Source organism: Arenibacter hampyeongensis, assembly GCF_002909255.1.
Lineage (GTDB): Bacteria > Bacteroidota > Bacteroidia > Flavobacteriales > Flavobacteriaceae > Arenibacter > Arenibacter hampyeongensis.
The window spans coordinates 403701-519043 of sequence record NZ_PIOB01000004.1 but is presented as its reverse complement, the minus strand read 5'-3'; the positions used below and the strand labels follow the sequence as shown (position 1 = coordinate 519043).

101 protein-coding genes (2 of these 101 cut by a window edge) are annotated in these 115343 nt (G+C 38.8%); 70 read left to right on the top strand and 31 right to left on the bottom strand.

All coding sequences use genetic code 11. The features are described 5' to 3' along the window. The 4 genes from CWD91_RS13105 to CWD91_RS13090 all read left to right on the top strand — a co-directional run. A protein-coding gene (locus CWD91_RS13105) for a dihydrodipicolinate synthase family protein (protein WP_103441387.1) crosses the window boundary here: on the top strand, positions 1–756 show its 3' portion. 165 nt of this gene lie to the left of the window's left edge; the window shows 756 of its 921 coding nt (coding positions 166–921); its start codon lies beyond the left edge, outside the window; its stop codon occupies positions 754–756. A gap of 95 nt (positions 757–851) precedes the next feature. Further along, a complete protein-coding gene (locus CWD91_RS13100) occupies positions 852–2435 on the top strand; it encodes an aldehyde dehydrogenase (NADP(+)) (RefSeq protein WP_103441386.1) in 1584 nt (527 codons plus the stop codon). 4 nt (positions 2436–2439) lie between these two features. Beyond that, positions 2440–3447, top strand: coding sequence for a 4-hydroxyproline epimerase (locus CWD91_RS13095; protein WP_103441385.1), 1008 nt, complete (start codon positions 2440–2442; stop codon positions 3445–3447). A 1-nt stretch (position 3448) separates the two neighbouring features. Continuing rightward, positions 3449–4699 carry an NAD(P)/FAD-dependent oxidoreductase gene (locus tag CWD91_RS13090; protein WP_103441384.1) on the top strand — a complete coding sequence of 417 codons (1251 nt, stop codon included), beginning with the start codon at positions 3449–3451 and terminating at the stop codon, positions 4697–4699. A 220-nt stretch (positions 4700–4919) separates the two neighbouring features. On the opposite strand, the gene CWD91_RS13085 is transcribed toward CWD91_RS13090, so the two are convergent. The 4 genes from CWD91_RS13085 to CWD91_RS13070 form a co-directional block, all read right to left on the bottom strand. Beyond that, complete coding sequence (locus CWD91_RS13085) at positions 4920–6089, bottom strand: efflux RND transporter periplasmic adaptor subunit (protein ID WP_103441383.1); 1170 nt, start codon at positions 6087–6089, stop codon at positions 4920–4922. A gap of 10 nt (positions 6090–6099) precedes the next feature. Then, complete coding sequence (locus tag CWD91_RS13080) at positions 6100–10437, bottom strand: CusA/CzcA family heavy metal efflux RND transporter (RefSeq protein WP_103441382.1); 4338 nt, start codon at positions 10435–10437, stop codon at positions 6100–6102. A gap of 71 nt (positions 10438–10508) precedes the next feature. Continuing rightward, the gene (locus CWD91_RS13075; protein WP_239985768.1) at positions 10509–10946 is read right to left on the bottom strand and encodes a hypothetical protein; all 438 of its coding nucleotides are present in this window, start codon (positions 10944–10946) and stop codon (positions 10509–10511) included. Positions 10947–11105: 159 nt separating this feature from the next. Continuing rightward, positions 11106–11810 carry a LytR/AlgR family response regulator transcription factor gene (locus CWD91_RS13070; RefSeq protein ID WP_103441381.1) on the bottom strand — a complete coding sequence of 235 codons (705 nt, stop codon included), beginning with the start codon at positions 11808–11810 and terminating at the stop codon, positions 11106–11108. A 524-nt stretch (positions 11811–12334) separates the two neighbouring features. Here CWD91_RS13070 and CWD91_RS13065 point away from each other — a divergent pair. The 5 genes from CWD91_RS13065 (at position 12335) to CWD91_RS13040 (ending at position 15687) form a co-directional block, all read left to right on the top strand. Next, the gene (locus tag CWD91_RS13065; RefSeq protein WP_103441380.1) at positions 12335–12691 is read left to right on the top strand and encodes a VOC family protein; all 357 of its coding nucleotides are present in this window, start codon (positions 12335–12337) and stop codon (positions 12689–12691) included. Positions 12692–12789: 98 nt separating this feature from the next. Next, positions 12790–13221, top strand: a complete 432-nt coding sequence (locus CWD91_RS13060) for an SRPBCC family protein (protein ID WP_103441379.1) — start codon at positions 12790–12792, stop codon at positions 13219–13221. Between the two features lie 32 nt (positions 13222–13253). Next, the gene (locus tag CWD91_RS13055; RefSeq protein ID WP_103441454.1) at positions 13254–13682 is read left to right on the top strand and encodes a VOC family protein; all 429 of its coding nucleotides are present in this window, start codon (positions 13254–13256) and stop codon (positions 13680–13682) included. A gap of 119 nt (positions 13683–13801) precedes the next feature. After that, positions 13802–14182 (top strand): iron chaperone, encoded by a 381-nt coding sequence (locus CWD91_RS13050; protein ID WP_103441378.1) that lies wholly within the window; start codon positions 13802–13804, stop codon positions 14180–14182. A 557-nt stretch (positions 14183–14739) separates the two neighbouring features. After that, positions 14740–15687, top strand: coding sequence for a hypothetical protein (locus CWD91_RS13040; RefSeq protein WP_103441376.1), 948 nt, complete (start codon positions 14740–14742; stop codon positions 15685–15687). 176 nt (positions 15688–15863) lie between these two features. Here the strand turns inward: CWD91_RS13040 and CWD91_RS13035 are convergent, their stop codons facing one another. Genes CWD91_RS13035 through CWD91_RS13025 form a run of 3 tightly spaced genes read right to left on the bottom strand, consistent with a single transcriptional unit; the run spans position 15864 to position 17424 of the window. Continuing rightward, positions 15864–16667: a TerC family protein gene (locus CWD91_RS13035; RefSeq protein ID WP_103441375.1), complete on the bottom strand. Its 804-nt coding sequence runs from the start codon at positions 16665–16667 to the stop codon at positions 15864–15866. A 2-nt stretch (positions 16668–16669) separates the two neighbouring features. Further along, on the bottom strand, positions 16670–17050 hold the full coding sequence (locus CWD91_RS13030) for a DNA topoisomerase IV (RefSeq protein ID WP_192877665.1): 381 nt from the start codon (positions 17048–17050) through the stop codon (positions 16670–16672). A 56-nt stretch (positions 17051–17106) separates the two neighbouring features. Beyond that, a complete protein-coding gene (locus CWD91_RS13025; protein WP_103441452.1) occupies positions 17107–17424 on the bottom strand; it encodes a helix-turn-helix domain-containing protein in 318 nt (105 codons plus the stop codon). Between the two features lie 357 nt (positions 17425–17781). Between CWD91_RS13025 and CWD91_RS13020 the strand changes: the two genes are divergently transcribed. The 3 genes from CWD91_RS13020 to CWD91_RS13010 all read left to right on the top strand — a co-directional run bounded on the left by CWD91_RS13020 (position 17782) and on the right by CWD91_RS13010 (position 20119). Then, positions 17782–18882: a M14 family metallopeptidase gene (locus CWD91_RS13020; RefSeq protein ID WP_103441374.1), complete on the top strand. Its 1101-nt coding sequence runs from the start codon at positions 17782–17784 to the stop codon at positions 18880–18882. A gap of 112 nt (positions 18883–18994) precedes the next feature. Beyond that, complete coding sequence (locus CWD91_RS13015; protein WP_031444145.1) at positions 18995–19474, top strand: Lrp/AsnC family transcriptional regulator; 480 nt, start codon at positions 18995–18997, stop codon at positions 19472–19474. A gap of 123 nt (positions 19475–19597) precedes the next feature. Beyond that, positions 19598–20119 (top strand): DinB family protein, encoded by a 522-nt coding sequence (locus tag CWD91_RS13010; RefSeq protein ID WP_103441373.1) that lies wholly within the window; start codon positions 19598–19600, stop codon positions 20117–20119. On the opposite strand, the gene CWD91_RS13005 is transcribed toward CWD91_RS13010, so the two are convergent. Next, positions 20116–20442: a hypothetical protein gene (locus CWD91_RS13005; protein ID WP_239985767.1), complete on the bottom strand. Its 327-nt coding sequence runs from the start codon at positions 20440–20442 to the stop codon at positions 20116–20118. The two genes, CWD91_RS13010 and CWD91_RS13005, sit on opposite strands and share 4 nt — an antisense overlap. A 120-nt stretch (positions 20443–20562) precedes the next feature. Then, entirely contained in the window at positions 20563–21624 is a 1062-nt protein-coding gene (gene aroB, locus CWD91_RS13000; protein ID WP_103441372.1) for a 3-dehydroquinate synthase, read from the bottom strand. A 92-nt stretch (positions 21625–21716) separates the two neighbouring features. Here aroB and CWD91_RS12995 point away from each other — a divergent pair, with 92 nt between their 5' ends. Next, entirely contained in the window at positions 21717–22883 is a 1167-nt protein-coding gene (locus CWD91_RS12995; protein ID WP_103441371.1) for a proline dehydrogenase family protein, read from the top strand. Here the strand turns inward: CWD91_RS12995 and CWD91_RS12990 are convergent. The 6 genes from CWD91_RS12990 to porX form a co-directional block, all read right to left on the bottom strand. After that, positions 22880–23260: a hypothetical protein gene (locus CWD91_RS12990; protein WP_103441370.1), complete on the bottom strand. Its 381-nt coding sequence runs from the start codon at positions 23258–23260 to the stop codon at positions 22880–22882. The two genes, CWD91_RS12995 and CWD91_RS12990, sit on opposite strands and share 4 nt — an antisense overlap. 3 nt (positions 23261–23263) lie before the next feature. Continuing rightward, entirely contained in the window at positions 23264–24463 is a 1200-nt protein-coding gene (locus CWD91_RS12985; RefSeq protein WP_103441369.1) for an alanine dehydrogenase, read from the bottom strand. 57 nt (positions 24464–24520) lie between these two features. Further along, positions 24521–25078: a hypothetical protein gene (locus CWD91_RS12980; protein ID WP_103441368.1), complete on the bottom strand. Its 558-nt coding sequence runs from the start codon at positions 25076–25078 to the stop codon at positions 24521–24523. 92 nt (positions 25079–25170) lie between these two features. Further along, on the bottom strand, positions 25171–25359 hold the full coding sequence (locus tag CWD91_RS12975; protein WP_103441367.1) for a hypothetical protein: 189 nt from the start codon (positions 25357–25359) through the stop codon (positions 25171–25173). 236 nt (positions 25360–25595) lie between these two features. Further along, entirely contained in the window at positions 25596–26006 is a 411-nt protein-coding gene (gene tsaE / locus CWD91_RS12970) for a tRNA (adenosine(37)-N6)-threonylcarbamoyltransferase complex ATPase subunit type 1 TsaE (RefSeq protein ID WP_103441366.1), read from the bottom strand. Between the two features lie 84 nt (positions 26007–26090). Then, the gene (porX, locus tag CWD91_RS12965) at positions 26091–27635 is read right to left on the bottom strand and encodes a T9SS response regulator signal transducer PorX (protein ID WP_103441365.1); all 1545 of its coding nucleotides are present in this window, start codon (positions 27633–27635) and stop codon (positions 26091–26093) included. Between the two features lie 38 nt (positions 27636–27673). Between porX and CWD91_RS12960 the strand changes: the two genes are divergently transcribed. The 20 genes from CWD91_RS12960 (at position 27674) to CWD91_RS12865 (ending at position 48184) form a co-directional block, all read left to right on the top strand. Continuing rightward, positions 27674–28903 (top strand): HD domain-containing protein, encoded by a 1230-nt coding sequence (locus CWD91_RS12960; protein WP_103441364.1) that lies wholly within the window; start codon positions 27674–27676, stop codon positions 28901–28903. 23 nt (positions 28904–28926) lie between these two features. Then, positions 28927–29943 carry a UDP-3-O-(3-hydroxymyristoyl)glucosamine N-acyltransferase gene (lpxD, locus tag CWD91_RS12955; protein WP_103441363.1) on the top strand — a complete coding sequence of 339 codons (1017 nt, stop codon included), beginning with the start codon at positions 28927–28929 and terminating at the stop codon, positions 29941–29943. Between the two features lie 2 nt (positions 29944–29945). Next, positions 29946–31346 (top strand): bifunctional UDP-3-O-[3-hydroxymyristoyl] N-acetylglucosamine deacetylase/3-hydroxyacyl-ACP dehydratase, encoded by a 1401-nt coding sequence (locus tag CWD91_RS12950; protein ID WP_103441362.1) that lies wholly within the window; start codon positions 29946–29948, stop codon positions 31344–31346. 3 nt (positions 31347–31349) lie between these two features. Further along, on the top strand, positions 31350–32135 hold the full coding sequence (lpxA, locus tag CWD91_RS12945) for an acyl-ACP--UDP-N-acetylglucosamine O-acyltransferase (RefSeq protein WP_103441361.1): 786 nt from the start codon (positions 31350–31352) through the stop codon (positions 32133–32135). A 6-nt stretch (positions 32136–32141) separates the two neighbouring features. Continuing rightward, a complete protein-coding gene (gene efp / locus CWD91_RS12940; RefSeq protein WP_103441360.1) occupies positions 32142–32708 on the top strand; it encodes an elongation factor P in 567 nt (188 codons plus the stop codon). A 51-nt stretch (positions 32709–32759) separates the two neighbouring features. Then, on the top strand, positions 32760–33707 hold the full coding sequence (locus CWD91_RS12935) for a UDP-3-O-(3-hydroxymyristoyl)glucosamine N-acyltransferase (protein WP_103441359.1): 948 nt from the start codon (positions 32760–32762) through the stop codon (positions 33705–33707). Positions 33708–33764: 57 nt separating this feature from the next. After that, a complete protein-coding gene (gene sucD / locus CWD91_RS12930; protein ID WP_103441358.1) occupies positions 33765–34637 on the top strand; it encodes a succinate--CoA ligase subunit alpha in 873 nt (290 codons plus the stop codon). Positions 34638–34828: 191 nt separating this feature from the next. Beyond that, on the top strand, positions 34829–35578 hold the full coding sequence (gene fabG / locus CWD91_RS12925; RefSeq protein WP_103441357.1) for a 3-oxoacyl-[acyl-carrier-protein] reductase: 750 nt from the start codon (positions 34829–34831) through the stop codon (positions 35576–35578). Between the two features lie 146 nt (positions 35579–35724). Continuing rightward, the gene (locus CWD91_RS12920) at positions 35725–37761 is read left to right on the top strand and encodes a vWA domain-containing protein (protein ID WP_239985766.1); all 2037 of its coding nucleotides are present in this window, start codon (positions 35725–35727) and stop codon (positions 37759–37761) included. A gap of 12 nt (positions 37762–37773) precedes the next feature. Next, positions 37774–38589: a prohibitin family protein gene (locus CWD91_RS12915; RefSeq protein WP_103441355.1), complete on the top strand. Its 816-nt coding sequence runs from the start codon at positions 37774–37776 to the stop codon at positions 38587–38589. Positions 38590–38831: 242 nt separating this feature from the next. Continuing rightward, positions 38832–39689, top strand: a complete 858-nt coding sequence (gene hisG, locus CWD91_RS12910) for an ATP phosphoribosyltransferase (RefSeq protein ID WP_103441354.1) — start codon at positions 38832–38834, stop codon at positions 39687–39689. Between the two features lie 11 nt (positions 39690–39700). After that, positions 39701–40132 (top strand): GNAT family N-acetyltransferase, encoded by a 432-nt coding sequence (locus CWD91_RS12905; protein WP_103441353.1) that lies wholly within the window; start codon positions 39701–39703, stop codon positions 40130–40132. 2 nt (positions 40133–40134) lie between these two features. Next, on the top strand, positions 40135–41418 hold the full coding sequence (gene hisD / locus CWD91_RS12900) for a histidinol dehydrogenase (RefSeq protein WP_103441352.1): 1284 nt from the start codon (positions 40135–40137) through the stop codon (positions 41416–41418). A gap of 68 nt (positions 41419–41486) precedes the next feature. Further along, positions 41487–42545, top strand: coding sequence for a histidinol-phosphate transaminase (gene hisC, locus CWD91_RS12895; RefSeq protein ID WP_103441351.1), 1059 nt, complete (start codon positions 41487–41489; stop codon positions 42543–42545). Between the two features lie 4 nt (positions 42546–42549). Beyond that, positions 42550–43728 (top strand): bifunctional histidinol-phosphatase/imidazoleglycerol-phosphate dehydratase HisB, encoded by a 1179-nt coding sequence (gene hisB, locus CWD91_RS12890; protein WP_103441350.1) that lies wholly within the window; start codon positions 42550–42552, stop codon positions 43726–43728. Between the two features lie 34 nt (positions 43729–43762). Further along, positions 43763–44353, top strand: coding sequence for an imidazole glycerol phosphate synthase subunit HisH (gene hisH / locus CWD91_RS12885; RefSeq protein ID WP_103441349.1), 591 nt, complete (start codon positions 43763–43765; stop codon positions 44351–44353). 12 nt (positions 44354–44365) lie between these two features. Next, on the top strand, positions 44366–45094 hold the full coding sequence (hisA, locus tag CWD91_RS12880; protein WP_103441348.1) for a 1-(5-phosphoribosyl)-5-[(5-phosphoribosylamino)methylideneamino]imidazole-4-carboxamide isomerase: 729 nt from the start codon (positions 44366–44368) through the stop codon (positions 45092–45094). Between the two features lie 94 nt (positions 45095–45188). After that, positions 45189–45944 carry an imidazole glycerol phosphate synthase subunit HisF gene (hisF, locus tag CWD91_RS12875; RefSeq protein ID WP_103441347.1) on the top strand — a complete coding sequence of 252 codons (756 nt, stop codon included), beginning with the start codon at positions 45189–45191 and terminating at the stop codon, positions 45942–45944. A gap of 81 nt (positions 45945–46025) precedes the next feature. Then, positions 46026–46652: a bifunctional phosphoribosyl-AMP cyclohydrolase/phosphoribosyl-ATP diphosphatase HisIE gene (gene hisIE, locus CWD91_RS12870; protein ID WP_103441451.1), complete on the top strand. Its 627-nt coding sequence runs from the start codon at positions 46026–46028 to the stop codon at positions 46650–46652. Positions 46653–46771: 119 nt separating this feature from the next. Beyond that, positions 46772–48184, top strand: coding sequence for a Gfo/Idh/MocA family protein (locus CWD91_RS12865; RefSeq protein WP_103441346.1), 1413 nt, complete (start codon positions 46772–46774; stop codon positions 48182–48184). Between the two features lie 92 nt (positions 48185–48276). Here the strand turns inward: CWD91_RS12865 and CWD91_RS12860 are convergent, their stop codons facing one another. Then, complete coding sequence (locus CWD91_RS12860) at positions 48277–48666, bottom strand: hypothetical protein (protein ID WP_103441345.1); 390 nt, start codon at positions 48664–48666, stop codon at positions 48277–48279. 128 nt (positions 48667–48794) lie between these two features. Then, positions 48795–49610 carry a DUF1853 family protein gene (locus CWD91_RS12855; RefSeq protein ID WP_157943779.1) on the bottom strand — a complete coding sequence of 272 codons (816 nt, stop codon included), beginning with the start codon at positions 49608–49610 and terminating at the stop codon, positions 48795–48797. 77 nt (positions 49611–49687) lie between these two features. Between CWD91_RS12855 and CWD91_RS12850 the strand changes: the two genes are divergently transcribed. Continuing rightward, positions 49688–50830, top strand: a complete 1143-nt coding sequence (locus tag CWD91_RS12850; protein WP_103441343.1) for a vWA domain-containing protein — start codon at positions 49688–49690, stop codon at positions 50828–50830. An 87-nt stretch (positions 50831–50917) separates the two neighbouring features. Further along, complete coding sequence (locus CWD91_RS12845) at positions 50918–52387, top strand: magnesium chelatase (protein ID WP_103441342.1); 1470 nt, start codon at positions 50918–50920, stop codon at positions 52385–52387. A gap of 11 nt (positions 52388–52398) precedes the next feature. On the opposite strand, the gene CWD91_RS12840 is transcribed toward CWD91_RS12845, so the two are convergent. Next, positions 52399–52881 (bottom strand): hypothetical protein, encoded by a 483-nt coding sequence (locus CWD91_RS12840; RefSeq protein WP_157943778.1) that lies wholly within the window; start codon positions 52879–52881, stop codon positions 52399–52401. 262 nt (positions 52882–53143) lie between these two features. Next, positions 53144–53581 (bottom strand): hypothetical protein, encoded by a 438-nt coding sequence (locus tag CWD91_RS12835; protein WP_103441340.1) that lies wholly within the window; start codon positions 53579–53581, stop codon positions 53144–53146. Positions 53582–53699: 118 nt separating this feature from the next. Here CWD91_RS12835 and truA point away from each other — a divergent pair, with 118 nt between their 5' ends. Together truA and corA are read left to right on the top strand one after the other, a co-directional pair. Continuing rightward, positions 53700–54485 carry a tRNA pseudouridine(38-40) synthase TruA gene (truA, locus tag CWD91_RS12830; RefSeq protein ID WP_103441339.1) on the top strand — a complete coding sequence of 262 codons (786 nt, stop codon included), beginning with the start codon at positions 53700–53702 and terminating at the stop codon, positions 54483–54485. A 136-nt stretch (positions 54486–54621) separates the two neighbouring features. Then, the gene (gene corA / locus CWD91_RS12825) at positions 54622–55716 is read left to right on the top strand and encodes a magnesium/cobalt transporter CorA (RefSeq protein ID WP_103441338.1); all 1095 of its coding nucleotides are present in this window, start codon (positions 54622–54624) and stop codon (positions 55714–55716) included. A 22-nt stretch (positions 55717–55738) separates the two neighbouring features. Here corA and cysM read toward each other — a convergent pair whose 3' ends face one another. Beyond that, positions 55739–56623 carry a cysteine synthase CysM gene (cysM, locus tag CWD91_RS12820; protein ID WP_103441337.1) on the bottom strand — a complete coding sequence of 295 codons (885 nt, stop codon included), beginning with the start codon at positions 56621–56623 and terminating at the stop codon, positions 55739–55741. Next, positions 56613–57407: a serine O-acetyltransferase EpsC gene (gene epsC / locus CWD91_RS12815; protein ID WP_103441336.1), complete on the bottom strand. Its 795-nt coding sequence runs from the start codon at positions 57405–57407 to the stop codon at positions 56613–56615. The genes cysM and epsC overlap by 11 nt, the downstream gene beginning before the upstream one ends. A 90-nt stretch (positions 57408–57497) precedes the next feature. Here epsC and CWD91_RS12810 point away from each other — a divergent pair, with 90 nt between their 5' ends. Further along, complete coding sequence (locus CWD91_RS12810; protein ID WP_262923143.1) at positions 57498–58187, top strand: DUF2461 domain-containing protein; 690 nt, start codon at positions 57498–57500, stop codon at positions 58185–58187. A 4-nt stretch (positions 58188–58191) separates the two neighbouring features. On the opposite strand, the gene CWD91_RS12805 is transcribed toward CWD91_RS12810, so the two are convergent. Next, a complete protein-coding gene (locus tag CWD91_RS12805; protein WP_103441449.1) occupies positions 58192–58605 on the bottom strand; it encodes a glyoxalase in 414 nt (137 codons plus the stop codon). Between the two features lie 359 nt (positions 58606–58964). Here CWD91_RS12805 and CWD91_RS12800 point away from each other — a divergent pair, with 359 nt between their 5' ends. After that, the gene (locus tag CWD91_RS12800; protein ID WP_103441335.1) at positions 58965–59360 is read left to right on the top strand and encodes an acyl-CoA thioesterase; all 396 of its coding nucleotides are present in this window, start codon (positions 58965–58967) and stop codon (positions 59358–59360) included. On the opposite strand, the gene CWD91_RS12795 is transcribed toward CWD91_RS12800, so the two are convergent. Further along, on the bottom strand, positions 59357–60646 hold the full coding sequence (locus CWD91_RS12795; protein WP_103441334.1) for a dipeptidase: 1290 nt from the start codon (positions 60644–60646) through the stop codon (positions 59357–59359). The genes CWD91_RS12800 and CWD91_RS12795 overlap by 4 nt on opposite strands. Positions 60647–60773: 127 nt before the next feature. Here CWD91_RS12795 and CWD91_RS12790 point away from each other — a divergent pair, with 127 nt between their 5' ends. Both CWD91_RS12790 and CWD91_RS12785 read left to right on the top strand, forming a co-directional pair. Further along, on the top strand, positions 60774–62561 hold the full coding sequence (locus CWD91_RS12790) for a response regulator (RefSeq protein WP_103441333.1): 1788 nt from the start codon (positions 60774–60776) through the stop codon (positions 62559–62561). 28 nt (positions 62562–62589) lie between these two features. Further along, a complete protein-coding gene (locus CWD91_RS12785) occupies positions 62590–64359 on the top strand; it encodes a hypothetical protein (protein WP_103441332.1) in 1770 nt (589 codons plus the stop codon). Positions 64360–64800: 441 nt separating this feature from the next. On the opposite strand, the gene CWD91_RS12780 is transcribed toward CWD91_RS12785, so the two are convergent. Next, positions 64801–65664 (bottom strand): sigma-70 family RNA polymerase sigma factor, encoded by an 864-nt coding sequence (locus tag CWD91_RS12780; protein WP_103441331.1) that lies wholly within the window; start codon positions 65662–65664, stop codon positions 64801–64803. A 220-nt stretch (positions 65665–65884) separates the two neighbouring features. On the opposite strand from CWD91_RS12780, the gene CWD91_RS12775 reads away from it, so the two are divergent. From CWD91_RS12775 to CWD91_RS12750, 6 genes are all read left to right on the top strand, one after another. Continuing rightward, complete coding sequence (locus CWD91_RS12775; RefSeq protein WP_103441330.1) at positions 65885–66394, top strand: DUF6155 family protein; 510 nt, start codon at positions 65885–65887, stop codon at positions 66392–66394. Between the two features lie 239 nt (positions 66395–66633). Further along, complete coding sequence (locus tag CWD91_RS12770) at positions 66634–68145, top strand: DEAD/DEAH box helicase (RefSeq protein ID WP_103441329.1); 1512 nt, start codon at positions 66634–66636, stop codon at positions 68143–68145. 17 nt (positions 68146–68162) lie between these two features. Beyond that, positions 68163–69407, top strand: a complete 1245-nt coding sequence (locus tag CWD91_RS12765; RefSeq protein ID WP_103441328.1) for a glycosyltransferase — start codon at positions 68163–68165, stop codon at positions 69405–69407. 83 nt (positions 69408–69490) lie between these two features. Then, on the top strand, positions 69491–70336 hold the full coding sequence (locus tag CWD91_RS12760; RefSeq protein ID WP_239985765.1) for a 1,4-dihydroxy-2-naphthoyl-CoA synthase: 846 nt from the start codon (positions 69491–69493) through the stop codon (positions 70334–70336). 252 nt (positions 70337–70588) lie between these two features. After that, positions 70589–71206: a DEAD/DEAH box helicase gene (locus CWD91_RS12755; protein ID WP_103441327.1), complete on the top strand. Its 618-nt coding sequence runs from the start codon at positions 70589–70591 to the stop codon at positions 71204–71206. Positions 71207–71762: 556 nt separating this feature from the next. Beyond that, complete coding sequence (locus CWD91_RS12750) at positions 71763–72629, top strand: carboxypeptidase-like regulatory domain-containing protein (RefSeq protein ID WP_103441326.1); 867 nt, start codon at positions 71763–71765, stop codon at positions 72627–72629. Positions 72630–72830: 201 nt separating this feature from the next. Here CWD91_RS12750 and CWD91_RS12745 read toward each other — a convergent pair whose 3' ends face one another. After that, on the bottom strand, positions 72831–74621 hold the full coding sequence (locus CWD91_RS12745; RefSeq protein WP_103441325.1) for a carboxypeptidase-like regulatory domain-containing protein: 1791 nt from the start codon (positions 74619–74621) through the stop codon (positions 72831–72833). A 527-nt stretch (positions 74622–75148) separates the two neighbouring features. On the opposite strand from CWD91_RS12745, the gene CWD91_RS12740 reads away from it, so the two are divergent. From CWD91_RS12740 to CWD91_RS12720, 5 genes are all read left to right on the top strand, one after another. Next, on the top strand, positions 75149–75961 hold the full coding sequence (locus CWD91_RS12740; protein ID WP_157943776.1) for an FRG domain-containing protein: 813 nt from the start codon (positions 75149–75151) through the stop codon (positions 75959–75961). A gap of 63 nt (positions 75962–76024) precedes the next feature. Next, on the top strand, positions 76025–76486 hold the full coding sequence (locus CWD91_RS12735) for a 3D domain-containing protein (protein ID WP_239985764.1): 462 nt from the start codon (positions 76025–76027) through the stop codon (positions 76484–76486). A 41-nt stretch (positions 76487–76527) separates the two neighbouring features. Further along, positions 76528–77187 carry a peptidoglycan recognition protein family protein gene (locus tag CWD91_RS12730; RefSeq protein WP_103441446.1) on the top strand — a complete coding sequence of 220 codons (660 nt, stop codon included), beginning with the start codon at positions 76528–76530 and terminating at the stop codon, positions 77185–77187. A gap of 4 nt (positions 77188–77191) precedes the next feature. Continuing rightward, positions 77192–78661: a M14 family metallopeptidase gene (locus CWD91_RS12725; protein ID WP_103441323.1), complete on the top strand. Its 1470-nt coding sequence runs from the start codon at positions 77192–77194 to the stop codon at positions 78659–78661. Between the two features lie 494 nt (positions 78662–79155). Further along, complete coding sequence (locus tag CWD91_RS12720) at positions 79156–80970, top strand: alkaline phosphatase (RefSeq protein ID WP_239985763.1); 1815 nt, start codon at positions 79156–79158, stop codon at positions 80968–80970. A 101-nt stretch (positions 80971–81071) separates the two neighbouring features. Here CWD91_RS12720 and CWD91_RS12715 read toward each other — a convergent pair whose 3' ends face one another. Then, positions 81072–81899 (bottom strand): OmpA/MotB family protein, encoded by an 828-nt coding sequence (locus tag CWD91_RS12715; protein WP_103441322.1) that lies wholly within the window; start codon positions 81897–81899, stop codon positions 81072–81074. 155 nt (positions 81900–82054) lie between these two features. Continuing rightward, positions 82055–83146, bottom strand: coding sequence for a vWA domain-containing protein (locus CWD91_RS12710; protein WP_103441444.1), 1092 nt, complete (start codon positions 83144–83146; stop codon positions 82055–82057). A 352-nt stretch (positions 83147–83498) separates the two neighbouring features. On the opposite strand from CWD91_RS12710, the gene CWD91_RS12705 reads away from it, so the two are divergent. The 12 genes from CWD91_RS12705 to CWD91_RS12650 all read left to right on the top strand — a co-directional run bounded on the left by CWD91_RS12705 (position 83499) and on the right by CWD91_RS12650 (position 95401). Next, entirely contained in the window at positions 83499–84209 is a 711-nt protein-coding gene (locus tag CWD91_RS12705; protein WP_103441321.1) for a galactosamine-6-phosphate isomerase, read from the top strand. Between the two features lie 181 nt (positions 84210–84390). Further along, entirely contained in the window at positions 84391–84852 is a 462-nt protein-coding gene (locus CWD91_RS12700; RefSeq protein ID WP_103441320.1) for a (2Fe-2S)-binding protein, read from the top strand. A 90-nt stretch (positions 84853–84942) separates the two neighbouring features. Then, positions 84943–87171, top strand: coding sequence for a xanthine dehydrogenase family protein molybdopterin-binding subunit (locus CWD91_RS12695; protein ID WP_103441319.1), 2229 nt, complete (start codon positions 84943–84945; stop codon positions 87169–87171). 2 nt (positions 87172–87173) lie between these two features. Next, on the top strand, positions 87174–87428 hold the full coding sequence (locus CWD91_RS12690) for a MoaD/ThiS family protein (RefSeq protein WP_103441318.1): 255 nt from the start codon (positions 87174–87176) through the stop codon (positions 87426–87428). Positions 87429–87539: 111 nt separating this feature from the next. Further along, the gene (gene moaA / locus CWD91_RS12685) at positions 87540–88523 is read left to right on the top strand and encodes a GTP 3',8-cyclase MoaA (RefSeq protein WP_103441317.1); all 984 of its coding nucleotides are present in this window, start codon (positions 87540–87542) and stop codon (positions 88521–88523) included. Between the two features lie 65 nt (positions 88524–88588). Continuing rightward, complete coding sequence (locus tag CWD91_RS12680) at positions 88589–89182, top strand: NTP transferase domain-containing protein (RefSeq protein ID WP_103441316.1); 594 nt, start codon at positions 88589–88591, stop codon at positions 89180–89182. Between the two features lie 50 nt (positions 89183–89232). Next, positions 89233–90315, top strand: a complete 1083-nt coding sequence (locus tag CWD91_RS12675) for a ThiF family adenylyltransferase (RefSeq protein WP_103441315.1) — start codon at positions 89233–89235, stop codon at positions 90313–90315. Positions 90316–90348: 33 nt separating this feature from the next. Next, on the top strand, positions 90349–91215 hold the full coding sequence (locus CWD91_RS12670) for a polysaccharide deacetylase family protein (protein ID WP_103441314.1): 867 nt from the start codon (positions 90349–90351) through the stop codon (positions 91213–91215). A 30-nt stretch (positions 91216–91245) separates the two neighbouring features. Continuing rightward, positions 91246–92445, top strand: a complete 1200-nt coding sequence (locus CWD91_RS12665) for a molybdopterin molybdotransferase MoeA (protein ID WP_103441313.1) — start codon at positions 91246–91248, stop codon at positions 92443–92445. A 2-nt stretch (positions 92446–92447) separates the two neighbouring features. After that, on the top strand, positions 92448–93458 hold the full coding sequence (locus CWD91_RS12660) for an XdhC family protein (protein WP_103441312.1): 1011 nt from the start codon (positions 92448–92450) through the stop codon (positions 93456–93458). Between the two features lie 32 nt (positions 93459–93490). After that, positions 93491–94078, top strand: a complete 588-nt coding sequence (locus tag CWD91_RS12655) for a nucleotidyltransferase family protein (RefSeq protein ID WP_103441311.1) — start codon at positions 93491–93493, stop codon at positions 94076–94078. A gap of 300 nt (positions 94079–94378) precedes the next feature. Further along, positions 94379–95401: an amidohydrolase family protein gene (locus CWD91_RS12650; protein WP_239985762.1), complete on the top strand. Its 1023-nt coding sequence runs from the start codon at positions 94379–94381 to the stop codon at positions 95399–95401. Between the two features lie 18 nt (positions 95402–95419). Here the strand turns inward: CWD91_RS12650 and CWD91_RS22815 are convergent, their stop codons facing one another. Continuing rightward, the gene (locus tag CWD91_RS22815) at positions 95420–95560 is read right to left on the bottom strand and encodes a hypothetical protein (protein ID WP_192877664.1); all 141 of its coding nucleotides are present in this window, start codon (positions 95558–95560) and stop codon (positions 95420–95422) included. 261 nt (positions 95561–95821) lie between these two features. Here CWD91_RS22815 and CWD91_RS12645 point away from each other — a divergent pair, with 261 nt between their 5' ends. Together CWD91_RS12645 and CWD91_RS12640 are read left to right on the top strand one after the other, a co-directional pair. Further along, positions 95822–96391 (top strand): hypothetical protein, encoded by a 570-nt coding sequence (locus CWD91_RS12645; protein WP_157943775.1) that lies wholly within the window; start codon positions 95822–95824, stop codon positions 96389–96391. Positions 96392–96579: 188 nt separating this feature from the next. Further along, positions 96580–98811, top strand: coding sequence for a TonB-dependent receptor (locus CWD91_RS12640; RefSeq protein WP_103441308.1), 2232 nt, complete (start codon positions 96580–96582; stop codon positions 98809–98811). Between the two features lie 540 nt (positions 98812–99351). Here CWD91_RS12640 and recQ read toward each other — a convergent pair. Beyond that, positions 99352–101508 carry a DNA helicase RecQ gene (recQ, locus tag CWD91_RS12635; RefSeq protein ID WP_239985760.1) on the bottom strand — a complete coding sequence of 719 codons (2157 nt, stop codon included), beginning with the start codon at positions 101506–101508 and terminating at the stop codon, positions 99352–99354. Positions 101509–101640: 132 nt separating this feature from the next. Here recQ and CWD91_RS12630 point away from each other — a divergent pair, with 132 nt between their 5' ends. From CWD91_RS12630 to CWD91_RS12620, 3 genes are all read left to right on the top strand, one after another. Beyond that, on the top strand, positions 101641–102720 hold the full coding sequence (locus tag CWD91_RS12630) for a metallophosphoesterase (RefSeq protein WP_103441307.1): 1080 nt from the start codon (positions 101641–101643) through the stop codon (positions 102718–102720). Between the two features lie 205 nt (positions 102721–102925). Continuing rightward, positions 102926–103708 carry a hypothetical protein gene (locus tag CWD91_RS12625; RefSeq protein WP_103441306.1) on the top strand — a complete coding sequence of 261 codons (783 nt, stop codon included), beginning with the start codon at positions 102926–102928 and terminating at the stop codon, positions 103706–103708. A gap of 960 nt (positions 103709–104668) precedes the next feature. After that, on the top strand, positions 104669–105007 hold the full coding sequence (locus CWD91_RS12620) for a hypothetical protein (RefSeq protein WP_103441305.1): 339 nt from the start codon (positions 104669–104671) through the stop codon (positions 105005–105007). Positions 105008–105317: 310 nt separating this feature from the next. Here the strand turns inward: CWD91_RS12620 and CWD91_RS12615 are convergent, their stop codons facing one another. After that, positions 105318–106892 carry a CHRD domain-containing protein gene (locus CWD91_RS12615; RefSeq protein ID WP_103441304.1) on the bottom strand — a complete coding sequence of 525 codons (1575 nt, stop codon included), beginning with the start codon at positions 106890–106892 and terminating at the stop codon, positions 105318–105320. 530 nt (positions 106893–107422) lie between these two features. After that, positions 107423–112993, bottom strand: a complete 5571-nt coding sequence (locus CWD91_RS12605) for a hypothetical protein (RefSeq protein ID WP_103441302.1) — start codon at positions 112991–112993, stop codon at positions 107423–107425. A gap of 698 nt (positions 112994–113691) precedes the next feature. Between CWD91_RS12605 and CWD91_RS12600 the strand changes: the two genes are divergently transcribed. Further along, positions 113692–115343, top strand: the 5' portion of a protein-coding gene (locus CWD91_RS12600) for an NADPH-dependent 2,4-dienoyl-CoA reductase (RefSeq protein ID WP_103441301.1). The gene runs 376 nt beyond the window's last position; only the first 1652 of its 2028 coding nucleotides appear in the window; it begins with the start codon at positions 113692–113694; its stop codon lies off the right edge, out of view.

Here is a 115343-nt window from a genome sequence, read left to right as displayed (position 1 = left end):
GACGATGAAAAGAAAATACTTATACAGGAGACGGTAGCTATTGTTGATGGAAAAATCCCAGTAATAATTAATATTGCGGAACAAACTACTAAAGGCGCCATTGAAGCGGCCTCCAAGGCGGTGCAATACGGGGCCAGTGGTTTAATGATGCTTCCTCCAATGCGTTATAAGGCCAATGACTTTGAAACGGTAACCTACTTTAAGGAAGTCGCCAAAAGCACTGACTTGCCCATCATGGTCTATAATAACCCTATAGATTACGGAATAGAAGTAACCTTGGATATGTTCGAGGAATTATTAACGATGGATAACATCCAGGCGGTTAAGGAATCTACCCGCGATATTTCTAATATTACAAGAATTAAAAATCGATTTGGCAATCGCTTAAAGGTTTTGACAGGTGTTGATACCTTAGGATTGGAGAGTATTCTAATGGGTGCAGACGGCTGGGTAGCTGGTTTAGTATGCGCCTTCCCTGCGGAAACGGTTGCCATCCACAATTTGGCCAAAGCAGGGAAAATTAGGGAGGCCTTAGCCATTTATAGGTGGTTTTTGCCTTTGTTGGAATTGGACATCAACCCTCAATTGGTCCAAAACATAAAGTTGGCCGAAGTTGCTACGGGCATTGGAACAGAACAGGTACGGGCTCCCAGACTACCGCTACAAGGAGAGGAAAGAAAAAGGGTCTTAAAAATTATTGAAGAAGGGATGAGGACAAGACCAACCCTTCCGAATTATAGGGTAGAATTGGTTTAGCCATATTGTAACCGTGAAAAACCAGCTAAAGTGTTACTTTAGCTGGTGAAACATATTTGCTCATTTGGAGCGCATAATTATAACATAAATTTACAATGATTACAGGGAAAAACTATATTGGAGTAGATACATCGGCCAAAAACAGTAGAACATATTCAACCTTCAATCCAAAATTAAATAAACCTACGGAATGGATTTTCCATGAAGCATCTGAGGAAGAGGTAAATGCAGCGGTAGAAAAAGCAGCGGTAGCGTTTGAAACGTATCGCGCTTTTTCAGATAGAAAAAAAGCAGAATTCTTAAAGGCCATTGCCAGCGAAATTGAATCCTTGGGAGATGAATTGATTTCCGTTTATGTACAGGAATCAGGTTTACCGGAAGGTAGGGCCAAAGGAGAACGTGGTAGAACAATGGGGCAACTTCGAGCCTTTGCTACCTTATTGGAGGAGGGCTCATGGGTTGAGGCTACCATTGATACCGCTCAGCCGGACAGGGAGCCATTGCCAAAAGTAGACCTAAGAAAAATGTTGCTGCCTATTGGTCCTATTGTCATATTTGGTGCCAGCAATTTCCCATTAGCGTTTTCTACCGCTGGGGGAGATACGGCCAGTGCTCTTGCTGCCGGATGTCCCGTAATTGTAAAAAGTCACCCAATGCATGCCGGTACAGGAGAGCTCGTAGCCTCAGCTATAGCCATAGCAGCTAAAAAGACTGGTATGCCCGATGGCGTATTTTCCAATCTAAATAGTAGTGATTTAGAAGTGGGACAGCTATTAACAGTACACCCGAAAGTAAAAGGAATAGGTTTCACAGGTAGTACAAATGGAGGAATGGCCCTTTATAGATTGGCTACCCAAAGAAAGGAGCCAATTCCGGTTTTTGCCGAAATGGGCAGTATTAATCCCGTGATAGTCCTACCATCTGCCTTGGAGCAAAAAGGGTCAGAATGGGCAACCCAATACGCAGGTTCCATTATGTTGGGAGCTGGACAATTTTGCACCAATCCTGGGCTTATTCTAGGCATAAAGGGAATGGCCCTGGATAGTTTTGTTTCAAAATTAGGAACAGAAATAGAAAAATTGGATCCTACCTGTATGTTACATCCCAACATATATAAAGGTTATGAAAAAGGAAAAAAAGAATTGTCTTCACAACCAAAGACCGTAGAGGTAGCTTCACATAATGGCAAGGTATCCCCAAATTTTGCACAACAGAAGGTATTAACAGTATCGGCCGAGGATTTTTTAGCCAACCCTGTTTTGCATAAAGAGGTTTTTGGACCATTTTCAATCGTAGTTCAATGCATAGACAAAGAGGAGTTGATAAAAGTGACCCAAGAATTGGAAGGGCAACTGACAGGTACTATTTTAGGAACGGAAACCGAAATACAAACGTATACAGGGGTAGTAAATGCCTTGGTGAATAGGGTAGGGCGTATAATATTCAATGGGGTGCCGACAGGAGTGGAAGTTTGTCCGTCCATGATGCACGGAGGCCCATTTCCTTCCACAACGGACAGTAGGTTCACCTCGGTTGGAACCTCTGCCATTAGGCGATGGGTACGGCCCGTCTCTTTCCAAAGTTGGCCTTCAGAATTATTGCCGGAGGCCTTAAAAAATAATAATCCGTTGGGAATAATGAGACTTGTGAACGGGGAACACACCAAACAGAATCTATAATTTAATGGCCAGAAAGACCTTTTTTTGCGTGGATGCCCATACTTGCGGGAATCCCGTTAGGGTGGTTGCCGGGGGAGGCCCAAATTTATTGGGCAAAAACATGAGCGATAAGCGCCAGCATTTCCTAAAGGAGTTCGATTGGATTCGGAAAGGTTTAATGTTTGAGCCTCGTGGTCATGATATGATGAGTGGAAGTATTTTTTACCCACCCTCCGACCCTGAAAACGATTTTGGTATTTTATTTATAGAAACCAGTGGTTGCCTTCCCATGTGCGGACATGGCACGATCGGAGCTATAACCATTGGGATAGAGGAAGGTCTAATCTCTCCAAAGCAGCCCGGAAGGATTCGTATGGAAACCCCCGCTGGCTTGGTGAACATCCAATACCAGCAGACTGGCAAAAAAGTGGATTGGGTAAAATTGATCAATGTCAAATCTTATTTGGCCGCCTTGGAGCTCACCATAAACTGTTCGGATCTAGGAGAACTGATTTTCGACGTTGCCTATGGGGGAAACTACTATGCTATATTCGATCCACAAAAAAATTTCGAGGGAATTCAGGAATATTCCGCCAGTAAATTGATTCAGTACAGTCAAGAAATAAGGGAGAAAATCAATCTAAAATATCCTGACCACTTTATCCATCCAGAGAACACTACCATAAACGGTGTTAGCCATATCCTTTGGACAGGCAACACCATATCGCCAGAGGCCACAGCAAGGAATGCTGTTTTTTATGGGGACAAGGCTATAGACAGATCGCCCTGTGGTACTGGTACCTCTGCGCGCATGGCACAATGGCACGCCAAGGGTAAATTAAAGGTGGGGGAAGATTTTATTCACGAAAGTTTTATTGGGTCCCAATTTACTGGCAGAGTGGAGGAGGAGACTACGCTATCCGGATTAAAGGCCATTGTCCCAAGTATTAGGGGGTGGGCCCAAGTTTACGGATACAATAACATTATTATTGACGATGATGATCCTTATGCACACGGATTTCAAGTAATATAGAATGGAGAAAAACGTATTGATCATAGGTGGTGGAATCGTAGGACTCTGTTCGGCCTACTTTTTACATAAAGAAGGCCATCAGGTTACCATAGTGGACAAATCGAATATTACATCCGGAGCCTCCTTTGTCAACGCCGGATATATTACCCCCAGTCATATTATTCCCCTTGCTTCCCCGGGAATGATTTTAAAAGGGCTTAAATGGATGTTCAATCCAACCAGTCCGTTTTATATGAAACCCAGATGGGATATGGACTTTTTTAAGTGGTCATGGTATTTTCACAAATCATCCACCAAGGAAAAAGTTGCCCTTGCCATTCCGTTGATCAAGGAAATTAATCTAATGAGTAGGGAACTTTTCGCAGCTATTAAAAATAGTGGAGATTTAGGGGATTTTCAGTTAGAAAGAAAGGGCTTGTTAATGTTATATAAAACGGACGCAGAAGGAGATCATGAATTGGAGGTGGCTAAAAAGGCTTCCTTTTTAGGGCTGGAAGTTAGCTCCTTGGACAAAAAAGCATTGGACAAATTACAACCCAACCTTAACATGGATGTTAAAGGTGCTGTTCATTATGAGTGCGATGGACATACCACACCGACGGAGTTCATGGAAAAAATGCTGGATTATTTAAAGAGAAACGGCGTGATCATTAAAACCAATGAGGAGGTCACGGATATAGTGGCAGTTAATGGCCAAATAACCAAAGTTATTACTGATAAGGCCGAATATTCTGCTGATGAAATTGTTTTGGCGGCCGGCTCTTGGAGCGATAAATTATCCAAGAAAATGAAGATAAAACTTCCGATACAGGCAGGTAAAGGCTATAGTATAAACGTGCAACGTCCAACAGGAATTACCATTCCTGCCATTTTAATGGAAGCCAAGGTGGCTGTTACCCCTATGAATGAGTATACCCGCTTTGCAGGAACCATGGAATTCTCCGGAATCAATGATATTATTAAAAAACAACGCGTTCAAGCTATTGCGAAAGCTGTAACCCGGTTTTATCCAGAAATCGAAATTAATGAAGACGAGATTGGGCGTGCCAAAAGTGGTCTACGCCCAGTTTCTCCGGATGGCTTGCCATATATTGGAAAAAATAGTTCCCTTAAAAATTTGACCATTGCCACAGGACATGCCATGATGGGCTGGAGTCTTGGACCAGTTACCGGACAATTGGTCTCGGAAATAATTTCTGACAAGAAAACATCTATGAATATAAATGCCTTTTCCCCAAATAGACAATTCTAGCATTTAACTCCAATGCTTTAGTCCTCATCATATTAAATTCACCACTCTTTTCTTCACCCCATTACTTTTCTAGAAAATAAACATAATGGTGCCATTGGCATTTCCCTCGTTAATGGTGAATTGATTCTTCCCACAAGCCAATAGGCATCTTTATTTATGTTTCATATTCCATGAAGTATGAAAGCAATTGTAGCCAACCTTTTAAAAGATGGTGCTTTGATCAGTGGTCATGGCCACCGGACTCACCCATCAAATTAAATCCTCCCTTAACAATTAACTGGTCGGTATCTTTTAATTCCCCCACATCGGTAATGGCAATAAATCCGTTATAGCTATCTCCTGTCTTCACCGCTCTAGTTTCAAAAATTCGTCCCTCAATACCTTCAGAAACCAAGGATAAAACATACTGCCTGTTATCTTGGGCAATAACCCCATCGATAGGCAAAGCCTTGATATTCTTATTCTCCGTAATTATATCGGCCTCTACAAACATGCCAACAGCAAAATTATGGTTTTCATCATCATGCAAATGGCCATGAACCTTGACAGTCCGGCTGTCTCCATCAATAGAGGTACCTACCAAATACACCTCCGCTTCAAAATATTCCTGTGAGGTTTCGGAAATCTTAAAGCGTATTTTTTGATTTTTTTTGATTTTCATTATATCCTTTTCAAACACCGATAATTCCAAATGAATATGCTCCGTATTCATTATTTCCATAATTTCATCCGAAGGTGAAACATACATTCCTTTACTAACATTTACTTTGGTAATACTGCCATCTATGGGTGCAAAAATGGTTGTCTCGGAAACAATTATTCCCTTTTCAACATTTTCTGGGGAGATATTTAGCATTTTTAGTTTTTGTTGCAAACCATTATACCTGGCAAGATTACGTTTGTATTCGCTCTCTGCTTTTAAAAAATTCTTTTGAGAGGTTATCTTTTCTGCGAACAAGCTTTTTTGTCTTTCAAATTCGGATTTAAGAAAATTAAGCTGTTCAAAACTTTCCAGATATTCTTGTTGCATCTGAACAAATTCGGGATTTTCCAAACTAAGCAAGGGTTGCCCTTTTTTTACTTTATTCCCTATCAAAAGGGGAGTCCTTTTTATATAGCCTCCAGAAAAGGCGCTAACTATTGCCTTGTTTTGAGGCGGAACATCTATGGTTCCAGCAACCTCTACCACAACAGGGAAATTTTGTTCACTAAGGCTCCCCAATTCCATGTTCTCGCCTTCAAATTGGGCTTTTGTAACGGCTATAGTGTTTGCCTTATCTGTACTCTCGGCAGCACTATCAACGGTATTATTTTTATTGCTTGAATCCCCACAGCCCAAAACATTGAACAAAAGGATTGATATAAGGGGGATATATAGTATACGTGACATAGTTTTTATTTTATAGGTTTATGAAATTTATTGCAATGACCGTTTGATTATAGGCATTTAGATTCTCCAAATAGGTTAGGGTAATATTATAGCCGTTTTCCATACTTTGGATATATTGGAAAAAGTCTATTTCCCCACTCTGATAACTTAGTGTCGCCGTTTTTATAATTTCGTCGGCTAGACTCTGACCTTCGGTTTCATAATAAGCCAACACCTCTTGATACTTTTTCAGCAGGCCCATAAGCGATTCGTATTTGGCCCTAAGTTGTATCCGATAATCCTGTGCTTCGGCCTGGGAAATATCCTTGGCTATTTTGGCCGCCTTTATTTTAGAAGCATTTCCACTAAAAAATAAAGGAATTTTAATCCCCAATTGAAAACCTTGAAGGTTTTCACCCAAAGTGGAATTGGTGCCCTGGAAATAATTGAAGTTCAAATCTGGCAATAAATGCTGTTGCTCAAGATTACTTTTGGCATCGAACATTTTTCTTCTGTTTTCGAAAAATGAAATACCAACATTTTCCTCAATATTGACATCGATTAATCGCAGTTTTTCCATAGGCACGGTTTTAACCGATATTGTAGAATCTGGCTGCACTGTCTTAATTAGTTGATGATAGGCCAGGTTGACATCTTCAAGGGCTTTCTTATAAAGTGTCTGAAGCTCTCTTTGTTTGGCCTGGGCCGTTATTTTTTCCAAATAATTACTTTCGCCCAGCTCAAACCTCCGTTGTGCCGAGTAGGAAAACCGCTCATACAACACATTCAATTCACTATAGGTTTTTTCTTTTTGCCTTGCATATTGCAGCTCATGGTAATTGGATGCCAATTCCTGTTCCAGAATTTGCTTCTTTAGCTCATAGTTGCTGTTTTCTATACGGTAATTGGCCTTATTAACACCCTTACCAGCAAAATATACAGTGGGAAAAAGAAAATTCTGCTGTACTCCGAATACCTCCAAAGGCTTATCGTTAAAAGCTATATTATTTTGATCGTAATGATAATAGATCTCTGTCTTATCAAAATTAAATGCACTCCCGATCAACACCTTGGATTCATCCACTTTTAATTTTGACGCTTTTAGTCCTGAATTACCCTTTAGGGCCATAATGCGTAATTCGTCAAAACTAAGTCCTTCTTCCTGTGCCTGAACCGAAGTGGCACACATAGTAAACAGGATAACCAAACCCAGTATCTTTGAACTGCTTTTGGATTTTACCTCCTCTGGCTTATTTTTTGAATGAAATATAGAGTAGAGGATGGGCAGTACTACCAATGTTAATATGGTAGCGGTAATAAGGCCTCCGATAACCACGGTAGCAAGGGGTCTTTGTACCTCTGCACCAACATTGGTGGAAATAGCCATTGGCAGGAATCCAAGTGCTGCAGCGGATGCCGTAAGCAATACCGCTCTCAACCTATCCTTGGAGCCTTGTATAATTAATTCATCTGAATCTTCCATTCCCTGATGTTTTAGTTCTTTAAAATGTTCTATCAAAACAATCCCGTTTAGGACGGCAATACCAAAAAGGGCTATAAAGCCAACTCCTGCAGAGATACTAAATGGCATGTCCCGAACAAACAGAAGAAGTATCCCGCCTACGGCTGCTAGCGGGATTGCTGAGTATATAATTAGCGCCTCCCTTATCGAATTAAATGCAAAATAGAGCATAATTAAAATAAGGATCAACGCCACTGGAACTGCAATTTTTAATCGATCCTTGGCACTTTGTAGATTTTCAAACTGCCCCCCATAGGTAATGGTATACCCGGTAGGTAACTTTATATTTTTTTCTATGAGCTTTTGAACATCATCCACAACCGATTGAAGATCTCTATTCCTCACATTAATCCCCACTACAATCCTGCGTTTGGTATCATCCCTAGATATTTTTGCTGCCCCAGTGGTATAGGAAATTTGGGCCAACTCCCCCAAGGGAATTTTCCCGGCCGAAGGAGTATCCACGTACAAGTTCTTTAAATTTGAAATGTCCTGTCTGCTATTTTGGTCCAACCTTAGGGTTAGGTCAAATCGCTTTTCCCCTTCAAATACACTCCCCAAGTTGGTCCCTGCAAACCCCATGGAAATAAGACCGTTCAAGTCGGAAATGTTTAGACCATACCTTGCTATCTTTGCCCTATCAAATTTTACGTTCATTTGTGGAAGGCCTGCAATTTTCTCAACCGTTATATCGGCGGCACCATCTACATTCTTGACCAAGTTTCTTATTTCATTTCCTTTTGTATTAAGGATTGCCAGGTCGTCACCGAAAACTTTAATTGCGATATCCGCACGGACCCCAGTAATAAGTTCATTAAAGCGCATTTCTATAGGCTGGGTAAATTCCACCTCCATTCCAGGGATTATGGACAAGGCTTCCTTAAATTTATCTGCAAGTTCATCCTTGCTTTCTGCCGAAACCCATTCTTTTTTGGATTTTAAGATGATGATAACATCACTCTCCTCCATAGACATGGGATCCGTGGGCACTTCAGCAGCACCTATCCTAGTAACCACCTGTTTAACTTCTGGAAAATTATCCAAAAGAATCTTTTCTATCCTAGTTGTAATTTCCACAGTCTGGCTCAAAGATGTACCCGTTTTCAAAACAGGTTGTATCACAAAATCCCCCTCATCCAAGGTAGGCACAAATTCACCTCCCATAGTGGTGAATAAATAAATTGAGCTACCCAATAGCATGACGGCAATAGCCAAAGTCAATTTTTTCTTTTTTAACGCCCATCGAATAATAGGATCATAGGATCTACTAAGAAAATCCATTAGACGTACCGAAATATTCTTTGGGGATAAGGTAGATGGTTTTATAAAAAGGGACGCTGCCACCGGAACATAGGTGAAACACAAAATCATGGCCCCGACCAACGCAAAACTAAAAGTAAGTGCCATAGGCTTAAACATTTTACCCTCTACACCACTTAATGATAAAATTGGAATAAAAACTATTAGGATAATCAACTGACCAAAGATGGCCGAGTTCATCATTTTGGAAGCTCCATTGAAAGTAATTTCATCTTTCAGAACTTGTTGTTCTTTCGGCCCCAGCAGTTGCAAAGGGGCACTTTTAGCAGTTATCTGAAAAGCAATATACTCCACTATTATAACGGCTCCATCGATAATAATACCAAAGTCGATTGCCCCTAGACTCATGAGGTTGGCATCTACTCCGAAAATATACATTAATGATAGGGCAAATAATAAACAAAGTGGAATAACAGAAGCCACTACCAGACCCGAACGAAGATTTCCAAGCAGTAAAACCACCACAAAAATGACGATTAAACAGCCTAAAATTAAGTTCTCCGCAACGGTAAAGGTTGTTTTGGCTATGAGTTCGCTGCGTTCCAGGAATCCATTGATAAAAACACCTTCGGGCAAGGTCTTGGAAATGGCATCTATGCGTTCATGAACGGCCTCTATAACTTTTTTGGAATTGGCATCCTTGAGCATCATTACTTGCCCAAGAACTTTTTCTCCTTCGCCATTCCCCGTTATGGCCCCAAAACGGGTTGCACTGCCAAAGCCTACCTTGGCCACGTCCTTAATATATATGGGAAGGTTGTTTGTTGTTTTAACCACGATGTTTTCAATATCCTGAAGTGAAGTAACCAGTCCTTCGCCCCGAATAAAGTATGCCTGATTTACTTTTTCGATATAACCTCCGCCAGAAACGCTGTTGTTCTTTTCCAAAGCAGTAAAAATATCGGCTGTGGAAATATTCATGGCATGCAACTTTTGAGTATTTATGGCCACCTCATATTGCTTTAAATAGCCTCCCCAAGTATTCACCTCCACCACACCCGGGATTCCTGAAAGTTGTCTCTTAACCACCCAATCCTGAATGGTACGCAGGTCCATAGCAGAGTATTTATCCTTATATCCCGGTTTTGTATCTAGAATATATTGATAAATTTCACCTAGACCCGTTGTAATTGGTCCCATTTTAGGAGTGCCGAATCCTTCCGGGATTTTTTCGGAAGCGGATATTAATTTTTCGGCAATTAACTGTCTTGGTAAATAAGTCCCCATTTTATCCTCAAAGACTATGGTAACTACGGACAGACCAAATTTTGATACCGAACGAATTTCCACTACACCTGGCAAATTAGCCATTTCAAGTTCTACGGGATAGGTTATAAATTGCTCCATATCCTGAGTAGACAAATTTTGCGAAGTGGTAATTACCTGAACCTGATTATTGGTAACGTCCGGTACCGCCCCAATAGGTATTTGGGTTAAGGAAAATAGTCCAAAACCTATAATGGCTATTGTAAATAAAAGAACAACTAATTTATTCTTTATACTGAATTGTATAATATTGGATAACATAATTCATAGATAAAAAGATTGCAAGCTATGGCAAAACAGCTTGTTAAATAATGATTTGTATCAGTAATGAATTATGCGGCCTTGGGAGGCTGGAAGATGTCTGAATTCTGTATTGGGTAGTATGACTCTTGATAAAAGAAGTTGGAAGCGGTATCGGCCACCTGTGGAGATTTAGGTACCCCAAAATCCACAACGTTAAGCACGAAGGCAGAGGTAAAATGAGTACAGGTTTGATGATCGAAAGGTAAATTTTCGTGATCCTGGTGTTCTTCCCTATGCTCTAAATCGTGTTGTTTTTTAAGTTCTCCATAATGTTTGGAAATAAAAACCAATAAATTATCCCCGTATTTCTGTTTATGAAATTGGGCGTGGGTCAAAAAATCGTCCAACTGGGCAACGTCAACCATATCCAAGTTAAGACTTTGGATTAAAAGTAAAAGCGAAAGTGTTATGGAAAATAATTTGCTCATCTCTCTTGTAAAGATAAAAAGAATTTTTCTTTTTATCATGTTTTACATCCCTGAGCTTTGCCAAAGGGTCTGGAGGAAAAATATATAAAACAGTTATAATCCATGTGCTTGCTTACCTTAAACACAGTACACCCAAAAAATAGAATTCTTGATACTATCTTTAATATTCAGCCGTAATAGGCCTACGCCTTATAATTGTTATTCTATTACCACCAAGGCTTCGATCAATGCTTCCTTTTTATGCCTACTTAAAGGAATAACCTGTCCATTTATTTCCACAGTGGAACCATTGAAATTTTCAATTTTTTCGAGATTTACGGTGTATGATTTATGAATCCTAAGAAATTTATCCTTGGGCAACTGTTTGGCAAATGCCTTCATGGTAGAGAGAATCAATGTTTTTTTCTCATTGGTGATAATTTTCACATAATCACCATAAGCCTCGATCCATAATATCTCATTCAAAAATAATTTAGTCTTCTTAAGATTACTATTGACATAAATATACTCCAGCTCGATCTCCTCGGCATTTTGAAGGTCAAATTTATTGATTGCTTTTTTAATTGAAAGATCAAACCGGTTCTTGTCCACAGGTTTCTGCAGATAGTCTGTTACATCGTAGTCGAAAGCCTTCATAGCATAATTGGGGTTTCCGGAAATAAGGATTACCTGCGGTTTGTGCTCAAGAGATTCCAGCAAATCGAAACCGTTCAACCCGGGCATTTCAATATCTAGAAAAATTAAATCTAAGGTATTGCTGCCAATGTCATTTTTGGCATCCAAACCATTGTCATATTCATTTATAAGTTCAAGTTTGGAATGTTCTTTTATAATTTTGGCAACTGCACGTCTTTGTACCGTGGAGTCGTCTATTAAAATGCATTTTAACTTAGTGTTTTTCATGGTCAGAATTTAAATAAACAACCATATACCATTAAAGTTGACCCGTGTCAAATAACAAGGATCAGCCAATATTCACCTGCTCCTCTATGGAAACAAGACAAACAATAACTTTAATGCCCATGGTTAGTGTTTGGCATTTTATAAGGAACAAATATACAGCATGTTATAATAAAAATAAACCTAAATGATTATAAATTATACATACTTCAAATCTGGATTAAAAATTTAAAACCCATTGTCTTACTAAGTCTTTTTATTAGCTTGAATGCGATATGACACAAGAATTCCAAAGGCATCACCCTACTAACCATGAACCTAAACCCAGTGAGGGAAACGCTTCGCCGGTTTTTGGGACTAATACCGTTTTTTTTTATCCCATTGAATGAAAAAATAAAATGAATTACTTATTCAACCCAAAATAATGAGGTAAGCGGCCTTTTGGTTGTGATGATTTTGGATTATCTTTATAATCGGGCATTAAAAAAATATAGAAAATCTTACCATAATTATTTAAATATCCAGAAATGAAAATAAATCAATTTTGGTTAAATCTTCCCGTAAGGGACTTGGAGAAACCGAAAATATTTTTCAAAAGTATTGAATTTACACCCAATCCAGTTCATTCTGAAGCTACCCATTTAGGAAGTTTTTTAATTGGTGAAAACAAATTTGTAATGATGCTTTTCCCTGAAACTGTGTTTAAGGGCTTTACTGGAAATGATATATCCAGTACCCTAAAAGGCACGGAAGTACTGTTGAACATAGACGCACAGAGTAGGACGGAGGTTGGTAAGATGGCTAGTCTGGTTCGGAAGGCCGGAGGGAAAATTTATGCGGAACCAGGTGAGTCCGAAGCATGGATGTACGCCTGTGGTTTTTGAAGACTTGGATGGCCACAGCTGATGTATGTTGCATATGGATGCTAAGAATACGTCTATGTCAAAACCATAATCCAGTGAACCTTCAATTATGTTGAACAATGAAAAAAGAGAAATTTAGTGTAATTATCCAAGCCCCGTGCCATAAGGTCTGGGAAATATTATGGAGCAACAGGACCTATTCTAAATGGACATCAATTTTTAGTGAAGGTTCACGCGTAGAAACAGATTGGAAGGAGGGAAGTACTGCACTTTTCCTCAATTCCGAAAACAATGGGATGGTTTCCCGCATTGCTGCCAATAAGCCTTATTCCTTCATGTCTATTGAACACTTGGGTTATGTTACCAATGGGGTGGAAGACAAAAGTAAACCTGAATGGCAAGGTGCCCTGGAAAATTACACCCTTACCACAATGGATGGAAAAACAAACTTACTTGTGGAGATGGATATTACCGACGACTATCTAGAATATTTTTCCGAAACTTGGCCTAGGGCATTGGCAAAAGTAAAAGAACTTGCAGAAGGTCCATGACAATAACAAAGCAATTAATAAATTCCAAAATCATGAAAGTACATCCTTATTTGAATTTTGATGGTAAGGCCGAAGAAGCATTTGTATTCTATAAATCCGTTTTCGGGGGCGAATTTTTGGCCAATATGAAAATGTCGGAAGCCCCAGGAGGCAACGATCTCTCCAAGGAAGACAAAAAACGTACCATGCACATTGCGCTTCCAATTGGTAAAGACACACTTTTAATGGCTTCGGATATAATGCCTTCCGCCGGGCACGTATTACAACCGGGTAGCCAAACCTATATTATGTTAACTACGGAAAGTAGAAAGGAAGCAGATCGTCTTTTCAATGGTCTTTCCAAGGAAGGTAATATTGAGATGGAAATGGCCGACATGTTTTGGGGCGATTATTTTGGCAGTTTCATTGATAAGTTTGGGATTCGCTGGATGATCAGTTTCAATGAAAAGCATCCGAATTGAACCCGATTAAAAGCAATATACCAATATTAAAGTTTTTAATTAACTCAATATCATTAACAAATTAATAACTAGATTAATACTACAATTTTAATTTTACATGTTTTTTAAAAAAAAGTTTTATGACAGACATAAAATCCAATAGCACAACGTATGATGTAACAACATATATCGCCAATTGCCCGCCAGAGGTTAGAGTGGTTTTGGAAGAACTTAGGAACACTATCAAAATAGCTGCTCCCGAGGCAGAAGAATTAATCAGCTACAAGATGCCCGCTTACAAATACCATGGAATTTTAGTGTATTTTGCAGCGTATAAAAATCATATCGGGTTCTATGCCACACCTACAGGCCACAAAGAATTTGAAAAAGATTTGGCGTCGTTTAAACAAGGAAAGGGCTCGGTTCAATTCCCTTTAGACAAACCCTTACCGCTACCCTTAATTGCTAAAATTGTAAAATTTAGGATGAAGGAAAACCAGACAAAAGCACAAAATAAATAAGAACGCAACAGACTGCCCGCCAAATACTGATCAAAGAAACAAAACAGTCTTCCAACAAACTCAAGTAGTCACCATAGACCCATACAGTGGATTCAAAAAATCGCACCTTAGGAGTTTATTGATACCTTTTTATTGAATTTATAAATTATCAGGTTGAACCTTGTTCCATAAGCTGCCAATAATTGTTTTACCGACTTTCTCCGCAGTTGTAGCCGCGCAACACCTGAAAGAGGAGGAACGGGCTCGTAACCTCGGAAGGCCTTGCCTACAGCTATAAAAAGCCTATGTTTTTTTTTAATATGACAAGGTTTGACCCAAAAGATATTGTCCAATTTGGCCAGTCTGCCATACAAAGGGAATACATACTAAGGAAGGTCTCGCCATTGCATCAACTGCAACCATGCTAATCCTGGACCAGGAAATAGCAGATTTCAGATAGTATGCTTCTATCGGAATTACATTTAATTTTTGAAAGAATAACCCCGATAACAATTCTATACTTGCGCAATGTTTGGTTTTTGTTTTTATTATGCCCGTTTAAAGACTAATTTTGACATATGAAGAAAAACTACCTACCCATTATTCTTTTTTACTTTTATATTGTTCTGGCATTTATTTCTCCAGCAAGTTTGCACGCCCAAGAAATAAAGATTTTTACAGTTCAAGATTTTGATCTGAACGGTCCGGTAAAATCTTGTTTGGTAGCTACCGATTACGGAAAGGAAGAGTACGACTTCAACGAAGCAGGATTCTTGACAAAGGCGGTTACCCGTTATAGCGATACAGATTATGACATAACACTTTACAAACTGGATGGGGGCGAGTTATTGGAAAAACGAGTGGAGAACTATAGGGATGGAGTTTTCGTAAAGAACACTTCCATTGCCAATATCTATGAACTGGACACTACCGAAGGCAAAAAGATAACCGAAAAAATAATATCATATAATAAAGAATTTTTAGATCAATATGAGTACGTCTATGGTGAGGATGGAAAACTATCTACCATAAAACGTACCAATGATAGCGGCATTGATGAAACCGCTGTAAAATACGAATTTTACAAGGGAGAATTTACCGAGACTTATTACTTGAACGATATTATTTTCAAATCAATTCGAACTTCAAAAGTAAAGGGGAAAGACAACCTGGTTCAAAAATTAATCTTAACCAAGGAATTTTTGGACGGACAACCTCAGAGAGCATTGGAACAAACTTATAATAGCAACAATAAATTGGTGTCCGAAAAAAAGTTTAACTACAACTTGGATCAAAAAACCTTTATCCCTACGGAGAGTGCAAATTACGGCTATAACCCTCAGGGAATGCTAACCTCCTTGAAAACCATAAATGGTAAATCTGTAAATACCCAAGAGTATATCTATCAATATGATAGCCATGAATCAGGTAATTGGATCAAACAGATCATTACCCCGGACAACACCTATAAAACTAGAAAAATAAAATACTACCCAAAAGAAACTTCAAAAGAAGATAAGTCTTAACCTTCCTATACTAGACCTTAAATGCTCTGCTCAGGACAATAAAGAATTAAGCTAATATTTTAAACTATAGCTTTAATAAGAATACATTAAAACAATGTTTTTAAGGTAGTTATATTTAAGTTGTGCCATGCCTGTTGTACTTTATAAATTTATTTGCCTATTAATCTTATGACCTTCTATTCCTTTGGGACCAAAGGTTTATTCCTGTTCATCCTTATGTTCAAAAATTCCACGAACAGTGAAAATGCAATGGCAAAATAAAGATACCCTTTGGGAATAGCACCAACTTCATTACCAAAGAATTTTGCATGACTTAGATGCGCAGCTTCCATAATAAGCATAAACCCGATAAGAATCAAAAAAGAAAGCGCCAATACCTGCATAGATGGGTGTTTACTAATAAACAACCGTATTGGATTAGCAAATACCATCATGATTACTATAGAAATAACTACAGCAATGATCATAAGCAACAACGCATCTCCAGGCTTATTGCCTATGCCGTTGGTCATACCAACGGCAGTAAGTATGGAATCTATGGAAAAGATAAAGTCGATTAGAATAATCTGAACAATTGCGTTTGAAAAGCTTGTTATCCCCTTGGCTTTGACCTGACTTTCATCGTGGTCTGGCATTTCAATTTTTTCATGAATTTCCGAGGTGCTCTTATACAGCAGAAAAAGTCCTCCAAAAAACAATATCAAAGCTTGTCCACTTACACCCAAATATACCCAAGAGGCTTCAACATAGAAAAATGGATTTTTAAGGCCAATTAGGAAAGAAACAGCGAACAGCAATAATATCCTTTGCACCATCGCCAAAAGCAGGCCTAAATTAGTTGCTTTGGCTTGTAATTTTTTGGGGAGTTTATTAGCGATAATGGAGATGAAAATAATATTATCTATCCCCAGGACAATCTCTAAAAATGTTAACGTAAGCAATGCCACCCAAGCATCCGGAGTCGATAAGATTTCAAACATAGTTACTCTATTTTAATTGCGGTTCCTGTGGATTTTTTATTACTACCGACCACCTTATATTCAAAAGTATAAGAATTATCGGTAGTGGACAATATCTTCATATGAATAGATTTTTCCTCGGCCATGCTCTTGGGATGAAGCTTTTTAACTATATACTCGCAATCATTTATCCACCTGACCGAGGCGGTATCTACCTTTCCCTGAAAATAGTCCAATTCAATAGAATCGTTCCTAACGAAGGTTGTGGTAAGATTTTCACCGGAGATTTCCGCGGTAAAGGTGAATTTTCCGTTTTTAAAATCAGTGCAATTTCTCTCTGGCCGATAACAGGAACACACTCCAAATAAGAGGATGGCCAAGCCGATGGTCATGTTTTTAATCATGCCGCAAAATAAAGCAATTTGAAGTTGAAATTACCCAAAAAATTAATAATTCAAATTCAGTTCTCAGAATAGGCCTTAAAGCTGCCATCGGAATAAAAAATTACAATTTTATCTATAGTCCTATGCTTGGAATTTGGATCGTCCGAGGACTCCCTCTTGATAACCCTGCCCACTGCGGGATTGGAAGAAGGTGTTGTTTTGGCTTTCTTGGGAAATACGCCTTCACCATATATCAACCAGTACAGATCAACTTCTGGAAAGGAAGAAACAACCTTTAGCACAAATTCCAAACTGGGCTTGTTTCTACCCGCCAAAAGGTGGGAAATACCCGAACGCTGAACACCAATTGTATCCGCAAAAACCGATGCAGACATGTCATGGAATTTTAGAATTTGATCTATCCTCTTTATAAACTCCGAAGTGTTCACAGTTGTAACTATTTATACAACAAAAGTAATCAATCCAAATTAAATTCTCGAATTAATAACATGACCATGCAACAATTATTATTAATTTAAAACTTTAAATAATATTATATATCTATTTGATTCATAAATACTAATATATTAACTATAATAAATCTATATTAAATAACGAGAGGTTCAATTTTAAGGCAATAAACCAAAGCACAATGACAAAATGTTATTTACATATTTAAATAATATAGTTTACATCTGTAAATTATTTTGAACTTACCTTTGCAATGTTAAAACCAAACCAGAGTAATACGCATGCAATTAAATTATGATGAAATAAAAGAGGTATCGGTCACAGGAAGGTACATTACACATAAGCACATTGACCCCTTTATTAACTCAACCACCGAGGATTTTAAGATCCAAATCGAAGGGACATCGGTAGAAGGTCGGGACATTAAAAGCATTACAATTGGTGATGGTGCCCTTAAAATTTTAATGTGGTCCCAAATGCACGGTAACGAATCTACCACCACTAAGGCAGTTGTGGATTTAATGAACTTCCTAAAATTGAATTCAAACCGATCGAAGTCGATTCTTGAGAATTGTACTTTAAAAATTGTACCAATATTGAATCCTGATGGCGCCATGGCCTATACCAGGGTCAACGCCAATGGTGTTGATTTGAACAGGGATGCACAGGAAAGGACCCAGCCGGAGAGCGTTGTATTGAAAAAAATATACGAAGAATTTCAACCTGATTATTGCTTTAATTTACATGATCAACGCACTATTTTCAACGTAGGAACCAATCCCAAACCTGCTACTGTTTCTTTTTTGGCCCCAGCTCATGACCCTGAAAGAAGTATTTCCAAAACCAGGGGAATTAGTATGCAGATAATTGTTGCCATGAACGAGGAATTACAAAAATATATTCCTGGTCAGGTTGGTAGATACGATGATGGATTTAACAGTAATTGTGTCGGAGATACTTTTCAAATGCTGAATATCCCTACCATATTATTTGAATCAGGTCATTTTTCCAATGACTATGAACGGGAACATACAAGGAAATATATTTTCATCGCTATGCTCAAGGCTATCGAAGTAATCTCCAATAGAACAATTGACCAATTCAAATTGGACTCTTACTTTGATATCCCGGACAACAACAAATTATATTATGACATCCTGATTCAAAATGTCCAAATTCTTAATTCCAATTATAATAAAGGTAGTAGCGCTGGTATATTATTTGTGGAAACACTGGTAGGTAATAAAATTGAATTCAAATTGAAATTGGAAAAAATTGGGGATTTACACGACAAATTCGGTCATAAAACATATAATTGCCTGAATTCCGAAGACTTAAATGAATTAAAAAATAATCCCGACTTGGTCAATCTATTGGGTTAAATTGGAATATTTTTTTAAAAAATGCAAAAAAGTTACAGTTTTCATAAAAAAATGATAGATTCATTACATTTAATTCGATATTTTTTTATTTTTGCATTTAAATTAAACACTAATGGGTAAAGTAAAATTAGACGAAATAGACCACCAAATTCTGGATATGTTAATCGACAATACCAGAACACCTTTTACCGATATAGCAAAAAAGCTTTTAATTTCTGCAGGGACAGTTCATGTTCGAGTGAAGAAAATGGAAGAAGCTGGCATTATCAAAGGGTCGTCACTTACATTGGATTATGTTAAACTTGGGTATGCCTTTATTGCTTATGTAGGTATATTCTTGGAAAAAACTCATCAGACCAAGTTTGTGTTGGAAAGATTAAATCAGATACCAAATGTTACCGTGGCACATATTACTACAGGAAAATTTAATATCTTCTGTAAAATTCGCGCCAAGGATACCAATCACGCCAAAAACATCATTTTTAAAATAGATGATATTGATGGGATTGACAGGACAGAGACGATGATATCTTTAGAAGAAAGCATAAATGACAAAAAACGTCTAATGCATACGATCTTCAATGAAATGTAATTGATCATTAAAGACAAAAAATGTTAAAAATCCCAAGCAATTTTTGTTTGGGATTTTTTGTTTTTACACGGGATCAATAAAACGGAAGAAAGTATGGACCTTTAACCAAATAAAAATATACAGATGAGAAAATCTAGCTTACCAAAGGAAGCCTATAGCCAGTTTTATGGGACTTATCTTGCCGTATTGGACGAAAGTGAATTAAAGGACCTACTGGCATTGGGAAAAACTAATTTCATTCAGTTTCTTGAAAACATTCCTGATGAAAAAATGAATAGTTCATATACCATTGGTAAATGGACCATTGCAGAGGTAATATTGCATATTATTGATGCGGAGCGTGTGTTTCAATATAGGGCTCTACGCTTTTTGCGAGGAGATAATACACCATTGCCTGGTTTTGACCAAGATCATTTTGTTAAGTATTCCAATGCAAATACTAGGAGTAAAGAAAGTTTAATTGCCGAATTTAAAGCGGTACGGGAATCGTCCATAATCCTGTTTCTCAATTTGGACAATGAAGACCTTAATCGAATTGGCGTCGCCAGCAATATTGAGTGGACCGTTGCTACCTTGGGATTTGTAATCTGCGGACACCAAAAGCACCATCAACAGATAATTGCCAATAGATATCTACAGCCTTAGTCCAGTTGTGATTCTTCCTCCTCTTGGTTAAACTCCATTTCAGGTTCACCTGAGGGAGAAACAAATTCGATCGACTCTGATTGATCCTCCAGTTCCTTTTCCATATTATCCTCGAAATTGGAAATAAAATTGGCCAGACTTTTACTTATTTTAACCAAATAAATGCAGTTCTGGGTTTTTACTTCCACTGCTTCTATGATTTCTCCATGGATATTTTTAAACATTATAATATCCTCGTCACCATACCCATCTGGATACATCTCTATTAAACTAGAAGCCACTTCATGGCTTAGTTTTTTGTAATCTACAAGTTTCCGTAACATAGTTTGGTTTTTTTACCCTGATTAAAATCAGGAGGATTATTTATATAACCTAATCTATAGAAAATTGAGAATCAATCTGTTAAAGAGTTGTGAAAATGGTATTTTTAGTACATGTAACGTTTATTCTGCGTAGTATGCAAATGCTTGTATCAATAATTCAGGGGTCACTTTTATGTCTATTGCCGGTTCACCAATGCTTTTCAACAACACAAAGTTAATATTGCCATGTGAATTTTTCTTATCAAATTTCAATAAGGTCAAGATGTTATCGATATCATTCTGTTCAAAGGATATTTTTTTGTATCTCCCCAGAAAGGTAGCCTTAATATCTTCCAATTCATTTTTGCTAAGGCCGGTTAATTTAAATGAAAGATATCCCTCCAAAATCATTCCGATGGCAATAGCCTCACCATGTAAAAGAAGTTCATGTCCTTCACTTTCCAAAAAATAGGATTCAACCGCATGACCTAGAGTATGTCCATAGTTCAATATTTTTCTTAGGTGCTGCTCAGTTGGGTCTTGCTGGACTACTTCATTTTTAATGGACACCGAAGTTAGGATGTGCTCATCCAAATTCTCAAAACTGGTATTACCTTTTAAGGTTTCCCAATAACTAGCATTACTAATTAGACCATGTTTAAGCATTTCCGCATAGCCACTGTTCAACTGCCGTTGGTCCAAAGTATTTAAATAGGCAGTATCCACCACCACAATTTGTGGTTGGTTAATAACCCCGACCTGATTCTTTAAGGGACCCAGGTCAATACCGGTTTTTCCTCCAACGGAGGCATCTACCATGGACAAGAGGGTAGTGGGTACGTTAATAAAATCTATACCTCTTTTAAAACAGGATGCCACAAAGCCTCCAAGGTCTGTAACCACTCCACCTCCAAGGTTGATCATAGCGCTTTTTCGGTCCGCATCCAATTCGGACAAAACTTCCCAAACCTGAGTACATGTAGCTATGTTTTTATTAATCTCACCTTCTTCTATTTCAATAATTTCAAAATCGTAATCACCTTCAATTTCAGACATAAAAATAGGCAGACAGCAATTGTGGGTATTTTCATCTACCAAAACAAAGATTTTGGAATAATTGGATTTGGCCAAATGACTGTTCAGGGCCTCATAAGCCTTTTCATTAAAATGTACAGCGTAGGTAGGTGTAGTTATAGAATTCATTATTGATCAATTTATGGCAAAATAAACACTATTTTATATGATAAGAATATAAAATCTGTACTTATATTTGAATCCTTAATAAATTCATATAAATGAAGGAAATTTTTGAGGATACTGCAACAGCATTTGCACTTAAGACCGACTCAGAATTGGAAAGGGCCTATTTTTTATTCAAATTAATTGCAAATGAACCCCTGGTCAAGATTGGTACCGCCGTGACCAACTTTGCAATAAAAGCCCATTTACCTGTAGAAAAACTTATTAGGGCCAGCGTTTTTGATCATTTCTGTGGAGGGGTCAACGAGGAAGAATGTATGGTGGTAGCCGACAAAATGTTCGCAAAAGGAGTAAGTACAATATTGGATTATTCCGTGGAAGGGCAAGAGGTAGAGAACCAATTGGACTCCTGCTATGAAAAGGCCCTGAAAACTTTGGATTTTGTCAAGGAAAATCCTGCAATTCCCTTCATTGTATTTAAACCATCCGGATTTGGACGCTTTAAACTTTACCAGAAGATTACTGAAGGTGAAAATCTAACCAATAATGAAAAGGACGAATGGCAAAGGGTAGTAAATAGATATGAGCAAGTCTGTAAAAAAGCGCATGATTTAGATGTGTCTATTTTGATCGATGCCGAAGAAAGTTGGATGCAGGGGGCAGCGGATGATTTGGTTGAAGAAATGATGAGGAAATACAACAAAAGCAAAGCCATTGTATTTAATACCATTCAAACTTACAGATGGGATCGATTGGATTATTTAAAAAGACTCCATAAAGATGCTGTAGACAACAATTATTTTATTGGGCTGAAAGTGGTGCGCGGGGCCTATATGGAAAAAGAAAACGATAGGGCCGAGGATAAGGGCTACCCATCACCAATTTGTCCGTCCAAAAAAGCTACAGACGAAAATTTTGATAATGTTGTTTCCTATATGGTAGATAATTTGGACACCATATCACTTTTTGCAGGCACACATAACGAATTGAGCAGCTACCGCTTAATGGAACAAATGGAGGCTAAAAACATTAAGCACAATGATGCTCGTATATGGTTTGGGCAACTTTATGGTATGAGTGACCACATATCATTTAACTTGGCAAAGGAAGCCTATAATGTGGCCAAATACTTGCCATTTGGACCGGTTAGAGACGTTATGCCCTATTTAATAAGGAGAGCTGAGGAGAATACTTCAGTGGCCGGCCAGACCAATAGAGAGCTTACCCTATTGAAAAAAGAAAGAAAGAGAAGAAATATCTAATAGGATATACTCTCTATAATCGCCTTCTCCAAACAATTTTTCACTTTCAAGATGGCTGCTTTATCTTTCACAGTCCCCTCAATATAATAAGTTTTGCAGGGATTGGTCTTAGTTTCGCTCTTGCCGAAATCAACATCTCCATTATATAAAAAATGGTTAATATCAGTACTGTCCAATTCTTTATTTACCAAAAGTTCGTTTATACCATCGGCATAGGAAATTTGTTTGGACCTAATATCCTTGAGTGTCCTACAATTGGGAAAATAGCAGAATTCAGTTCCGGTTTCCTCAGATTTTTTCTTCAAAAAAATAGTCAAAAAAACCAAGCCAATAGATAATCCAAAAAGAAAAAAGCCCAAACGCTTTAAAAATGCCATAAATTAAAAAATAAGAAAATTAATATCGCTGTAGGAAAGGTCGAACCACTCCCCAACCGATTTATTGGTCAAAATACCATGATATAGATAAAGTCCGTTTCGGAGGCCCTTATCAAACCGCAATGCATTTTCAAATCCCCCATCTTCACCTATTTTTAATAAATAAGGGGTAAAAATATTGCTTATGGAAATAGAGGCTGTTTTTGGATATCTTGAAGGAATATTGGGTACCCCATAGTGCAGTACTCCATTTTTAATCTTTATGGGTTTATCATGGGTTGTAATCTCACTGGATTCAAAACATCCGCCCATGTCAATGCTAACATCGATAATTACTGCACCTTTCTTCATTTGCTCTACCATGGTATTCGATACCACAACGGGAGAACGATCTTTGCCCCTTGTCGCCCCAATGGCCACATCACAACGTTTTAACGCTTTCAATAAATTTTTGGGCTGAATGGTGGACGTGTAAACAGTTTGTCTCAAATTGGTCTGGATACTCCTCAATTTGGTAATGGAATTATCAAAAACCTTTACATTGGCACCAAGGCCAATTGCCGATCTTGCTGCAAACTCTCCAACGGTTCCAGCGCCTATAATAACAACCTCCACAGGTGGAACCCCACTAATATTTCCGAACATAAGGCCATTACCCTTATTCGTGGCCGCCATAATCTCAGAGGCGATCAATACAGAAGAAATTCCTGCAATTTCACTCAACGACCGTACAGCAGGATATTTACCATCGTCGTCCCTAATATATTCAAAGGCAATAGCTGTAATTCTCTTTTTAGCCAATTCTTCAAAATACTTCTTACTTTGGATTTTGATCTGCAGTGCAGATATTATAGTGGATTGTGGATTTATCATCAGAACCTCCTGTATGGTGGGGGGCTCTACCTTCAATATTATAGGGCAGGCAAAAACTTTCTTGGTATCCCTGGTAATTTCCGCTCCGGCCTTACTATACTCCAAATCCGAATAATTGGCACCATCACCAGCACCGGATTCAATTAATATCCTGTGTCCATTTGCTGTTATTGCATTTACCGCGTCTGGGGTAAGACAGATACGTTTTTCCTGATATTGATTTTCTCTTGGGATACCTATAAAAAGTTCTCCTTTTTGTTTTAGGATTTCTAAAGTTTCTTCTTGAGGCAGTAATTGCTGCTTACTAAACGGTGAGGAATGTTGACTCATAGGCTGTAAATCTGTCTGATATATTCCGATACGTATCGAAACTACCCAAAGTCAAAATTACAATATTTTTTCTTTTGCTATTTCTTCTTTTTGTAGACCCTCCTTTTGCTTAATCTCTTTTTCCTTATAAGCTTTCAATTCCCGGTCCATAGCCTCCAAATCAATACCAAGAACATGCTTGTCAAATAGCTTTAAACGAATTAAGTAAACAAAGGGTATAACAACTGTCATTATGGGAAGTAACCAATATATTTCTACTTCATCTATAAACCGATCCTCATAAATTAATGAGACTATTTGAAAAGTAAACATGGATATAGGAATCAATAAAACGTGATACCACCAATGTTTACATGTAAAAAACCATAGGATCAATAGTATTAGTGGCACAAACTTGGCCATAAACAACCACATAGTCGTAGTAATACTTAATTGGTATTGACTTTCATAAATAAAAAAATAGAGATCCAATGTACTTCCTGAAGGGAAAAATTTATAGGAATAAAATATTAACGGGGTCAACGCAATAATAACTGCTACTAAACTACCAATTAGAATACTTCTCGATTTCTTTTTCTTCGCGCTTTGGTCGAGATTTTGAAATAGTTTAAACATGTTTATTATGGGGGGTAATTGTTTTACTAATATTATAACAAAAAAAAAGGGCTTCTAGTATATAGAAACCCTTCTAAATTTAAAATTATATTTTAACCGTTTTTAGGCACCCTAATCTTAAGTTTATCAATGCCGTTGGCCGGTACTTTTATTTTTAATTTGTCAATATTCTGTTCATAAAGTGAATCTTCTTCAGCCGTGTTGTTCGGAGTACAAGAAATACCAACTAATGAAACGAATGCTGCCATTGCAAGGCCTAGGGAAATTTTTTTAATGTTCATGGTTTTTAAGATTAAAGTTCGATAAAGGGTTTAACTTAAAACAAAAATATAAAAAAAAACCACACAGTATGCATTACATCGATCAAATACAACATTTTAACAGAATAAATAAACACTTCATCGATTATTCAGCTTTTTATAAGCTCGACCAAATGCTCAGGAGGATTAAAAAATTTGATGGAATTCAGGTTTCAATAGTGATCATTTTTCAACCCATAGGGCGCTATCAACATGTACTATAAGATGGTAAGTCGCCTGGTTTTTTCATCCAAAATATCAATTTTAATATCGGTTCTCGAATCTGGAAGAATTCCTTTTATTTTTTCGGGCCATTCCATAAAAATCCAGGTATCGGTACTTAGGTAGTCTTCCAACCCCAGGTCCCATGCTTCCGTCTCATCTTCCAGGCGGTAAAAATCGAAATGATAACCTAGGAGATCCCCATTTATTCTTTGATACTCATTTACGATACCAAAAGTAGGACTGCTGGCTGGACCACTACCTTGCAATTCCTTTACCAAAGCTTTTATTAGGGTGGTTTTACCTGCGCCCATCTCTCCATAAAAGCAAAGTGTCCTGGAAGGAACATTGGCAATCAACTGCTTGGCCACATCCGGTATTTGTGAAATAGTGTAGGGAATAATCATCTAAAAAATTTAAAATAAGCGCAAGTTAAATCCTATTCCCGACTTAATAAAATTCATATTTAATTTATGCCATTACAAATTTTATCACCGTGGCTCCAATACCACAAAGGGAATGATCATTTCTTCCATGGATACCCCTCCATGTTGATAGGTGTTCCGGTAATAACCAACATAATGGTTATAGTTATTGGGATAGGCAAAAAACAAATCATTTTTTGCAAAAATATAGGAGCTGCTAACATTTATATTGGGCAAGAATATTTTTTTTGGATCTTTTGCTTCCATTACATCCTTCTGCTCATAGGTAAGGCTCCTTCCCGTTTTATAGCGCAGGTTAAGGCTCGTTTCCTTATCCCCGATAACCTTGGAAGGTTGTTTAACATTTATGGTACCATGGTCTGTAGTAATGATCAATTTTAATCCCAAACCTTGTGCCTGCTGAATTATTTCCAATAATGGTGAATTTTTAAACCAACTCTGCGCCAAAGAACGGTAAGCCTTATCATTGGCTGCCAATTCCTTGACTACTTCCATTTCTGTTTTGGAATGCGACAGCATATCCACAAAGTTGTAAACTATAACCGTTAAGTCATTATCTTTCTGAGATCTAAAATTTTGGGAAAGTTGCTTCCCTTGCTTAAGACTACTTATTTTATGGTATTCCCACTTTAAATCCAATCCTAATCTTTTCAGCTGCGCCTTTAAAAATTCTGCTTCAAAAAGATTTTTGCCTCCTTCCTCCGTGTCATTTCTCCACCACTGGGGATATTTTTTCTCCATATCCAATGGGGTAAGTCCAGCGAAAATGGCATTCCTTGCATATTGGGTTGCCGTGGGCAAAATACTAAAGTACGGGACTTCTTTGCGCTTTCTATAAAAAGAATTTAAAGTGTCTTCAAAGGATAACCATTGATCATATCTCAAATTATCTATAACAACCAATAATGTTTTGTTATCCTTCAATTCAGGTTTAATTAATTGTCCGAAGAGAGTATGCGACATTACCGGTCCATCCTTATCATTAAACCAATCGGGATAATTTTTATCCACAAACTTCCCAAACTGCTGGTTCGCCTCGGTTTTTTGGGACTCTAAAATCTCGAACATTCCGGAATCCTCTATTTCCTCCAATCGCAATTCCCAGTAAATGAGCTTTTTATACAGTTCTGCCCATTCCTCATAATTATTGACCATTGAAACTTCCATGGCAATTTTCCTAAATTCCTGCTGATAGTTTGCGGTAGTTTTTTCGGAAACCAGGCGGGAATGGTCCAGGTTCTTTTTTAAGGATAATAAAATTTGATTTGGGTTAACAGGCTTTATTAAATAATCGGCTATTTTGGAACCGATGGCCTCCTCCATAATCAACTCTTCCTCACTTTTGGTAATCATTACCACAGGGAGCGAATTATTGATCACCTTTATTTCGTTCAATGTTTCCAAACCGGAAATACCGGGCATATTTTCATCCAAAAAAACAATATCCACATGTATTTCCTTTAATTCTTCCAATGCCTCCCTACCGCTTAAACATGTAATAACCTTATAATTTTTGCCCTCCAAAAACAGGATGTGCGGTTTTAATAAATCTATTTCATCATCTACCCAAAGTATTGTTATCTTGTTCATTTAGTCCTTATATTTGCCTGCGTAAAAGAATTCTGGTTTTGATAAAATCAAATAAGCTTAAAATTTTCAATGATCCAATTTACGGATTTATCGGAATACCCAATGCACTAATCTTTAATCTAATTGAGGAACCCTATTTCCAGCGGTTGAGGAGAATCTCCCAAATGGGCTTGTCCTATCTGGTATATCCTGGTGCCCACCATACGCGTTTTCATCACGCGTTGGGAAGCATGTACTTAATGCAACAAGCTATTCAGGTATTGCGGTTTAAGTCCATCGAAATTACAAAAGAAGAAGAGGATGGACTATTATGTGCCATATTATTACACGATATTGGCCACGGTCCGTTTTCCCATGCCATGGAACACAGCATTGTTGAGGGGGTAAATCATGAGCACATATCTTTATTGTTCATGGAGGCCTTAAACAAAAAATACAATGGGAAATTAACCACTGCCATTTCCATTTTTAAGGGTCAATACCCTAAAAAATTTCTAAACCAACTAGTTTCCAGTCAGTTGGACATGGACAGGATGGACTATTTAAAAAGGGATAGTTTCTATACCGGTGTCGCTGAAGGGAATATAAATTCCGAAAGACTTCTCACTATGCTGAACGTCCTTAACGGGGAATTGGTGATAGAAGAGAAGGGAATATACTCGGTGGAAAAATTCTTGATGGCCAGACGCTTTATGTATTGGCAAGTTTATTTGCACAAAACTGGTTTAGTGGCGGAACAACTATTGATAAAAATACTACAAAGGGCCAAAGAATTATTGGCTGCGGGTGAAACAATAGACTTCAATGGAGCCTTAAAGTTTTTTATGGAAAACAAGGTGCCAAAAGAAGGTTTTTCCCAGGATAAGCTGGATTTATTTGCCCAATTGGACGATGTAGATATTTTGGCTGCCATTAAAAATTGGCAGAATCATACTGATTTTGTCCTGTCCAGACTATGTAGGATGATCATTGAACGCAGGTTATTACACGTAAAACTAAAGAATAAGCCTATTAATGAGGCAAAGTTGAAGAAACACTTTTTAAATTTCAAAAATCAACATCAATTATCAGATGAAGAAACGGCATATTTTGTATTTTCTGGAGAGATACAAAACCAAGCCTATAACTCTAAAAGTCAAAATATAAATATCCTCCACGGAAACGGTAGAATTGCGGATGTCGCCAAGGCTTCCGACCAACAATATTTAAAAACGCTTTCAAAGACCGTTACCAAATATTATATGTGCTATCCGAAAGTTTCCGTTTAACTATTTTTCTTACTTTTGTCCACATGATATTTACAGCAAGCCAAATCGCGGGTATTTTAGAAGGAGACGTGGAGGGAAATCCTGAAATTGCTGTTCACAAATTATCGAAGATCGAGGAGGGTGAAAAAGGAGCACTCACTTTTCTGGCCAACCCAAAATACACTTCGTACATTTATACTACAAAAGCGTCTATAACCATTGTAAACAGGGACTTTGTGCCAGACCATCATTTAGAGACCACCTTGATCAAGGTAGACGATGCCTATAAATCATTTTCAAAATTATTGGAATATTACAATCAGGTCAAAAATAATAAAGTAGGGATTGAAGAACCTGTTTTTAAATCTGAATCGGCCAGCTTCGGTAAGGACTTTTATTTAGGCGCCTTCTCCTATTTGGGCAATAATGTAAAGATCGGGGATAATGTTAAAATCTATCCCAATGTTTATATAGGTGATAATGTTACTATTGGCAACGGTGTAGTAATCTTTGCAGGGGCCAAAATTTATTCAGAAACCAGAATTGGCAACAATTGTGTTGTCCACAGTGGCGTTGTATTGGGAGCTGATGGCTTTGGATTTGCGCCCACCGAAAATGGTGAATACATAACTATACCCCAAACAGGTAATGTAATTGTAGAGGACAATGTTGATATAGGGGCAGGCACCACAATTGACAGGGCTACCTTAGGTTCTACGATATTAAGAAGAGGGGTAAAATTGGACAATCAAATTCAAATTGCCCACAATGTGGAAATTGGGGAGCATACGGTCATTGCTGCCCAGACAGGGATTGCAGGATCTACAAAAATTGGAAAATACTGTAAAATTGGAGGTCAAGTAGGTATTGTTGGACACATAGTAATAGGTGATCGGGTAAAAATACAGGCGCAATCCGGTATTGGAAGAAATGTTAAGGATGATGAGATATTGCAAGGTTCCCCTGCCTTAAATTATGGCGATTACAATAAATCTTATGTACATTTTAAAAATCTACCCAAGATAATTAATAGATTAGAACACATTGAAAAAAAGGATTGACGGTGAGTAATACAACTACAAAACAACGGACAATTGCAAAGGAAATAACACTTAAGGGTGTTGGTTTGCATACGGGGGAAAATGTAACATTGAAATTTGTTCCCGCCCCTGAAAATTTTGGTTATGCCTTTAAGCGAATAGACTTGGAAGGTGAACCCATAATAGAAGCAGATGCCAATTATGTGGTTAACACCCAACGTGGAACCAACTTGGAAAAACGTGGTGTAAAGATTCAAACTTCCGAGCATGTTCTTGCCGCTTTGGTAGGCTTGGAAATAGATAATGTTCTAATAGAACTGAATGCTCCTGAACCTCCAATAATGGACGGCTCCTCCAAATATTTTGTAGAAGCTCTGGAACAGGCAGGAATCGTTGAGCAGAATGCACTTCGCGATGAGTTTATAGTTAAGGATGTTATCTCCTATAGAGATGAGGAAACTGGTAGTGAAATTACCATAATCCCATCCGATACCTACCAGATAACTACCATGGTCGATTTTGGAACCAAAGTGTTGGGTACACAAAATGCCACTTTGGAGAATTTAAGCGATTTTAAATCGGAAATAGCGGATGCCAGAACTTTCAGTTTTTTGCATGAATTGGAAATGCTACTGGAAAACGGCTTAATTAAAGGTGGTGACCTAAACAACGCTATCGTTTATGTAGACAAGGAAATTTCGGCCTCTACCATGAAAAAGTTGGAGAAGGCCTTCAATAAGAAGAAATTATCGGTAAAACCCAATGGTATATTGGATAACTTAACGCTGCATCAGCCCAACGAGGCGGCCAGACACAAGTTATTGGATGTTATTGGAGATCTTGCCCTGACCGGAACAAGGATAAGGGGAAAAGTTATTGCCAATAAACCAGGACATTTTGTTAATACGCAATTCGCCAAAAAACTGTCCAAAATCATTAAAATGGAAAAGAGAAATCACGTTCCACAATATGATTTGAACAAGCCCCCTTTGATGGATATTCATCAAATCATGGACATGCTGCCACACCGACCTCCATTCTTACTGTTAGATAGAATATTGGAGCTGTCTGACCAACACGTGGTGGGAATGAAGAATGTGACCATGAACGAGCCATTTTTTGTTGGCCATTTTCCGGGAGCTCCAGTAATGCCCGGCGTACTTCAGGTGGAAGCTATGGCGCAAACTGGTGGAATATTGGTGCTGAGTACCGTTCCGGATCCCGAAAATTATCTAACACTTTTCATGAAAATAGACAACGTAAAGTTTAAGCAAAAAGTGCTTCCCGGTGATACCCTAATATTCCATTGTAGTTTAATAACCCCAATAAGAAGGGGTATATGTCACATGCAGGCCTATGCCTATGCCAATAGCAAATTGGTATGCGAAGCAGAAATGATGGCTCAAATTGTTAAAAAGAAATAAAGGATGAATCAACCACTGGCTTACATTCACCCTGGAGCTAAAATTTCCAAGAATGTTGTAGTAGAGCCATTTACTACAATTCACAATAACGTAATAATTGGCGATGGTACCTGGATCGGATCCAATGTTACCATTATGGAAGGTGCCCGTATCGGAAAAAATTGTAATATTTTTCCAGGCGCCGTTATTTCCGCACCTCCCCAAGATTTAAAGTATGATGGGGAAGAAACCACAGTCGTTATCGGCAACAATACCACCATTAGGGAATGTGCCACAATACACAAGGGTACTTCGGACAGAATGAAAACTGTCATTGGCGACAATTGTCTAATAATGGCCTACTGCCATATAGCACATGATTGCCTAGTAGGCAACAATTGCATTTTCTCCAACAACTCCACATTGGCTGGTCATGTAACCATTGGTGACAATGTAATCTTGGCGGGATTGGTGGCTGTACATCAATTTGTATCCATAGGGAGACATGCCTTTGTAACAGGAGGTTCTTTGGTAAGGAAAGATGTCCCCCCATTTGTAAAGGCTGCAAGGGAGCCACTTTCCTATGTAGGAATCAATTCGGTGGGATTAAGAAGACGGCAATTTGAGTCGGATAAAATCAGGGAAATACAAAACATATATCGAATACTATATCAAAAGAATTACAACAATTCCCAAGCCGTCCAAATTATTGAAGCAGAAATGGAGGCAACTCCTGAACGGGATGAAATATTACAATTTATAAGAGATTCCCAAAGGGGGATCATGAAAGGTTACTTTAGTACAAATTAAATATATATGGCATCAACATCAGATATTAGAAAAGGATTGTGCATTAGGTACAACAACGACATTTATAAAATAATAGAATTTCTTCATGTGAAACCGGGAAAAGGTCCGGCTTTTGTAAGGACTAAACTTAAGAGTGTGAGCAGTGGAAAAGTGTTGGACAATACATTTTCAGGTGGTTCAAAAATTGAAGACGTACGCGTGGAAACCCGCTCCTATCAATTTTTATATGCCGAAGGAGAAACTTACCACTTTATGAATACGGATGACTACAACCAGATTACGCTACAAGAGAGTTCCCTGGATGCGCCGAATTTATTAAAGGAAGGAGAAGTGGTTACTATACTTTTCAATACAGAGGACAGCATGCCGCTATCCGTTGATATGCCTGCAAGTGTTATTTTGGAAGTGACCTATGCGGAACCTGGAGTTAAGGGAAATACCGCAACCAATGCAACTAAACCAGCAAAGGTAGAAACGGGTGCCACTGTAAATGTCCCTCTTTTTATTAACGAGGGCGATAAAATTAAAATTGACACGGAAAAAGGCGCTTATATGGAGCGTGTTAAAGAATAGTTTAGTTGATACCAGGTTTTTTGCCAATTGACACCATAGAACCAAACAATTATGAAATTTCCATCTCCTTATACACTTAACCAGATTGCTACCATTATCAACGCTGAATATGTGGGGCATGAAGATTTCCCGGTGTTGGGCATGAATGAAATCCACGTCGTGGAAAAGGGTGACATCGTTTTTGTTGATCATCCAAAATATTATGAAAAGGCCTTAAACTGTTCTGCATCAATAGTTTTGATCAACAAGAAGGTAGACTGCCCAGAGGGTAAGGCATTGTTGATTTCGGACGACCCTTTTAGGGACTTCAATGTATTGACGCACTTTTTTAAACCATTCTTGAAGTCTCAAAATAGTATTTCCACGCTGGCCAAAATTGGAAGAAACACCATTATTCAGCCCAATTGTTTTATTGGAAACAATGTAGTTATTGGGGATAACTGCCTAATACATTCCAACGTATCCATATACGACAATTGTGTTATTGGAAACAATGTTACCATTCATGCTGGATCTGTGTTGGGCTCGGACGCCTTTTATTACAAAAAAAGACCGGAAGGATTTGATAAATTGATTTCTGGCGGAAGGGTCGTAATTCAGGATAATGTGGACATAGGCGCCCTTTGTACTTTGGACAGAGGTGTAACTGGGGATACGCTTATCAAAAAAGGCACTAAGTTGGACAACCAGGTCCATGTTGGTCACGATACGGTAATTGGCGAGAAATGCCTTATAGCTTCCCAAACCGGTATCGCAGGTTGCGTAATAATTGAGGATGAGGTTACCCTATGGGGGCAGGTTGGCGTAACAAGTGCCGCTACCATTGGAAAAAAAGCAATAGTCAGTGCACAATCGGGAGTTTCAAAATCTCTGGAAGGTGGAAAAAGTTATTTTGGGAGCCCAGCAGAGGAATTTAGGGAAAAATTAAAACAATTGGCCTATGTTAAGCAAATCCCTTCTATTTTAAGAAGTTTAGAAAATAAATATGCAGAAGAATAGTTTAGAATTCCTTTTCAAAACTTTATTTTTGCAACAATTCAATAAACCAAATATATAATGAGCGTTTTAGTAAATAAAGATTCCAAAATTATTGTTCAAGGGTTTACAGGCAGTGAAGGAACATTTCATGCTGAACAGATGATCGAATACGGTACCAATGTAGTTGGTGGTGTAACTCCGGGTAAAGGCGGACAAGAGCATTTGGGAAGACCTGTGTTCAACACGGTTGAAGAAGCTGTACAAAAAGTTGGGGCAGACACGACCATCATTTTTGTACCTCCAGCTTTTGCCGCAGATGCAATTATGGAAGCTGCTAGCGCTGGCATAAAAGTAATAATTACGATTACGGAAGGGATTCCTGTTGCAGACATGGTGAAGGTTTCTGACTACATAAAACATTTGGACTGCAGATTGGTAGGACCTAACTGTCCAGGAGTAATTACCCCTGGAGAAGCCAAAGTAGGTATTATGCCAGGTTTTGTCTTTAAAAAGGGACATGTAGGAATTGTTTCCAAATCCGGAACATTAACCTATGAGGCAGCAGATCAGGTAGTACGTCAGGGCCTTGGAATTACAACTGCGATTGGAATAGGAGGAGATCCAATTATTGGAACCACCACTAAAGAAGCCGTGGAGTTATTGATCAATGACCCAGATACGAACTGTGTGGTTATGATTGGGGAAATAGGGGGCCAATTGGAAGCCGATGCTGCACAATGGTACAAAGCCAGTGGAAGCAAGAAGCCCATTGTTGGCTTTATTGCCGGTGAAACTGCACCAGCTGGCAGAACCATGGGACACGCAGGTGCAATAGTTGGAGGTAGTGATGATACTGCCCAGGCCAAGAAACGAATAATGAGGGAATGTGGAATACACGTTGTTGATTCGCCCGCAGAAATTGGTTTAAAAGTAAAACAAGTTTTGGGATAACCCCAATTATACAATACCGAATTCCGTTTATACTGTACTACCGATCTACTCGGATTTATTCAGGATAAACGGGATTTTTTTTGCTTATAAGCACTAAATGGTTTAAAATTTTTCACGGCATTTTGGGTAAAAATTTTAAAACAGATAAAACATGAACTATATTTGATTATCAACTAAGAAACTAAAGACAGATGAAGTTACTAGAAGGAAAAAACGCTATAATCACTGGAGCAAGTAGAGGAATTGGATCAGGTATAGCCCAAGTTTTTGCCAAACACGGTGCAAATGTTGCATTTACGTATAGTTCCAGCGAAGCACCAGCTTTAGCTCTGGAAAAAGAGTTGAGCTCCTATGGTGTAAAGGCTAAAGCGTATAAGAGTAACGCCGCCAGTTTTGAGGGTTCCGAGAAATTGGTATCCCAAGTATTGGAAGATTTTGGAGGGGTAATAGATATTTTAATCAACAATGCAGGTATTACCAAGGATAATCTATTGATGAGGATGGGAGAAGATGATTTCGATTCGGTTATCGAGATCAATTTAAAATCGGTCTTTAATATGACCAAGGCCGTTCAGCGTACCATGTTAAAACAAAGAAAAGGTTCTATTATAAACATGAGCAGCGTAGTAGGGGTGAAGGGTAATGCCGGACAGGCAAATTACGCAGCTTCCAAAGCCGGAATGATCGGGTTCACCAAATCCATAGCCTTGGAACTAGGCTCAAGAAATATAAGATGTAATGCAATTGCACCTGGTTTTATTGAAACCGAAATGACCGATAAGTTGGATGCAAAAGTGGTACAGGGGTGGAGAGATGGCATTCCTTTAAAAAGAGGTGGTCAGCCCGAAGATGTTGCCAATGCGTGCTTGTTTTTAGCTTCGGACCTTTCAGCCTATATAACTGGTCAAGTCTTAAATGTGGATGGCGGAATGCTTACCTAAGATTGGTTGATTAGTTGGCCGTACTAAGGGTTCTAATAAATATTTAAAGGCGGGGAAGCCTATGTTCCATACTGCATTTCTTGAATATTTTAGACACTCGGATAGGTCCAAAACTTATACCGGCCAACGAGTTCCAAAGACTTTATATGATGCAGATACAAACAGTACTTTTTATTTTGCTTGCGGCCATTGTGGCATTGGCACTTGTACTGTTTCAATATTATTATAAAACCCAAAGGAAGGGAAAACTTCAAGTGGTCCTTTCCTTTTTACGTTTTTTGGCCTTATTTGGCACCTTGCTACTCCTCATAAACCCAAAATTTACCAGCGAGCGATATTCCTTGGAAAAAGCAAATTTGGTGTTGTTAACAGACAATTCAACATCAATAACTCCTGAGGACAAATCCCAGGTAATCTCCAACCTCGCTTCCTTAAAAAACAAAGCTTCCCCATTATCCGAAAAATTCAATATTGTAAATTATAATTTTGGAGCGGACCTAACCGATTTCGATAGCCTCAGCCTCACTGAAAAAAGCACCAACATTTCAAAGGCCTTGTCCAGTCTAAATGAAATATATACAGGTTCCAATACGGCAGTGGTACTTTTTTCCGACGGCAATCAAACGATCGGAGAGGATTATGAATTTTATGGCAAAAGACAAAAATTTCCTATTTATCCGATTGTTTTGGGAGATACCACCAAGTATGATGATATTCTAATCCGTCAGGTAAATACAAATAAATACGCCTTTTTAAAAAATAGATTCCCCGTTGAAGTTTTTATCTCTTATGAAGGTCAGAAGGACATTGACTCGGAATTGCAAATTCTTATTGATGGCAAATTGACTTATAAAGAAAAGGTTTCCCTTACTGCCAAGTCCAACAGTAAAATAATTAATACACAATTAGAGGCTGGTTCGGTAGGCATCAAAAATATTAAGGTGATTATAGCTCCGCTTACCAATGAAAAAAACAAGGTTAACAATGAAAAGTTATTGGCCCTTGAAGTTCTGGATGAAAAAACAAATGTTGCCATTATTTCCAGTATCCTCCACCCGGATATTGGAGCTCTAAAAAAGGCTATTGAGAGTAATGAACAAAGGTTGGTATCCTTCTATAAGCCCAACATCGACTTAAACAAATTGGAAGAAGTGGACGTCTATATTCTCTACCAACCCGATGCTTCTTTTGATAGAATTTACAAACAAATTCAGTTGCGAAAATCCAATTCATTTACCATATTGGGTACATATACCGATTTTAATTTTATAAACAACATTCAAAAAAATTACGTTATTGGAACGGGGTATCCAATACAAGAGGTATTTGCAACCCTAAATAATGCCTTTTCCAAATTTGACATTTCCGATTTCTCCTTTGAAGGTTTTCCTCCACTTTTGACCAATGCAGGATCAGTAGATGTATTGGGCATTGGCGAGCCTTTACTAAAAATGAGGGTCAAAGGGGTAGAGATGAACCAAGCTTTATGGACCATTGCGGAAGAAGATGTGTCAAAACATGCGGTTCTGAATGGAGAAAATCTATGGAAATGGAGACTACATACCTACAGAAAGGATCAAAATTTTAAGAATTTTGATGCTATCCTGGGCAAATTGATACTTTACCTTTCAACCTCAAAGGGTAAAAACAGATTTGTATTGGATTATGACCCTATTTACAACAACAGCAGTGAAACAAAAATAAGGGCAACTTATTTTGATGAGACCTTTTCCTTTGATTCCAATGCATCCATCATTTTAAAAGTAGCCGATAAAACCAATAGTAAATCCATGGAGGTGCCTATGTTGCTAAAAGAGAGGTATTTTGAGGCCGACCTAAGTAATTTATCTTCCGGGGAATATACCTTCACTGCCACTGTAGCTAAGGAAAACTTGAGTAGATCAGGCAGCTTTTCAATTTTGGATTTTGATGCGGAAAAACAATTCTCATCCAGCGATTATCAAAAATTACAACGCCTGGCCAACAGCTCTAAGGGAAAGTTGTATTTTCACGGCCAAGTGGAATCGCTGATAAAAGATTTGGAAGCTGACCCCAACTATGTACCTACCCAAAAAAGCAAACAAATTGTCGTACCTTTGATCGATTTTAAATTTCTTTTGGGTTTAATCATTGCGGCGCTGTCGTTGGAATGGTTTATCAGAAAGTATAACGGATTAACTTAATAAATATAATAAATGGACAAATTACCAAAAATTGCATTACCAGCCATATTCGCTGTCATAGTACTAGTAATATTAATCTCAAAATCTGCTATAACCATAGGCTCAGGTGAAGCCGGCGTGTTATACAAAACTTTTTCAGGTGGTGTGGTAACGGATGAACCTCCATTAGGTGAAGGATTCCACATTGTAGCACCTTGGAACAAGGTTTTTATATATGAGGTTAGGCAACAGGAAGTTTTAGAGAAAATGCAGGTATTGTCATCCAACGGTCTTGAAATTAAGTTGGAAGCATCTGCCTGGTTTGAACCTAAAAGAGAATTTATAGGAAAATTGCACCAAGAAAAAGGTACGGAATATATACAACGTGTATTATTGCCTACCATTAGGTCTGCAGCGCGAAGTGTAGTAGGAAGATATACCCCGGAACAATTGTATTCCAGTAAGAGGGATGCCATACAGCAAGAAATCTTTGAAGAAACCCAAAAAATAGTAGATGGACAATATATTCAGCTCAACGAAATATTGGTAAGGGATGTAACCCTGCCTGCTACTATAAAGGAGGCTATTGAGCGTAAACTTAAGCAGGAACAGGAATCCCTTGAATATGAATTTAGATTGGTTACTGCACAGAAAGAAGCTCAAAAAGTTATTATTGAAGCTCAGGGTAAGGCTGATGCCAATACTATACTAAGTGCATCCTTGACAGATAAGATATTACGCGATAAGGGAATTGATGCCACAATTAAATTGTCGGAATCACCAAATTCCAAAGTTATTGTAATAGGTAGTGGGGATTCAGGTATGCCCATTATTTTAGGAAATCAATAATAATTTAACAATTTTAAAATAAATTGTTCCGTATAAATTTTCCAAGGTTGAAAAATAGTTTTAATTTTGTCTTATCATGAAAAACAACAGGACACATCACCATCATTTCTTTACTTGCAGTCAAGCGAGCTAGGAATGTATTGTTGTATCTAAACTATATTCTAACCCGTTTGAGCAATCAAACGGGTTTTGTATTTAACAACCTGTTAGATTTGTTCAGGCCAAAAACAAAAAACTAGAAAATGAAGAAAATTAGAATTGCTATCCAGAAAAGTGGCCGTCTAAATGAAGACTCGCTTCAAATATTAAAAGATTGTGGAATTTCTATCGATAACGGAAAAGACCAACTTAAAGCCTCTTCCAGAAATTTTCCTTTGGAGGTTTTCTACCTAAGAAATGGAGACATTCCACAATATTTAAGGGATGGTGTAGTAGACATTGCCATTATTGGTGAAAATGTCCTAATAGAAAAAGGTGAAGATATTTCAATTGCCGAAAAATTAGGATTTTCCAGATGCAAGGTATCGTTGGCTGTCCCAAAATCGACCAAGTACAATTCGGTGAAAGATTTTGAAGGCAAAAGAATTGCCACATCCTATCCCAATACCGTAAAAAACTATCTGGATAGCAAAGGGGTAAAGGCAGATCTTCATATTATTAGTGGCTCCGTAGAAATCGCACCCAATATAGGTTTGGCCGATGCCATCTGTGATATTGTTTCAAGTGGAAGTACCTTGTTCAAGAACAATTTGAAGGAAGTTGAAGTAATGTTGACCAGTGAGGCCGTACTTGCCGTTTCTCCTCAAATTTCGGAGGAAGGAACCGTTTTATTGGAAAAATTAAGATTTAGAATTCAATCTGTATTACGTGCCAGACAATCCAAATATGTTCTTTTGAACGCCCCAAACAATAAGTTGGATGAAATTATTAAACTGCTTCCAGGTATGAGAAGTCCAACCGTACTACCTTTGGCCGAGGAAGGGTGGAGTTCAGTACATACGGTAATCCATAAGGATAAGTTCTGGGAAGTTATCCAGGAGCTTAAAAAAGCAGGAGCGGAGGGAATACTGGTTTGTCCCATTGAAAAAATGGTGCTGTAATACTTGTCCCTATGGCTACCGCATATCTTATGGAGTTCATTCCTAAGGAGAATATAAATGATATTTTACCTTTGGTGCAAATGCTCAACAACGATAAATTTCCTGTCGAAATTCTAAAAAAAAGATTGCAGGATATGCTCAGGGACGGATATCAATGTCTGGGAGTTTATGATAAAGAAGAGCTAATTGGCATTTGTGGGGTATGGGTTCTAAACAAATTATATGTAGGCAAACATATTGAACCTGACAATGTTTTTGTATTGCCGGAGTATCGAAGTTCAGGGGTAGGGAAATTGATGATGGAATGGGTATTTAATTATGCGGTGGAGATAGGATGCGATGCTTCTGAGGTTAACTGCTATATAAAAAATGAAAAAGGAATACAGTTTTGGGACAACCTAGGTTATAAGGCCATAGGTTACCACATGCAAAAAGTATTATAGTAATGAATAAAATATACGATCCACAGAGAGCAGATTGGAAGGCAGTTTTAAAACGGCCAACCCAAACCATTGCCGATATAGAGGATATGGTCAATGCCGTTTTTATGGAAATTAAGACTGGTGGCGATTCCGTGGTAAGCAACTATACCAAGAAATATGACGGTGTACTTATACCAGACTCATTTGTATCGCGCCTAGAAATAGAGGAGTCTGAAAAAATGATTTCCAATGATTTAAAATCGGCCATTCTACAAGCTAAAAACAATATTGAGATATTTCACAAGGCGCAAAAAACGGATAAAGTTTCTGTAGAAACTGCTAATGGTGTCCAATGCTGGCAGGAAAAGCGCCCAATCCAAAAAGTAGGATTGTACATTCCTGGAGGTACGGCTCCTTTGTTTTCAACTATATTAATGCTGGCAGTACCTGCAAATATTGCCGGCTGCCAAGAAATTATCTTATGCACCCCACCCAACAAGGAAGGGAAAGTGCATCCCGCCATATTATATACGGCCAACCTATGTGGAGTTACCAAAATATTTAAGGTTGGAGGCATTCAGGCCATAGCCAGTATGACCTTTGGAACGGAAACCATTCCTCCCGTCTATAAAATATTTGGGCCGGGAAATCAATTTGTTACCGTTGCCAAACAAATAGCCACAAAATATGGTGTAGCCATTGACATGCCTGCAGGCCCCAGTGAACTTTTGGTGATGGCCGATGATACCGCCAATGCGTCATTTGTAGCCTCCGATCTATTGAGCCAGGCAGAACATGGTGTGGACAGTCAGGTTATTTTGGTATCCACTTCCAAAAATCTTATAGATGCCGTTGAAGCAGAGGTAGCAGAGCAAATTAAGGATTTACCAAGAAAAGAAATAGCCGAAAAGGCAATTTCCAATAGTAAATTGATCTATGTAGAAAGTCAACAGACGGCGGTGGACCTAATTAATGAATACGGTCCGGAACATTACATCCTTTGCGTTAAGGATGAGGAATTTTTCCTAAGACAAGCCTATAATGCCGGTTCTGTTTTTATTGGGAATTACACTCCGGAAAGTGCGGGGGATTATGCCTCTGGAACCAATCATACACTACCGACCAATGGATACGCCAAGCAGTATAGTGGCGTAAACCTGGATAGTTTTATGAAAAGCATGACTTTTCAAAAAATATCGGAAAAAGGGATTCAGGAAATTGGACATACCATAGAATTGATGGCTGAAGCGGAAGGGCTACAGGCTCATAAAAATGCCGTAACACTCAGATTGAACAGTTTAAAATAATAGAAACCAAGTATTGAACTTTCTCAGCCCAATACTACTTTGATAAATTGCCGAAAAGCATACATGGAATGAAAACAAAAGTATTCGACATTAATAATATAGTTCGGGAGAACGTAAAAGGATTAAGTCCCTATTCCTCTGCACGGGATGAATATGTATCAGATGGTTCCAAAATGGTATTTTTAGATGCCAATGAAAACCCCTTTGAATCTGGTGTCAATAGGTATCCAGATCCACATCAAAGACGTTTAAAGGAGGTCTTGGCCGAAAAAAAGGGAGTTTCCACACAGCAACTTCTTTTAGGGAATGGTAGTGATGAGGTGTTGGATCTAATTTTCCGTGCCTTTTGTGAACCCAAAGAGGACAATATTATCTCCTTACCACCAACATATGGTATGTATAAGGTGCTTGCAGGAATAAACAATGTGGAGAATAGGGAGGTATTACTGACAAAGGAATTTGAACCCAATGTACCCGAAGTGTTGAAAGTAGCGGATGGGAAGAGTAAATTATTGTTTCTCTGCTCCCCAAACAATCCCACCGGAAATAGCTTTTCCAGTAGCAGCGTTAGGGAGTTGTTGGACAATTTTAATGGATTGGTAGTAGTAGATGAGGCTTATATCGACTTCTCAAGTGAGGTGAGCTGGATTTCGGAATTGCAGAACTATCCCAATTTAGTGGTAACCCAAACCTTATCCAAAGCCTATGGTATGGCAGGTATAAGATTGGGGATCTGCTATGCCTCTGAGGAAATTATAGCTGTATTAAATAAAATAAAACCTCCCTATAATGTAAATGAATTAACACAGCAAAGAGCTTTGGAGCGCGTTTTGGACGTAAATGCGGTTAATTTGGAGGTAATTGATATTTTAACGGAAAGGGAGGCCCTTTATAATGTATTGCGCCAGATAGAATTTGTAGAGAAAATTTATCCAACAGACGCAAATTTTATTCTCGCCAAAGTGGATGATGCTACAAAAAGATACAATCAACTCCTGAAAATGGGTATCGTAGTTCGCAACAGGACCACGCAGCCACTTTGTGTAAATACACTGAGATTTACCGTGGGAACCAAAGAGGAAAACAAGAAATTAATAAGCGCATTGCAAAATATAACAACCTTATAATATTATGAGTCCGGATAAGAACACTAATGCTGCCCAAGTAAATAAAAATGGTAAAAAAGTGCTATTTATAGATAGGGATGGTACCATTATCAAAGAAACCATAGACGAGCAAATAGATGCTTTTGAAAAAATGGTATTTTATCCCAAGGCCTTTACCTTTTTGGGGAAAATAGCCAAGGAATTGGATTATGAATTGGTAATGATTACCAATCAGGATGGCTTGGGTACCAATATTTTTCCTGAAGATACTTTTTGGCCGGTACATAATTTTATATTGAAATCGTTCGAAAATGAAGGAGTTGTTTTTGATAAGGTATTTCTTGATCGAACATTCCCTCATGAAAATGCCAATACACGTAAGCCCGGAACAGGTTTGTTGACCGCCTATTTTTCAGAAGAATACGATTTGGAAAATTCCTTTGTCATAGGCGACCGATTGACCGATGTTGAATTGGCCAAAAATTTAGGTGCCAAAGGAATCTTTATCAATGACAATACCAATTTAGGCACAGGGGAAATATCCGTTAAACGAGAGGAATTGGATAATTACATAGCCTTGGAGAGCAATGATTGGGAAAAAATATACGAGTTCTTAAAACTGAAAGATAGGGTTTCAGAAATAACCCGTAAAACCAATGAAACCGATATTTCCATAAAACTTAATTTAGACGGTACCGGAAAGAGCAATATCAGCACCGGATTGGACTTCTTTGATCATATGTTGGATCAATTGGCCCGTCATGGCCAAATGGACCTTGAAATCAAGGTTAAAGGAGATCTGGAAGTGGATGAGCATCATACCATTGAAGATACGGCAATAGCTTTGGGCGAAGTGTTTCATAAAGCATTGGGCAATAAATTAGGAATTGAAAGATATGGTTTCTGTCTTCCCATGGACGACTGTTTGGCTCAGGTTGCCATTGATTTTGGTGGACGCAACTGGTTGGTTTGGGAAACAGAATTCAAAAGGGAAATGATAGGAAAAATGCCAACGGAAATGTTTTATCATTTCTTTAAATCGTTTACGGATGGTGCCAAAGCCAACCTAAATGTTAAGGCTGAAGGTAATAATGAACACCATAAAATAGAGGCCATTTTCAAAGCTTTTGCCAAGGCAATCAAGGTAGCCGTGAAACGTGACGTAGAAAAAATGGTTCTTCCTAGTACCAAAGGGGTATTATAGGGGTAAAAAAAATCTGTCCGAAGGACAAAGAAAAATGAATATAGTAATTATTGATTACGGAGCCGGAAATATCCAAAGTATTAAGTTTGCCTTTCAGCGCTTAGGTTATGAGGCCATTTTGAGCCGGGATGCCGATGTGATTATGGCTGCTGATAAGGTTATATTTCCCGGGGTGGGGGAGGCGAGCAGTGCCATGAAGAAATTGCGTGAAAGTAAATTGGACCAGATTATTCCGAAACTAAAACAACCAGTGTTGGGAATTTGCTTGGGAATGCAATTAATGTGTCACACTTCGGAAGAAGGGGATACCCAAGGCCTAGGTATTTTTAATGTAGATGTGGTTAAATTCTCCAATAAGGTTAAAGTTCCGCAAATTGGGTGGAATCAAATCACCAATTTAAAATCCAATCTATTCAAGAACGTTAAAGAAAAGGAGCATATATACCTAGTCCATAGTTTTTATGCACCAATTTGCGAGGAAACCATTGCAGAAGCTGATTACGAATTGGCATATAGTGCCGCTTTAAAAAAGAATAATTTTTATGGAACTCAATTCCACCCGGAAAAAAGTAGTGATGTTGGGGAAAGGATTCTTAAAAATTTTATTGATAGTGCCACAAGTTAATACGAAATTGATATGAGAATAATTCCTGCAATAGACATTATAGAAGGAAAATGTGTGCGCTTGTCCAAGGGAGATTATAACACCAAGAAAATTTATAATGAGCATCCCTTGGAGGTTGCCAAGGAGTTTGAGGCCCATGGTATTGAACACCTGCATTTGGTAGATCTGGACGGCGCCAAATCCAAACACATCGTAAATCATAAGGTGTTGGAAAAAATAGCTTCCAATACCAGCTTAAAAATTGACTTTGGTGGCGGCCTAAAGACCGACGATGATCTAAGGATTGCCTTTGAAAGTGGTGCCAATCAAATTACTGGAGGAAGCATTGCCGTTAAAGGCAGGGATACTTTTATTTCCTGGATCAACAAATACAGTCCTGAGAAGATAATCCTTGGAGCGGATGCCAAAGATGAGATGGTAGCTGTATCGGGTTGGATGGAAGAATCCAAGGAGGAGTTGATTCCCTTTATCCAAACTTATCAAAAAGAAGGTATTAGAGCGGTTATTTGTACCGATATCAGTAAAGATGGAATGCTGGAAGGCCCTTCTTTTGAATTGTACCGAAAAATTTTGGAGGCCTGTGGCCCACATATTTTATTAATTGCAAGTGGAGGTATTTCAACTTTTGAAGAACTTCCGAAATTGGCGGAATTGGGTTGTGAAGGAACCATAATCGGGAAGGCCATTTATGAAAATAGAATTAGTTTAAAACAATTGGAAAAATTTATTCTCGACATCTGATACCAGTATAGCTTGTTGTAGAATAATTGGAGCGCCATTTATAGTTTTCAAGACCGTAAGGTGCAGTTGAGATTTCCAAAAATAAAAGTAGCAAATGTTAACAAAAAGAATAATCCCTTGTTTGGATATTAAAAATGGCAGAACTGTAAAAGGGATAAATTTTGTGGATTTGCGGGACGCAGGAGATCCAGTGGAACTTGCCGAAATCTACGCCAAGTCGGGCGCTGACGAATTGGTCTTCTTGGATATTTCCGCTACGGAAGAACGGAGAAGAACCTTAGCTGATTTAGTTTTGCGTGTTGCTGAAAAAGTAAATATTCCCTTTACTGTAGGTGGTGGTATTTCCTCTGTGGAGGACGTAGATATATTATTGCACAACGGTGCGGATAAAGTATCCATAAATTCATCTGCCGTCAAAAACCCTCAATTGATCAACGATCTGGTAGCCAAATTTGGGTCACAATGTATTGTTGTGGCCATAGATGCCAAAGAGATAGATGGGGAATGGATAGTACATTTGGTAGGAGGGAAGGTACCCACAGAATTAAATCTTTTCACTTGGGCTAAGGAGGTTGAAAAACGAGGAGCTGGAGAAATTTTATTTACTTCCATGAACCATGATGGCACCAAGGACGGATTTGCCAATGAGGCTTTGGCCAAATTATCAACAGAATTGAACATTCCAATAATAGCATCGGGTGGAGCAGGAAATATGCAACATTTTACGGATACATTTGTTGAAGGAAAGGCAGATGCAGCTCTTGCTGCAAGCGTATTTCATTTTAAGGAAATAGAAATTAAAGACTTAAAGGAAGAGTTAAAAAGAAATAATATCCCAGTGAGATTATAATCAATTTTGATCTCTGCACGGGCGGATCAATCCAAACACTTCCTATTACAAACCTAAAATCACATTATGGAATCCAAAAACATGAACATAGACTTCAACAAAAACAAGGACGGCTTGGTACCAGCAATAGTACAGGATGCACATACCAAAAATGTACTTATGTTGGGATATATGAACCAAGAGGCATACAAAAAGACTATGGACAGTGGTAAAGTAACCTTCTTTAGTCGTACTAAAAACAGACTATGGACCAAAGGAGAGGAAAGTGGTAATTTTTTGAATCTAGTGGATATTAAATTGGACTGTGACAATGACACACTATTGGTCATGGTAAATCCCGTTGGACCAACTTGTCACAAGGGAACGGATACCTGTTGGGGCGAAGAAAACAAATCCACATTCGGGTTTATTTCAGAATTGGAAGACATTATTCAAAACAGAAAAGATCAGGCCAATGGTATAATTCCGATACCCGAAGGTGTTAAACCCAGTTATGTTTCATCTCTATTTAAAAGCGGTATTAATAAAGTAGCCCAGAAAGTCGGGGAAGAAGCAGTGGAGGTCGTAATTGAGGCCAAGGATAACAACGATCATCTGTTCAAAGATGAAAGTGCAGACCTATTGTTCCATTATCTTATACTGTTACAGGCAAAAGGGTTTAAACTTAGGGATATTGTAAAAGTGCTACAGTCGCGCCATAATTTCTGAATATTTTCATTTGAAATGAAAATTGTTTAATTTACAACTTGGTATTTTTTTGTAAAAAAAATTGACTTATCTTCAAAAATTCCAATAATTAATTAATAATCTTAATAATCGCATAGGCTATGAAATCAAATAGAAGAGATTTTATCAGAAAAACATCCATTGCAGGAATGGGTTTGGCAATGGCACCGGCATGGTCCCATAATACAATGGGAAACAATATAAATAACGAACCTGCAGCAAGTCAAGGAGCTATTTATATGGGTGGCTTTTCTGCTCCAAAATTGGATACGGTCAAGTGTGCGTTTATAGGAGTGGGTGCCCGTGGATCTGGACATGCCCATCAAATAGCCGCCATTGAAGGCACTGAGGTCGTAGCTATTAGTGATTTGTACCAAGATTTGGCCGAAAAATCTGCAAAGGTTTGTACTGAAAACGGTGCGGGAACACGTCACAAGAATATAAAGTTGTATACCAATGGTGAAGACGATTGGAAAAAAATGCTGAAAAAGGAAAAACCCGATGCGGTTTTTGTCTGTACCCCTTGGGAATTACACGCCCCCATGGCCATTGAGGCCATGAAAAGTGGTGCCCACGTATTTGTAGAGGTACCGCTTGCACTTACCATGGAGGAAATGTGGGCAATAGTTGACACTTCCGAAAAGACCCAAAAGCACTGTATGATGATGGAAAACGTCAACTATGGTAGGGAAGAACTCCTTTACTTGAATATGTGCAGACAGGGTGTTATTGGTGAATTGCTCCACGGAGAAGCTGCCTATATCCACGAACTAAGAGGTCAGATGAACGAAGTGGAACGTGGTACGGGTTCATGGCGTACCCCGCATTATGCCCATCGCGATGGAAATCTTTATCCAACCCATGGATTGGGCCCGGTTGCACAATATATGAATTTGGCCAGGGGAGAGGATAATTTTAAGTTTATAAACTCATTTTCTTCCCCGGGCAAAGGACGTAATCTATATGCCGCCAAAAATTTTCCGCCGGACCACAAATGGAACAAGTTGGACTTTAAAGGAGGCGATATAAATACATCCATAGTTAAGACCAACCTGGGAAGAACTATTATGGTACAGTGGGACGAAACCAGCCCCAGACCATACACCAGACATAATCTGATTCAAGGAACAAAAGGAACCTTGACCGGTTTCCCAACAAGGGTTGCCTTGGAAGGTGGTATTGAAGGAGGTCCTAATAACCATCATGAATATGCAGAAGGTGAACAATTACAAAAGATCTTCGAAAAATACGAACATCCATTGTATGTCCGCTTGGGTGAATTGGCCACCAAAATGGGTGGACATGGCGGAATGGACTTTATAATGAGGTACCGAATTATTGAGTGTTTAAGAAAAGGGGAACCCTTAGATCAAAATGTTTACGAAGGTTGTTATTGGAGTGCTGTTGGAACTTTAAGTGAAGTTTCTGTGGCCCAAAACGGAGCACCGCAAGCATTTCCCGATTTTACCAGAGGTAATTGGAAAACAACGGAACCTCTAGGAATTGTCAGCTAATGACCTTATAACTTAAAATCAAATAAAAAGCCATTGTTTAAATTCAATGGCTTTTTATTTGATTAGATAGGAGGAAAATGATTTTTAAAAAACTATGGCGTAATTTCTAGGCCTGCTACCTCTGTCCGACTGTCCAATTGGGTTATTAGTTCTTGAGTGCCATTGAACACCTTTTTGCTGTAATATCGCCCTCTATCCCAATCCGCAGGATCCGCAGCTTTTTCAGCGTTGGCAATAATGTCCTGAACACTTTCCATCAGGCCTTCACATTGACTGCCTTCCAATAAATTTATAAGCTTATCATAAGAATCCAAGGCCTTTTCAGAATAATACTTCTGATGCTCATAATTGTTGGCCATTAATGCTTTTTTCGCATGATTTAAGGCATATGAGGCAGTAGAATAGATTATTTCGCAATCGTCCTTGGCCGAAGCAAAGGAAAAAATAGACAAAGAAAAGAATAATAGGAAAACGTTTTTCATAAGACCGGGGATTTCAAGTTTTATCTTAAGAAAACGAACTTGTTGTCACAATATTGCCGGTCGTTCTTAATCCTATGATTTTTGCACAGTACCCCAGCGGCGATCCTATCGATCTAATTATAATGGGATTACCACCACACTACAAACAGTTTTTCAATTTTTGAATCTCCAGTTTTGATCCACATCATTGGGGATCTCCCGTCTTCCAATTTATTTATAATTAGACCTAGAACTTCAGTAAATGTTTGCCAAACAACATCATGATAGGGTGCTATAAGCCATTCTGACTTGGTTGGTAAATAGTATTTGAAATTTAGAAAATTACTGGACCTAAATTTTTGAAAGGAGATCCACTTACCTACAATACATTCCGAATTGAATGGGGACAGATTTATTTCGCCCAGTTTATACGGGACAAACAATTGGGATTTAAAGCATGTCTGATGCTGTATTTCATAGGGGTCCATATTTAAGGCTTTCAACACGGAAATGGCTTCTGGGGTATCCAACAGTGGAATTTGGTGGTTTATAATCTTTTCTTTCTTGGCAAAAAAAGAATCCCGTTGATTGGGGCCTATCAATTGGTGTTCAATAATAGATGAATCTTGGAGTATCACATAAAACTTATACGTTAGTTCTACATGCACATACATCTTATTATCAACACGTTGCAACAAAAAATCTATCTCACCCAAACTCACTTTATTCTTTCGTATTGGAATATTGTGAGCAATAACCTTATAGACTTTTGAATGCTTGATCAGTTGCAAAAAAATGTGTTCTATTTTATGACCTAGCCTCAAATTGGAGGGAATCACCTCAGTTTCCAAATTTTCAAAATCTATTTTCGGAAACACAAATTGCATTAAACCGGACATTTCGCCTTCCCAGAGAGGAGGCGTTTCAAAAAATGATCGATAATATGAAAGGTTTTTATGATTCAAACGATACTAATATACGTAAACCGTTAAGTTTTCATTAAAAAGGAAATGTTCTAGACCAAATTAATTAATTTTATAGTATGGCTATAGATAAAAGAAAAGGGTTTCGATTTTCCAATTATAAAGCCCCTGAGCAAACTCCTTTCGAAAAACTTTTTGATATTTTCAAAGAACTAATTACACATACTTCAGGCGATGTGGATGAGGCCTTGGAATGGCTAAGGGAATTGGACAAGGAGTATGAACTTACAGATGAGAATTATACCATTGATGATTTTATAGAGGACCTCAAAGCAAAAGGATTTCTTAAGGAAGAGCCTAAAGATACGGATGGCTCCGGCACTGGGGACCAAAAAGCGGATTTGTCCATCACCGCTAAAATGGAACGGATTATAAGACAGGCCGCCCTGAACCAAATTTTCGGCAAAATTAAACGCAGTGGTTCTGGCAATCATAAAACCGGTCTATCGGGTAGGGGAGATGAACATACCGGAGAATTTAGGGAATATCGATTTGGCGACAGTCTGGAAAGGATATCCATGACAGAAAGTTTAAAGAATGCCCAAATAAATCACGGCATCGGGAATTTTAATTTAAGCGAAGAGGATTTAGTGGTTGAGGATACCCAATTCAAAGCTCAGATGAGCACCGTACTAATGATAGATATAAGTCATAGTATGATCCTCTATGGCGAAGATCGTATTACGCCGGCTAAGAAGGTCGCTATGGCTTTGGCAGAGCTTATTACAACGCGTTATCCAAAGGACACTTTGGAAATTTTGGTCTTTGGCAACGATGCCTGGCCAATTCCAATTAAAGACCTCCCTTATTTAAAAGTGGGGCCCTACCATACCAATACTGTAGCTGGACTTCAATTGGCAATGGATATGCTCCGCAGAAAACGAAATACGAATAAGCAGATTTTTATGATAACCGATGGTAAGCCCAGTTGTATTAGATTGCCTGATGGCACCTACTACAAAAATAGCGTTGGCCTGGATGATTATATTGTTGAAAAATGTTATAACATGGCCAGGCAGGCCAGGAAACTACATATTCCTATAACCACCTTTATGATTGCCAAAGATCCATATTTAACCCAATTCGTACGACATTTTACGGAGGCAAATAAAGGGAAGGCATTTTTTACGGGTCTAAATGGACTGGGAGAAATGATTTTTGAGGACTATGAACAAAACAGAAGAAAAAGATTAAAGGGATAAGCAGCGAAAATCGAAATTTTGTAAAAACTGTTTAGGAACCGTGCCCACTGGCCAAAATTGGTCGGTTAACCAATATAAATATCACAGATGAAATTGAATTACAAGGAAATTACAAATCTAGGGGAACTTAAAAAAGCAGGATATAAAACCAAAAAGATAAAGGATGAATTAAGGGCAAATCTTATAGAGAAAATAAAATCGGATGAAATTACCTTTCCAGGTGTATGGGGCTATGAAAATTCTGTGATCCCTGAGCTGGAAAGAGCCATTTTGTCCAGGCACAATATTAACCTGTTGGGACTAAGGGGACAGGCCAAAACCCGGCTGGCCAGGCTTATGGTAAATTTGCTGGATGAATATATTCCCATTATTTCCGGTTCGGAAATAAATGACGACCCTCTAAGTCCCATTTCTAGGTTTGCCGTAGAAACCATTAAAGAGCACGGAGACCTAACTCCCATTTCCTGGTTACATAGGAGTGAAAGGTTCTATGAAAAACTGGCTACACCAGACGTTACGGTGGCCGATTTAATAGGTGACGTAGATCCCATAAAGGCCGCTAACCTTAAATTGTCCTATGCAGATGACAGGGTTATCCATTTTGGAATGATACCTAGGGCCAATCGTTGTATTTTTGTAATCAATGAATTGCCTGATTTACAAGCTAGAATACAGGTTTCCCTTTTTAATATTTTACAGGAAGGAGACATACAAATAAGGGGGTTTAAACTCAGGTTACCTTTGGACCTACAGTTTGTGTTTACCGCTAACCCTGAGGACTATACCAATAGGGGCAGTATAGTAACCCCATTAAAAGATAGGATCGGGTCCCAAATTTTAACCCACTATCCGGAGGACATAGAAACCGCACGCAAAATTACAGAACAGGAATCTAAATTAGATCAACGACAAAGCGAGGTCGTTTATGTCCCAGATCTGGCTAAAGATCTATTGGAACAAATAAGCAGGGAAGCCAGGGAAAGTGAATATGTAGACTCCAAAAGTGGTATAAGTGCCAGGATGAGCATCACTTCCTATGAAAACCTAATGAGTACGGCCGAACGGAGGGTGTTGAAGAACGGTCAAAAATCGACCATGGTTAGACTAAGTGACTTTATGGGGGTAATTCCTTCTATAATCGGCAAAATAGAACTGGTTTATGAAGGCGAACAGGAAGGTTCTGGTAGTGTTGCAGAAATACTGATAGAAGATGCCGTTAAATCGCTCTTTATCAACTATTTCCCTAAGATAGATAAGTTGGAACGCAAGGATGCCGTAGGTCCCTATGATGAGTTGGTAAGTTGGTTTTTTGATGGGGAAGGATTCGATTTGCTGGACGATGCCTCCGACAAAGAATATATGGAAAAACTGGATAGCATAGCTCCGCTACAACAACTCATTAAAGAACATCAGCCCGAATTTAAAAAGAAAGACTCTTATTTCTTAAAAGAATTACTGTTGTGGGGAATGGTAGCCCACAAAAAATTGAGCAAGCAACGTTATACTGCAGGGTATCAAATAAAAGATGTTTACGGGAGTTTTATAAGAGGGTTATAAAATTCAACATTCTATTCCCATGCATCTAAATGATTATTCAAGTAATCAAAATCATATTTACCCACCCTTTGCTTTCTTATAACAAAGGACCAAATGGTTAGCAAAACCAAGAATGATTGTAAAGAAATGATTAAAATACCCATAGTCATAAAGGAACTTGGAATAACATGGTCTTGGAATTCATTTTGGGATCCAAGAATTAAATAAGATTCGGAAATTTCATAGCAATAGACAAACAAAATACCATACATGAGATATTCTATATTTTTCATAATCATATCCGGATATTCCCTTTCCGTAATCTTGAACCATAGGACATAGATATATAGAAAGTGGATAATGGTTAAACAGGGGAAAATATAATTCTCCATTCTATTAAACATTAATGTATTGCCGTACATGCTATAGAAGCTGAGAAATATTAGGGATACCAATGTAACTATAGTAAAGAGAATATTAATTTGGGGAATCGTTCGATTAGCAGAATTTTCCATAATTAACAATTAAAGATTTAGGACAATATTCAACATAATTACAATAAAATTCTAACATCCTATAAAAAATATCGTTGAATAGATAATAATTTTGGATGGAACAAATTGGGCTGGGAGGAAGTGCTAAAAAGCTTCGATGAAATAAGTGCCATTTTGTTTTATAAATAGTCAATTGCCCCAATCAAACATCGGACCCGACTGGGTATAATGCGCCAACTATTAGTACACACCAAAAATCAAAATATTACTTAAAATAAAAAAATCAGGATAACCAATTCCTTTTGGTCGCCAAATTGGTGAAAAAGACCAGAGCCACTCCGAAAACAATGATCAATATTGGTAATAACATGGCTGTTGCACCCATCACTTCAAAAGTATTGCTGAGAAAAAAATGATATAGTTGTTGTAGTACAATACCGAATAGGGACAGTATAAATACAGTCTTGGCCCATTTTTTTTTCAACAATAAAGCAATACAACCAAGTAGGCCACTCCATACGGCAATAGCAAAGGCGGCAGTTACCCAAATAGGTCGTGCCTCATACAACCCTTGTTGAGCTTCGGGCAATGAAGCATAAACTTCATCATTCATAAAAGCCTCTGAGAGGTAGGCAAAAACCCCAATTAAATTCCATAAAAGGGCAATTGCGCAAACTATCCAAAACCACATTGGTGGTTTTACTGTAGATTTATCATTCATTTTATGTTGGTTTAGGTTATTATTGTTACCAACAAATTACAAAAAAATAAATCCAAATTGACTGAATGTTCATTTTTAGCGCATTATATCATTTTGATTTCTTAATAATTAAAACCCAATGCAAACACCTCGTTTTTACTATTTAATTCATGTTCAATTTTTGGGTTTCCGTTATAGTGGCTGGCAAAAACAACCTAATCAAAAAACTGTTGAAGGTATGCTGGTAAAGACTTTAAAATTTGTTTTGCCCAATGCTAAATATAAAATTCTGGGAGCTGGTAGGACAGATGCCAAAGTATCTGCCCTAAACACAGCCTTCGAATTATTTTTGGATAAGGAACCTCTGAATGACCTTAAAGATTTTATGCATGAATTTAATGCAAACCTGCCACCGGATATTCGTGTCATCAGTATAGACCAAGTAAATGAAAACTTCAATATCATCAAAGAAAGTAAGTTCAAGGAATACGTCTATCTTTTTTCTTTTGGACAAAAAAATCATCCCTTTTGTGCTCCCTTTTTGGCAAATATAATTGATGAGCTCAATGTGGAACTAATGACGGACTGTGCACGACTATTTGTTGGGACCCATGATTTTTCATCCTATACGGCCCGACTCCAGCCCAATACGAAAGTGCTTAGAACCATAGAGTCTTGTGAGATTAAAAGAAACAATATTTTGGAGGCCAATTTTTTCCCGGAAATCAGTTATGCCCTACATATTACCGGGGCCGGCTTTATGAGATATCAGATTAGGATGATCATGGGCGCTTTGATCCAAGTAGGAAAGGGCGAACTTACGGCCATGGACCTTAAAGAGTCTTTAAAAAAGGAAAACACAACTGTCCTTACCTTTGTTGCCCCTGGCTCAGGTTTATTACTGAACGACCTAAAATTTAAATAGATTATCCGAAAAAATCAGCCAGGAATTGTCAAATTATTCCTTAAAATGATGACAAGTCCGTATTTCGAGGGCTGGATTTCATAAATTAGTACTAAGAATAAATTGCAATTAGTATATTAAAATAAGATTCCAACCTATGGCCAAAAAGAAACCAACACATAAACGGCAATCCATTAGACATATTAAGACTGGTAAGTCTCCCGGAACAGTCACCTATTTGGGCAATAGGGGGGGTATAAAGAGTATTGTAAACATAATGGAATACAATAGGCAGGACATTAAGGAATCTACCGTTGATGTTTACGAGCCATCCAACTTCAATAAAATTATAGAACACAAAGTATCACTTTCCACTTCTTGGATCAATGTTATTGGAATAAGTGATGAGAAATTCATTGAAAACTTGGGAAATTCACTTTTACTTAATCCGTTAACCACAGAAGACGTGGTTAATACCCATCAACGGCCAAAAATAGATGAATACGACAATTATATTTTTGGTTCATTCAAAATGCTTTACATGGATGATAACAGTGAATTGGTGACAGAACATTTGGCCATGGTTTTAATGGAAAATACAGTTCTAGTATTTCAGGAGATGCAAGAAGACGTTTTTAATAGTGTTCGAGAAAGGGCAAGGCAGAAAACCGGGAGAATTAGAACCAAAAACGCCGACTACCTATTTTTTGCACTTCTGGATGCCATAATAGACAATTACTTTGTAGTATTGGAAAATGTGAACCAAAAAATAGACTACCTGGAGGAGGAGATATACGATAATCCAAGTCCTGAAACTGCCCATGCCATTCAGGACTTGAAGAAGGAAATACTTAGAATTAGACGTTATATTTATCCCGTAAAAGAGCTTATCAATAAACTAATTGATTCGGAACATGTATTAATTACCAATGACACCAAAATATTTCTCAGGGATACTATGGATCATTGCACGGAAATTAATGAAAGCCTCAATATATTCAGGGAAATGTCCATGAGCCTAATGGAAATGTATATGAGCAATATGAGTAATAAAATGAACGAGGTGATGAAAGTACTTACAATTATGGCATCTATCTTTATTCCTCTTACCTTTATTGTTGGCGTATACGGAATGAATTTCGAAAATATCCCCGAATTGAAATATTCCAATGGATATTTCTACGTGTGGGGTCTAATGATAGTTATCTTTATTGGTATGCTATTTTACTTTAAAAACAAGAGGTGGCTCTAGTTCTGTGATAAATCGCTTTTAATCAATCGAACAAATCCGAGGAGAGATATCGGTCGCCACGGTCGCACACAATAGAAACAATGACCCCCTTGTCCAAACTTTGGGCTAGTTTCACTGCTGCTGCGGCAGCACCACCACTGCTCATGCCTGCAAAAATTCCTTCTTCCTTAGCCAAGCGCTTGGCCATTTCCCTAGCTTCCTGTTCTGTAACCTCCATAACGGTGTCCACCTTCTTGGGATTAAAAATTTTCGGGAGATATTCTATAGGCCATTTACGTATACCTGGAATCTTGGCCTCATCTGCGGGTTGAACCCCAACGATCTCAATATTGGAATTCCTTTCCTTCAAATAGGTAGAAGTTCCCATAATTGTTCCCGTGGTTCCCATGGAGGATACAAAATGGGTAATCTCCCCTTGGGTATCCCTCCAAATTTCTGGTCCGGTACTTTTATAATGTGCCTTCCAATTATCATCATTGGAAAATTGGTTGATCATTACATAACCTTCTTCCTTCACCTTTAGTTCCGCATAATCCCTGGCCCCTTCAATTCCCACCTCGGAAGAGGTAAGGGTTACTTTGGCACCGTAGGCCTTCATGGTCTGAACTCTTTCCTTGGTGGAATTTTCGGGCATTACCAATTCAATATCCAATCCGTAAATTCCGGCAATCATTGCCAACGCAATTCCGGTATTACCACTTGTAGCTTCTATTAGCTTGGAGTTGGTGTCAAAATCGCCCCTTTCCAATCCACCCTTGATCATATTAAATGCGGCTCTGTCCTTTACGCTCCCGCCAGGATTATTGCCCTCCAGTTTAAAAAGCAGTTTAACATTGGGGTTTGTATTAACAACTTTTGATATTACCAAGGGAGTGTTCCCTATAATATCCAAAATACTATGAGACATGCGGAGAGGTTTTTATTTTAATAATTGGAGAATGATAAACCGTGGAATTGGCGGGTACAGATTCTGTTATCCAGGCATTGCCTCCAATAACGGAATTTTCTCCTATAATTGTTTCTCCTCCAAGGATAGTGGCATTGGCATAAATGGTAACATTATTTTCAATCGTTGGATGTCTTTTGATTTTTTGTAATTTTTTGGCAACATACAAAGCTCCCAAGGTTACCCCTTGGTAGATTTTTACATTATCTTTAATTATCGCTGTTTCACCAATGACCACACCGGTGGCATGATCTATAAAAAAGGATTTACCAATTTGTGCTCCTGGATTAATATCAACCCCTGTCTGTCTATGGGCATACTCGGTCATTAATCTGGGAACCAAAGGAAAACCGTCTATATAAAGTTCATGGGCCAACCTGTATATGGCAATGGCATAAAAACCGGGATAGGCCATATAAACTTCTTCAATGGAAAGGGAAGCGGGATCACATTTAACGATAGCCTCGGCATCCAAATTCAATTTTTCCAAAATCTCCGGCAAACGGACCACAAAATTTTCCCAAACCCTTTTGCAAGGTTTGTCCACATGCCAACAAGCCAGATTTACCAAGGCATCAAATTCCTTTTCCAAAAGATCCAGATTCTCGTCCACAGGGGTATCTATATCAAACAGGGTATAAAACAAACGATTTGTAAATAATTCTGTTCTTTCCTTTAGTTCAAACCTGAGGTTAGGCTGATTTTTATGCTCCTTGATATTTTTTATTATAGATGCCTTATCCATTTGCACTTTTAATTATATGTTCAAAATTAACCTTTATTTCAAAATCACCTTGTGCTAATTTGGTTAACTTTAGCACAAAGATAATGTCTTATGAGTCGTATACAACAGGAGGTAATTACTAAAGATGTTTTTCAATTTTTGGAAAATCTAAAAAAAAACAATTCCAGGGAATGGTTCTCTGAGCACAAAAGTGAATTCAAGGTGCTCGAAACCGGAGTGAAAAGTTTTTATACCTCTGTTATGAACAAGTTGAAAGTCCATGATGATATTGAAAAATTAAAAATGTTTCGCATATACCGGGATGTCCGCTTTTCCAAGGACAAAACTCCTTACAAGCCCCATTTTGCAGGATCCTTTTCCCGTTCCGGCCTTAGGTTGCGCGGAGGTTACTATTTACGTATAAAGCCCGGTGAAACTTTTATTGCGACCGGATTTTGGGAACCAAATAAAGAGGACTTATTTAGAATACGGAAAGAATTTGAAACAGATACAAAAGAGTTCCGTTCAATTATTAATGAGAAAGGCTTTCATAAAATATGGGGACAATTGCAGGGTGATGAATTAAAAACTGGCCCTTCAGGATTCGATAAGGAACACCCCAACATTGATCTGATCAAAAAAAAGCAATTTATTTTTGTTCGGAATTTTTCTGACGAGGAAGTATTGGCTCCCGACTTTATTTCACAGATAGACTTATCTTTCCGAGCTATACGCCCATATTTTGACCTGATGAGCGAAATACTCACCACCAACCTGAATGGAGAATCCCTTCTGGATTAGGAAATTAGGCAGGTTGTAAAGCGGAATTCTCGAAGAACTGAACCTGATCTTTAAGTCGCTCAACAACCATTTGCATCATGCGTTTATTTAAAGAGGAAGAGTTCTGGATGTATAATATATACTCCTCGGTGGTAAATTGTCCTATAATAATTCCCTTTAAGGAATTTCTGAACTTAATGTCCTTTTGAATTGCATTTTCTATAAAAAACAGCCGCTTTTGCATCCCCAAATCATAAAAACTGTTTTTATGTTTAGTGATGTAATTTTGAAAAACCAGGAGCAGTAATTCATTTTGCATTTTAATCACCGGACGCAAGGTTACATTTTGAAACCTCTCATCGCTGCTCATATTTTCCGTTACTTTAGCTGAAGGGATTATAGGACGAATTTCCAAAAGACTATGGGACCTATCGCTCATATCATTGGTGTTTTTATAAAGGTAGGTATTCATATTTTTTTGAATTGGGTATTCCAATTTAGTTTTTAACGAGGTTATGAACATAATAATCTGATTCATATTCCATACAATTAGAATTGGGTCGCTATCGTTAAATTACCTATTCCTAGAAAGCATATTCATAATTTACTTATCACGCTCCTTTTATAGAAATGAACATTCACGCTATTGGAATTTTCATTATTATAGACCTGTTTTATTTCCATTTTGAATAAAAAGTCGGGATGTAATTTAGATATATCCAAATCGGTGGACATTTCTCCTTTTCTAAGGTATTGGGGTAAATTTCTTTACTAATTTTGGGGTAAAATTACTGTGATATGAGATTTCATACTAGAAAATGGGTAAAGCCGGAAGATTTAAATGCCAATGGAACCTTGTTTGGAGGTAAGTTACTTGCCTGGATAGATGAGGAAGCCGCTCTATATAGTATTATACAACTGGAAAATAAGCGCGTGGTCACCAAATACATGTCCGAAATAAACTTTATGTCCACGGCATTAAAGGGAGACATTGTAGAAATAGGTATAGGAGTTGTTAAGTTTGGAAAAACCTCTTTAACGCTCAACTGTGAAGTCAGAAACAAAATGACAAGGGAAACAATTGTTACCGTGGACAATATTATAATGGTAAATCTTGGTGCCAACGGTAAACCCAAGCCTCATGGTAAAACCAAAATTGAATTTGTTAAAGATAGATTGGCTGCGGAAGTTTAGCTCTGGCCCAAACCTTTAGCTGCTTCCTGTACCTGATCTAATACCCTTAGTAAGTTGCCACCCCAAAGTTGGGCAATTTGCTCTTCGGAATACCCCCTTTTTACCAATTCAAGTGTAACATTGGGGGTTTCGGAAGCATCAGACCAACCGTCAATACCACCACCTCCATCGAAATCGGAACTAATCCCCACATGATCAATGCCTATTAATTTCACCATATAATCAATATGGTCCACAAAGTCGGAGACGTTAACCGCCTGGGGTGCATCACTTTTAGCTGCAAACAATATCTTGGCCTTTGCCACTACTTTTGGATAATTCTCAGAAAAGGTTTTCTTCTTTTCTTCGTTCAAATTGATAAGATCATCGCCCTCATACCATTCAACGCCCATGGAATCTGCAACTTCTTTATAAAATTTCGGCATAAAAGTGGTATGGGCTTCATGTTTTTCAGTATTTAAATAGGAGCTAAAAGCTACTGTTTGTACTACCCCGCCATTTTCTTTCATGAGCAATAATTGTTCATCATCCAAATTCCTACTGTGATTGCAAAGGGCACGAGCAGAAGAATGGGAGGCAATTATAGGGGCTTTTGAGAGGGCTATCATTTGTTTCATGGACTCTTTTGATACATGGGATACATCGATCATTATACCCAATCTATTCATCTCAACTACAGCCTTTTTACCAAGCTCGCTCAACCCGTTATGCAACCAAATGCCATCGGCCTCACCGGTATTGGAGTCGCAAAATTGACTGTGCCCATTGTGCGACAGTGAAATATATCGCGCTCCCAAATCGAAATATTTTTCAAATTGGGACAGGTCCTCGCCAATAGGGTAGGCATTTTCCACGCCTATCATAGCCACTTTCCTGCCAGATTTAACAATCCTATTTACGTCCTTGGAGGTATAGGCCATTTCAATTTCTTTTGGGGCAATTTCCTCACACAACCTATGAATTGCCTTGAATTTTGCCATTGCATTTTCCTTGGCATGGGCAAATCCGGCTTCGTCTAGAGGGCCTTGACCGGTATAGACTATTAACCAAGGCACATCCAAACCTCCACTTGCAAGTTTTGGCAGATTTACTTGATTGTCCAAATTCTGGGTATAATTTACCGTTTCGGTAAAATTGGCCACATTAATATCTACATGAGTGTCAATGGTGATAACGTCCTTATGGATTCGTTCCGCTTTGTCTGCAATCGATTCTGGAGATTTATCCTGCTTTTCCTTACAGGCGATAATCGTTAAAATACATATAAATCCGATAAAATACTTCATGCTAAGAGGGTTTGATACATACAAATAACGGCATTTGACAACATAAAATGAAGCCTAGATAACATTTAGTTGTAAACGGAACTATAAAAGGAGAGTTTTAGGCTTTCAGAACCCAAATCATTAAAAATTGAAATCCAACAACCTACTAACCCATCTGACAAATCTTGAAGGTCAATTAAATCATTTTTCCTTTGAGGAGTTAACCTCTGAGGAAGCTTCCCTATTAAAAAAATCCTTTATGTCGTTTAAATTTCGATTAGAGGAAAAAGTTTTGGGACCCAAATCACAAGCTTCTTCTAGTTTGGAGAACAAAGATTTTGACTTGGCCATTGGGCATAAAGGGATTGGTACTATTTCAAAAAATAATTTGAATAGGGTAGAAGGTGAGTTTCTTGAAAAAATGGGTAATGTAATTAGAAACCCCATTCACGGAATTATTGAGTCCGTTGATTTGTTAAAGGAGGGCATGCTCACATCACATCAAACTTTACAACTTAATTCTATAAGCAACTCCTCCAATAACCTTTTGGAAATAATTAATGAGTTATTGGAATACAGCAAACTTACTTCAGGAAGAGAGAAGTGTGAAAGTATAGATTTTAATTTTTACAGCATTATCAAGGATACACTGTATCTCTGTAATACCCTTATAATTAACAAGAATGTTGGCTTAGAGGTGGATTTGGATACTGAAATACCTGAAATTCTCAATGGAGACCCTTCCAAGTTATCCCAAATTTTGCTTACCCTTTTAGGAAATTCCATAAAACTTATAGACGAGGGAAGCATCCTTCTGAAAATTAAACTCAGAAAACAAAATAGGAATAATTGTTTACTGGATTTTGAAATAACCGATTCTGGAACCGGTACGGTAAAAAATAAATTCGAGTCCAATACGATATACCCCAAAAATCCAGAAACCAACTTTCATGATTCCGGAATCAGTCTCGCCATTGTTAAGGGGACTATAGAAATCTTGAATGGCTCCATGGCAAAACTGGGCACTCTGGGCAATAGCTGTGCTTTTAAATTTACTGTTCCCTACAATAGGTGTAAGGAAATCAAAGTATCTGCTACCCTAAAGGATTCCTTCAACAGAAATACGGAATTTAAAAATATAGAAGGCCTTCATGTACTTGTTTTTGAGGGAAATATTCTTGTCCAAAAAATAATTGAACAACGCCTTGTAAAATGGGGTTGTATAGTATATGTGACCCATAATGGCGAAGATGGATTGGAATATTTACACAAGAATTCCGTGGATTTGGTACTAATGGATCTAAGAATGCCGGAAATGAACGGTTTTCATGTTGCTCAAAGAATTCGAGAAACCTTTAATAGCCATATTCCCAATATACCCATTATAGCGTTGACTGCCGACGTGACCATTACTGACAAAAACAAATGCAAAGCACTGGGGATAGACGATTATATCTTAAAGCCTTATAGCCCAGAGGAATTGCTGAATACATTATATAAATATAAAAAGGAAACAAAAACCAAACCTGGGATAGAACCAAATAACGAAGTTTCCCAATTTTCAATAAAAAAAGAAACATTCGAGCTTAGTTTAAGCGGTATTTTGGAAGAATGTATGGGAGAAATAGACCTATTGGAGGAGCTTATCGGGCTATTTAAACAAAATATGCTGGATTTTATTGGGAGAGCCAATATCTATATCCCCGAAGGAAATTTTAGTCGCTTGGGGTTTGCCGCCCATACCGTAAAAACGGGACTTTCCATGATGAAAGCGGACAAACTTTATTTCCTTGTAGATGAAATTGTAGTCTGTTGTAGAACGGATAGGGACCTCCCGAAAATTGGAAGGCTATACGACCAACTACTTTTAACCTATCCCATGATGGAGAAGGCCATTGACAGAGAATTAATGTTGTTGAAAAACAAAAGAAAGTAGAAGCCAATTTAACTTAAAAATCCAATAAGTGAACATCCCAAAAATACATACCAACCTATTATGGGACCTAACAGCCTTATTCGCGCTATTGACCGTTTCCTATTTGATAATTATTTTCCTTTTAAGGAATAGCTTTTTGATAAAATGGAATAATAGAGATGAAAAAAAGAAACATATACGTGGAATTATAAGTCAACTAATACTTAATGAGCAAGGAACGGTTATGATAGACGCCAGTGCCCTAATGGATGTTAAACTGGAATTGTGGAAGTTTTTGAGGCAGGAAGGCAACAGACGTATAATGACCAATATCCTACTAGAACTGAACAATGACCTTGATGATGAAGTTAAACCCATTATCCATAGGCTTTCCAAGGAATTTGAATTAGCTGTGGAAGTCGTTGAAAACTCAAAAAAAATATCGAACAATGGTATTCCCAATACTACAACCCCTGATTTTAATAATATGGAAAGCGGAAAGTTAAAAGACCTGGAATCAATTATGCAAGACCCAACTTTTGGATTACCATTGAATAACAATTTACAAGAAAAAGGTATGGCTACCGATAAAACCATTGGGACTGGGTTAAATATTGACTTCATCCCGTTGGTAACACAATTTGATACGGAAACCGATGACAAATCCCTGGAATTTCAAGAAGGGTTATTGACCAATCACGATATGGATTTTTTGATGGAGTTTTTGGATTTGGAAGATTTTGAAATTAACCCATATGAAGGAATAAGTAAGGAATTTGAGAATGAAAAAAGAGGAGCAAATAAAGATAAAGAGGGAGATTCGTTTTTAAACATAGACTTTCTACCAATTATTTGTGAAGTGGAAGAGGAGGGAGAGGTCCTGAATCCGATTGTTGATATTAAAGAAATAGAGGTGGAATACGAGGTGGTCATAGACCCTTTCATAAAAAAACAAATTAACGACATGCTAAAGTCGCATGTCAGGGAGCAAGTACAGGAAGATACCATCATTTTAGAAGGTGATGTACTGGATTTGGGCAAAATGCAATTACCTGTGGCCAAATTTTATTCCAATAAAGAGTCCAAAAGAGTAAAACTATTACATGCCATAGCCGAATTGGGGGATATTCGTGAGGTTCCATTATTAAGTGAAATGATGGACGTTGAGGAAAATGAATCCATAGGTTGCCTTATAAAAGAAATAATATTCAAATTTCTTTCTGAGTATCCCGTGGATGAAGATGAGGTTGAAAGGAATTCAAATAAAGTGGATTTTGGCAATTATTATGTTTTCAACCGTTTGTTCAATGCATTGGACATGGAATCACAACTAATTCTTTTGGAAGAAATTGTTAAGATAGGGGAACAACATGAGCTTGACTTTTTGGAGACCTTACATAGTCATCCAATCAAGATCATTCGCGAGAAAGCCAAGTCTGTCTCCACTATCCTAAATAAAAAATTGAGGGATGTGGAAAATAATGAAAAAGTCAAGCCAGAAGTTTTCAAAAAGGATAAAAATATTGGATCAGGGAAGTCTGTATCAGAAAATACCAATGCCGTTAAGGGCACCGCTAAAACGCCAACAGCTTCCATGTCTAGAAGTACACAGACATCCAATAAAGATAAAGGGAACATGCCTCAGGAATCTTTAGAATTCAATGACCTTTTTCAAATAGATTTTGATTTGGCGCCACCAGAGAAATTAATTGATCAGGATTGGCCTATTAGTGGGAAGGATAGGAATATACAGGATTTGGAAGAAATTCACTTTTTGGAGCAGTTAAAAGATCTGACCAACAGGATTTTTAAGAGATAAAACATAATAATCCCTTCATTTGACAACTAAAATCCCACTGTACACAACAATTTATTGGCACGAAAAAAGATAATAAATATGTTTACAATATAATTATTGACCCAAACAATAATAATTTAAAACCAAGTCTTACTATGTTATACGACACCTACGGAGAGGAATATCTAGCATTCCTTCAAGATTTAAATGAAATTTTGAGTTTAAACGAATTAGTCGAGTTGGACTACATGTAGTTCAACCCAACATTCAAAATCCAAAACCCCTATTTAAGATGGCAAAACAAAATCCAGACAACGCAGCTTATTTAAATTTTATTGAAGATTTAAATGAAATCCTAATTGATTTCAACATCAGCAAATTAAGTTATTCTTAACCAATTAAATTAGAAACAAAGAGGCCGAATAAAATATCGTTTTATTCGGCCTCTTTGTTTTGGTCCATTTATCCCAAATAGGTCTTAAGCAATTTGCTTCTAGAGTTATGTCGAAGCTTTCTTATGGCCTTTTCGCGTATTTGTCTAACTCTTTCCCTGGTGAGGTCAAAAGTCAGGCCAATCTCGGCTAAAGTCATGGACTGAAGGTCTCCTATGCCATAGTATAATTTTACTACATCTGCCTCTCTTTGGGAAAGTGTATCCAAAGCCCTATTAATCTCCGTATTTAAGGACTCTTGCAATAATAACATGTCAGGTCTTGGAGACTCCCCTGATCTAAGTACATCGTAAAGATTGGAGTCCTCTCCCTCCCTGAACGGGGCATCCATGGAAACGTGTCTTCCAGAATTTTTTAAGGATTGCTTTACCTCACTGACGGACATTTCCAATTCCTTGGCAATTTCATCAGGCGATGGTGGTCGTTGATGTGCCTGCTCTAGATAGGAAAATGTTTTTTTTATTTTATTTATGGAACCAATCTTGTTCAAGGGTAAACGTACAACCCGGGATTGTTCGGCCAGCGCTTGCAGAATTGCTTGCCGTATCCACCAAACTGCATATGAAATGAATTTAAAGCCCCTTGTCTCATCAAAACGTTTTGCTGCCTTCACTAAGCCAACATTGCCCTCATTAATTAAATCTGGAAGTTTTAAACCTTGGTTTTGATATTGTTTGGCAACGGAAACCACAAATCTTAAATTGGCAGTAGTTAGTTTTTCCAAGGCAATTTGATCTCCATCCCTTATTTTTTGTGCTAATTCTACCTCTTCATTTGCAGTGATCAACTCTATTTTACTGATATCTTGCAAATATTTGTCTAGTGATTTTGATTCCCTATTCGTAACCTGCTTGATAATCTTTAGTTGCCTCATATATATTTGTTATTTGGAATTAGAAGTATTAATCTCTCATTATACCTCTTTTTTACGTCTTTTCCAAAAGAAGTAGCATTACTTATACATAATTTATGAGAAGTTTAAGATATTCATTATGGAATACAATTTTTAAAATACTAATTTACTTTCTTGTACTATTTTAAATTTTTAAATAAGAAATTGCGATACTTAAGGTGAATTCGAATTAATAGGTAGAATGAGTAAAAGAGCATTGGTCAAATATTTGTCAGCATTAAAAAAGAAGGAGTTGGAGGCGCAATTAATTGACTTATATCAGAGATTTCCGGCAGTAAAGGAATATTATGATTTTGCATTTAACCCCAAGGAAGACAAGATGGTACAGGAGGCAAAAACAAAAATTTCCAATGAGTACTTTCCGCTTAAAAGAAAAAGACCAAAGGCCAGAAGATCTATAGCCCATAAATATATAAAGCACTACATAAAGCTTGGCGTAGACCCCCATTTGATATCTGACCTTATGTTGTACAACTTGGAAGTGGCCCAATCTTTTTCGGTTGAGAAAAATGTCCCGGAAGCCTTCTTTAAAAGTATGGGAAATTCATTTAACGAACTGGTCCAGTATATTTCTCTGAACGCATTGCTCAGCGAGTATAAAGACAGAATTGTTGCTTGCTATTTATTTGCCACAGACCATAATTGGCCCAATAGGGAGGACTTCTCAAGGTCCTTGGACATAATAGACTAACTTGGAACCTGCCAAATTTCTTGTAGCATAAAGCCTTTGCAATTGCCATCCAACAAAATTCGGATTTAGCCTGGTTTATAATACCCTATCGTCTTTTCTTAATGGGTACTTAATGCGGTAAATGGGCTACTTGCGATTCTTCAATTTTATGTTTTTGCCTTTTAAATTTGATACCAGCGCAAAAAACTCTTAATTTTGTAAGGTTTGATTTTTCTTAATTATATAATGCCCATTTCAATTTGGATCAACCTAAAGAAAGTATAGAAAAAACACTTTATGATTATCAAGAGGAGGATTTGAACACCATTTTTAAGTGTTTGGAAGAGTCTGCCGACGATATCAACCTATTGTACCAATTACCCACTGGGGGAGGAAAAACAGTTGTTTTCTCAGAAATTGCCAGACGATATATTCATAAAACCAATAAAAAGGTAGTAGTTCTTACCCATAGGATCGAATTAAGTAGTCAGACCTCCAGGATGCTTAAAGGGTTTGGCGTAAAAAACAAAATAATTAATAGTGAGGTAAAGGACTTACAGGACCAGGACCAATACATGTGCTTTGTGGCCATGGTAGAAACCTTGAACAATAGACTTCAGGATGATAAAGTTAGGATCAACGATATTGGACTTGTTATCATTGATGAAGCCCATTACAATTCTTTTAGAAAATTATTCAAATATTTTAAAAAATCCATTATTCTTGGGGTAACGGCAACGCCTTTAAGTTCCAACATTAAGCTCCCAATGAAAGACCACTATCAAAAATTGATCGTGGGAGAATCCATTTCGTCCCTCATTGGAAAAAACTTTTTGGCAAATGCCAATATGTATAACTACGATGTAAGCCTTAAAAGTTTAAAATTGGGTATTAGTGGGGATTATACCGTAAAATCTTCGGATGAGCTATATGGCAACCAAAACATGCTTACCAAATTGGTCAATGCCTATGAGGAGATTGCAAAAGGTACCAAAACACTAATTTTCAATAATGGTATCAATACCTCATTATACGTTTATGACACCTTTAAAAAAGCTGGGTACAACATTCGGCATTTGGACAACAAGAACAGCGCATCTGAACGTAAGGATATTTTAAAATGGTTTTCAAAAACCCCGGATGCCATCCTAACTTCCGTAAGTATATTGACCACTGGATTTGATGAACCCACCGTTGAAACCATTATTTTAAACAGGGCCACCAAATCTTTGACGCTTTATTTCCAGATGATTGGTAGGGGTTCCCGAATCCTGCCAAATAAAAATGAGTTTACAGTAGTTGATTTAGGAAATAATGTTGCCAGGTTTGGACTTTGGAACGCTCCCATTGATTGGCAGGAAATTTTTCACTTTCCGGATTTCTTTTTGGAAAGTTTAAAGAATGATGAAGAAATTGAACGGGATTTTGTTTATGAGATGCCGGACGATCTAAAAGCCCTATTTAGTAAGTCCAATAATATTGAATTCGATGTAAAAGCAGAATATAAAAAAGTTTTTGCACAAGGACTTAAATCCAAAACTGTTCTGGAGAATAGTATTGAACAGCATGCTACCATATGCGTAGAAAATAGTAAGGATGTTTTTGACGCCCGTATTTTAGCTAAAAAATTGAAGGAGGAGATAGCCTATAGGGTGCGCCAATATTCCTATTGTATTATGAACAATACCAAAAACTACAAGGAGTGGTTGGAAGAGGATTATGAGCGTAAACTGCGCTCTAAAATTTCTCAGAAATTCGCCATGCGAATGTAGTTAAGATCACCCCGAAAATGGATAAAAAAATATTGATAATAGGCTATGTCTGGCCAGAACCCAGTACAACTGCAGCAGGGGGGCGAATGTTGCAGTTAATCCATTTCTTTTTGGAACAGGGCTATCAGGTAACTTTTTCCAGTACTGCAGCAGAAAGTGAATATTCCTATGACCTGACGGGCATTGGGGTAAGCAAAAAACCCATTTTACTCAATCATTCCAGTTTTGATATTTTCTTAAAGGATTTAAATCCAGCTATTGTTCTTTTTGATCGTTTTTTGACCGAAGAACAGTTTGGATGGCGTGTTGTGCAGAATAATCCGAATGCCGTGCGCATTTTGGACACTGAAGATTTGCACTCGCTTAGACATTGCCGACAGCTGGCCTATAAAAAATCGCTTCCCTTTACTACTCAAAATTGGCTGGGCCAAGACCTGACGAAACGCGAAATGGCCAGTATATATAGATGTGATCTTAGTTTTATTATTTCCTTGCATGAAATTGACCTACTGGCCAAGACCTTAAAAATAGATGACAGTTTACTATTGCATTTGCCCATGATGTATGATGTAATTGATGAGGAACAACGGAATAATTGGCTCGATTTTAATCAAAAAAAAGACTTTGTGTGTATCGGCAATGGGAAACATGCCCCCAATATAGATGCCGTACAAACCTTAAAAAAGGAAATATGGCCTATGATTCGCAGTGTATTGACCACTGCCAATTTATTCATCTATGGAGCTTATATGCCCGAAAGCATTAAACAATTGAACAGCCCAAAACAAGGGTTTCACATTATGGGACATGCAGATAATGCAAATGAAGTTGTTTCCAAGGCAAGGTTAAATTTGGCGCCCTTAAATTTTGGGGCGGGGATAAAGGGTAAATTGTTAAATGGCATGCTAAGTGGCACGCCCAGTATTACTACGGATATTGGTGCCGAAGGAATTTGTGCCAACTTACCTTGGAACGGACTAATTGCCAATGACCCTGATACCTTTGCAAAAGCCGCCATACTCCTTTATCAAAATAAGGACAAGTGGTCCAAGGCTCAGCAGAATGGTATTGACATTATCAATAATTATTACAACAAGGCCGTGCTTCAACAAATTTTATTGGATAAAATAGGGCAGATTAACAAAGATTTAGCTGCGCATAGATCACATAATTTTATAGGGGCCATGCTCTTACACCATACCCAGGCAAGCACCAAATTTATGTCCAAGTGGATCGAGGAAAAAAATTCCAGACCACAATAGGGGAAACACTTTTGGTTAAAATTATCAAAGTTAGGAATTTAGTAAAGTATGTTATCTTTGGTCACTGTTAAACCATTTTTGAAATGCAGAAAAAAATTGATTGGAAAGTAGTTCGGGAATTTGAAGATATAACCTATAAGAAGAGTGGGGGTGTTGCCCGTATAGCTTTTAACAGGCCCAATGTAAGAAATGCGTTTAGGCCCAAAACTACAGCTGAGCTTTATCAGGCTTTTTATGATGCCCAGGAGGATTCCAGTATTGGTGTAGTCCTGCTTTCGGGAGAAGGTCCGTCCACAAAGGATGGTATATATTCCTTTTGCAGTGGTGGCGACCAAAAGGCCAGGGGGCATAAAGGTTATGTTGGGGAAGATGGCATGCACCGCTTAAATATTTTGGAAGTACAGCGTCTAATCAGGTTTATGCCCAAAGTGGTCATAGCCGTGGTTCCTGGCTGGGCTGTTGGTGGTGGTCACAGTTTACATGTGGTATGCGATTTAACCTTGGCCAGTAAGGAACATGCAATCTTTAAACAAACAGATGCTGATGTAACAAGTTTTGACGGTGGGTACGGCTCCGCCTACCTGGCAAAGATGGTAGGACAGAAAAAGGCGCGGGAAATATTTTTTCTTGGCAGAAATTATTCCGCCCAAGAAGCGATGGAAATGGGAATGGTAAACGCCGTTATTCCTCATGACGAATTGGAAACTACCGCTTATGAGTGGGCCCAGGAAATTCTCGAAAAATCGCCTACTTCCATAAAAATGCTAAAGTTTGCCATGAACCTAACAGACGACGGAATGGTTGGACAACAGGTATTTGCCGGCGAAGCTACAAGATTGGCCTATATGACAGAGGAAGCCAAAGAAGGAAGAAACGCCTTTTTGGAAAAGCGTAAACCAAATTTTGGAAAGAACAATTGGATTCCTTAAGTATCTTGATCCAATGGAAAAATTACCAAAACATTAAAACTAAAAAGAGCCTTGTCTTTTGGATCAAGGCTCTTTTACGAGAACACTATATGAAAATGAAAAATCTTTATTTCTTTATTACACTACTAAAGTAGGGTAGAAGGGCGTATTGGGAAAACTATTGTTGTGAAGGGATAAAAAGTTGTGGTATATCAAGAGAAACTTGATATGTACCTGAAAAAAAAATGAAATTGGAGTAGTTAATATTAAGTTATGGCATTCAAAAAAATACATGAACAGTTAAAAGAAGCATTGGAGGCGGAAGGAATAAAAGAACCTCTTCCATTTCAAAAGGCAATCCTTTCAAAAATCAAAGGGGGGTCCAGTGTTTTTGGTATTGCCCCTGAAGGTGCCGGTAAGACTACCTCTATAATTATAAGTACACTTCAAAAACTGGATTGCGCCGCATTTGAAGAAGCTCCACGAGCGCTAATCTTTGTAAAGGACAAGGAATCGGCTTTGGCCCTGCAAAATGAATTTGAGCGCTTTACAAGGAGAATGGACCTGCGAATTTACCCCGTATATGAAGAACATAATATAGAAGCGCAGCGGAATGAAATTTTTGAGGGGGTTGATATCGTCATAGCCACGCCTAAAAGATTAAGCAAGATTTTTTACCTGAACGGTATCAATCTGGGTAAACTTAAATTATTTATTGTGGACGACGCTGAATTCTTGTCCAAACCCACTCCTTTTTCTGATGTGATTCGGATTCCTGAAAGTTTGGACAGATGTCAGTACGCCATCTTTTCTACTAAATTCGATCCCCGTATGGAACGCATGCAGGAATTGTTTATGGCCAACGCCCAGATCGTTCAAGTAGGTGAGTAGTTGAATTGGCCAATCCATATTGCCTTTTTCAATTCTTCCATCACGACTAAAAACGCCTTAAACTAAAAAGAGCTTTATCCTTTAGGACAAAGCTCTTTCACGAGAACACTATATGAAAATGAAAAAATTGTTATTTCGTTTTTATTACACTACTAAAGTATGTTGAACAGCTGTTGGCAAGAAATTAATGTTGGGAAATGGCCAATTTATGTGGTGAATGGACCATTTTGTGATATCTCTCTTTTATTCCAAATCCAAAAACAGGATTCCAACTCCTCCCAAAGGATAAAAAAGGCCTTTTCTTTATTTATTTTAGATATGATATTTTAGGACCGCTAATGTTACCGGGTTCCAATTTTTTAAATATGGCAAAAACTCACATTATTGGAATGTGTTCCGGGTTTGGAAGAACAATTTTACCGGCTCAAAATCTGAAAAACCATTATTGGCGCACCATTACCACTGTTTTAAAGTACAGTCAAAGCCTTTTTATTTTTTTTTAAATTATCTTTAATATTATCTATCTCCCGATTCAATATTTAGTTATCCAACAAGTATGAATAATTGGTTGTCATTTTTAGTTTTATGGTTTGTATTGCCATTTTATTCCCAAACTTCTGAAAATACCATTTCGGGAAGGGTGACCGATGTATGGGAAGCTCCCATTCCAAATGTAAATATTCTGCTCAAAGGCACTCAACGGGGCGCACAAACCGATGAAAGTGGATGGTTCTCCTTAAAAGCAAATGCCAATGAGGTTTTAATCTTCTCTTCCCTGGGATTTGGCAGCTATGAATTTGTGGTGCCAGAATCGGGAGAAGAACTTAAAATTATCCTATCTCCTAAGGCGACCGTGTTGGATGAAGTAACGTTAAAGAAAAGGAAACTAAAAACCCAAAAGGATATTTTGGCCGAATTTCCAGAAAATACAAATCTGGTCAAGACCTCAAGGGGCGTTTTAAACAAGGAGCGTTCTTCATCGGCTTTTCAGGTTATCAGCGGTAAGGATCTGGTGGCAACAGGCCCGGATTTTTTGGCCTCTTTAATGAACTTTAATCCTAGTATGAGGGTTGTTCGAGTTCCTGAAGTAAAGGTCTACTTGCGTAGGGTTGCTTATTCCATGTATGATACCATCAGGACACCTCCGAAGGCCATTTTTGATGTGGACGGATTCATACAGGAGACCGCACCTACGTATCTATCAGCACACGATATTGACCGCGTGGCTATTCTCGAACGAAATGCTGCAATATCCCGATATGGACCAATGGGTGTAGGAGGCGTTATAGTTATCAATACCAAGGCCACCACCCAATTGGATTACAGTGAAGTTGGTAAGCGGTATGATAATTCAGCTTTACGGGACAGTCTAAATGAATTGTTTATAGACCAAAATAGGAATGCGCCAAAACCTCCTGATTAAATAGATGTTTTTTGCGAGTCCACTTCCGCAGAGGAAGCAGAGCTATTCTTGGAAAGTGATAAAGAATTTTTATCTGAAGACCCAATTTTTCTTGGACTTGGCCGATTATTTTAAGGAACGTATGATAGAAGAAAACACCAAATATACTCCTAGAGGAAGATCTACATCACTTTCCAGAAAATATTACAAATTTAAGAGTGCTTATTTTAAGGAAACAAAATTGTCAATATTTAATTTTGCTTTTATTCGGTTGTTCCATTTTACCAAGCCATCGTGGTCACTGCCGTTATGGGTTTCCTTTTCAATTTTTTTCACCTCTGTTAAAGCTCCCAGGTACATTTCATCAAAAATCAATTTTGCCTCATCAAAGGTCATATTCTCCGTAATCCGCGATGCGGCCAATTGTCTATAAACTTCGTAAATATCAAAAATGATATTGAAATATACCAGCTTATTTTTTGTACGCTCATAGCTGAACTGAGAGGAATCGATATCCAACAAAGTGCGGCTCACTATCTCTGTAATCCCATTTTCACCTTTATAACTATCCACCATATAACAAATATTGATATTGTCCTTGTCTTTTTGGGAAGGTTTGCTTCGAAGTTGTTGAAATGGCGTATCATAGGCTTTGCCGGTTGTTATATTTTTCCCGGGGTTATTTTTCATTTCACCATCCTCATTTTCTTCCGTGGATAAATCATGTATATGTTCCCAACCAAGCCTTCTCGCACGCTGCCAAGAAATGACAGTAGGCCTTGTATATTTTAAATCATTCAATGGGATATAATTATTGAAGTTAATCAGGAATCCGTTTTTTTTCATGAAATCCATCGACTTGTTTTCGTTGATGCTTTTGGGAAATTGGTAATTGATCTCCCAGAAATCGTCAGACGCCTGCAAGGCTATCATTTTGTCATAATCATTGTTAAAGGGAATCGTCCGAGTAAAATAGGGGTCTTCAAAAAAAGTGTCATAATCAAAGAAATATAGAAAAGTTCGGGAATCGATGATCTCCGAAACATTTTTAGATCTATAACCCATTTGAAAGTGAAGTTCCAAATATTGAATCTTTTCAAGATCCATAGGGTTAAAAACAATATTTAGCCTAATCTCCTTGGGAGTCAGATCAACATCAGGGTTGATGGAAGTCAAGGCGTTTGTTTTGGGGTCTTCGGCCCAAAGTTCTATTTTTTTGATTACCAAAAGTTTAGGGTCAACCAACATTTGTCCATAAAACAATCTACCATTGGCCACTTTGGGTGAAAAGGATAAGGATACTTCCTCCTTGTTACAGCTGATGCAATCATCAATTTTTACATCGTAAATTCTTTCAATGGCATTATAGGTCAAATTCCCTGGATAATCTGGCAATATTTGTTTGGAGGTCCCAAAAAGTTGAAAGTCACTTAAAATTTTGGTGTTGTCCAAGCTATAGAAGGGGAAGGAGCTATTTTGTCCAAATCGACCACTTTTGACCCGAAGTTCCGAAATACCCTTTGCTAAATTTTGCTCAGTGTTGTAGAAACCCTCTACCTGCTCGATCGGAATGTTTCTTGTAGAGGAAACCATGGTCAGAAAGGCCTTGCTTACTGTTGTACTTATACTCTTTCGGTAGACCTCAATAACCCTGCCCAATAGTGTATAGGGGTACACCCTGTCTGCTCCTGCGGTAAGTACAACTTCGTCCAAAACAGAAACATCCATTTCCAAATTAAGTTTGGATTCTTTCTCAAAATAAGATAATGCCGCTTTTTTGGTTTTAAACCCCAAGTGTCTTATTTCTAAAGAATCTCTAGAAAAAGCGCTATCCACGGCAAATTTGCCATCCTCGTTTGTTATAGTGGAATGAGCCTTTGTACCGTAAATCCTTATAGTACAATAGGGTAATGGCTCATTTGACATCCCATCATAAATAAAGCCCTCTATTTTTGACTGCGCCAAACTAGTAGTGCAAGTAAATATTATAAATAGGAAAATAATTTTTTTCATACCCCTTACTTCTCCCTTAAAAGTATTTTACACTAAGTTAATCGTTTTATTTTTAGGGTGTGATTTGATTGAAGGTTTATGGTTAGGCTTTTTTTAAATTGAATTTGCACAAATTTTTGTTTTTATAGATGTACCTCCAATTATCTTTTTCGAAGTCGATTAATAGTAAATACGCCCGATGCCATGGGATAAAATTAAGGATGCCATGGCGGTAGCTGATGGTTTCAACATAATAGTCGCCACTCAAATGCTAACACCTCAGCTTTAATGGGCCGATAAAATCTGGGTTTTGAAAGCAGTTATAAAGAACTCCACTTATTTCTAAATAAAGGGTTAATTTTATTATTCCCAAGTTCCCTTATTGGGAATGAAATGAAGAAAAGTGAATAATGAGTTTCAAAAAGAATATGTAGGAATATAGTATGCACCAGTGCCCTACAAGGCCTGTGCCGACCATTCAATTGGTTTACAGATTTGTTGACATAACTAGGATCTATCTATGGTCCGCACTTAAATTATTCAGAAAAATGGCAGATTTTGAGTTATTTGAACCTAAGAATTGGTTGGAACTGCAAGAATATTTGTTTAATGAAAAAGACAATAAGATCGATAGGTACCGTTCACCGTATGCCTATAGGGGGGTCTACAATGCCCAATTTGGATTAGAGACCAGTCTGCAAAGATTGGGAAGAATACCTTCCAAAGTTGAAGGTACAATGATCAGAAATTTTAAAAAGTACTCGCCCATAAACACCTTGATAGATGATTATAATAATCTTTGGAACTGGATTTCCTTGGGACAACACCATGGGCTGCCTACAAGGCTTATAGACTGGACGCACTCGCCAAATGTTGCTTTGCATTTTTTAACGGAGGACATGAGTACTTATAATGTGGACGGAGCCATCTGGATGGTAAACTATGTGGCACTAAGGGAGCACCTGCCGGACGAGCTCAAAACACCCATTTTGAGCAAAGATATATTCTATTTTAGCTCCATGGAACTTAAACAAATGATAGGTAATTCCATAGAGGAATTATATGATTTTTCAAGTAGGAACACAAATACCATGGTATTTTTCGAGCCTCCTTCGCTTGATGATCGCATTATAAACCAATTCGCACTTTTCTCATTTATGTTAGATCCGGATTCCAGTCCTTTGGAGTGGCTTAAAAACCATCCCAAATATTTAAAAAAAGTAATTATTCCATCAGGATTAAAGTGGGAAATAAGGGATAAGCTGGATCAGGCAAATATTACGGAAAGGATCATTTATCCCGGCTTGGAGGGAATTTCCAAATGGCTAAAAAGATGGTATAGCGATAAGAACAAAATCTAGTAATTTCCAATTACTTATTGACAAACCCCCAATTTTATTGGTTTGTTACTCTAAAAAATAGGTATGAATAACTTTGTAAGCAAATTGAGTCCTAAGGGTCGGCAACTAACACTATGGTCAGTTTTGCCAGTCATCCTTTTTTCTCTGGCTACCTGCAACGAAAAAGTTGTAGATGATGGTTACATCTGGAAAAAACATAAGGTAACGGCTACAGCCTATAATTCCTTCCCTTCCCAAACCTCTAAAATTCACCCAGGAATAACAGCATGGGGCGATTCCCTAAAGCCGGGCATGAAAATAATTGCCGTTTCCAGAGACCTGATCCCATTGGGGTTGGATTACAATGCCCAAGTCAAAATAGAGGGAGATACCAGTATTTACCTGGTAAAGGATAAGATGCATTCCAAATGGAAAAATCGCATTGACATTTACATGGGCGAAGATAAAAAAAAGGCCTTAAAGTGGGGAAGAAAAAAAGTAACCATCCATTATAGGGTAAAAAGGGATTCCATAGAATTGAAATGATCTTGTATCTTTATTCCTTCAGTTTCCATTCGAAAAAAATAATGAAGATCAGCATTCTTTTATGTTCCCTATTTCTTGCCTTTTCCTGTTCGGTAAACAGGGAAATTATAGACAAACCCATCATTTTTGATCAGGAACGCAAAAATCTCACCCTGGAATATTTATCCGAACATTATGGTCTAATTCAAGTTGAACCTACCATAGAACCAAAAATGATTGTATTGCATTGGACGGTAATCCCAACCATGGAAAAATCGTATCAGGCATTTGAGCTACCTCATTTACCAGAATGGCGGCCAGAGATAAGTTCTGCCAGTGGGTTAAATGTATCCTCACAATTTCTAGTTGATCAAGATGGGACAATATATAGGTTAATGCCGGAAACCGTTATGGCCAGACACGTAATAGGTCTAAATCATTGTGCCATTGGCATTGAAAACGTTGGTGGAACAGGGGATACAAAACTTACCCGGGCACAATTAAGGTCCAATAAATGGTTGGTGAAATATTTAAAATCAAAATACGATATCGATTATCTCATAGGCCACTATGAATATACTTTTTTTGAAGATCACGACCTATGGTTGGAAAAGGATCAGGGATATAGGACCGTAAAAACGGATCCAGGTAAAAAATTTCTAAAAAGAGTAAAAAGAGCCTCCAAAAAATTTAATTTTAAACCAACGCCAGTAGCAAAATAATAATATGGTCAATAATAAATATACCCTAATCCTTTGTTTCTTAATAGCATTTTCAAGCTTCGGGCAGGAAAAGGATTTTACATCCAGTTTGTACACTACCTATGGGAAATACAAGGAGCCCTCATTGAATAAAAGAAGGATAAAACATGTGGATTTACAACCATTAATAAATAAAGTGTCCATTAATCCCAAATTCAAGGTAGCGGTTGTGGGCAAATCCATTGAGAGGAGAAACCTTTCCTTGATAAGTATTGGAACTGGTCCGACCGATGTTTTTCTATGGTCACAAATGCATGGCGATGAACCAACCGCCACTCAGGCTATATTTGATATTATAAATTTTTTAAGCAGTAATGATTTTAAGAGCGAAAAAGAGAATATCCTAAAAAATCTAAAGTTGCATTTTTTACCGATGCTCAATCCGGATGGCGCTGAAATCTATCAAAGGAGAAATACCTTGGGTATAGACATCAATAGGGATGCATTATCATTGCAATCTCCTGAGGGAAGGACCTTAAAAAGGGTAAGGGACAGTTTGGATGCGGATTTCGGTTTTAATCTTCACGACCAGAGCACTTATTACAACGCTGAAAGGACGGATAAGCCCGCTACCATTTCTTATCTGGCACCTGCCTTCAATTATGAAAAAGACATCAATGATGTACGTGCAAACGCCATGAAGGTAATCGTTTATATGAATAAAATAATTCAAAAATATGCGCCAGGCCAAGTTGGGCGGTACAATGACGATTTTGAACCAAGAGCCTTTGGAGACAATATTCAAAAGTGGGGCACAAGCGCTATTTTAATAGAATCCGGGGGATACAAAGGGGATGCTGAAAAACAGGAAATTAGAAAACTGAATTATGTTTCCATACTTTCGGCCATTTATAGCATTGCAGAAGGCAACTATAAGAGTATACCGATTACCGACTATGATAAAATTCCTGAAAATGACCGTAAACTATTCGATCTAAAACTCAACAACCTTACTTATAATTTATTGGGCAAAAATTATACTTTGGATGTTGGTATTCACCAGTTGGAAGTGGATGACGCAGTGCACCAAAATTATTACAACAGTAGTAGGGTTGTGGACCAGGGCGATCTTTCCACCTATTATGGATATGAAACCTTGGAAGGAAAAGGATTCACAATGACCGGCGGAAAGGTATATCCAAAAACCTTAGCATCTTTAAAAGAGGTTGAGCAATTAAAGGTAATGGATCTATTGCGTTCAGGATTCACTTATGTTAGGGTAGAGAATATCCCAAAAGACAAGAGTTTTATAGAACTACCCATCAATGTCATAGGAAAGAACTACAAGGTCCGGGAGTTTAATATGAGGGTAGGTATTATTCCCAACTTTTTGCTGGAGCAACAGGGCAAACCCCGTTATGCGGTTATCAATGGATTCCTTATTGATCTAAAATCCGGGCAAGGTAATTTTAAAAATGCTTTGATTTTAAGATAATTCTAATACCCAAAAGAAATACGCATACTATCTCCATATTTAAATATCCAGTACAGCATTATAAAAAGAATGCCTACGATACAGGTAAATATAGTTAGGGCAAGGCCCTTAAACCAATAGGATAGCTCACTGATAGCGCTATACCGAAAAATGTCGTTGATTACAACCATGATACTTTATTTTAGAATGATACAAAATTTAGTTTTTAGTACGCATTATGAACATAGGTTTAATGGGGTTGCTATTAATAAAACAACTATCAGGCCAAAAACCCTACTTTTGGGATATTGACATACTCCCTAGAAGCCATGACGGTAAGTGTTGCGAAGAGTTTATCATTAGGCTAACTTAAGTCCCATCAAAAAATAAAACACAACAAATAATTAGTTTTGTTTAAATTGTACCGGTCTATGTTATTTCTTCGGGAATTACATCTGCCAAAATATTTTGGTAAGGACTAAATCTAATATCAATAGTCATAAATTTCAATATCCATGTCTAGGCAAAATCGCTTTTTTTTATTTCTTTTTTTACTATCCATTCATTTAATAATAGGCCAGGAAACACATCAGTTTAAAATACATTCCCACAACGACTATTTGCAGAATATGCCGTTCTGGGATGCCTATGCCCATGGGGCCAACTCCATAGAAGTAGATGTTTTCCTTAAAAATGATACCTTGTTTGCCACCCATGATGAAAAGGATATCATTAATAACCACACCATTGAAAGCCTTTACTTGAAACCTATGGAAAAAGTATTGGAATTGCATTTGGGGAAAATACAGGATTTACAGCTGTTGATAGACATAAAATCAGAAACCTATACAAGCTTAAATAAGATTGTCTCCGTTTTGGAAAAGTATCCCAGTATTATCAATAACCCCAATATTAGGATGGTAATATCCGGGAATAGGCCAAAGCCTGAAGAGTATAATAATTATCCGCCATTTATAATGTTCGATTATCAAAGTTTGGAAAATATTCCCAAGGGTGATACATGGAAAAAGGTAGCATTGGTAAGCCTGCCGTTTTATAAATATTCTAGATGGAACGGGAAGGGCAGATTAACGGCAGAAGACCTTCAAAAAGTTAAGGCAACCATAGATAAGGCACATAGTTTTCAAAAGCCTTTCCGTTTTTGGGCCACTCCCGACTCCAAAACGGCATGGAAAGCTTTCCATGATTTAGGTGTGGATTATATTAATACCGATATGCCTGACAAATCATCGGTTTATTTACAAACTTTAGGGAACCGGGTATATTACAACAATGCCAAATCTGATATCTATATACCAACATACAAGTCCGATCAAACAGAAAAGAACATCAAAAATGTCATATTGCTTATTGGGGATGGCAATGGACTAACCCAAATTTCCTCATCCGTTTTGGCCAATGGGGGAAGCCTTACCCTGACCCAACTAAAAAGTATAGGCTTTATTAAAACGCAATCATCAGACGATTTTACCACGGATTCCGCCGCAGCCGGAACCGCCCTGGCCACTGGTACAAAAACCTACAATAGGTCAATTGGCATGGCCCCTAATGGTCGACCCTTGATGAATATAACTGAATTATTGAATCAACATCAATTTATAAGTGGTTGTATCACTACCGATAAAATAGTAGGTGCTACCCCAAGTTCATTTTATGCCCACCAAAAAGATCGGGATGACACTGTAGATATAGCTAAAGATCTATTGAAGAGTAAGCTATCCCTTTTTATTGGGGGAGGGGAATCCAGTTTTAACAGCGGTGAATTAGAGGGACAGGGGTTTTCAATTTTAAAGAGTGTGCAAGAAATTGGAAGCAGTAAAAAAGATAAAATAGGAATGTTTATCGCGAAAAACGACGTTCCCAGCTTTTTGGACGGTCGCGGAAATATATTGGCAGAAGCCACTAAAAATGGACTTCAATTCCTAAGTGCCAAGAACAAGCCCTTTTTTTTAATGGTGGAAGCTGCCCAAATAGATTCATATGGGCATAAGAATGATGTTGCTGGCATTGTGACGGAAGGAATAGATTTTGATGTTGCCATAACCGAAGCCATTAAATTTGCGGATAAATCCGGAAACACCTTGGTGATTATAACGGCAGATCACGAAACATCAGGATTTACAATGCCCCAGGGAAATATGGAAAAGAAAATGATCGAGGGCGATTTTACCACCGATGACCATACTGCAACCATGGTTCCAATTTTTGCCTACGGACCACATTCACAGGAATTCCAAGGGGTCTATGAAAACAGCGAAGTTTTTCACAAGATTCTCAAGGTGCTGAAAGTAAATAAATCAAAGAAATAATAGTTTCCTACAAACGGAACTCCTTGGAAAAACAGCTATAAAAAAACCCCCGATGCCAGGCATCGGGGGTTTCTTATGCTAAAACATTAATTTTTTTTGTCTTACAAGGATTCAGCGTCCAAAAGGGCAAAAAACTTATCCAAGTTTGGGATAATAACTATTCTGGTACGTCTGTTTTTGGCCATATTATCCTTACTGTCATTCTCAACTAAAGGCAAATAGCTACTTCTGCCAGCTGCGATTAAATTAGCAGGGTCAACGTTGTACTTATCCTGCAAAATCCTTACAATGGAAGTTGCCCTCTTAACACTTAGATCCCAGTTATCCTGAAACATTGCCGTGTTAATAGTCTTGGAATCGGTGTGTCCTTCAACCATTACCTCCATGCTGGGCTCGGAGTTGATCACTTCTGCCAATTTTGCCAAGATATTATTGGCTTTGCTACTTACTTTATAACTCCCAGAGTTGAACAATAATTTATCTGAAATATTGATCATGACCACTGTTTTGTTGATGTCCACAATTACATCATCATCTTCATCGGAAATGGATTTCTTTAAGTTATAGGAAATAGCAAGGTTCATGGAGTCTTCCATAGTTTTTGCTTTGGCCAATTCACTAGGATCGATTTTTGCCAAAGTAGCTCTCATTTTTTGTTTTGTGTTGTTGCTCATTACGGCAACATCGGCAACAGAACTAAATTGAGAATCATTTATTTCTTGCAAAGAGTTTATTTTTTCGTTGTATTCTGCAACCCTTGCTTCAATTTTGGAGACTTTGGTTTCCAATTCTTCTTTCTCTACCTGCGTTTTTGTCAACATGCTCTTAGTGTTGGACAAATCGCCTTCTAGGGCAACATACTTTTTCTTAGACACACAGGAAGCCAAAACTGCCATTCCCAACAAACTAACTAACGTTACTTTTTTCATTTCTTTTAGATTAAAAAATTTACAAATAGTTTTCTGTAAGGTTATACGGACATATAGCAGAAAAAGACGTTATGGCTTAAAGAAATCTGCATAAAAAAAGGGCATCAAACTAATTTGATGCCCTAACCTTTTGATTAAAAGAAACTTAATGACCGTTATTCACAACCTCCAGTAAATCCTTTTGCGTTAAATTTAGTTTGAACGGCTCCTTGCCTGTTGCCTTCCTTTACCTGAATGGCCAAGTTGTTATCACCACTACCATCACGTTTTGGGCTACAGTATTCAAAAAGGTAAAAACTATTTGCCTGTTCCGAAACCCTAAAGGAAATGTCGTTGAAAGTGGTTTCCAATTGTTCTTTATTACCGGCAAACACGCTAAATGTCTTCCCTATTTTTCCAAGTATATCGGTGTCAATTTCCGCACCCAATCCAATACTGAAGAAGGCTATATTCTTATTGGCATTGTCCACTTTTTTCAAGGCGGCCGTTTGGGTATAGCGTGAAGCCTGATCGGTTCCATCAGTAAAAATTACAACAGAGGCAGCACCAATACGATCATTGGTAGTGCTTGCGGCCAATAATTTTTCTGCTTTGTCCGTAGCTTTAATTACAGCTCCGTATAAATCGGTAGAAGGATCACTACTAATATTGGCATTAATTCCTTGAATGGAAGTAACCAAATCCTGTTTTACATGGGTAAGTTCATTTAACACATGTAATTTATCCTCCCCATCAAACCAGTAAATGGCCATTTTAAAGGATTCCGTATCCACTTCGGGCATCACATTGTTTACAAAACTTGTGGAGGCCGTTTTTAATTCCTCCATACTACTGCTCAAAACACTATTACTTAGATCGAGCACCAAAATAGTATTGTTGTTGAATATTTGTGAATTTGGAGATATCCTGGCAAATGACTCAGAAGTGGATATTGTATTAAAACAAGCATCATTTCTACCTTGCTCATAAATTGTAAACTGACTAGCCTTTAGTCCCGGAACTGGGTCTCCATCCTTATCTGAAACCTTAAAAAATATAGATACCTTACCGGGTAAGGTGGTAAACTGATCTTGTATGGACAAAACCAATTCCCCATCACCTAAATTTAGGCAGTCATCCACTGGCTTTCCAAGACCTAAATCCCCTCCAGTATTTAAACCATATTTAACATCATCATCCGCATTTCCGCATGACACAAATAAGGCAATGCCAAAGCATATAGCCGCCATTCTAGTATATAATTTCATTTTCATAATTTTTAACGTTCAACAAGCAGAACGCTCAAAACTATTTAAAATTATATTAATGTTTAAAATGTATGTTAATATTTGTTAAAGACTTTATTCACAATTTTTCTGCAGCCTTTAATAGCATTAAGGCTATAAAAAAATTAAGCCTTAATCAAAACATTGGGAGTCGAACAAATAATAGGCATGTCCTCTGATTATTAGGTGATTATAATAGGATTTATCATCTGGGCCACTATATTACCTAAAGCGCTTTAAAATAAAAGGGCTGAAAACTTTACTGCTACACTGTGCCGAACATTTAATTTTTGTATTTTACATAACCCTTCGGAAGATAAAGCTTGGACTTGCTATGAATATACATTATTGTGCAGATTATGAAAACATGAGCCAAATGGCCACTGATTCCGTACTGTCCCAGTTGAGGGACAAGCCGCAGCAGCTGATTTGCACCGCCACTGGGAATTCACCCACTAGGCTATATGAAAAATTGGTTGAATCCTATAAAAGCTCCCCGAACATTTTTAAGGAAATAAAGATCATAAAATTGGATGAATGGGGTGGAACCCACGGGGATTATCCCAATACATCTGAGTATTATCTTCAAAAGAATCTTTTGGACCCCCTTCAAATCCCTAAAAGCCATTATATTTCTTTCGACAGCAGCCCTACCGATGCTAAAAAGGAATGTGATCGCATGGAAAACGAAATTCAGGAACACGGTCCTATAGACATTTGTATTCTAGGTTTGGGCAAAAATGGCCATATAGGATTTAACGAACCTTCCAAAATATTATACCCGGATTGCCACATTGCAGATTTGAGCAAGTCCTCCCTTAAACATCCCATGGCCAATAATATGAAGACCAAGCCAACCTATGGGTTAACATTGGGGATGTCCAATATTTTAAAATCCAAAAGGATTATTCTCCTCTTAACAGGACCGGACAAAAAGAAGGTCATAAAGAAGTTGTTGAGCAAGGAAATTACCACCTCATTGCCAGGTTCCTTTTTATGGTTGCATCCCAATGTGGATTGTTATTTGGACAAGAGCGCTCTTTGATTTAATTTTATTGACTAAAAATAGATGCATTATGCACCGGCCTTTAAAGTTTCCATTCATAAGTGATAGGCAGTAAAATAGGTGTGAAATATCCCCTTAACAAACTGTTAAATTAATTCATTCTTGCCCTAAATTTGATAACTTGTAGGGTATAACTTAATTCAATTTAAAAACATCGACTATGCCAAAATATGACATCAAAGTTAATGGAATTTCCAAAAGTGTAGATGTTGCGGAAGACACGCCTTTATTATGGGTGTTACGTGATCATTTGGATTTGGTTGGAACAAAATATGGCTGCGGAATTGCCCAATGCGGTGCATGCACCGTTCATATAGGGGGCACTGCAGTAAGAAGTTGTTCTTTACCTATAGCCTCAGTGGGCGTACAGGAAATCACTACAATTGAAGGACTTTCGGAAGATGGCAGCCATCCGGTACAAATGGCCTGGAAGGAAGTAGATGTGCCACAATGCGGATATTGCCAAACTGGACAAATAATGACCGCTTCTGCATTTTTGGACAAAAATCCAAATCCCACTTCTGACGAAATAAAAACCGCTATGCACGGTAATATATGCCGATGTGCTTCCTATACAAGAATCCATAGGGCTGTTGAAATTGCGGCTACCAAATTAGGGTAATCCGTTCCCATGCTGGTATTAAGGCTACCGTATTCGCTTACCATAAAAAAAATACATCCTTAAAATATTGGGGATAAAAAAACTAAAATTATGTCAACATCATCAATAACGTTTAACAGAAGGTCATTTATTAGGACTTCATCACTTGCAAGTGGTGGGCTACTTATTGGTTTTAATCTTTTCACGGCCTGTAAGCCCAAGGTGCAGCCACCTGTAGATATTTCCCAGTTAAATTTTAATGATTTCAATGCCTTTATAAAAATTGCAGATAATGGTGCGGTAACCATTTATTCGCCAAACCCTGAAATTGGGCAAGGCGTAAAAACAGCTATGCCCATGCTTATAGCCGAAGAATTGGATGTTGCTTGGGATAAGGTTTATGTGCAACAAGGAATTTTGGACACTGAAAATTATACCAGACAGCTTGCCGGTGGAAGCCAGTCGATCCGACTTGGTTGGGAGCCCCTAAGACAGACAGGGGCAACGGCCCGTCAAATGTTGGTAAATGCCGCGGCAGCCAAATGGGGAGTAGCCCCCTCTGAATGCACTACTTCTGAAGGTGTAATCAGCAATGCCAAAGGAGAAACCCTCGGATATGGTGATGTAGTAAAGGAGGCAGCAATCATGGAAGTTCCGGAAAGTGTAACCCTCAAGGAACCAAAGAATTTCAAGATTATTGGCACCGACGCCCAAAATGTGGATATAGACAAGATAGTCACAGGTAAACCCCTTTTTGGGTTGGATTACAAGGTGGACGGTATGGTATATGCCTGTGTTTTGAGACCACCCGCCTTTGGTCAAATATTGGATTCCTATGACGATACCAAAGCAAAAGCCATGCCCGGTGTTATCGATGTAATTAGAATAGGCGAAAAGGCTAAGGAACTTTCAAAGGAGGGTATAGGCAACTGGACAGTGGCCATGGGCAAGAGTGATAAAGTAGTGGTCATTGCCAAAACTACTTGGGAGGCCCTTAAAGGCAAGGAAGCAATTTCGGCCCAATGGGTCAATGGCTCTGTTTTGGAAAGCACCGAATTTCAGGATAAGCAATTAATTGGATTGTTGGATGGAAAGGAATTTAAGACCTTGAGAAAGGACGGAGATATCAACATAGCCTTTGCCAAGGCCGATAAAACATTGGAACGCACCTATGAATCGCCTTTCCTGCCCCATAATTGTATGGAACCTATGAATTTTTTCGCCAATATTACAGATGAAAAGATCCATTTGGTAGGGCCTGTACAAACACCGGAATTTGCAGCTACCGCAGTAGCTGGCATGCTGGGAAGGGACGTTAAGGACGTTCATTTGGAAATGACCCGAATGGGTGGAGGATTTGGAAGGCGACTTTATGGGGATTTTGTCTATGAGGCGGCGGAAATTGCCGACCTTATAAGAAAACCGGTCAAACTGGTATTTTCCCGTGAAGATGACATGACTGCCGGTACCTATCGCCCAGCTATAAAATATAGAATTAAAGCGGCCATAAAAGACGGCCATGTAACTGCCTACCATTTGAAGGAGGCAGCCATTGGTGGAAATATGTATGGATTAATACCTAATTTCTTCCCTGCAGGTGCCATTGAGAATTACCAAGTGGATGTCGCCAATTATCAAAGTAATATTACCACTGGAGCCTGGAGAGCGCCCTATACCAATTTTTTGGCCTTTGCCGAACAAAGTTTCTTCGATGAACTGGCGGAGATTATGGAGGTGGATCGCATTCAGCTGCGTTTGGATTTATTGGAAAAAGTTAAAGGCAGCACGGACGAGCGTATCCAATATTCACCTGAACGTATGCAAAATGTAATCAAAGTTGCAGTGGACAAATCAGGTTGGGGCAAAAAAGAGGATGGAGTCTTCCAAGGTTTTGCCGCCTATTATTGCCATAATTCACATGTAGCGGAAGTTGCCGATGTGGAAATTGAAAACGGGGTGCCTGTCGTAAAAAAAGTTACCTGCGTGGTAGATTGCGGTATAGTTGTAAATCCCTTGGGTGCCAAAAATCAAATAGAAGGTGGAGTTATAGATGGAGTAGGCCATGCCATGTACGGAGATCTCACTTTTATGGAAGGGAAGCCACAGTCACAGAATTATGACAAATACCGTTTGATCCGGATGGGAGAAATTCCTGTCGTGGAATCACATCTCATACAAAATGAAATAGCGCCAACGGGATTGGGCGAACCAACATTGCCACCTGCAGGTGCAGCTGTTGCCAATGCCCTAAAAGCAGCTACCGGCAATAGATTTACCCAACAGCCATTTTCAAAATTCCCGGAACTTATGCAAGTCCCGACTAAACCTATAATAGGATAAGTATGACAATATTACTTTTTGGTGTTACAAAGGACATTATTGGTAGCTCAACATTGTCCATGCCAAGCTCAAGTGAATTTGGAATAAAAAAAACCAAGACCGTTAAAGAGCTAAAAGAATATTTGGGCAAAATGTACCCCGAGCTGAAAAAATTATCATCTTTGGCCGTCGCAGTAAACAATTCTTATGCAAATGATGACACCATAATCGATAATTTTGATGAAATTGCACTAATTCCACCAGTAAGTGGCGGATAAATCAATTACCTCAGGGCAAACCCATGAGCCATCGGAAGGAAACTACTGATAACATTTCGACACAAACGTCGGAGTATTCAAAACTCACTTAGTGAGTAAAAAAGAGGAAAAATGCTGATAGACAATCACAATAGAAAAATAAATTATTTGCGTTTGGCGGTAACCGACCGCTGTAATCTGCGTTGCAACTATTGTATGCCTTCCGAAGGGATAAATTTTGCTCAAAAAGACTCCCTATTTACCATAGATGAGCTTTGCAAATTGAGTGAAATCATGGTAGGGCAGGGAATAGACAAAATTCGGATTACAGGCGGCGAACCTTTTGTTAGGAAGGACCTGATGATTTTATTGCGCAAACTTTCCAATTTAGAAGGGCTAAAAGATATTTCCATTACAACGAATGCTACGCTGATCGGTCCGCATATCAAGGAATTAAAATCTTTGGGAATTAAAAATATCAATGTTAGCCTCGATGCCATTGACAAGGAAACTTTTGAACGGATCACAAGACGAAATCAATATGAGACCGTTTATAACAATTTGGTGAAATTGATTGCCGAAGGTTTCAATGTCCGTATTAATTTTATTGCGCTCGAAAATCAGAATACCCAGGATATTATACCAATACTCGAGGTGATGAAGCATTATCCGGTATCCGTACGTTTTTTGGAAGAAATGCCATTCAATGGCGGTAGTAAATCTTTCAGTACCATTGCATGGGACTATAAAAAGATATTGAGCCATATCCAATCGGAATATTCTGATATTACCAAGTTGGAATCTCCCAAAACATCTACATCCATCAATTACAAAATAAAGGGGCACAAAGGTACTTTTGGCCTAATACCCTCCTTCACCAGGACCTTTTGCGGCAGCTGCAATCGGTTAAGGATATCTGCCACAGGTGATGTAATAACCTGCCTGTACGGTAAACCAAGAATGAATCTTAGGGAAGTGATGCGTGGGGGGAATGCCGAAGAAAAAATTAAGGAACATATTCTAAACGCCATTGGTAGTAGATCCAAAACGGGGTTTGAGGAACAGGAGAAATATGATGGAATATTTGAAAATTCAATGACCTCCATAGGCGGATAAATCATTCTGCTATACCCTGAATAATTGTAATTTGTGGCAGAACCGAGATAATTTAACTACAAAAAATGAGCTCCACTAAAATATATGGTCTAGTACTTACCGGTGGAAAAAGTACCAGAATGGGAACAGACAAGGGTTTAATAAAATATCATGGCGTAGCACAGCGCGAATACCTTTACACACTCTTGCAGCAGGTATGCGATATTACCTATATGAGCATTAGAGAGGAACAGGCCTCGGAATTCTCTTCCGATCACAATCTAATTATTGATCAAAACAAATTTAAAGGGCCCTACAACGGCCTTTTAAGTGCCCACAATTTTAATCCCAATGTGGCTTGGTTGGTTTTGGCCTGCGATCTTCCGCTAATGGACCAGGATGCCCTTGAACAATTGATCGACTTACGAAATCCGTCCAAATTGGCTACCGCCTTTGCTACAAAGGAGAGTGGTTTGCCAGAACCTTTATGTGCCATTTGGGAACCTTCCGGGCTACAAAAATCATTGGATTATTTGGAAAACGGGCTAGGTACCTGTCCGCGTAAATTTTTGATCAATGAAGATATTAAGTTGGTATTTCCTGAGAATGAAGAAGTATTATGGAACGCAAACTTTAAGGAAGATTATGAAAAGGTATTGCTGAGATTAGCCCCCAATTAGGGAAATCCCGCGGACTACAGAAAATATTAAAGTTGGATAGTTATTTGTAAATGAACTTCAAGAGATACCAGAGACAGACTATTTTAAAAGATTTTGGAGCCGAAGCCCAACACAAGCTGAAGGACAGCAGTATTTTGGTGATTGGTGCGGGCGGATTGGGAATTCCTGCCCTACTGTATCTGAATGCAATGGGAGTAGGTACAATAGGTATCGTGGAGCAGGATATTATTGAAATCACCAATCTTCAACGGCAAGTGTTGTATACGGAAAAGGATTTGGGAAGATCAAAAATAGAGGTTGTTTTGGAACGATTGAGAGCACAGAATTCCAATACCCAATTTAAAACATTTGATACCTTTCTCACTAGACACAATGCCTTGGAAATTATTTCCCAATTTGATGTTATTGTGGATGGCTCCGATAATTTTCCAACGCGCTATTTGATAAATGATGCTTGTGTGATCCTAAAAAAGCCATTTGTTTCCGGTGCCATACAAGGCTTTGAAGGACAGCTCAGCGTTTTTAATTACCAAGGCGGCCCAACCTATAGATGTTTGTTTCCCAACATGCCTACGCAAAAAGAGATACCAAATTGCAACGAAAATGGGGTCTTGGGCGTAATTCCAGGTATTGTAGGAAATCTTCAGGCTTTGGAGGCTGTAAAAATAGTCGCAGGCATTGGTGAAATACTAAATGGTAAACTACTGTTGTTCAATGGATTGAATCAATCCTATCAAACCATTACATTTAGTCTTCAACCAGGAAATCTAATGTTGCAAGAACTTCAAAAATCCTATGGAGCAGAACTATGTGAAGCAACTGCTGGCATAAGTGTGGAGGAAATTGCGGAAAAGATAAAAGCCGGCAAAGCTCTTCAGATAATCGATGTGAGGACCGTAACGGAATTTGAAAGCCTTTCCCTGCCACAGGTTAAAGCTGTAAATATTCCTTTGGATGAACTAAAGGGCCGAATACAGGAATTGGACCTCCAGATACCAATTTATTTGCTTTGTCAATCCGGAAAAAGAAGTGCAATGGCGATGGGAATGTTGGAAGAAATAAATAACCAACTTGAACTTTACAATATAATAGGAGGAGTTGATAGGTTTCTAGCCCATCATAAATGGAACTAGTGTCTTATGGGAACTCCCTGCAAATAGAATTATATGGCCAAGTATTACGACTTAGAGCGATTGGGGTATGGCAGGAATGACACCCTTTTAATGATTCATGCCGATGACGCCGGACTATCATGCTCTGAAAATGCAGCCACAATTGAAGCTTTGAAAAAAGGGATTGTAACTTCATATAGCATTATGGTTCCCTGTCCATGGTTTGGGGACATGGCCAATTTCGCCAAACAACACCCACAATACGATTGCGGAATCCACCTCACCTTGACCTGCGAATGGAAACATTATAAATTTGGTCCCGTGCTTCCTTATTCTGAAGTCCCTAGTTTGGTAGATGAGCTCGGTTTTTTTCATGCCAAAAGAGATCAAGTAAAGCAATTGGCAAAGCCAGAAGAGGTTAAGAAGGAACTGAAGGCGCAAATTGATAGGGCGTTGAATGCAGGTATTACACCCACCCATTTGGATTCCCATATGTACACCCTAGGGCTCACCAATGAATTGCTGGACGTCTACAGGGAAATGGGCAAGGAATACAAGCTGCCCATTTTCTTAAGTGATCAGTTGCTGGAAGGCGTTGGCAATCCTGATTCGCTAAAGGAATCGGACAGCATTGTGCATAAGGTACATATAGGCAATTTTAACACTATGAAAAGCACTGGCTTGGAGGGATTGTATACCCAGATGCTCAAAAACCTTACAGCGGGGCTAAATGTGATTTTGATCCATCCGGCCTTTGACAATATGGAAATGAAGCAAGTCTGTGTGGGCCATCCCAATTTTGGTTCCCAATGGCGGCAAATGGATTTTGACTTTTTTACCAATCCAAATACGGCGGCCCTGCTAAAGGAAAGGAATATTAAACCTATAACTTGGAGAGAATTACAAGGAACTATACATTAACAAATCTTCTTTTATTGTAACTTGTGTTCCATGATTTCTTTTAAAGACGCTTATCGAAAAGTATTGGACCTAAGCCAGGATTTTGGCAATGAACTTGCCCCCCTTGAACAGGCCATGGGCAGAATTCTTGCCGAAGATATTATTGCCGATAGAAATTTTCCTCCTTTTAATAGGGCTACCAAGGACGGAATTGCCATAAACTACGATGCCATTGAAAAAGGGCAGACCACTTTTAAGATAGAAGGGGTATTGGCCGCAGGAATGCCCTCCCAACGCCTGGGAAACACTGCTAACTGTATTGAAATAATGACAGGGGCAGTTGTCCCCGACAATGCAGACACAGTGGTCATGTACGAACACCTTGTCATAGAGGATGGTTGGGCCAGTCTAATAAAAAATCCGACAAAGGGCCAGGACATTCACCTCAATGGAAGCGATCAGAAAAAAGGCAATCCAGTCCTGGCAAAACATTCTGTTATATCTGCTGCAGAAATTGGTGTATTGGCGGCAGTGGGCAAAGCTTCTGTTTGGGTTCGAAAACTGCCGAAAGTGACCATCGTTTCTACCGGAAATGAATTGGTAGAGGTAGATGAAACACCCTTGCCGCACCAAATACGCAAATCCAACATCCATACCCTTTATGCGGCTTTGTCACAAGAGGGCATTGTTCCTGCCAAGCTGCATCTTCCAGATGAAAAAGACCCAATAAAAAAAGCACTTGGCAACACTTTGAAGTTGAACAACGCAGTCCTGTTAAGTGGTGGAGTGTCCAAGGGGAAATTTGATTTTATTCCACAAGTAATGGAGGAGTTGGGCGTAGAAAAAATATTCCACGGGGTATTTCAACGACCTGGTAAGCCATTTTGGTTCGGGATTCAAAAAGAGTCTAAAACGGTGGTATTTTCTTTTCCAGGAAATCCAGTTTCCACATTTGCAAATTACAATGTCTATTTTAAGGATTGGTTAAATCGCTCCCTAGGCCTACCACTACTCAAAATTGAGGTTATTTTAAAAGAGGCCGTTGAGGTTAAGGGCGATTTAACTTTGCTTCTAAGAGCTAAATTAGAGTATAACAGAGGACACTTAGTGGCCTTCTTAGTGAAGGAAAATGGGTCAGGGGATCTGTGCAGTTTGGTGAATACTGACGGATTTATTGTGCTTGAACCCAAAATTGAACCCTATGAGGTAGGGGAGTTGGTTGACTTTGTTCCGACCAGAGATTTATTATAATTATGACGCACGAACTCAAAAAAATTATACGTGAATACCAATCTGCCACTTCAAGAGGCATAAAGACCGTTTTGGCTACCGTGGTGGCCTTGGATGGCTCTTCCTATAGAAGACCTGGTGTGCGAATGCTGATACTGGAAGACGGACATATGGTAGGTGCCGTTAGCGGAGGATGTGTTGAAAAGGAAGTAATTAGACAAGCGCAGCCCGTTTTTGACGATCAAATCTCCAAAATAATGACCTATGATGGTAGATATCGCTTGGGATGCGAGGGCATACTTTATATTTTATTGGAGCCCTTTAGACCGGACACCATATTATTGGAAACTTTTGAGCAAACCATTCAATCGCGACAACATTTTAAGGTAAGCTCCCATTTTGAAAAAAAAGAAGGATTAAATGCTTTTTATGGCTCAACCTTTATATTTGGAAATATAGAATTACCATTGTCCACAGGGTATCAAGGAAGGGATGATCTTGAAGTTTTTGAACAAAATATGCAACCCTGCTTTAAGTTGTTTATCATTGGCGCCGAACACGATGCCGTACAACTTTGTGGTTTTGCCGCATTAACCGGATGGGAAGTAACCATAATAGCCGACCCATCCGAGGAAAAAAATATATTGGATTTTGAAGGTGCCCATGATTTTCTTGGAATCCTACCCGATAGCTTTCCTTTGGGGGAGGTAGATCAACATACGGCCATAATCCTTATGAATCACAGCTATTCCAAGGACTTAAAGTATTTGTTGACCCTAAGCAAGGTAAATCCCATATATTTAGGGCTTTTGGGACCACACAGAAGGCGTGAAAAATTGTTTAACGAACTAATGGAACTCGACCCCGACATTACCTACGCCTTTTTGGACAGTATCCATGGACCTGCCGGACTGAATATAGGGGCGGAGACACCTCAGGAAATTGCCCTGGCCATCGTTGCTGAAATTCTAACTGTTTCCAGGGAAAAAGAACCTATACTTTTAAAAGATAAAGAAACCGGGATACACGATTGATACCTAAAGAGCATAACATAGCTATTTTGATTATGGCAGCCGGGACTTCCTCCCGTATGAAAGCCATAAAGCAATTGTTGCCCTGGGGAAATTCCACTCTAATCGGAAATGCCCTTAGAAATGCCCAAGATTCCAATGCAACTACCATACTTACCGTTTTAGGGGCCTATAAAGAAGAAATAATTCAGGAAACCGAATTTGGTGGTACGGATACTGTTTATAATTCCGATTGGAATATGGGACTGGGGAATTCCATTGCATGTGGAACAAAACATCTGCTGGAGCGGGAAGACCACTATGATGGTATTTTAATAATGTTGACCGACCAACCTTTTATAGATCCGCAGTATTTAAATACTATGATCGATAATTTTACGGATTCCGGATGCAGTATTGTGGCTACAAAGTATCAAAATAGAGTAGGGGTACCTGCCATTTTTGGAAGAGTCCATTTTGAAGCTTTAAAAACCTTGCATGCAGATTTTGGTGCTAAGGATATTATCAAAACCCATATAAATGACGTGCTTACGCTATCCCCAAATGGAAAAGAAGTGGATATTGACACTAAGGAAGATTACGAGCGGGTGCGAAAGGGCGGACAGTTTTTCAGTAATCAGTAGGCAGTGGTGAGTGGTAGCTACAGTGAATAGTTGGCAATTTCATGATTCCAAGTTCAAAGTTCAAAGTTCAAGGTTCAAAAATGTACGTCCCTGATATAGTAGAAAAAAACCGAAACAGAAATCCATGGCCATACTTCCAGTACAGGAGTAATTAAAAGTAATTTTTTTACTCCAAACTTCGCGTTGTCCTCTATAAAGTATAAATTTAGGATCTAATTCAATGTTGCAATGTCCTTAAAAACTTTATCCCTTGTTTGTATTTTACAATTAGCTTTTACAAGTCACCTATTAGCCCAAGACATGAGCTTTGAGGAGTACAATCCGGTATCGACGCTAAAAGTTCCCGGTAAGGAAATCTATAAGGCCAAATTCCCCTTTATAGATGTCCATGGCCATCAATACCAAATGCCAACACAAGACCTTTCCCCTCTAATTGCGGATATGGATAAGCTCAACTTGGGCATCATGGTCAATCTAAGTGGTGGCTCAGGAGATAGAATTAAAAAATCCTTGGAAAATATCAAGAATCATTATCCCAATAGGTTTGCGGTCTTTGCCAATGTGGATTTTGACGGGGTAGGTAACCCTGGTTGGGCCGAGAAGGCCGTTGCACAGTTGGAAGCTGATATTAAAAACGGTGCCAAGGGACTAAAGGTGTATAAGAGTTTAGGATTAAGGGACACCGATTCCTCCGGAAAACGATTGGCTATAGATGATGACCGTATAGGTGCCATTTGGGACAAATGCGCGGAATTGGGAGTGCCCGTTCTCATTCACTCCGCAGATCCCAAACCCTTTTGGGATGAGGTAAATTCCGATAATGAAAGGTGGTTGGAATTAAAAACACATCCCCGAAGAAAACGCTCGGCAACAGACCCAGCTTCCTGGGAGCAAATTATTGGAGAACAACACAGCATGTTTAAAAAGCATCCGAAAACCAAATTTATCAATGCCCATATGGGTTGGTATGCCAACGATTTGGGTACTTTGGGGAAATTAATGGACGAAATGCCCAATATGTATGTGGGTATTGGAGCCATTATTGCTGAATTGGGCCGGCAACCAAAAAATGCACATAACTTTTTTGTGAAATATCAAGACAGGGTCCTATTCGGTAAGGACAGTTGGAAACCTGAAGAATTCCCTACCTATTTTAGAGTGTTGGAATCCGATGACGAATATTTCCCCTATCATAAGAAATACCATGCTTTCTGGGCCATGTATGGTATGGACCTACCGGACGAAGTACTTAAAAAGCTATATTACAAGAATGCGCTTAACCTCATTCCTGGATTGGACAAAAGCCTATTCCCACAAGATTAGCAACGCTTTTTAGAGCACTTATTTCCTATATTCAGGTTTTTGAATCTTTTCCAGCTGTCCGTACTCCTGAAAAATACCACATGAATTGGGTTTTTTAATCAGGGATTGCTCTTTTTTTCTTTTGGCCAAAGCTTCAATTTGCGGTGATAAAAATGACATATCGCTCGTTTTTTGTGATATAAAGTTACTTTTTTTATAGAACGCAAGGGGAATTAAATTGTTGTTTTAATGTTAAATTATTTACCCCTTTTTCATCACCCCAAAAGACAATTACCTTCTATTTCCCTGCATTCAACTTCACCACATCCTGATAATGTTTCTTGATATTATAGCTGTTAAAAGGCTGTGTTTTTATATTTTTCCACTAAAATCAAACCCATAGCATAAATTTTCCGTAGGTAGAGTATAAAAAAGGTGTACGTGACCCAGAAAAATGAAAAAGGCTTGAAGCCGTGGTTGTTTAGAAGTGTAGCTTGCTTTATTGGCATCTGCTATCTAATGGCCCCTTTACAGCAGGAGTTAACGGAACTCATGCACTTTATATCGCATTCACTTGATCAGGGAGCAGGGCATCACTCCTTTATCTCCCATACCCATGATTTTTACGACCATGCCCAGGAGGATGAAGCCCATGCCGAGGCATCAATCTATACAACATGGGCCCATGAACATACAGAATCAAACGAAATTGCCTCCCATGGCCATCCCCACCCACATAATGCGGATACCCATAGTCATGAAGTTATAGGTTTTATGAGCATGGCATTCAGTACTTCAACCCCAACCCAAAAGGACAATGACACGATAAAGGTGCCATTGGATTTGGACAAGCATCTTGTGGTTGCCAATTATAGAACTATCCAAACTATCAAGACATTTAAAAAAGCCTATTTTTCCAATATTCGGGGAAACACTTCCAAAGGAATTAAATACCTCGTTGTACCTCCTCCAAAAGCCCTAAAAAAATTTTTGGAACATAATAATTTTTGAAAGAAATCCAATATCCCATTCTGGGTCCAATTGGTTTCCTTCTCCATTGTTATTGTCCAATCCTAAGATACTTTAAAGAAAAGGCATACAACGCTACACCTTACAAGGCCATTGGCCCGCCATGGATAGGTATGCCCAAAATATATATCAGGGATAGCATATAGCTATCCGGAATAAAATTTAAAATTATGGTTAAAAATACTCTTGGATTATTGATTCTTTTACTTTCCGGTACCTTGCAGGCCCATACAATAAGTGGAACAATAACCAATCAGGACAACAGCCCCTTAAGTGGAGTAGGGGTGTATAATAAGAATACGGGGCATTATACCTATAGCAATAATTCGGGAGCCTTTAGTCTGGTGAATGTTACCATCAATGATCGTGTCTATTTTTACAGTCTTGGATTCAGGAACAAAGAACTGCTCATAACCGAAAGTCAGTTGGATACAACTCTACAGATAGTCCTGGAGGAGGCTGCGGTTTCCTTGGAACAGGTGGTACTGGTATCCAATATAAACGCCATGAGCAGTTTTGTAAATGTGGACGTTAAATCCGATCCCGTTAAATCTTCCCAAGAAATCCTTAGGAAAGTACCTGGTCTCATTATTGGCCAACATGCAGGTGGAGGAAAGGCCGAACAAATTTTCCTAAGGGGATTTGATATAGATCATGGAACGGATATCGCTATAAACGTAGACGGCTTACCCGTAAACATGGTGTCCCATGCCCATGGCCAGGGTTATGCAGATATGCATTTCATAATTCCGGAAACCATAGATAATATAGATTTTGGCAAAGGTCCCTACTATGCGGATAAAGGTAATTTTAATACTGCCGGCTATGTGGACCTGACCACCAAAAAGAGATTGGAAAAAAATGTGGTAAGCATGGAGGTAGGAAAATACAATACCTTAAGAGGATTGGGGATGCTAAAACTATTGGAAAGCGATGATGACAATGCCTATATTGCCTCGGAATATTTAATTTCTGATGGCGTTTTTAAATCTCCCCAGAATTTTAATCGAATAAACATTATGGGACGGTACAATCATAAGGATGATGCCGGTAGCGAATTGGATTTGACCGCCTCACATTTTCAGAGCAAATGGGATGCCTCGGGACAAGTTCCCCAACGGGCGGTTGACAATGGGAGCATTGGCAGGTTTGGTGCCATAGACGATACCGAGGGGGGAAATACCAGCCGTACCAACCTCTTGGTGAATCATGACAAACAATTGGACCAGCATAGTAGACTTAAATCCAAGTTCTTTATTTCAAAATATGATTTTGAACTGTATTCCAATTTCACTTTTTTTCTCGAGGACCCCATTAACGGAGATCAAATAAAGCAAAAGGAAAATAGAAGCCTCATTGGGGGAGAGACCAGTTATGATAGAACCATTCATTTGGACCAAAATAATTCTCAATTCAGATTCCAAGCGGGCATAGGGTTTAGATATGACGATATAAACGAAGTAGAGCTTTCCCATACCATAAACAGAAAGACCACCTTGGACCCGCTTGCTTTAGGCAATATTGATGAATTGAACGCCTATGGGTTCTTGAATATGAATTACAAAATAAATAAGTGGAACATTAATCCCGGTGTCCGTCTGGATTATTTAAAGTTTGATTATGAAAATCTATTGACAACGACCTATGATCAAAAAAGTGAAAACAAATTGGTTGTCAGTCCCAAGCTAAATGCCATTTATAAGGCTACCTCGGACCTGCAGTTGTATGCCAAAACAGGCATTGGATTTCATTCCAATGATACTAGGGTGGTTACCGCCAATAATGGGGAAAGAATATTGCCATTGGCCTTCGGGACCGATATAGGAACTATTTACAAGCCAAAAAACCGATTGGTATTAAATATGGCCCTATGGCATCTTTTTTTGGAGCAGGAGTTCGTTTATGTAGGGGATGCAGGTATTGTGGAACCTAGCGGTAAGACCCAACACCTTGGATTAGACCTAGGTGTTAGATACCAGCTAACGGACTGGTTGTACGCCTATGGCGATGTTAATTATACCTATGCAAGAAGTACAGAAGACCCTAGTGGAGAGGATTATATTCCCTTGGCGCCCGACCTGACCTCCTCGGGCGGACTTAGCTTTAGGGGACTTGGCAACCTTTCAGGTGGAATTAATTACCGTTTTATTAGGGACCGACCTGCCAATGAAGACAATTCCATTATTGCCGAGGGGTATTTTGTAACCGATTTTAATCTTAATTATTCCTGGAAGAATTGGAGTTTTGGATTCATAGTGGATAATATGTTTGATACTGAATGGAACGAGACCCAATTTGCTACAAACAGCAGGTTATTTAATGAACCAAATGCCGTGGAAGAAATCCATTTTACCCCAGGGACACCATTCTTTGCCAGGGGAAAAGTATCCGTAAGTTTTTAATTTAGTTTGTACTCGAATTTTTAGCTCCTTTCCCTTAAGGGGGGAAGGAGCTTTTTTTTAAATTAACGGCTTTCAAAAACCGTTAAGAGTTTTCTTGCCAGCAATAGAGGAACGCATGTATTGGCAGATTGCCGCGCTAGGCCCGTCTGAATGCCGGGCAGGCTCGCAATGACGAAACAGGGAAAGCTACTTATAAAATGGACCCCTCCTGAGCTGGCGGGATGCTCAAATTTCTTCTGGCATTTCACTCGAACTGACGGGCTGTCAACTTTCCACTGCCCACTGAATACTGTTCACTGTTCACTCCATCAAGTGTTCTCGATACAAAATGCTTGTCGAAATTTCACTCGAATTGAAGGGTCGTAAACCATTCACTACCAACTGAATACTGTTCACTCCATCAACAGTTCTCGATACAAAATGCCTATCGGCATTTCACTCGAACTGACGATAGTACTTTTCTTCTTCGATGAAATTTTGCACTGTAAACTGATTCAAACTTTGAACCTTCAACTTTGAACCTTGAACCTTGAGCTTAATTCACAAAATCCTTTCCTTTTCAATTACGCTAAGCGCCAGTCTAATGGTAGAATATTCCAGCTTTTCTTCAAAATACTCGTAATACGGTTTTAAAGCTTCTGGATCTTTGAGTTCCTTCTTGGCCTGGGCAACCAATCCTATGGTTTCCTTATCCACAAACTCATAGATAGCCACATCCTTACCGTCCGAGTAAAGTTTTGCCAAATGTGAAAAAATGGTTGTGGGCTTTAACTTTCTTAATTGGGCTATCTCCTCAATGCTCTTTCCTTCTTTATAAAGTTCATAGGTGTCCTGGTAGGTATGCGACTTCTTTTTTTTCTTTATCTTTTTTTCTACCTGAAAAGCCTTGATCTCTTGAATAAATTGCTCTCCGTAGACTTCCAATTTACGTTGTCCAACCCCATTTATTTTCATTAATTCTTCCTCACTAGTGGGCCTTTCGGCTTCCATTTCTTTTAAGGTGGCATCATTGAAAACCAAATAAGCCGGGATATTCTCTTCCAAAGAAATCTGGAACCTTAATAAGCGTAAGCGTTCAAACAATGAGTTTTTGGCAACTTTCTTGGTTTTTTGTTCTTTTTCCAAGGCCACCCTTTCTTCCTTTTTCATTGGTTTGCTCAACAATACCCTTGTCTTACCAAATAGAACGTCTTTGGAATAAGGGGTAAGCTGCAACACGTTGTTCCTATGAAAGGCTATCTCACAGAAACCCTGATTTATAAGTTGAATAGCGTAATGTTGCCAATCGTTCCAAGATATATCCTTACCTATGCCATACGTTTTTATTTCCTGATAATTTTTATCCAAAACAGCAGCATTTTGGGCTCCCCTTAATACATCTATAACAATTCCCGTGGCTTCCGACTCCTTTAATCGAGCTATGGTGGATAAAATCTTTTGGGCGATAATGGTACCGTCAAAAAACTGGGGCGGATTTTTACATACGTCGCAATTTCCACAGTCCTCCCCCAGAAATTCCCCAAAATAACTCAACAAGATCTTTCTTCTACAGGTGGATGCCTCTGAAAACTGCTTCATCCGGTCCAATTTGGCCAACTGTACCTCCTCATTTGCAGCACCGGACGCAAATCGTTGAAGCTGGATTACATCGCCATAACTGTGGAACAAAAGTGCTTGAGCCGCTAAACCGTCCCTACCGGAGCGACCTATTTCCTGATAATAACCCTCAATATTTTTGGGCATATTATAATGAATAACCCAGCGTACATTGGATTTGTCTATTCCCATTCCAAAAGCAATGGTAGCGCATACAATTTGGGTTTTGTCGAAAATAAAATCTTCCTGTACCTTATTACGGCTCTCAAAATCCAACCCAGCGTGGTAGGCTGCTGCTTTAATGCCGTTGTCCAAAAATTTTGCCACCAAGGTCTCTGTAGATTTTCTACTCAAACAATAAATAATACCCGATTCATTGGGCCTTTGCTTTATAAATTGAAGTATTTGGGCAACCCTATCATGGGCGGCCCTTACTTCCAGGGCAATATTTTTTCTGTCAAAGGAGGCTAGAAACTTTTTTGCCTTTGGAATCTGCAGTTGTGCCAAAATGTCCTCTCTAGTGGCCTTATCGGCTGTTGCCGTTAAAGCAATAATAGGTGTGAGGGGCAGGGTGCTTTTTAAAAATCCCAATTGTTGATAAGAGGGTCTAAAATCATGTCCCCAAGAGGAAATGCAGTGGGCTTCGTCAACGGCCACACAACTTATAAACTCTTCCTTTAAAATAGGGGATAGGCCTTGGAGGCTCTCCGGTGCAACATAAAGTAATTTCAACTCACCTTTATGCGTACTTTCCAGTATTTTCTGTTGTTCTTCGGCGGACTGACTACTATTAAAAAAAGCCGCTGGAATCCCGTTGGCTTTAAGTCCATCCACTTGATCCTTCATCAGTGCAATTAAGGGAGAAATCACCAAGGTAGTGCCTTTTAGCAAGAGTGCCGGCAATTGGAAACAAATAGACTTTCCTCCACCTGTGGGCATAATCACCAAACAATCCTCCTTTTTTAAAACCGAATTAACGATCTCCTCTTGTTGATCTCTAAAGCTATCAAAACCAAAGAACTTTTTTAGATGGGAGTATAATTCGTTCTGCAGATCGGGCATGGGTATAGGTAAAATTATTGTGTGGCCGAAATTAATCATTATTGAAGCGCGATAACAATTTTAAGAACGTTAAAATCTTCGAAAATAAATTCAAAATGAAGGCAATTCCCTGTTTGGTCCTATCTTAAAAATGTTAAATTTAAGGATTACAAACTTTAACATTTTACAAAAATGAATCTCTGTCGTAATTATTATCTTCTTCTTGTTTTCTCATTCACTGTCTTTAACGGCCTCAAGGCACAGGAATCCTTTACTCCCCCAAAATTGTCCAATCCGGATTCCTGGTCCATTATTTTGGTCCCTGACACCCAAACCTATGTGAAGTTTGAAAGAAATCAGGGCACCTTGGAAACCATGACAGCTTGGATCAGCGAAAATATAGATACCCTAAACATAAAAATGGTTTTGTGCACGGGGGATTTGGTAGAACAGAACGAACTTTTGGTCCCCGATAAAAAAAATGGAAATATGCCCAGTAGGGACCAGTGGAGGGCCGTATCCCATGCTTTTGAACGTTTAGACGGGAAAGTGCCCTATATTTTGGCAGCCGGAAACCACGATTTTGGTTATAAAAATGTTGAAAACCGAAAATCGAACTACAGCCAATATTTCCCTGTACATAGGAATTTGTTAAATGCCAAGGCCTTACGTGCGGCTGGCAAGAATATAGACGGCATGCCGTCTGCGGAGAACGCTACGTATGAATTTATTTCCCCTCAACAAAGAAAATTTTTGTTCTTGAATCTGGAATTTGCCCCCAGGGACACTATTCTGCAATGGGCCAGTAGTGAGATTTCCAAAGAAATTTATAAGGACCACACTGTGGTAATGCTTACCCATTCCTATTTGGATGCTGAAAACAAGCATAAGGAAAAGGAAAACTACCCTTTAGTCGATGCCAACTACGGCAGGGCCATTTGGGAAAAATTGGTAGCACCTTCCAAAAACGTTCAATTGGTTTTTTCCGGTCATATTGGATCTCCAGATAATTTTAGAGAGCACACGGGCTTTAAAATTGATAGGAATGCCGACGGGAAAAAGGTAAATCAGATTACTTTTAATGCCCAGGCCATGGGTGGAGGTTGGCAGGGAAATGGGGGAGATGGCTGGCTTCGAATCATGGAGTTTTTGCCCGATGGCAAGACGGTTATTACCACCACTTTTTCACCCTATTTCGCTATCTCACCCAGCACACAAAAGATGGCCTATCAAAAGGATGATTTCAACAATTTTTCAATTAAATTGGATTAATTGTATAGAATTGATAGCTGATATTGGTTGGATTTATAGAAACTGACCTTAAAACCAGCGATAAATCCCACGAAAATTATTCAATATTGTAGGATATTTCTTAACAAAACATACTATATATCGAAAAATACCGTTTTTTTTAACATAATATTGTAGAACGGCTTAATTTAGCGCCGGATTATTATGATATAAACCCCTATATCCTATGAAAACATTAAACTATTTTATTTTAAGTCTTGGAGTATTATTCTTTATTGGTTGCAGCAATGATGCCATTAACGAATTAAATAATGAAAGTCTAACAAGCGAACAGGTTAAATCCCAAATGGAGGTCAATTCCATTTCGGAAGGCTTGGACGAGCTAGTTTCAGAATTACTGATCAACGATAAAGCTGGAAAAAGTAATAAAGCAGACAATGCCTGTGCAGCGGTGACATTTACCGAAGAAAGTATTTCGGTAGCTTATGACCAATGTATAATTCGCGGTAAAACCATAAGTGGAACTATTGTCCTGACAGGGAATAATGGAAGTACGGATGGTACCAAAGGTAGTTATGAGGTTACTTTTACTGATTTTACCTTCAACGACCATGTCTTGAACGGTACCAAGAGTTTTTCCTTCGATTTTTCGGATTCCAACAGTCCTACATTTACAATTGTTACCGATGCAACCTTTGAGGGTGCCAATGGAGCTATCGTAAAGTGGAAAGGAAATAAAGTTCTTAACTGGTATTTAGAGAACATTAATGCCGAAGGCGCCGATGCTACCTGTACAGGAGATTGGGATATAACCGTAAACGGCACTACCTATGAATTTACAGTGACCGAACCATTATCTTGGAATTTGGGTTGCGCCTTTATTACATCTGGCGTTATGCAGTTGGAGGTTGATAGTATGACAGCTTCGTTGGACTTTGGTAGCGGCACTTGTGACCAAAAAGGCACTGTTACATATCCTAATGGAGACACTGAGGAAGTAAATTGGTAACCAACTAGATCATATATATTTTTTAGTAAACCCCGATGAATTTCATCGGGGTTTCTTTTTGACCATTCATTTTACACAATTGGTTTTCCTTAATTTTTATGTTTGCATAAAGCATCAATCTCTTTGCTGTCCAAAATCTTCGAACCATTGCGTTTCAGGATTATCATTAAGCTTAAAGAAGATTTCATGAATTCCTTTCAAACATTGAACCAACTTATGAATAATGAAATCGACGAAGTAGGTTAATGAACAACTTATTCTTTCATTTTACTCAAGTGATTTTTCTTGTTTTTTTATCGGTTTTGTGAATCTTCGATTTCCTTGCTTGTCCAAAGAAAATGAAACAGGGCCTTAAAGGAGAGGTACAGTGTACCTCTGTTTTAAGGAGCCAGCTGTAAGCAAGGCCATCGCACCATCTGGCCCCTCAAATCAAATGCAAAGCATTGCATTCTTCTATCGGTCCTAAGGAATTTTTTAGACCATGCCTAAAAACCGTATTCAAAACTCCGCGCTTTTTTTAAAAACAAAAAGCTGAATCTCGGAGCTTTTGAATCCTATTCTACTGCAAAGGAATACCAGTCACAAACTTCTTGCTTTGATTTTCTGCCTATTTTACATCTAAACTTTAATATGCTTAGGTTGGCCAAACAGTTGATTGGGATTAGTGTTAAATTAATGGTTTGGGGCAGGAGGGGAGTGGTAGGGGAGATACCCTTCCAAAATGGAGTAAAGGACCAACAAAAACCAAGCTTTCCATAGATTTTCTACCTTTTGTCGGGAAAATAATTCAGTACGTCGATATTACGAAGGTGTTAATTTTCGCTTAAACTAATGTTAATGAGGGATTTACTTGGATAAAATTGGGGATTTTTTTGTATCTTTTTTTTGCAAAACATAAATATTGATTATAAGAGTATAAACAAAGGATGGTTCCCCCATTAACCCTAAAAATCTTGTCATATGGAAACAACCCCAAAAATTAGTAACAATTTAATTAGGAGGCCTTCAAGCAGTGGATGTATTCTAAAGCTTGAGCGAACCAATAATGATTTGTGCCAATTGGAAAAGAAAATGTCCTCTTATGTATGTGAGCCTAACACATACACCTTGTTTATTAAATCTGAAACCCTGAGACAGACTTTGGATTCCTTGAAAAATTCGAATGCAGAGTTGATCAAGGCCTTAAAAAGGGAAAAGGATTTAAAAATTGATCTTTTTGAAAAAACGATGGCGCAGATTCGTTCATATCTTGAAATACAAAAATCGGTTGAGGAATACAGTAACATGTTGAGGTATTAAAGATTTTCCTATCATTTTCCTGATCAAACAAATTAAGCATACAGAGGGGCAGAATTATAATCAAGAAAATAATGGGATGGAAAAGCCCTGAATATAATTATTCAGGGCTTTTCTATTTATTAAAAACCGGTTTTCACATCAGCCTAATTAAGCCCAAGAGAGAATTTTGATACTTTTAAAATACCTGATGCATTTAATGTGCTGTTTAACAGCTCATTACCATGAAACGGATATAGTACTACTAGAGCATAAAAAAAGCCTTGGATCGTAAAGATCCAAGGCTTTAGTATTCAGGGGAAGTTGATGTATCTTAATTTACATTGGCCCCAACATTTCCTTGTGCCACTAAAGTGTCCAGGTCTTCGGTGCTTAGATGTACATTAATGTATCCGTCTATAGCCAGGAGGGCATCATAATCCAATGCACCGCCAGCATTTGCCTGGGTAACGTTGGTTACACTTATTCCATTATCTCCAATGACACTGCCCAAAGTAACGATAACCGCTCCAGGAGCATCTGCAACAGCGCCAGTATGAATATGTGCAGGGTGTATTGAGCCTGCCGTTGTACCAACCAATTCCAAGGTCACCAATGTCTCTTTGTTTACGCGTTCGGAAAAGGTAGCTGTGCCAAAAATGGCTGCATTACTTACCGCTGCCAGATCGTAGGACACCTCGTTGCCAGTAAGTTCGTTCTGACCTATATCTCCCTGTGCAACCAGAACATCTAGTTCTGCAATCGACTTATGAACGTTGATATACCCATCAAATTCCAACAATTCCTCATAGCTAACTGCTGTTCCGGCATCGTCCTCCTCAATATGCGTCCAGCTTTTTCCACTTGCTCCTGCTACGGCCGAAAGGGAAATTACGATATCGCCACCTTCTGCTGCGGTATTGGCATGAATATGTGCAGGATGTTCCCCATCCGATGGAGTACCTTCCAATTGCAGTTCTAGGAGGGAGGCCCCACTTAAACGTTTATGTACCGTAGCCGTACCCATGATGGTCGGTACCAATACACTGTGAAGCGCAAATTCTTTGGAATCTCCCGTCAGGACGTTGATTCCTATATCACCCTGTGCCACAAGTACAGCCAATTCGGTGGCGGACTTATGTACGTTGATGTAACCATCCATTTCCAACAAGGCCTCATAGGTTATGGCTGCACCGGCATCATCTTCCTCAATATGGGTGAAACTTTTTCCACTGACGCCAATTACCGGCGATAGGGAAATGGCAATATCACCACCTTCAGCAGCAGAATTCAAATGTATATGAGCGGGATGTTCCCCGTCATCCGGAGTACCTTCCAAAGCAATCTCTAGGAGGGAAGCCCCACTAACACGCTTATAGATAGTAGCTGTTCCGCTAATGTTGACATCGATAACACTGCTAAGGGCATACTCTCTAGAATCTGCCGTAATTTCATTTACACCAATATCACCTTGGGCAATAAGGGTACCTAGATCAGTTGCGGATTGATGCACATTAATATAGCCATCCAATTCCAATATCTGGGCGTAGGTAATGGCGGTACCATTTTTAGTAGCACTTATAATAGTGGTACTTTCTCCAGTAGCACCATCAACCGCATTAAGGTCAACAATGATATCTCCGGTCTCTGCCGCAGAATTGGCGTGAATATGGGCTGGAAAACTTCCTGCAGCGGTACCCGTTAATTTCAGGTTGACGGTGGCCGTACCGTCTTCATTTTCCACAACAGTGGCCGTTCCTGACACGGAACCATCCGAACGCGATTGTAATTGATAGGTTTTGCTTTCCCTGTCAAAAACGCCTGGGGGTTGATCTGTACTATCATCGTCAGAGCAACTGCTGGCAAAAATTGTAGATGCCGCCATAAATAAATACATTATCCTTTTCATATATAATAATTTAGGGTTTAATATGACAACGAAATTATGATGAAGGATTGAAAGGGCTTGTTGGTGATGATTAAATTATTGACGCTAAAAAGGAATGATATTATAAAGTAGGGAATAAAGCTAGGCTAGGAAGATGGTCTATATTCTTTAAGGTAGACAGTAGGGTTCTATAAACCCTATTTTACATAATGTAAATTATAGAACATTTTGCATTATTGGTTTAGCCAGTGGCTGAAGCAATAATCAAGAAGGTTGGCGCGCTGGCGAAATTCCACAGAAGTTTAATCCAAGTAGCTATAATTCCATTATGTAAAATGTCCCTAAACATTTTATTATTTAAGCGAATTATGAGCAGGGTCATGAAACTAATAACCGGTTTGCTGCGACTTTGCCAACGCTCCATCTCGCCGTCAAAATAAATCAGCCACCGGCATATCCACCGAATCCCCATCCACAGATTTGGTGCCAAAAAAAACCACCACGTAAAGTGGTGGTTATACTGCATTCAAGATTGTTTCCTCCCCTTCAAATCACTTAAAGGAAGTCACCCTGGGACCAGGAACTGGAAAATTGGCATCCATTCTAGAGGTGTTCAAAGCCTTCAAGCTATTTATGGCATTAATACCATTATCAGTGAAATTCGCAGGGTCTACGGGACTTTGATGGGCATTGTCTACAAATCCTGTACGTTGGCTAAAGGTGCGCTCACCTCCACTATTCATAATGTCGTTATTAATTTTTGGGTCATTATGTCCATCTTTAACCACAATATCCCATAATAAGGCATGGACAATTTCGTGGGCCAAAGTCTCCCCTATTAAACGTCCGTAAACTTCGGTTGCAAACGATTCCAATGCTGGGTCTCCTCCTACACCCTGAGATTGCAATTGTATAATGAGTGCCTGGGTTTCCGTATCCAGTTCTGTAGCACTGAATCCTCCTCCTGCCATTGGCTCATCATAACTACCTGGAAAAACATCAATCGTTCTATTCGGTACAATATTACCAACTTCTCCTGGTGCTGGATTGGTTTGTCCAAAAGTTCTATTGCCAGCGGCGATTCTATTTTTAATCGTCGCTACCGTAATCATATTGGCCGGTAAATGTGCCGGCACAACTTCAGCGAAACCTCCCAATCGCCATATGGTTCTTACGTTTGCGTCAACCAATAGAGCATCACACACTTCCTTGGCTTTGCTTATGATATCGTTTTTTAAAGTGGTTAGTGACAAATCGGCCAAGACCAGATTAAAAGCTGCTGCATCTTCATTGATGGTAACAAACTGAGGTATGCTCAAGGGCAATTTCATACTTTGAACAACGGTATCGTTTACGTCGCGTACGGAAACATCAATGTTACTTAATCCAGGGCGTATTCCAAGAATGTTAACCGACTCGCCCACAACCATATTAGGACCATTCTTAATGGTATAATCGCCGACCTCACTAGGTGGTACGCTCCATCGAACGCTACCTCCGGCGGGCATATTGCTTACTCTAACTGAAAAAGAGGTTTCACCTGTCTTACTTCCCGCACTTGGAGATCCAGCTGTAGCAGGATTAAAACTTCTTGAAGCTGCATTCAAATCTGGATTTTCAATAATCCTTGGAGTTCCATTATTGGAATCCTTCTTGACCGAAACGGATTCCGTACCCAGTGGGGTTGTTCTTGACACATTGATACTGCCATTTTCTGCATCGCCTGCTTTGGAAATTGCGTTCTGGATTTCAGGAGTGCTGGTCAGGGGCTTGGCATTGGAAGAATCTTTTTTGCCCACTACGCTATCTGCAGCGTCGGTATACGAGTTAAGGACTTTCTTAATTTGGTCGCTTGCCTCTTCAGTATTTAAAAAACCTTCTTTATTCAATTTCTTGATCTGTTCTATCTGCTTGGCACCATCTTCTTTCTGATTGGCCATGACCGCCAAACTTGCAAAGTCCTTAGAAATACTTGCTAGATCGGTAACACTTTTTGAGGTGGTCTGTAAAGCTCCCAAAGCATTGGCCTGGGTGCCTGCGAGACCGGTCATGTCCCTGAAGGAATCCGCTTTACCAAGTAGCCCATAAGCAGCTGCCAAGCCCGTTGGGTCAGGTGCCGAGGGTGCATTCTGCATATTGATGATATTGGCAGGGAAATCTTTCGCCTGCAAATTGCCCGGATCACTACGTCTACTGGCCGTAGATACCGGCTCAATGGCCGTTGGCGAGCTTCCGCAGGGCTCATCGGTGAACCTCCAATGGCGGGTTTCATCAATCTCTTCGCAGCTATTGCACTGGCCCATGACCGATTCGGCATATACCCCTTTTGTAGGCACGCTAATGCGATAGGGGTCCGGGGTGGTAGTGGGCTGGTAGTACTCCAGTAGGTTTTCAACGTTTTTAAACACGGGATCTAAGCGTTCGCCAGGTATAACCTTGAGCACCAAGTTGTTGCCAACAATGCCCATAACCTTGTTTTCTACCACGCTGGCCACGCTCCTACCCCCACTGTGTGGGGCAATGTACCCATCGAGAAGGCCAAAAAGACGACTTGAGTCGATACTCGACCAAATGATCTTGTGCGACATTTCCAAATACTCGTTCAAGAACGAGACCAAGGCCTCTGCTGCTTCCCTGTCTTCCTTTCTAGGGTTCCGAAGTTCTTGGCTGTTCAATGGCGTAAAAATCAAGGCAGCATCGGTAACAGTTCGTATTCCGGTTGGAAATGAAAATTGCAAGGTATTTATAATGTCGTTGTTGATGGTATCTTTTCGGAGGATGTATTCACTCAGGTAGTTGGTCCGGTAATGGAGGTATGCCGAGCGAAGAATGATCTTTGAGGTCGGTTTTACGTTGGTGTCGGCCCTAAACCGCAGGTGCTTTATCTGTCTACGTGTAATGTTAGGCACGTTGGCCGCGTTGATGCTTACTCGTAACGGCACCCTTTTCCGATAGTTGGATAGCAGTGTAACGTCAAAATCAAGTGGAACTTCGGTCCCATTGTCCGCTATGGCGTAGAACAGCATTTTGTCAACAAAGGCCCGAACAATATCCGGGGCATACTGCTCCTCAAAAATGGCATCTTTCTCTGCCTCGGTCAGTGGCACCTCTCGCTCCAAATGGAACACCATCTTACCAAAAAACCATGGAAATGGAATGGAAAGGTCGTATTCTTCGGTCTTGGTGGCCTCATCAATTTCTTTAATAAAGGGCCGTTCCAATTCAAAGGAAATGGTAAAATGGCCAGTGAATTCTTCGATCATTTCATCGGCATAACTACCAATGGGCATATCGGAGTTGGCGTAGTTTGATTCAATGCGCTCAATGGCATCAAAGCCCCTACGCAATTTTCGCCCATAGATTGTTCTCTGTAAGGTGTTTTTCCATCGGAGCACCTTTTTAAAATCAAAATGGCCCAGGGGCATGGGTACAAATAGACATTCCTGTACATCTACCAATTCCTGTTCGATGGCGTAGTGCTTTAACACCTCAAAATATTCGACAGTGACGGCATGACAGTGATTGTTGTTTTTGATTACTTCGGTCTGAACGCTAACCGTTTCGTTCTGCCCCACCGTCTGTATAACAGTACTGCGTTGACTGCGAAGACTAGAGGCCGATTGTGACGTATTGTCTTGAAGGCTGTTCAGAGTGTTTGCCGATAAGTTTCGGGATGAATTCTGGTTAGCGGTCGATTTTGAAGAAGCCCCGGAGTGCGATACACCGCCGGCCACCCCAAAGACCACAGGAGCGATAAAACCACCTATACCTCCACCTATGCCGGCACTTGTGGACTTGGTCTTGTTCGTTGATGAAGCCGTTATCGATTCACCGAACGATGAGCTCATGATTTCGGTAATGTCGCGATCCCTGGATATCTGGGCTTCAAGCTCATCGATGGCAATCTGGGATTCGGTCCTGCTGCTCTGTTCGTTACGGTCCCAATCCACAATGGCAATCTGTTTTTCTTGACATGGAGCCAAGGGAAGGCTGTACAGTAAATCGCCGAGCGAATATCCGGCGGCTTTCCATTTTTGCTTAAAATGAAGGATATGGCCATTGGCAATCGTGGTATTTTCATAAATGGTCGGTGTCTCATCCCAATCAATGCTATTTTCTACAGATAGGTCAACCCGTCCAGGGTGGTTTTGAATGTAGGCCTGTTCCAGTTTTTCTACCGTCCGTATGGCCAAGTAGATCTGTCGTTTCAGTGCGGTAAGGGTACTCTTTATTTCGTCGTAATTCTCGTAGAAATAATCGTCATCAAGCTCGGTAGCAAACCGTAAGTTGGTACTGTAGAAGGTGTGGAATTCATCAAGTAATGTGATGAAGGTAGTTAAGCTGGTCAAAAATATGGTGTAATACGAGCGTATCTCCAGAATTTCTGCCAATGAAAATATAGACTTATTCCGTAAAGTTTCCTTTAAATCGTTGAATTTTTGGATTAGGCATAGAATGCCCATGGTATCTGATTTTGGAGAGGGTGGACACGGTTCAAACTCCAAGCCTGAACCCACTGCGGCACTTGCCAACTCAACCGCAATCTTTCGAAGATATCCGAGCATACTTTCTTTCAACTGCGGATTGACATCTGCATTGTCGATGCCAATTATCAACGCCTCCACTTTCTTTTCGGCAGCAGTGAGGGCCTTTTTATCGGAAGAATCCCCCTCGACAAGTTTTTCAAGCTCCAGAATCGCGGTATTGTATAGTTTCTTTTCACTGGCCCCAAAGTCCATCTGAGGCTTTAATTGCTCAATATGACCCATGAGCGACCTTAGCTCTTCCCTGTTCAAACTATCCTGGGCCGCTAATTTTTCACAATAACTCTGGGCTTCCTGCACTCCTTTTTTACCACAGTAGGCAGCCGCAAGCTTTTGGTGCAGATCAATCAGTTTTTGCTTCTTTTTACGCTGCTCCGAGGCCAGTTTTATGATATCGACAGGTTTTAACCTATCGCTAACGGCTATCAAATCGTTTGTATTTATCTTGAATTTTGTGGCATATCCAGTATCAATTTTTAGTAGATAATTGGGAAAAAAAGTGGCCGATTTGGTTGCAGTATCCCCGTTATCCTCAGCGTCATTGGAGCGGACACCAGTATTTTTTTGGATCATATCTTCTTCAATCGTATAAGGCACAACAGACAATGAATTAAACGAGCTGTTGAGCCTTGCCACAATCTTAAAGGCATGGTCCGAAATGTCAAAAAGTTCGTTTTTGATGTTTCGGCTTTGCTTCGAATTGATGGTGAGTCCTTTGATTTCAGGTTCGGTGGTTCTTACGGTATGGTAGAAACTGAACTCTTCCAACGTCCTGTTCGGAGTTGTAAAATCTACGCACTTACCGCCAATGTCCTGGGAAAAGGCAGTGGAATTTACCAGATCTGCATTGTCCGGAAGTTCAGGTACTACTTGACCACACCCACAACCATCGTCATCTGACATTCCCGAAAGGTCTGCTACCAATATAACATTTTTAGGAAGCTTGTTGTTTTCTAAGGGAATAGACACTGGGTTGGATTCATTTCCTGCAATAACACCAAAAGCCTGTTGTGTACTTTGATTTACAACTTGACCAAAGAAATACCCTTTGCCATCTGTGGATGCCGTGAATACCGTATTAAATTTCTTAACATCAAAGTCCAGCGCTGGGTCATTGCTGACCATTATTAGCACCTGCAGTCCAGCTGTTTTTGATTCCCCTGAAATATCGATGAGGCGTCCACTTAATTTTTTTGAGGCTTGTTCTGCTGGAGAAGATTGGTTAAAGGTTATGATCTTCGGGTTTACGTCAATATCCAAGGTCTGGCTGTCATCTTCGGCCCCAATTGGAATGTCGGCCGTTTTTAATGCCCCGTGAGTGTAGGCCTGTCTACCCAATTGTCCGCCATCGGGCGCATAGACTTCTACTGTGACCAGGTCATTGGCCAATAGTTCCTTTTTGGGAACAAAAAATCGAAATTCTCCGTTCGGGTGTACATCAACGCGATCTTTACTGAACACGGGGTGTCCAGATATCATTTGCGTGTAACTCACTTTTAAAAAGTGGCCCGTGTATTGATCTGTGATGGTGGTACCATCTAAAGGGTTTAGTTTACCATTAGCACTTACTCTTTCCATTTTCTTGTAGTTTATTAGGATGTAACTTGGGGAAATTTGGATAGAGGGAACTGCCTAAAGGTTCGAAAATGAAATGTGCTTCATTTTAAGAACCCTTTAAAAAATCACTTAAAATTACTCTGTAAATTATGAAGTATAGGATTAGTTGTATAAATTGAAGAGAAAATTATGTATACTACCGTTATTTATTTATAATTGGTAAGTTTTTTATTACAAAAAATAAGATTACTTCTTTTGAAGTTAGATAAATTCCAATCCATTCCCCTACTCTTTGGGTAATAAAAAAAGTAATCCTTTGAAATTGCCAAAGAAACATATGGGGAAGAAATTTTTTCAAGAAATTGTAGAAACAACAAGGCCCTTAGAGTTTTGAACGAGCTGATGTGGCTGGTAAATCTTCGGGCCAACGCGCCAATTTGCCAGCAAATTCAAATTTGAACACAAACCATAATTTTAATATTCCTTACAAAAGACCTTAATTTTAAAATTTGCGAATTATGAGCTGCCAATAAATACAGCTGTGCTAGCCAACCTGCATTATCCACTATTGACGTGCTACACATAGCAAAACAACCAATCGCCAGGTACCGCTATTCCCTATAGCCTTTCCATAGCAGTACTACGCTAAATTTTAGCGCAGCCAAAAAAAACCGTATATTGTAACTTGTTATGCATGCATAGTAAAAATATCGAGAGCAATGACCAAATACAAACATATTTTTGAACCGCTGGATTTAGGATTTACATCCCTTAAAAACCGAATTATAATGGGTTCCATGCATACGGGATTGGAAGAGGAAAAAAATGGCTTTAAAAAAATAGCCACCTATTATGCGGAACGTGCAAAAGGTGGCGTTGGTTTAATTGTTTCCGGTGGCATTGCACCAAACGTACAAGGCTGGACAGGACCCTTTTCGGCACGGATGAGCACTAAAAAACACGCAAGACATCATAAAGTAATTACAGATGCAGTGCATAAGGAAGGGGGTAAAATATGTATGCAAATATTACATGCCGGACGGTACGGGTATCATCCATTTGCCGTTGCTCCTTCTGCTATAAAATCGCCTATTAGCCCCTTTAAACCTTTTAAACTTAAACCATCTGGCATTAAACGTACCATACGCGACTTTGTTAACTCGGCCAAACTATCAAAATTAGCAGGTTATGACGGTGTGGAAATTATGGGGTCCGAAGGGTATCTGATCAACCAATTTATTACGGAAAGAACAAATAAGCGTACCGATGGTTACGGTGGAAGCTATGAAAACCGAATGCGTTTGCCCATAGAGCTGGTAAAGCAAACCCGTGAAGCCGTTGGAAAGGAGTTTATTATCATCTATCGTTTATCCATGTTGGATCTGGTAGAAAAAGGAAGTACATGGCAAGAAGTGGTGGCCTTGGGCAAAGAGATTGAAAAAGCGGGAGCTACCATTATAAATACAGGTATTGGTTGGCACGAAGCACGTATACCTACCATTGCAACTTCGGTACCAAGGGCAGCCTTTACTTGGGTTACCAAAAAAATGAAAGAGGAACTTTCCATTCCCTTGGTTACTTCCAACAGAATAAATATGCCGGAAACGGCTGAAAAGGTATTGGCAGAAGGTCATGCAGACCTGATCTCCATGGCACGGCCATTTTTAGCGGACCCTGAATGGGTAAATAAAGCGGAAGCCAATAAAGCGGACGAAATAAATACCTGTATTGGCTGTAATCAAGCGTGTTTAGACCACGTATTTAAACGAAAAGTAGCCAGTTGCTTGGTAAACCCAAGGGCATGTCATGAAACGGAACTAAATTATCTCCCAACGGAAAAAAAGAAAAAAATTGCTGTGGTAGGCGCCGGACCTGCAGGTTTGGCCGCGGCAACCGTAGCAGCACAACGGGGACATGAGGTTACCCTTTTTGATGCCGATAAAGAAATAGGAGGACAATTCAACATGGCGAAGCAAATTCCCGGCAAAGAAGAATTTTATGAAACCATTCGGTATTTTAATACCCAATTGGCATTACATAAGGTAACCGTAAAATTAAATACTCTGGTAGATGCCGAGTATTTAAAAAATGGCAGTTTTGACGAGGTAATCGTTGCTACAGGAATTAAACCAAGAACCCCAAGAATTGAGGGAATTGATCATCCCAAAGTTTTAAACTATATTGATGTTTTAAAGTTAAAAAAACCAGTTGGCAAGCGTGTTGCCGTTATTGGTGGTGGAGGAATTGGTTTTGATGTGTCGGAATATTTAGCACACGAAGGTGAAAGCACCTCATTAAATATCGATGCTTGGTTAAAGGAATGGGGAATAGATAAAACAATGAAGGCCAGGAGTGGAACCGAAGGTGTAAC

Coding starts and splice junctions, on each gene's coding strand:
- CWD91_RS13100 (WP_103441386.1), top strand. CDS start 852: ATGATTACAGGGAAAAACTATATTGGAGTAGATACATCGGCCAAAAAC.
- CWD91_RS13095 (WP_103441385.1), top strand. CDS start 2,440: ATGGCCAGAAAGACCTTTTTTTGCGTGGATGCCCATACTTGCGGGAAT.
- CWD91_RS13090 (WP_103441384.1), top strand. CDS start 3,449: ATGGAGAAAAACGTATTGATCATAGGTGGTGGAATCGTAGGACTCTGT.
- CWD91_RS13085 (WP_103441383.1), bottom strand. CDS start 6,089: ATGTCACGTATACTATATATCCCCCTTATATCAATCCTTTTGTTCAAT.
- CWD91_RS13080 (WP_103441382.1), bottom strand. CDS start 10,437: ATGTTATCCAATATTATACAATTCAGTATAAAGAATAAATTAGTTGTT.
- CWD91_RS13075 (WP_239985768.1), bottom strand. CDS start 10,946: ATGATAAAAAGAAAAATTCTTTTTATCTTTACAAGAGAGATGAGCAAA.
- CWD91_RS13070 (WP_103441381.1), bottom strand. CDS start 11,810: ATGAAAAACACTAAGTTAAAATGCATTTTAATAGACGACTCCACGGTA.
- CWD91_RS13065 (WP_103441380.1), top strand. CDS start 12,335: ATGAAAATAAATCAATTTTGGTTAAATCTTCCCGTAAGGGACTTGGAG.
- CWD91_RS13060 (WP_103441379.1), top strand. CDS start 12,790: ATGAAAAAAGAGAAATTTAGTGTAATTATCCAAGCCCCGTGCCATAAG.
- CWD91_RS13055 (WP_103441454.1), top strand. CDS start 13,254: ATGAAAGTACATCCTTATTTGAATTTTGATGGTAAGGCCGAAGAAGCA.
- CWD91_RS13050 (WP_103441378.1), top strand. CDS start 13,802: ATGACAGACATAAAATCCAATAGCACAACGTATGATGTAACAACATAT.
- CWD91_RS13040 (WP_103441376.1), top strand. CDS start 14,740: ATGAAGAAAAACTACCTACCCATTATTCTTTTTTACTTTTATATTGTT.
- CWD91_RS13035 (WP_103441375.1), bottom strand. CDS start 16,667: ATGTTTGAAATCTTATCGACTCCGGATGCTTGGGTGGCATTGCTTACG.
- CWD91_RS13030 (WP_192877665.1), bottom strand. CDS start 17,050: ATGATTAAAAACATGACCATCGGCTTGGCCATCCTCTTATTTGGAGTG.
- CWD91_RS13025 (WP_103441452.1), bottom strand. CDS start 17,424: ATGTCTGCATCGGTTTTTGCGGATACAATTGGTGTTCAGCGTTCGGGT.
- CWD91_RS13020 (WP_103441374.1), top strand. CDS start 17,782: ATGCAATTAAATTATGATGAAATAAAAGAGGTATCGGTCACAGGAAGG.
- CWD91_RS13015 (WP_031444145.1), top strand. CDS start 18,995: ATGGGTAAAGTAAAATTAGACGAAATAGACCACCAAATTCTGGATATG.
- CWD91_RS13010 (WP_103441373.1), top strand. CDS start 19,598: ATGAGAAAATCTAGCTTACCAAAGGAAGCCTATAGCCAGTTTTATGGG.
- CWD91_RS13005 (WP_239985767.1), bottom strand. CDS start 20,442: ATGTTACGGAAACTTGTAGATTACAAAAAACTAAGCCATGAAGTGGCT.
- aroB (WP_103441372.1), bottom strand. CDS start 21,624: ATGAATTCTATAACTACACCTACCTACGCTGTACATTTTAATGAAAAG.
- CWD91_RS12995 (WP_103441371.1), top strand. CDS start 21,717: ATGAAGGAAATTTTTGAGGATACTGCAACAGCATTTGCACTTAAGACC.
- CWD91_RS12990 (WP_103441370.1), bottom strand. CDS start 23,260: ATGGCATTTTTAAAGCGTTTGGGCTTTTTTCTTTTTGGATTATCTATT.
- CWD91_RS12985 (WP_103441369.1), bottom strand. CDS start 24,463: ATGAGTCAACATTCCTCACCGTTTAGTAAGCAGCAATTACTGCCTCAA.
- CWD91_RS12980 (WP_103441368.1), bottom strand. CDS start 25,078: ATGTTTAAACTATTTCAAAATCTCGACCAAAGCGCGAAGAAAAAGAAA.
- CWD91_RS12975 (WP_103441367.1), bottom strand. CDS start 25,359: ATGAACATTAAAAAAATTTCCCTAGGCCTTGCAATGGCAGCATTCGTT.
- tsaE (WP_103441366.1), bottom strand. CDS start 26,006: ATGATTATTCCCTACACTATTTCACAAATACCGGATGTGGCCAAGCAG.
- porX (WP_103441365.1), bottom strand. CDS start 27,635: ATGAACAAGATAACAATACTTTGGGTAGATGATGAAATAGATTTATTA.
- lpxD (WP_103441363.1), top strand. CDS start 28,927: ATGATATTTACAGCAAGCCAAATCGCGGGTATTTTAGAAGGAGACGTG.
- lpxA (WP_103441361.1), top strand. CDS start 31,350: ATGAATCAACCACTGGCTTACATTCACCCTGGAGCTAAAATTTCCAAG.
- efp (WP_103441360.1), top strand. CDS start 32,142: ATGGCATCAACATCAGATATTAGAAAAGGATTGTGCATTAGGTACAAC.
- CWD91_RS12935 (WP_103441359.1), top strand. CDS start 32,760: ATGAAATTTCCATCTCCTTATACACTTAACCAGATTGCTACCATTATC.
- sucD (WP_103441358.1), top strand. CDS start 33,765: ATGAGCGTTTTAGTAAATAAAGATTCCAAAATTATTGTTCAAGGGTTT.
- fabG (WP_103441357.1), top strand. CDS start 34,829: ATGAAGTTACTAGAAGGAAAAAACGCTATAATCACTGGAGCAAGTAGA.
- CWD91_RS12920 (WP_239985766.1), top strand. CDS start 35,725: ATGATGCAGATACAAACAGTACTTTTTATTTTGCTTGCGGCCATTGTG.
- CWD91_RS12915 (WP_103441355.1), top strand. CDS start 37,774: ATGGACAAATTACCAAAAATTGCATTACCAGCCATATTCGCTGTCATA.
- hisG (WP_103441354.1), top strand. CDS start 38,832: ATGAAGAAAATTAGAATTGCTATCCAGAAAAGTGGCCGTCTAAATGAA.
- CWD91_RS12905 (WP_103441353.1), top strand. CDS start 39,701: ATGGCTACCGCATATCTTATGGAGTTCATTCCTAAGGAGAATATAAAT.
- hisD (WP_103441352.1), top strand. CDS start 40,135: ATGAATAAAATATACGATCCACAGAGAGCAGATTGGAAGGCAGTTTTA.
- hisC (WP_103441351.1), top strand. CDS start 41,487: ATGAAAACAAAAGTATTCGACATTAATAATATAGTTCGGGAGAACGTA.
- hisB (WP_103441350.1), top strand. CDS start 42,550: ATGAGTCCGGATAAGAACACTAATGCTGCCCAAGTAAATAAAAATGGT.
- hisH (WP_103441349.1), top strand. CDS start 43,763: ATGAATATAGTAATTATTGATTACGGAGCCGGAAATATCCAAAGTATT.
- hisA (WP_103441348.1), top strand. CDS start 44,366: ATGAGAATAATTCCTGCAATAGACATTATAGAAGGAAAATGTGTGCGC.
- hisF (WP_103441347.1), top strand. CDS start 45,189: ATGTTAACAAAAAGAATAATCCCTTGTTTGGATATTAAAAATGGCAGA.
- hisIE (WP_103441451.1), top strand. CDS start 46,026: ATGAACATAGACTTCAACAAAAACAAGGACGGCTTGGTACCAGCAATA.
- CWD91_RS12865 (WP_103441346.1), top strand. CDS start 46,772: ATGAAATCAAATAGAAGAGATTTTATCAGAAAAACATCCATTGCAGGA.
- CWD91_RS12860 (WP_103441345.1), bottom strand. CDS start 48,666: ATGAAAAACGTTTTCCTATTATTCTTTTCTTTGTCTATTTTTTCCTTT.
- CWD91_RS12850 (WP_103441343.1), top strand. CDS start 49,688: ATGGCTATAGATAAAAGAAAAGGGTTTCGATTTTCCAATTATAAAGCC.
- CWD91_RS12845 (WP_103441342.1), top strand. CDS start 50,918: ATGAAATTGAATTACAAGGAAATTACAAATCTAGGGGAACTTAAAAAA.
- CWD91_RS12840 (WP_157943778.1), bottom strand. CDS start 52,881: ATGGAAAATTCTGCTAATCGAACGATTCCCCAAATTAATATTCTCTTT.
- CWD91_RS12835 (WP_103441340.1), bottom strand. CDS start 53,581: ATGAATGATAAATCTACAGTAAAACCACCAATGTGGTTTTGGATAGTT.
- truA (WP_103441339.1), top strand. CDS start 53,700: ATGCAAACACCTCGTTTTTACTATTTAATTCATGTTCAATTTTTGGGT.
- corA (WP_103441338.1), top strand. CDS start 54,622: ATGGCCAAAAAGAAACCAACACATAAACGGCAATCCATTAGACATATT.
- cysM (WP_103441337.1), bottom strand. CDS start 56,623: ATGTCTCATAGTATTTTGGATATTATAGGGAACACTCCCTTGGTAATA.
- epsC (WP_103441336.1), bottom strand. CDS start 57,407: ATGGATAAGGCATCTATAATAAAAAATATCAAGGAGCATAAAAATCAG.
- CWD91_RS12810 (WP_262923143.1), top strand. CDS start 57,498: ATGAGTCGTATACAACAGGAGGTAATTACTAAAGATGTTTTTCAATTT.
- CWD91_RS12805 (WP_103441449.1), bottom strand. CDS start 58,605: ATGAGCGATAGGTCCCATAGTCTTTTGGAAATTCGTCCTATAATCCCT.
- CWD91_RS12800 (WP_103441335.1), top strand. CDS start 58,965: ATGAGATTTCATACTAGAAAATGGGTAAAGCCGGAAGATTTAAATGCC.
- CWD91_RS12795 (WP_103441334.1), bottom strand. CDS start 60,646: ATGAAGTATTTTATCGGATTTATATGTATTTTAACGATTATCGCCTGT.
- CWD91_RS12780 (WP_103441331.1), bottom strand. CDS start 65,664: ATGAGGCAACTAAAGATTATCAAGCAGGTTACGAATAGGGAATCAAAA.
- CWD91_RS12775 (WP_103441330.1), top strand. CDS start 65,885: ATGAGTAAAAGAGCATTGGTCAAATATTTGTCAGCATTAAAAAAGAAG.
- CWD91_RS12765 (WP_103441328.1), top strand. CDS start 68,163: ATGGATAAAAAAATATTGATAATAGGCTATGTCTGGCCAGAACCCAGT.
- CWD91_RS12760 (WP_239985765.1), top strand. CDS start 69,491: ATGCAGAAAAAAATTGATTGGAAAGTAGTTCGGGAATTTGAAGATATA.
- CWD91_RS12755 (WP_103441327.1), top strand. CDS start 70,589: ATGGCATTCAAAAAAATACATGAACAGTTAAAAGAAGCATTGGAGGCG.
- CWD91_RS12750 (WP_103441326.1), top strand. CDS start 71,763: ATGAATAATTGGTTGTCATTTTTAGTTTTATGGTTTGTATTGCCATTT.
- CWD91_RS12745 (WP_103441325.1), bottom strand. CDS start 74,621: ATGAAAAAAATTATTTTCCTATTTATAATATTTACTTGCACTACTAGT.
- CWD91_RS12740 (WP_157943776.1), top strand. CDS start 75,149: ATGGCAGATTTTGAGTTATTTGAACCTAAGAATTGGTTGGAACTGCAA.
- CWD91_RS12735 (WP_239985764.1), top strand. CDS start 76,025: ATGAATAACTTTGTAAGCAAATTGAGTCCTAAGGGTCGGCAACTAACA.
- CWD91_RS12730 (WP_103441446.1), top strand. CDS start 76,528: ATGAAGATCAGCATTCTTTTATGTTCCCTATTTCTTGCCTTTTCCTGT.
- CWD91_RS12725 (WP_103441323.1), top strand. CDS start 77,192: ATGGTCAATAATAAATATACCCTAATCCTTTGTTTCTTAATAGCATTT.
- CWD91_RS12720 (WP_239985763.1), top strand. CDS start 79,156: ATGTCTAGGCAAAATCGCTTTTTTTTATTTCTTTTTTTACTATCCATT.
- CWD91_RS12715 (WP_103441322.1), bottom strand. CDS start 81,899: ATGAAAAAAGTAACGTTAGTTAGTTTGTTGGGAATGGCAGTTTTGGCT.
- CWD91_RS12710 (WP_103441444.1), bottom strand. CDS start 83,146: ATGAAATTATATACTAGAATGGCGGCTATATGCTTTGGCATTGCCTTA.
- CWD91_RS12705 (WP_103441321.1), top strand. CDS start 83,499: ATGAATATACATTATTGTGCAGATTATGAAAACATGAGCCAAATGGCC.
- CWD91_RS12700 (WP_103441320.1), top strand. CDS start 84,391: ATGCCAAAATATGACATCAAAGTTAATGGAATTTCCAAAAGTGTAGAT.
- CWD91_RS12695 (WP_103441319.1), top strand. CDS start 84,943: ATGTCAACATCATCAATAACGTTTAACAGAAGGTCATTTATTAGGACT.
- CWD91_RS12690 (WP_103441318.1), top strand. CDS start 87,174: ATGACAATATTACTTTTTGGTGTTACAAAGGACATTATTGGTAGCTCA.
- moaA (WP_103441317.1), top strand. CDS start 87,540: ATGCTGATAGACAATCACAATAGAAAAATAAATTATTTGCGTTTGGCG.
- CWD91_RS12680 (WP_103441316.1), top strand. CDS start 88,589: ATGAGCTCCACTAAAATATATGGTCTAGTACTTACCGGTGGAAAAAGT.
- CWD91_RS12675 (WP_103441315.1), top strand. CDS start 89,233: ATGAACTTCAAGAGATACCAGAGACAGACTATTTTAAAAGATTTTGGA.
- CWD91_RS12670 (WP_103441314.1), top strand. CDS start 90,349: ATGGCCAAGTATTACGACTTAGAGCGATTGGGGTATGGCAGGAATGAC.
- CWD91_RS12665 (WP_103441313.1), top strand. CDS start 91,246: ATGATTTCTTTTAAAGACGCTTATCGAAAAGTATTGGACCTAAGCCAG.
- CWD91_RS12660 (WP_103441312.1), top strand. CDS start 92,448: ATGACGCACGAACTCAAAAAAATTATACGTGAATACCAATCTGCCACT.
- CWD91_RS12655 (WP_103441311.1), top strand. CDS start 93,491: ATGGCAGCCGGGACTTCCTCCCGTATGAAAGCCATAAAGCAATTGTTG.
- CWD91_RS12650 (WP_239985762.1), top strand. CDS start 94,379: ATGAGCTTTGAGGAGTACAATCCGGTATCGACGCTAAAAGTTCCCGGT.
- CWD91_RS22815 (WP_192877664.1), bottom strand. CDS start 95,560: ATGTCATTTTTATCACCGCAAATTGAAGCTTTGGCCAAAAGAAAAAAA.
- CWD91_RS12640 (WP_103441308.1), top strand. CDS start 96,580: ATGGTTAAAAATACTCTTGGATTATTGATTCTTTTACTTTCCGGTACC.
- recQ (WP_239985760.1), bottom strand. CDS start 101,508: ATGATTAATTTCGGCCACACAATAATTTTACCTATACCCATGCCCGAT.
- CWD91_RS12630 (WP_103441307.1), top strand. CDS start 101,641: ATGAATCTCTGTCGTAATTATTATCTTCTTCTTGTTTTCTCATTCACT.
- CWD91_RS12625 (WP_103441306.1), top strand. CDS start 102,926: ATGAAAACATTAAACTATTTTATTTTAAGTCTTGGAGTATTATTCTTT.
- CWD91_RS12620 (WP_103441305.1), top strand. CDS start 104,669: ATGGAAACAACCCCAAAAATTAGTAACAATTTAATTAGGAGGCCTTCA.
- CWD91_RS12615 (WP_103441304.1), bottom strand. CDS start 106,892: ATGAAAAGGATAATGTATTTATTTATGGCGGCATCTACAATTTTTGCC.
- CWD91_RS12605 (WP_103441302.1), bottom strand. CDS start 112,993: ATGGAAAGAGTAAGTGCTAATGGTAAACTAAACCCTTTAGATGGTACC.